Here is a 115,343-nt window from a genome sequence, read left to right as displayed (position 1 = left end):
TCGTTGCTGGTCAGCGGACGGAAGAACTGGGTCGCGCCTTCCTCGGACAGCTGTGCCAGGCCCTTCTGCAGCTGCTTGAGCTTGAGCGGATCGCGCAGGCGGGCGCGACGGAACAGTTCCGGGGCGAAGTTGGGGATGCCGGTGAAGGTGATCGCCTCGCCTTCGGTGAAGGTGTCGCCGATGGAAATCGTGCCGTGGTTGTGGATGCCGATGACATCGCCCGGCCACGCCTCGGCGGCGATTTCACGGTCGCTGGCCATGAAGGTCAGCGCATTGGCCAGCTTCATGTCCTTGCCGGTGCGCACGTGCAGGGTCTTCATGCCGGCAGTGAACCGGCCCGAGCAGACGCGCATGAACGCCACGCGGTCACGGTGCTGCGGATCCATGTTGGCCTGGATCTTGAACACGAAGCCGGTCAGCTTCGGCTCCTGCGGGGCGACGTCGCGGCCGGTGGTGGAGCGCGCCTGCGGCGACGGTGCGTGTTCGACGAAGAAGTCCAGCAGCGGCTGCACGCCGAAGTTGTTCACGCCCGAACCGAAGAATACCGGGGTCTGCTTGCCGGCCCGGTAGGCCTGCAGGTCGAACGGGTGGCTGGCACCCTGCACCAGTTCCAGTTCGTCGCGCAGGTCGGCCAGCATCCGCTCGCCGATCTTCTCGGCCAGCCCGGGCGAATCGATCGACGGGAAGATGGTCGAATCCTGACGGGTGAAGTTGCGGCCCTGCTCGTACAGATGCACTTCGCCGGTGATCAGGTGGACCACGCCCTTCAGGCGCTGGCCCATGCCGATCGGCCAGGTGACCGGTGCGCACTGGATGCCGAGCACGCTTTCAACCTCGTCCAGCAGGTCGATCGGCTCCTTGCCCTCGCGATCGAGCTTGTTGATGAAGGTCATGATCGGCGTGTCGCGCAGGCGGCACACTTCCATCAGCTTGATGGTGCGCTCTTCCACGCCCTTGGCCACGTCGATCACCATCAGCGCCGAGTCCACCGCGGTCAGCACGCGGTAGGTGTCCTCGCCGAAGTCGGCGTGGCCCGGGGTGTCGAGCAGGTTGATGATCTTGCCTTCGTACGGGAACTGCATCACCGAGGAGGTGACGGAGATGCCGCGCTCCTTTTCCAGCGCCATCCAGTCCGAGGTGGCGTGGCGGGCAGCCTTGCGGCCCTTCACCGAGCCGGCCATCTGGATCGCGCCTCCGAACAGCAGCAGCTTTTCGGTCAGCGTGGTCTTGCCGGCGTCAGGGTGGGAAATGATGGCGAACGTGCGGCGACGCGACGCTTCGGTGGCGACTTCGGACATGGCAGTGGCGCCCGCACGGGGCGCTTTTCAAAGAGATAAGCGCCCGATTATACCGGCCTGCCGGCGTCGGCGGGTCAGCGCCCGGCGCTGGCGTCCCCGCTGCCCTCACGGGCGAAGTGCAATTCGCCCTGCGGGGCGAGGATGCGCACCGGCACCGAACGCAGCCCCATGCCCCGGTTGAGCTGCACCACGAAGTGCAGGTGCGGTGCGGTGCTGTAGCCACTGTTGCCGGACAGGCCGATCGGCTGCCCGGCCTGCACGGCCTGGCCGGGACGCACGCGCATGCCGCCGGTCTGCAGGTGGGCGTACATCGCCATGCTGCCGTCGCTGTGCAGGATACGAACGAAGTTGGCGCGTCCGGCATCGCGTTCACGGTCCAGGCCATTGCCGCGGAAACCGTCCTGTACCTGCATCACCGTACCCTCGCGGGCGGCCAGGACCTGCGTTGCTTCGGGCAGGGCAAAGTCGATGGCGTCGCGGTTCTCCTCGTCATCGTGGCTGAACCGGCCCTGCGGGGCCTGATCCACGCGCAGCTGGGCAGCCTGGAACGGCAGGCGATAGGCGACGTCTTCGGCGCGCGCGGCCGGATTGCCCGGCACCGACTGCAGACGAAGATCCAGTGCCTTGCCGTTGGCAGGAGAGGGAAGATGGCCCACCACCAGGCTGCCGGTGGCCTGCACCAGTGACTGCAGCGGCAGGCCCTCCACCTGTGTGCCGGGGGCCGCGCGCAGCTCGATCTGCACCGGGCCGGACAGTGGATTGTCGATCCGCGCCTGCCACTGGTCGCCCAGCGACTGCAGGCGCAGGCGGGCCATCGGCGCCGCGTGCGGCGTGGCGTCGGCCGTGCGCGCGGCCGGCGTCTGTGGCACCAGTCCCCAGCCCTGGCGCCAGTCGGCAGCGTTCGCGGGGGCGCTCGCCAACAGGGGCAGCAGGAGGCAGGGCAGGGGCAGGCGGCGCATCGAAGGCTCCAGCGACATGGACCGCCGGGACTCTACGCAAGCTGTCGGGACGGGGGAAGGGTGGGGGCTTCGCATTCATCCATCTCTTTATCCGCATGAAGGGATTGACATGTCCGGAAAGGACTGGCATCGTGGCTCCACCATCGAGACCGGCAGAGGGACAGGCCCTTTGAAGCCGGGGCAGCCCGCAGACGCGAAAGCGCCTGCGTAGGTGCCAAATCCTGCGGGGACCGTGGCGTCCACCGAAAGATGGTTCGAACCTGCACCCAACGTGCACTTCGAACGCGAGCCCCGCGAAGGCTCGATGGCCGATTTCCCTACCGGAACCCGCCATGAGCTTCGCCACCAGCACCGTGCTTCGCCCCGAACCCTTTGTCCCCGTCAGCGTGCCGGTCGATGACCGCGTGCACGCCGAGCGCGGCGAGTTCGCCGCCGTGCTGTCGATGCGTCATGCCGGCCCCTGCCCGGTGCGCCTGCGCTATGAGTGGGTCGGTCCGGTCAACGCACCGGTGGTGGTGCTGGCCGGCGGCATTTCCGCGCACCGCCATGTGGCCTCCAATGCGCAGTTCAGCGAGAAGGGCTGGGCCGAAGGCTTGGTCGGCAGTGGCCGCGCGCTGGATCCGCAGCAGCTGCGTGTGCTCGCGTTCGATTTCATCGGCGCCGACGGTGCGTTGGATGTGCCGATCGATACCGCCGACCAGGCCGATGCGTTGGCGCTGCTGCTGGATCACCTCGGCATCCGCGCATTGAAGGCATTCGTCGGCTATTCCTACGGCGCGCTGGTCGGCCAGCAGTTCGCGATCCGCCACCGTGCCCGGGTACGCCAGCTGGTGCTGGCCAGCGGTGCGCACCGCCCGCATCCGTATGCCGCCGCCTGGCGTGCGCTGCAGCGCCGTGCCGTGGCGCTGGGCCAGCTGCAGTGTGGCGAAGACCACGGCCTGGCGCTGGCCCGCCAGTTCGCCATGCTCAGCTACCGCACACCGGAAGAATTCGGCGAACGCTTCGATGCAGCACCGGAGGTGGTCAATGGCCGCGTCCGTGTCGCGGCCGAAGACTATCTCGACGCGGCTGGTGCGCAGTACGTCGCGCGCACGCCGGTCAATGCCTACCTGCGCCTGTCCGAGTCGATCGACCTGCATCGCGTGGACCCGAGCGCGATCCTGCCGCCGACCGTGGTGGTTGCCGTTGAAGGCGACCGCCTGGTTCCGCTTGCCGACCTGGTCGGCCTGGTCGAGGGACTGGGCCCACGCGGCAGCCTGCGCGTGCTGCGCTCGCCCTACGGTCACGACGCCTTCCTGAAAGAAACCGATCGCATCGACGCGATCCTCGCCACCGCCTTCCGCACTTCTGGAGAGTCCGCATGAGCCTGCACGCCGCTGAACCGTCCTGTTGTCGCACCACCGCCGCCGTCCGCGCCGGCATCGATCGCGACACCGCCCATGGCGCGGTCACGCCGCCGATCGTGCTGTCGTCGAACTTCAGCTTTGAAGGCTTCGGCAACAAGCGCCAGTACGACTACACCCGCAGTGGCAATCCCACGCGCGACCTGCTGGGTGAGGCGCTGGCCGAACTGGAAGGCGGCGCCGGCGGTGTGGTGACCGCCACCGGCATGGGCGCGATCAACCTGGTGCTGAACGCGCTGCTGCAGCCCGGCGACACCCTGGTGGTGCCACACGATGCGTACGGTGGCAGCTGGCGCCTGTTCAATGCGCTGGCGAAGAAGGGCCATTTCGAACTGGTCACTGCCGACCTGACCGACCCGCGCGCGCTGGCCCAGGCCCTGGCCACGCAGCCGAAGCTGGTGCTGGTGGAAACCCCGTCCAACCCACTGCTGCGCATCACTGACCTGCGCTTCGTGATCGACGCGGCGCACAAAGCCGGTGCGCTGGTGGTGGTCGACAACACGTTCCTGTCGCCGGCATTGCAGCAACCGCTGTCGTTCGGCGCGGACCTGGTGCTGCACTCCACCACCAAGTACATCAACGGCCACAGCGACGTGGTCGGTGGTGCGGTGATTGCCCGCGATCCCGCCGTGCATGAACAGCTGGTGTGGTGGGGCAATGCCCTGGGCCTTACCGGCTCGCCGTTCGATGCGTTCCTGACCCTGCGTGGCCTGCGTACGCTGGATGCACGCCTGCGCGCGCACCAGGAAAACACCGCCGCGATCGTGGCGCTGCTTGATGCGCATCCTGTGGTGGCCAAGGTCTACTACCCGGGCCTGGCCGATCATCCGGGCCACGCCGTTGCCGCGCGTCAGCAGAGTGGTTTCGGCGCGATGCTGTCCTTCGAACTGGCCAGCTGTGCCGGCGATGATCCGCATGCTGCTGTACGTGCGTTTGTCGATGGTCTGCGTTACTTCACGCTGGCCGAGTCGCTGGGAGGCGTGGAAAGTCTGATCGCACACCCGGCGACCATGACCCACGCGGCAATGACTGCCGAAGCACGCGCGGCTGCGGGCATCAGTGAAGGTCTGCTGCGTCTGTCGGTCGGTATCGAGGGCGAGCGCGACCTGCTGGCCGATCTGGGCAGCGCTCTGGCGCGCGCCGAGGCGGTGATCGATGCGGTGGCGCGCGGCAAACAGGTGGCAGACGCATGAGCGCTTTGCCTGTCGAGATTCCGCTGCTGGGTACCGGCCGCCTGGCGCTGCTCGGAACCGGCACCGTCGGTTCGGCCTTCGTGCAGCGCTACCAGGCGTTGCAGGCGCGTGGGCTGGACCTGCCCAGCGTGCAGTGGCTGGCCAATTCACGCACCGCGCTGGCGATCGACCGCGATCTGGCGTTGCCGCTGGAACTGGCACGGCGTGCGCCGCGTGATGGGCAGAGTTCGCCGCCGTGGGCCAGCGCTGAAGGGCTGGAGCGTGGCGACGTGGTGGTCGATGCCACCGCCAGCGAAGATGTAGCGGCGCGCCACGTGCAGTGGTTGGCGCGCGGTGTGCACGTGGTGACCGCCAACAAGCTTGGCCGCGGTGCGCAGCTGTCGCGCGCGCAGGCCATCGCCGATCGTTGCGCCGACAGTGGTGCGCGTTACGGCGACAGCGCCACCGTCGGCGCCGGCCTGCCGTTGCTCAGCAGCCTGCGCGCGCTGGTTGCCGGTGGCGATCACATCCATGCCATCGAGGGCGTGCTTTCCGGTTCGCTGGCGTGGCTGTTCAATCGTTATGACGGCCAGTCGCCGTTCTCGGCGGCGGTGCGTGAAGCGCTGGCGGCCGGCTACACCGAGCCGGACCCGCGGCTGGATCTTTCCGGCGAGGATGTGCGCCGCAAGCTGTTGATCCTGGCCCGCAGCAGCGGATTGGCGCTGGACGCGTCGCAGGTGCAGGTCGACTCACTGGTGCCGGATGCGCTGGCTGCGCTGCCGCTGGAAGATGCAGTGAATGCGCTGGAGCAGCTGGATGCACCGCTGCAGGCACGTTGGCAGCGGGCGCGCGACAACGGCCGGGTGCTGCGTTTTGTCGGGCGCGTCGATGGCGAGGGTGCGCAGGTGGGCCTGCGTGAGTTGGCTGCCGACCATCCGCTGGCGCAGGGCGCGGGCACCGACAACCGCGTGGCCATCCACAGCGATCGCTACCGCGCGCAGCCGCTGTTGATCCAGGGGCCGGGCGCGGGTGCGGAAGTGACCGCAGCGGCGCTGCTGGATGACGTGCTGCGGATCGTGGGGTGAGCCCGGCCGCTGCTGCGCTCGCCGGGCGTGGCCCGGCGCTACCCACGCCGATCCTCGTAGCGCCGGGCCATGCCCGGCGGTTATGGAACTTCAACGCGCTTTGAGTGCCTTCAACAATGCGGCATTGAACTGCTTCGGGTCCTGCACCTGCGGCGAATGGCCCAGTGCCGCGAACTCGACCAGGGTCGAGCCGGGTATCGCCGCCGCTGCCGCTTTGCCCAGTGCCGGGTAGTTGCCCAGCGTCGACTTCAGTTCGGGCGATGCCTGGTCACGGCCGATCGCCGTGCGGTCCTTCTGGCCGATGAACAAGGTGGTCGGCACCTGCAGGTTCTTCAGTTCGTAGACGACGGGTTGGTTGAACACCATGTCCGAGGTCAGTGCCTGGCTCCAGGCCACCTGCTGCTTGCCCGCGCCTTCGTACATGCCCGACTGCATGCGCGCCCACGGTTCGTACGCCGGCTTCCACTTGCCGTCGTAGTACACATCCAGCTGGTAGCGGCGGATGCTGTCATAGCTGATGTTCATTTCGCCGGCATACCACGCGTCCACGCTGCGCCAGGGCACGCCCAGCGCCTTCCAGTCTTCCAGCCCGATCGGATTGACCAGCGAAAGACTGCGCATGTCCTGCGGATACATCAGCGCATAACGGATGGCCAGCATGCCGCCCATCGAATGGCCGACCACGTGCACCGGTACATCACCCAGCTGCAGCTGCTGCAGCAGCGCATGGGTATTGTCGGCCAGCTGCCCGAACGAATACTGGTAGCGCTCGGGCTTGCTGGATTTGCAGAAACCCACCTGGTCCGGCGCGATCACCCGGTAGCCTGCCGCCACCAGCGGCTTGATCGTCTCCTTCCAGGTTGCCGCGCAGAAGTTCTTGCCATGCAGCAGCACCACCACGCCGATCGGCTTCTTCTTCGGCGCAACATCCAGATAGGCCATCTCCAAGGCCTGGCGCTGCGATTCCAGTGCAAAGGTCTTCACTGGATAGCCGTAGTCGAAGCCCTCCAGCCGCGGCCCGTAGGTTGGCGCAGCGAGAGCGGACAGCGGAAGGCAGGCGAGCAGGGCGGTGGCGATCACGCGCATGGGACATTCCGGGGCAGGGGGATGCCCGAGCCTAACCGGAAAACGGTGACGGTGTTGTCCGGTCGAGAACGGCACTGCAGAGCCGGGTCGATGCCCGGCCCTGCAGTAGAGCCAGGCCATGCCTGGCCCTGCAGACCATCAGCACTCGATGACGTTCACCGCCAGGCCGCCGCGGCTGGTTTCCTTGTACTTGTCCTGCATGTCGCGGCCGGTATCGCGCATGGTCTTGATGACCTTGTCCAGCGACACCTTGTGCTTGCCGTCGCCGCGCATGGCCATGCGCGAGGCGTTGATCGCCTTCACCGCACCCATCGCGTTGCGCTCGATGCACGGAATCTGCACCAGGCCACCGATCGGATCGCAGGTCAGACCCAGGTTGTGCTCCATGCCGATTTCCGCGGCGTTCTCGATCTGGCTCGGGTTGCCGCCCAGCGCCGCGACCAGGCCACCGGCGGCCATCGAACAGGCTACGCCGACCTCGCCCTGGCAGCCCACTTCGGCGCCGGAGATCGAGGCGTTTTCCTTGTACAGGATGCCGATCGCCGCCGAGGTCAGCAGGAAGTCGAACACCCGCTGTTCGTTCGCGCCCGGGCAGAAGCGGTCGAAGTAGTGCAGCACCGCCGGCAGTACACCCGCCGCGCCGTTGGTGGGTGCGGTGACCACGCGGCCACCGGCAGCGTTCTCTTCGTTCACGGCCAGTGCGTACAGGTTGACCCAGTCCAGCGTGGTCAACGGGTCGCGCATCGCCGCTTCCGGCTTCGACGACAGCTCGCGGTACAGCGCCGGCGCGCGGCGGCCCACTTTCAGGCCACCCGGCAGCACGCCTTCCTCGCGGATGCCGCGCGCCACGCAGGCCTGCATTGCGCTCCAGATCTCGCGCAGGTTGTCGCGGATCTCGTCCTCGCTGCGCCAGCATTTCTCGTTCTCGAACATCAACTGGGCGATGCTCAGGCCACTGCGCGCGGTCTGCGCCAGCAGCTCGTCGCCGCTCTTGAACGGGTAGGGCAGCGGCGTTTCGTCAGGCACGATACGGTCATCGGCCGCATCGTCCTGGTTGACCACGAAGCCACCACCGACCGAGTAGTAATCGCGGGTGGCCAGCACTTCGTCATCGGCGTTGTACGCGGTGAAGCGCATGCCGTTGGTGTGGTAGGGCAGCTTCTGCCGCTTGTTCAGGCCGAGGTCGCGCTTTTCGTCGAAGGCGATCTCGTGCTGGCCCATCAGCATGATCCGCTTGCTGCTGCGGATGCGCTCCAGCGTGGACGGAATGATGTCCGGGTCGATCAGGTTCGGACGCTGCCCTTCCAGGCCGAGGAGGATCGCCTTGTCGGTGCCGTGGCCGCGACCGGTCAGTGCCAGCGAGCCGTACACGTCGGCACGGATGCGCGCGACCTGCGCAAGCTTGCCCGGGTCGAGCAGCCACCGATGGATGAAGCGCTCGGCGGCCCTCATCGGCCCGACGGTGTGCGAGGAGCTCGGGCCAATGCCGATCTTGAAAACGTCGAACGTGCTGACAGCCATGGTTGCCGTACTGCGGGTACCGGGAGAGACCGCTATTCTAGCGGTTCACGCCGCACTTCCATGACTGCGGCGCAGCATTTCCGCCAAGGGAGCAAACCCCGGTGTTGACCCTGTTCCAGCGTGACGACTGCCATCTGTGTGACATGGCCCTGGCCGAACTGGCCAGAGCGCGGGCGCCTGAGTTCGAATCGGTGTTCCTCGATGACCAGCCGGCGCTGGAGGCGCGCTATGGGGCGCGGGTGCCGGTGCTGCGCGATGAGCGCGGTGGGCGGGAGCTGGACTGGCCGTTCGATGCGGCCACGGTGCAGGCCTGGCTGTCAGCGGGCAGGTAGCGCCGGGCCATGCCTGGCGAGCGCGAAGCGCGGCCAGCGGTGGAAGCGGCCGGGCATGGCCCGGCGCTGCCAGGACGAAGGCGTCTTATTTCGCGTCGAACTTCACGATCGTGCTGATCGCGGTTTCGTCCGGGATGGTCTTGGTATCAGCCCAGTCGCCGCCACCGACACCGAAGTCCAGGCGCTTGACCGTGGCCTTGCCGGTCAGCACCGGCTGCGCGCCGGGCTTCCAGGTGAAAGTGAAGGTGACCGGCTTGCTCACGCCGCGCAGTTCCAGCGTGCCGTCGGCGGCGAACTGGTCGTTGCCGAGCGCGCGGAAGCCCTTGGCGGTGTAGCGTGCGGTAGCGAACTTGCCGACGTTGAAGAAATCCGCGCCCTGCAGGGTGGAGTCGCGGTCGCTGTTGCCGCTCTTGGCGCCGGCCAGCGGAATCACCACGTCCAGCGAACCTGCGGACGGATTGGCCGGGTCGAAGCTGAGCTTGGTGGCAAAGCCCGGGAAGCTGCCGGTGAACACTTCACCGTCGTATTTGGTGGCAAAGGCCAGGAACGAACCGGCACCCGGCGCCTGGGCGTAATCGGCGGCGAGCGCCGGTGCGGTGGCCAGCATGCCGGCAAGGGCGGCGGCCACAGCGGCCGGGGTGGTCAGTTTCAGGTTCATCGGTCAGTCCTTCTGGGGAGAGGCGAGCCAGCCACGCGGCAACATCCGGGACAGGGTGGCATCGCGCTGGAAAAGGTGGTGGTAGAAGGCGGCACCGGCATGGGCCAGCACCACCGCGATCAACAGCCAGAAGCCGTATTCGTGCAGGGCATGGGATACCGCCACGATCTGCGGATCCGGTCCGCTCAGCTTGGGCACATCGACCAGACCGAACCAGCGGAACGGACGCAGGCCGCTGGCCGAGTCGTACAGCCAGCCCGACAACGGGATGGCGAACATCAGCACATACAGCAGCACATGGGTGGCGCTGGCGATGCGCTCCTGCCAGCCCGGCACGCCGGGTACCGGCTTGGGGGCACCGGCATACAGGCGCCAGCCCAGGCGCAGCACCACCAGTGCCAGTACGGTGATGCCGATCGACTTGTGCGCGGTATAGACCCAGAAATACTTGGGCGTCTTCGGCAGCTCGCCCATGGTCAGGCCGACGATGCCCAGGGCGAGAATCAGCAGTGCGATCAGCCAGTGCAGGGTCTGGCTGACACTCCCCCAGGCGGCAGGGGTGTTCTTGGCGGTCATGAAGGGTCCTTGGTGGCCGTCTGGCTGTCGGAGTGGGGTTGGGGCGGGGGAGTTCCCGGAGAATCGCTGCGGTCGAGCGTGGCTTCAGCCTCGATCCGCACCTGCACCGCATCACCGATCACGCCCGGCCAGGCGGTGATGCCGAAGGCACGCCGGCTCAGCGTGGTGGTGGCGGAGAAGCCGGCCGTACGCCGGAAGGGTGGCAGTGGATAGCGTTTGACCTGGTTCAATGTCACCTCCAGCGCGACTTCCTGGCTGACCCCGCGCAGGGTCAGGGTGCCCAGTACGCGCGCATGGCGGGCATCGATCGGTTCGACATGGCGGGAGACGAAGCGGGCGGTGGGGAAACGTTCGCCATCGAGCAGGCTGCGCGCCAGGGTTGCCTGGTTCCACTTGGCATCACCAAGGTCCAATCGCGACACCGGAATCTCGACGTCCAGTGTCGCATCGCGCCAGTTGTCGCTATCGAACTGCAACTGGCCCTGGCTTCCGGAGATCGTACCCAGCGCCTGCGAGTAGCCGGCATGGTCGATCGCAAACAGCACACGGGTGTGCACCGGATCGATGCGGTAGGCCTCGTTGCCTGCCCAGGCGGGGGCCACGGCAAGCAGCATCGGCAGCAGGGCCAGGCAGTGGCGCATCGGCGGGGGGCTCCGGGAAAAAGACCGTTCGATCATACCCATAGCCCCCGCGCAACGCTGTGTGCACGGCTGCAACAGTTCGTGGTGCCGATGTGGCCGGAAACAGGCTGTTGCAGCGATGGCTGCAGCCCTGTGTGACAATCGGCACAGGACAGGGGGTTCAGGATGAAGAGCGGCTGGCGCCGGTGGTGCCAAGGCATTGCAGGAGCAGGTCTGGTGCTGTTGGCGCTTTCGGCTGCAGCGGCGACCTTGGACATGGCCGGTGAAACACCGCGCCTGCGCCGTTTCGGCGCGGCCGAGGGATTGCCCTCGCGCATGGTGGTGGCGCTGGCCGAAGACCGACAGGGCCGCGTGTGGGCCGCCACCGACGGCGGCCTGGCCCGCTATGACGGCGGTGAGCTGCGGGTCTGGCAGCACGACCCGGCACAACCGGATTCGCTGCCCGGCAACGAGATCGAAACCCTGCTGGTCGACCCGCTCGACCGGGTATGGGTGGGCATCAACGGCAAGGGGCTGGCCCGGCTGGATGCCGACCGCGAACGCTTCAAGACCTTCGATTCCGTCACTGAAGGGTGCCAGGGACAGTTCTGGACCCTGGCCTACGCCGAGGATGCGCTATGGGTCGGCAGCAGCAGCCATGGGGTCTGCCGCGTCGGCGAAGATGGCTCGCTGCGCCATTTCCAGCATGATCGGGCGCAGCCCGGCGGTCTGCCGAGTGACACCGTCTTCAGCAGTCTGGTGGATGCGCAGGGACGGCTGTGGGTGGGCACCGAAGCCGGTGTGGCGCGCTGGAACGGCCACGCCTTCGAAGCCGTGGCGCCGCGCGAACTGGCGGCGGTGAGCGTGCTGAGGCTGAGCCGCGATGCCGATGGCGCGATCTGGGTCGGTACGCAGAACGACGGCCTGTATCGCATCGATGCGCAGGATCGGGTGACGCGACCGGCCTGGGCCGACAGTGCCCGCCTGCGCTCGGCACTGGTCCTGGCCGACAGCCACGGAGGCTACTGGGCGGGAACTTCCGATGGCCTGCTGCGTGGTGACGGCCAGGTGCTGCGCAGGCTGGAAGGCGACCGTGGCAGTGGTTTCCTGACCGGCCACAGTGGCGTGCTCGACCTGATGCAGGACCATGAGGGAGGGCTGTGGGTCGCACTGCTGACCCAGGGCCTGGCTTACCTGCCGCCCGACTGGCGACGCTTTTCAACCTGGTACCAGTTCGATGGCAAGCCGCTGGACAGCCAGTACCTGTTGAGTGCTGCCAGCGACGGTCGCAGCTACTACGTCGGCTCTGCGCATGGCGTCTACCAGATCGATGCACAGGGGACGTTGAGCCTGCTGGTCAGCGACCGCGAACTGGGCAGCGGCGCGGTGTGGTCGGTGCTGCCACGTCCCGACGGCAGGCTGTGGCTCGGCCGCGCGGGGCGCATCAGCGTCTACGACCCCGCCACCGGTGTGCTGCGCGACTGGCGCATTGGCGGTGGCGCCGACCTTCGGCAGCGGATCGATCTGATGCGGCAGGCCCCCGATGGCACGGTCTGGGTATCGGTGATGAACCTGGGCCTGCAACAGCGCAGTGCCGACGGCCGCCTGCTGCGCAGTTTCGACGGCGCTACGCTGCGAGGCAGCACCGACGCGCCGGTCGAGCAGATCCGCTTCGATGCCGGCGGGCACGCCTGGGTGGTCGGGGAAATGGGCATCTGGCGCGAGCAGGGAGATCGCTTCGAAGCGGTGCCCGGCGTTTCCAGGGGGCCCATCTACGATCTGGTATGGATCGATCCCCGGCAGTTGTGGATCGCACGCCAGGGCGCATTCGAGCGCTACCAGTGGGATGGCCTGAGCCTGCGCCTGATCCAGCGCGTCGATGCCAGTGCCGGCGTGCCGCCGGTCAGCATGGGTGGGCTGGCCCTGGCCCGGAACGGCCAGTTGTGGGCGACGACGCCCCGCGGCCTGCTGCGCTGGGATCCGAAACAGCGTCGCCTGCAGATCTTCAATGAACGCGACGGCCTGCTTGATGCCGAGTTCACCGGACGCCCACCGGCAATCGATGCCGATGGGCGGGTGCTGGCCGTTACCCAGACCGGCATGGTGGGCTTCGATCCGAATGCTGCCGACGCCGAGCTGCCACCCTCGCAGCTGGTGATCGCGCAGGTTCGCGTCCGTCGCGATGATGCGCGCGGCTGGCAGCCCTTGCCGACCTCCGGCCTGCTGTTGCTGGGGCCCGACGACCGTGATCTGCAGATCGATGCACGGCTGCTGTCCTACGCCAACCCGCAGGGCAACCGCTACCGGTTCCGCGTGCAGGGATACGACCAGAACTGGGTGGAACAGGGCGGAGACGGCCAACGCACGTTGTCGCGGCTGCCGCCCGGCACCTACGCCATCGAGGTGCAGGCCGCGACGGCCAGTGGTCCGTGGACGCCCTCGCAGCAGTTGCACATCAAGGTACTGCCCCCCTGGTGGCGCAGCGGCATGGCGATCTTCGGCTATGCAATGCTGGGCTCGCTGTTGCTGTTGGCACTGCTGTGGTCGATCCGCAGGCGGCTGCGGCGACGCCAGCAGTGGCAGTTGACGGTGCACAAGCAGCAGATCGCCGAGCAGGCATCGCAGGCCAAGAGCCGCTTCCTGGCGACCCTGGGCCACGAAGTACGCACGCCGATGACCGGTGTACTGGGTATGAGCGAACTGCTGCTGTCCACCGAACTGGACCCGGTGCAGCGCAGCTATGCCGGTTCGATCCAGCAGGCCGGCAGCCATCTGCTGCGCCTGGTCAACGATGCGTTGGACCTGGCACGGATCGAGGCCGGCCGGCTTGAACTGGACATCCGCCCGTTCGACCTGGGCGGACTGCTGGACCAGGTGCAGGCGTTGATGCAGCCGATGGCACAACAGCGCAGGCTGGCGTTCCAGCGCGGGGAGGCATTGCCAGGCCCGATCTGCGTCAGTGGCGATGAGATGCGCGTCCGCCAGATCCTGCTGAACCTGCTGGGCAACGCGATCAAGTTCACTGAGCGTGGGCATGTCGGCCTGGCGGCGCGCCTGGACGACGACGGTGGCGCGGTGACGTTCGAGGTCAGCGACAGCGGGCCGGGCATCAATGCCGAGCAGCAGCAGCGCCTGTTCCACCGCTTCGAACAGGCCGATGGCCCGCGTACCGCCTCGCGCTATGGTGGCAGCGGGCTGGGCCTGGCGATCTGCCAGGAGCTGGCGGTGGCGATGGGCGGCCGCATCGATGTCGACAGCCAGCCGGGGCGTGGCGCACGCTTCGCCGTGCGGCTGCCGCTGCCGTGGAGCCGGCAGCAGGCCTCCAGCCCTGGCGAGGCAGCGTCGCCGATGCTGCCTGCACTGCGCATCCTGCTGGTCGAGGACGATGCCACCGTTGCCGAGGTCATCGCCGGTCTGCTGCGCAGCCGTGGCCATGAGGTGGTGCACGTGCTGCATGGCCTGGGCGCACTGTCGGAAATATCCACCGAGGGGTTCGACGTCGGCCTGCTCGACCTCGACCTGCCGGCACTCGATGGCACCGCCATCGCCCGCCAACTGCGCGCGATGGGCTACGAACTGCCGTTGGTGGCCGTTACCGCGCGCTCGGATGCCTATGCCGAGGCGCAGGTGCTTGCGGCCGGATTCGATGGTTTCCTGCGCAAGCCGGTGACCGGCGATCTGCTGGTGGCAGCCATCGCCCAGGCACGCAGCAAACGCCAGATCATCAGCTGAGTACGGCATCCTGCGGCGTGAATCGCGCAGCTTTCGGTTTACCATGCCGACGCCCACGGCGTGGGCATCATCAACAGCAGCGTGAGGAGGCCATCGGTGGTGTATCTGCGGGCAGTGACGCTGCTGATGCTGCTGCTGTGCTGCCTGGTGCCCGCTGCCGCGCAGCCGGTGCCACCTTCGCCGCGCCAGGTCACCGTGTTCGATGGGCTGCCGTCCAACACCGTCAACCGCATGGCCGAGGACCGCTACGGCTACCTGTGGATTGCCACCAACGATGGCCTGGCCCGCTACGACGGGCGCAACTACCGCATCTGGCGTTCCGAAGACGGCCTGCGCGACAACCGCATCTGGAGCGTGCTGGTCGATGCCCGCAACGAGCTGTGGATCGGCACTGAAAATGCCGGCCTGGTGCGGATGTCGGCCGATCGCCGCCAGCTGCGCTTCTACGATCGCAGCAGCCAGCCGCTGATGGGCAGCAACACCGTCTGGAGCTTGGCTGCGACACCGGATGGCGCGATCTGGTTCGGCACCCACGAGGGCGGCCTGTACCGGCTGGACAGCAATGACCGTCTGCAGCGGTTCCTGCCCGAAGCGAACAACCCGCGCAGTCTGCCGGCCGCGTCGGTGCCCTACCTGGCCACGCTCGCCGATGGCAGCCTGTGGGTCGGCACCAAGCATGGCGTGGCGCGCTGGACCGGTACCGATTTCGAACGCATCGGCAGCGACCTGGTGCCCAGCCTGCTGATCAATGGACTGACCGCAGAACCCGACGGCAGCCTCTGGATCAGCACGCTGGCCGGGGCCACGGTGCGGCGCCCGGATGGCCGTTTCGAATCCGTTCCCTGGACATTGCCGGCCGGCGACCAGGTGCTGGGCATGATGCTGCGCGACGAGCAGGGCGGGCACTGGCTGGACACGCGCAGCGGCCTGGGCCGGGGCATCGATGGCCGCTACCAGACCGTACCGCTGTACAGCGCCATCGCCCGTGGCCTGGTGCGGCCGAACTGGACCGGCGCCTATGAGGACCGCGAAGGCGGCATCTGGCTGGCCAGTACCAATGCCGGCCTGTGGCACCTGCTTCCGCGCTGGTGGCAGTTCTCGGTGTTCTCGCGGCTGGAGGATGATCCGTCCTCGCTGCGCAATTCCTATGTGCTCGGTACCAGCCCCTCCAGCAATGGCGGGGTGTGGACGGTCGGCAGCCATGGCGCGCTGGACCGCTTCAATCCGCGCACGGGCGTGATCGAGCAGCACCGCACCTTCGTCAACGGCATGCACTGGCTGACCTCGGTGCGCGAAGACCGGCAGGGCCAGGTGTGGGTGGGCTCGACCGACGCCCTGATGCGCTACGACCCGCGTCGTGGCGAGCTGCGGCGCTGGGGGCGGGACTCGGGCGCGGACGCGACCATGGAAGGCAACATCGAGGCGATGATGACCTGCGATGGCGACAGCCTGTGGTTGATGCTGTCATCGGGGCTGCAGCAGCGTGATCTGGACGGGCACGTGCGCCGGCGGCTGGAAAACGGCGAGGACGGTCTACAGGCCGGTCAGCTCAATCTTGACGTGGAATGCGGCCCGCAGGACCGGATCTGGCTGGCCAGCAGCCGCGGCCTGCTGCAATGGCAGCCGGATGCGCAGCGCTTCCAGCCGGTGCCCGGTGCGCCGGCCACTGCGGTGTACGCCCTGCACGTGGGCAAGGACGGCCAGGTCTGGTTGTCCGAGGATGGTCGCCTGTCGCGGTATCTCTGGAGCCAGGGCCGGCTGGAACGGCAGGCGGTAGTGGGCGCCGAGCAGGGCTATCCGGCGATTTCCGCTACCGGCCTGGTGGTCGACGCGCAGGGCGTGGCGTGGGCCACCAGCGCCCGCGGCCTGGTGCGGGTGAGTGCCGATGGCGAGAGCGTACGCCTGTACGGGGTGCACGATGGGCTGCCCAGCCAGGAGTTCCGCGAACACACCCTGATCGCTTCCTCGGCGGGGCGCATGGTGGCAGGTACCCCCGCCGGTGTGGTGGTGTTCGATCCCGAACAGGTTCGACCGTCCACCCGGCGTGCGCCGCTGGTGATCGAGCGGGTGGAGGTACGCCGCAACGAGCAGCTGCTGGACCTGACCCATGACACGCCGCTGCAGATCGCCGATGGTGACCGCGACCTGCGTATCGTCGCGCGCCTGTTGTCCTTCGCCGATTCGGCTTCCAACACCTACCGCTACCGGTTGGCCGGCTACGACCCGGATTGGGTCGAGGTGGGCCCGGCAGGCGAGCGCCTGTTCTCGCGCCTGCCACCCGGCGCCTATCGGCTGGAAGTGCAGGCGCGCTCGGCCGACCACGTGTGGTCGCGGGTGCAGACCCTGGAATTCCATGTGCAGCCGCCGTGGTGGCGCAGCTTGTCCGGCCTGCTGGTGCTGGCCTCGATCGGGTTGCTGCTGACCAGCTGGTTCGCCTGGTTGTACCGCCGCCGGCTGCAGCGCCAGCACGCCTACCAGCTCGCCCTGCACAAGCAGGATCTGGCCGAACATGCATCGGCGGCCAAGACGCGCTTCCTTGCCAATCTCGGCCATGAAATCCGCACGCCGATGACCGGGGTGCTGGGCATGAGTGAACTGCTGCTGGCCTCGCCGCTGGATCCGCAGCAGCGCGGCTATACCCAGTCGATCCGGCATGCGGGCGAGCATCTGCTGCACCTGGTCAACGATGCGCTGGACCTGGCGCGGATCGAATCGGGGCGCCTGGAACTGCAGTCCAACGCGTTCGGTCTCAATCGCCTGCTGCAGGACCTGGCCGCGCTGATGGGGCCACTGGCTGCACAGAAGGGCCTGCGGTTCATCCTCGACAACCAGTTGCCGGCAGGGCTGCAGGCGACCGGCGATGCGATGCGGGTGCGGCAGATCCTGCTCAACCTGCTGTCCAACGCGGTCAAGTTCACCAGCCGCGGCAGCATCACGCTGCACGCGCGTTGCGAGGAAGGGCTGCGTGGGCTGTATTTCGAGGTGCGCGATACCGGTCCGGGCATCAGCCAGGAGCAGCAGCAACGGTTGTTCCGGCGCTTCGAGCAGGCCGACGGTGCGCGCACCGCAGCGCAGTACGGCGGCAGCGGCCTGGGCCTGGCGATCTGCCGCGAGCTGGCACTGGCCATGCAGGGCCGGATCCGGGTGGAAAGCCAGCTGGGCAGCGGTACCTGCTTCGGTGTCAGCCTGCCGTTGCCGCTGCAGCAGGGAGCGGCCAGCGACGGAGGTGCCGACAGTGACGCCGCCGCTGCTGCGGTCAACATGCCGCCGCTGCGGGTGTTGCTGGTGGAGGACGATGCGACCGTGGCCGATGTGATGTGTGGGCTGCTGACCACCCGTGGCCATGAAGTGGTCCACGCGGCCCACGCACTGGCCGCGCTGCGTGAAATCAGCGCGGGTGATTTCGATGTCGGCCTGCTCGATCTGGATCTGCCGGGCCTGAGCGGTTTCGAACTGGCCCAGCATCTGCGCAACCAGGGTTACACGTTGCCGCTGCTGGCGGTGACCGCACGCACCGACCCGGACCTGCAGCAGCAGGTGGAAGCGGCCGGCATCGGTGGTTTCCTGCGCAAGCCGGTGACCGGTGAGCTGCTGGTGGAAGCGATCGCCCGCGTGCTGGGGCGGTAGGGGTTAGGCAGGGCTGCGCCCTGCACCCGCCGAATCAACGGCAAAGCAAAAGCAAAAGCAAAAGCTGGCATTCCGTGGGATGGCGGGGTGGGTCCGGTGGCGGGGGACGCTGCAAGTATGTCCATGTAAGCTCGGTCGCCGCATCCATGCGGCTCACGCCCCCGCAACCGGACCCACCCCGCCTTCGACAGATTTCCGCGAACTCTCGGAATGGCATGGCCTGCTCTTGGTGGGTGTCGACCTTGGTCGACACGTAGATCCACGCCATGCGTGGATGAATCTCCGTCGAAATCGAATATTTCGACAATTGAAAGAACAGCATCCGCGCATGGCGTGGACCCATCAGCCACCGGAAAACTGTCAGAGGTGGGGCGGTGTCGGATTGCGGGGTGTCAGCCGCATGGGCCCGAGGCATGCCTCGGGCGGGTTGGGCAGGACGCCCAACCCCGGTCTTGCCGTGTGCGCAGGAAAGCGCACACGAGCAAGCGGCTGCCAAGCCTACAGGGACGTACTTGCGGCGTCCCCGCAATTCGACACCGCCCCGCCATCCCACGGAATACCTGCTGTTGCTGTTGCCGTCGCCCTTGCTTCGGCATCTGCAGGTGCAGGGCGCAGCCCTGCCGAACCCTCTATTCCGCTACTTCTTCTACCTGGCGCGGCTCGGGCTTGGTGTCGGGCAACTGCCAGAAGATCAGCGTCGACGTGAGCGTGATCGCGCCCACGCACAGGAACGTGGCGTGCAGCGCAGCCGTAGCGCCGTGGCCTTCCAGCTGCGTGCCGAATGCGGCCAGCAGGCTGCCTGCGGCGGCTGCACCGAAGCCGGCGGCGAGCATCATCACCATCGACAGCAGGCTGTTGCCGGAACTGGCGAACTCGCGGTCGAGGTCGCGCAGGGTGACGGTGTTCATCACGGTGAACTGCAGCGAATTGACCGCACCGAAGAACGCCAGCTGCAGCAGGCGCACGGCCAGGTGCTGGCCCGGTGTCATCAGGATGAAGCTGGCCATCGCCAGGCCGACCAGCACGGTGTTGGTCATCAGCACGCGGCGATAGCCGTAGCGTTCAACCAGTTTCACCGCCAGCTTCTTCGACACCATGCCTGCGGCGGCCACCGGCACCATCATCAGGCCGGCGTTCATCGGCCCGAGGCCAAGGCCGACCTGCAGCAGCAGCGGAATCAGCATCGGCATGGCACTGCTGCCGATGCGCGAGAACAGGTTGCCGAGAATGCCGATGCGGTAGCTGGGCACGCGGAACAGTGCCAGGGAGAACAGCGGTGCCGTTGAATTTGCCGCGTGCAGCCAGTAACCGACCAGCGCGGCCAGGCCGGCCACGGTCATCAGCATCACCAGCGCGTGTGGTGTGCCGAGCCCGGAAATCCCATCCAGTGCCAGCGACAGCACCACCATCGCAAACGCCAGCATGGCGTAGCCGCGAAGGTCGAACCGGGTGCGGTGGCTGGCGTAGTGGTCGGGCATGATCTTCATCGCCGCGATGAAGCCGATGACGCCGATCGGCAGGTTGATCAGGAACACCCAGTGCCACGAGGCGATCTCGACCAGCCAACCACCCAGCGTGGGGCCGATCAGCGGACCCACCAGTGCGGGAATGGCGATGAAGCTCATCGCACGCAGGAAGTCCTCGCGTGGCACCGAGCGCATCACCGCCAGGCGCCCGACCGGCAGCAGCATCGCGCCGCCGATGCCCTGCAGTACGCGCGCGGCCACCAGCTGATGCAGCTGCTGCGCCATTGCGCAGGCCAGCGAGCCGAGGGTGAACAGGATGATCGCCACCAGGAAGGTGCGTCGGGTGCCGTAGCGGTCGGCGATCCAGCCGGAGGCGGGAATGAAGGTGGCCACTGCCAGCGCGTAGCTGAAGACCACCGACTGCATCTGCAGCGGGCTTTCGCCGAGGCTGGCCGCCATCGCCGGCAAGGCCGTGTTGACGATGGTCGAGTCCAGCATCTGCATGAAGATCGCCAGCGAAACCAGCCACAGCAGGGGACGCTGGCGGGTGTAGGTCGATGGCGCTGTGGACATGGGGCGTGGCCGGTGCAACGTGGGGGCGCCATGATCGCGCACTGCGGGTCACGGCGCGATCAACATCGCGCCGTGATTGCCTGCGCGATGCTCAGCGTTGGCTGTGTGCGTGCACTGCGTCGACCAGCACCTGTACATGGGCCGGGTCCATGTCCGGCGACATGCCGTGGCCGAGGTTGAACACATGGCCCTCGCGCGAACCACCGTTGCCGGCGGCATAGGTATCGAGCACGCGTGCGGCCGCCGCGGCGATCGCATCAGGCGAGGCATACAACGTGGTCGGATCCAGGTTGCCCTGCAGCGCTACGCGGCCACCGGTGCGGCGCAGCGCTTCGTCCAGGTCCAGCGTCCAGTCCAGGCCGAGCGCATCGGCGCCGGTCTGCGACAGCGCTTCCAGGTGCAGGCCGGTGCCCTTGCCGAACAGGATCAGCGGCGTGCGCTCGCTGCCTTCGCCGCGCTCCAGGCCTTCGGCGATGCGCTGCAGATAACGCAGCGAGAACTCGCGGTACATCGCCGGCGACAGCACGCCGCCCCATGTGTCGAACACCTGCAGGGCCTGCGCACCGGCCGCGCGCTGTGCGCCGAGGTAGGCAATCACCGCGTCGGTGGTTACCTCCAGCAGGCGGTGCAGGGCCTGCGGATGGTTCAGCGCCATCGCCTTGATGCGCGCGAAATCCTTGCTGCCGCCGCCTTCGACCATGTAGCAGGCCAACGTCCACGGGCTGCCCGAGAAACCGATCAGCGGCACCTGGCCATCCAGTTCGCGGCGGATCAGGCGCACCGCGTCCATCACATAGCCCAGATCCTGCTCCATGTCCGGCACCGCCAGCCTGGCGATGGCCGCTTCATCGCGTACCGGGTGGCGGAACTTCGGGCCTTCGCCTTCGACGAAGTACAGCTCCAGGCCCATGGCATCGGGAATGGTGAGGATGTCCGAGAACAGGATGGCCGCGTCCAGCGGGAAGCGGCGCAGCGGCTGCAGGGTGACTTCGCAGGCGATCTCCGGGTTCTTGGCCATGGCCAGGAAGCTGCCGGCCTTGGCCCGGGTGGCGCGATATTCCGGCAGGTAGCGGCCGGCCTGGCGCATCAGCCAGACAGGGGTGCAGTCCACCGGTTCGCGGCGCAGGGCGCGCAGCAGGCGATCGTTGCGGAGAGGGCTGGTCACAGTGGGCATTCCTTGGGCGAAAAGAGCAGCGGCGCAGTCAGTCGCCGTGCGAAAGAATCTGGAAGCCCCGATGCAGTTCGGCATCGCGGGCCTTGTCGTAGGCGTGGCGGGCTTCGTCGGCCGTCAGGTACAGCTCGCGCCGCAGCTGCGAGCGGGCGCCGACGCGGCCGGATTCACGCAGCAGTTCCCAGCCGCCGAACAGGTCCGGGACCAGGGTCAGGCGCAGGAAGCGCGGTGCCTGGGCACCGTCGGCGGGTTGTTGCAGGTGGACGTGCATGGCGCCGATTGTAGCGGGGGCGAGGTGAGCCCTGCCGCAACGCTGATCCGGTAGTGCCGGCCGCTGGCCGGCAACCTCATGAAACCTCCCAGGTAGCGCCGGGCCATACCCGGCGAACGCGGAAGCGGTCAGCCTGCGCCCAGCACCTTCAGTACCGCCGCTTCATCCACGTCCGGTACGACTTCGGCGCGGCCCATGCCACGCCACAGCACCAGGCGCAGGCGACCGGCCACGTTCTTCTTGTCCAGGCGCATGCGGCCGAGCAGGGCCTGCGGGTCCAGCCCGGCGGGGATTGCCACCGGCAGGCCAAGCTGTTCAAGCAGCGCCTGCAGGCGCACCCGGTCGGCGTCGTCGGCCAGGCCCAGGTGGGTGGCGAGGCGGGCCGCCAGCACCATGCCCACCGCTACGGCCTCACCGTGGTTCAGCGCATCGCGCCCCGGTGCGGAGTAGCCCTGTTCGGTTTCGATCGCGTGGCCGAAGGTATGGCCAAGATTGAGCAGGGCGCGTTCGCCCTTCTCGAAGGGATCGCGCTCGACGATGGCGGCCTTGTGCCGGCAGCTGCGGGCGATGGCCTCGGCGATGACCGCATCTTCGCCGGCCACCAGTGCGTCGGCATGCTGCTGCAGCCACTCGAAGAACACCGCATCGCCCAGCGCGCCGTACTTGACCACTTCGGCCAGGCCTGCGCGCAGTTCACGCGGCGGCAGGGTGGCCAGCACGCGGGTATCGGCGATCACCGCACGCGGCGGGTGGAACGCACCGACCAGGTTCTTGCCGGCCGGGATATCCACGGCGGTCTTGCCGCCCACCGAGGAGTCGACCATCGCCAGCAGCGTGGTCGGCAGCTGCACGCAGTCGATGCCGCGCATCCAGCAGGCCGCGGCAAAGCCGGCGAGATCGCCGACTACACCACCACCGAGGGCGAACACGCAGGCATCGCGGGTCGCGCCGAGCGCGGCCAGCGCTTCGATGACCGAGCCGAACTCGGCCAGGGTCTTGGAGGCTTCGCCGGCGGCCAGCACATGCTCAGCCAGGATCAGGTCCGGGCGTGCGGCCAGCAGGGTCTGCTTGGTGGCATCCAGATAGCGTGGCGCAACCTCGCTGTCGCTGACCAGCAAGACATGGCGGCCACGCACATGGCTGGCCAATGCAGCGCCGTCGGCCTGGGCGCCGGCACCGATGGTGATGGAATAGGGGCGGTCGCCGCCAACGGCGACCTGCAGCAGGGCAGGGGAGGTCATGCAGTGGGGTCCTGTCGCTGCCAGTGCGTGGCCAGCTTGACGACAAGCTGGGCAGTGGCATCGGCGGCGGTAAACGGGTCGGTATCAAGAGTGACATCGGCGAGGTCGCGATACAGCGGGTCGCGATGCGCGGCCAGATCATGCAGCACCTGTTCGCGGTCCGGCCGCTGCAGCAGTGGCCGGGCCTTGTCGCGTGACAGACGCTCCAGCTGGGCTGCGACGCTGACCCGCAGGTAGACGACAAAGCCTCGCTTGGCGATCAGGGCGCGATTGTCCGGGTCAAGCACGGCACCGCCGCCGGTGGACACCAGCTGGCCACGGCCGGCCAGCACCTGCGCCAGCGCCTGGCGCTCATGCGCGCGGAAACCGGCTTCGCCGGAATGCTCGAAGATCGTGGGGATGCTGGCCCCGGTCGCATCGACGATGGCCTGGTCGACGTCGACGAAGTCCAGCGTGAAGCGCTCGGCGAGGCGGCGGCCGATGCAGGTTTTACCGGCACCCATCGGGCCGATCAGGATCAGGTTCGGAGCGGGATTCATGCCCTCTGATGCTAACACCTCCGTGCCTTGGCCTTTACGTTCTTCACGTCAGGGTGGAGGTTCCTGCGGGGTATCCCGCGCCTGATGGAGTGCCTGCCATGTCGGTTGCCAAGGTCATCGAAATCAATGCGTCCTCGCCCAAGAGCGTGGAGGACGCAGTGCGCAGCGGTTTGAAGAAGGTGTCCGGGACGGTCAAGGGCATCCAGGGCGCCTGGATCAACGAGACCAAGGTGGTCACCGACGGCAACGGTGAGATCACCGAATGGCGGGTGAACCTGCGGGTCACCTTCCTGGTGGAGTGAGGCTGCTCAGCGCAGCCCTTGCACCTGGCGCTGGGCATCCAGCGCCACTACCCGGTCGGCAATGGCCGGCAGCGCACGCAACGCCTGCCGGCTGACCCGCTCGTAGTACTGCACGAAGCGCTCCAGCTGGGGTCGGTTCATGCCGTGGCGCCCCGGCTGGGCCGCCTGCAGGTTCTGCTCCTGCTGCCAGCGCCAACGCGGCACCACCGAAAAATCAGGGGGTTGCAGGAACCACAAGCGGTCGCAACGCTGCCACAGCGCCGGATAGTCGCGGGCCAGCGCCTGGTTGCACCAGCGCCGCCAACGGCCATCGGCATCGGCCTCGCGCTCCAGGGCGTTGAGCGGGACATCCAGTTCGGCATCGTCCTGCGCCGGGGTTCCCAGGAACCAGCCCTCGAACACCAGCAGGTCCAGCGGCGTTTGCAGCTGCGGCCACTGCGCTTCGGGCAGGCGCTCGTCGGCCAGCTTGTCGAAGCGGGGCAGGGCCAGGGGCTGTCGTGCGGCCACTGCGTCCAGTACCGCATGTGCCAGCGGCAGGTCGTGGGTGCCCGGTGGACCACGGGTGATCAACAACGGATGTACTTGCCGGGCAAGGCGCTGGCGTTGTGCGCGGGTCAGGTAGACATCGTCGATGGACAGCGTTGCGGCGTTCAGGCCACGCGCCTGGGCACGGGCGACCACCTGCGCGGCCAGCGTCGATTTGCCGCTCCCCTGCAGGCCGCTGATCGCCAATACTGGAACGGCTGTGCTGCTGCCCAGCGCGTCATCCAGCGCCTGCTCGACCACTGTTTCGGGGAATCCTTTCACCTGGGGCATGTACGCAGCGGCGACCATGCCGCCACAATAGCCCAAACCGTGTGAGAAGAATGCTGTCATGAGCGACCTGTACGCCGAAGCCCTGTCGACCTTTGCCGCCCTATTCGAAGAAGCGAAACAGAGCCGCGAAGTCGAGCCCAATGCGATGACCGTGGCGACCGCCGATGTGCAGGGCCGGCCATCGGCGCGCACCGTGCTGTTGAAGGCGTTCGATGAGCGCGGCTTCGTGTTCTACACCCACCTGGACAGCCACAAGGGCAACGAGCTGCAGGCCAATCCGCAGGCGGCGCTGCTGTTCCTGTGGCGCAGCCTGCGCGAGGCCGGCATCCAGGTGCGCATCGAGGGACGCGTGGAACAGGTGGCCGATGCCGAGGCCGACGCCTATTTCGCCAGCCGTCCGCGCATGAGCCAGATCGGCGCGTGGGCGTCGCTGCAGTCGAAGACGTTGAACTCGCGCGAGGAGTTCGACGCGCGCGTGGCCGAGGTCGAGGCGCGCTTCGAGGGCAAGGACGTGCCGCGTCCGGACGGTTGGAGTGGACTGCGGGTGGTGCCTGACCGCATCGAGTTCTGGTACGGCGCGCAGTTCCGCCTGCACGAGCGCTGGTGCTATGAAGCCGGTGCCGAGGGTCGCTGGAGCAAGCGCTTGTTGTACCCGTAAGGCACCGTGATGCAACGCGTGCCGCTGTATCGCGTGGTGGTGTTCGTGCCGGTGCCTGCCCTGGAGGCGGTGAAGCAGGGCATCCTTTCGGTGGATGCACTGGTGGCCGGCGATTACGAGCACGGCATGTGGTGGTCCGCGCCGGGGTCCGAACAGTTCCGGCCACGTGTGGGTGCGATCCCCACGCAGGGCGAGGCGGGGCAGACCGAGGTGGTCGACAGCGTGCGGCTGGAGTTCTGCCTGCCGCGCGATCCGCAGCGGCTACAGCGCATCCTCGAGCACGGCATCGTGCCGCATCACCCGTGGCAGGTGCCGGTGGTGCAGGTGGAAGAGATCGAGCTGCTGCTGGCCGGGTAGATCCACGCCATGCGTGGATGGAAAGGTCGGTACACCTGCATCGTAGGGTCGAGCCTGTACGGCTGCCATTGTTCCAACGCGTACCACTGCGAGAGCCGTTTGTCGCGAACGGACCAGCCCGCTTCATCTGCGAGCAGGCCAGCAAACGGCACACTCCGACCGATGCCCTCGAAATCCGGAGTCGCCATGCCCTCCTGGCGTTGCCTGTTTACCGTGCCACCGCCGCGCCACGGCGTGGAGGCGTTCCTGTTGCTGCTCGCCCGTGTCGTCGCCGGGGTGATGTTCTGCGTATCGGGCTGGAACAAGGTATTCACCGACGCCGGGCGCGAGCGGATGGTGCACACGCTGGTCGATGCGGGCATTCCATTTCCAGTAGTCAGTGCGCCGGTGCTCGAGCGATCGAGTGGGTCGCCGGAGGCCTGCTGGTACTGGGCCTGCTCAGCCGCCCATCGGCACTGCTGCTGGCGGCGATCTGCGCGGTGGCGGCGCTGACCGATGGCATCGCGCGTATCCCTGCGGGGCTGAGCGTGCCGGATTGGCTGAGCTGGTTCTTCTACCTGAGCGAAGTGCCGCTGGGCGTGCTGCTGCTATGGGTTGCGGCCGTGGGCAGTGGACGGTTCGCCATCGAAGCGCGCGCGGCGCTCCAGTAGATCCACGCCATGCGTGGATGGGGTGCTTGGGAAAATGCGGTGCGACCCAAGGTTCGCACCCATCAGGCATCGGTCTGCCCTCAACAGACATCGGCGGTTCGCCCGCTGCCTTGCATCGGTTCTGCACCAACCAGACGGCAGGACGTTACAGCCCCTCCGCGCGCAGCCATCGCCACAGCGTGGTGCGTGACACACCCAGCGCCTGCGCCATGCCTTCGCGGTCATTGCGGTGTTCCTGCAGCAGCGCTTGCAGTTGCGCACGCGGCGGGCGCTTGCCGTTGCTTTCCACTGGCAGTGTGGCGGCGCCTTCGTTCACCAGCTCCGGCGCCAGCTGCAGCAGGCGCGCTGCATCGATCAGCCCTTCGCTGGGCTGCCAGTGGATGCGCAGCCTATCCACCAGATTGCGCAGTTCACGTACGTTGCCCGGCCAGTCGGCAGCGCTGAGCAGGGCCAGCGCTTCTGCATCCAGCGGTGCATCGATGCCGCGCAGCTCGCGGAAGAAGTGCGTGGTCAGCAGCGGGATATCGCCTCGCCGTGCACGCAGAGTGGGCAGTTCGATGCGCAGCGCGGCCAGCCGGTAATACAGGTCGCGACGGAAGCTGCCTGCCGCCGCGCGCTGTTCCAGCGATTGCAGGGTGGCGGCGACCACGCGCAGGTCGACCGGGGTCTGTTCGGTGGCGCCCACGCGCAGCACTTCGCGTTCTTCCAGAACCCGCAGCAGACGGGTCTGCAGCGGCAGCGGCAGTTCACCAATCTCGTCCAGGAACAACGTGCCGCCATCGGCTGCCTCGACCAGGCCGACGCGCCCCCCGCGACGCGCACCGGTGAAGGCGCCGTCGCTGTAGCCGAACAGCTCCGCTTCCAGCAGTGATTCGCTGATCGCACCGCAGTTCAGCGCAACGAAGCGACCGCGACGACCGCTGGCGGCGTGCAGCTGGCGTGCAACCAGTTCCTTGCCGGTGCCGGTCTCGCCGGTAACCAGTACGGTGCTGTCGTGCGGGGCGTACAGCGCGATCTGTGCGCGCACGTCGGCCATCGCATTGCTGTCGCCGAGCAGGGCATGCGCATCGTTGCGTGCGGCGGTGCGGCGGCGCGGAGCAGGCCGGCTGCCGCCGGAGCGGGCCATGGCCTGGGTCAGCTCCAGCGCATGCTCGAACGCCTGCCGCACCGAATCAGCCGAGTACAGCAGCACGCCGGGCAGTCCGGCCTGTTCGGCATGGTCGATGGCCATGCCGGTGCCGACGATCACTTCGATACCGTTGGCGCGCAGGTCGGCGATGCAGTCGCGGGCATCTTCGCGGGTGACGAAGCGGCGGTGCTCGATGTCCAGGCCGAAGCTCTGCTGGAAGCTGCTGAACACCGGCACGTCGCTGGCATGGGTGACCAGGCCGATGCGTGGGGCGATGCGGCGGGCGCGCGCCAGCGCTTCCATCAGGTCGAAGCCATTGGCGTGGATCGGTACCAGCGGCAGGTCCAGGCGACCGCGCAACCAGGCCGCGTTTGAGCCGCCGGCAATCACCACGTCGCAGTGCTCGCGGCGCAGGCGCTGGCCGATCACTTCCACGGCCTCCTCGAAGCCCAGGTTGATCTGCTCGATGCGCGCGCGGCGGTCGAATTCGGGAATGACATCGCCCAGCAGGCCGGTCAGGCGCGAGACGCTGACCGTCCAGATCACCGGGCGGCCGGGGTCGGCATCGGCGTGGCGCAGGGGCGAGCGGGGCAGGTACATGCATGGATACCGGGAAGCGATGTTTCATGATACATCTGTTTCAATGTTTCATATGTTTCAGTGTTGCGGGCCGGTCATCTCCGTGAAATCAACCGCTTGCAGGTTGGCACGGTGTTTGCGCTTACCCCTGTGTCCTTCAACCTGGATCGCCGCATGACCGTTTCGAACCTCTCTTCCGCCGGTGCCCGCTTCCGCGAGGCGCTGGCTGCCGAATCGCCGCTGCAGGTGATCGGCGCGATCAACGCCAACCATGCGCTGCTGGCCAAGCGCGCGGGTTTCCGTGCCATCTACCTGTCCGGCGGTGGCGTGGCCGCCGGCTCGTTGGGCCTGCCGGACCTCGGCATCAACACCCTGGAAGACGTGCTGGTGGACGTGCGCCGCATCACCGACGTCTGCGACCTGCCGCTGATGGTCGACATCGACACCGGCTTCGGGCCCAGCGCGTTCAACATCGCGCGCACGGTGAAGTCGCTGATCAAGGCTGGCGCGGCCGCCTGCCATATCGAAGACCAGGTCGGCGCCAAGCGCTGCGGTCATCGCCCGGGCAAGGAGATCGTCTCGCAGGGCGAAATGGTCGACCGCGTGAAGGCCGCTGCCGATGCCAGGACCGATCCGGACTTCTTCCTGATCGCGCGCACCGACGCCATCCAGGTGGACGGCGTGGACAAGGCCATCGAGCGTGCCATCGCCTGCGTCGAAGCCGGTGCCGACGGCATCTTCGCCGAGGCCGCCTATGACCTGGATACCTACCGTCGCTTCGTTGATGCGGTGAAGGTGCCGGTGCTGGCCAACATCACTGAATTCGGCGCGACCCCGCTGTTCAGCCGCGACGAGCTGGCCTCGGCCGGCGTGGCCATCCAGCTGTTCCCGCTGTCCGCTTTCCGCGCCGCCAACAAGGCCGCCGAGAACGTCTACCAGACGGTCCGCCGTGAGGGCCACCAGCGCAACCTGATCGACAGCATGCAGACCCGCGAGGAGCTGTATGACCGTATCGGCTACCACGCCTTCGAGCAGCAGCTCGATGCGCTGTTCGCCGCCAAGAAATAAGCAGTACCCTGCACCATCAAGTTTCGGAGGGAAACATGAACGATACGACCGCAACCCCGACCTTCAAGCCGAAGAAGTCCGTCGCCCTGTCCGGCACCGCTGCCGGCAACACCGCGCTGTGCAGCGTCGGCCGCAGTGGCAACGACCTGCACTACCGTGGGTACGACATCCTGGACCTGGCCAACACCAGCGAGTTCGAGGAAATCGCCTACCTGCTGGTGCATGGCAAGCTGCCGACCCGCGCCGAGCTGGTTTCGTACAAGGCCAAGCTGAAGTCGCTGCGTGGCATTCCGGCCGCGGTGAAGGCCGCGCTGGAAGAACTGCCGCCGTCGGCGCACCCGATGGATGTGATGCGCACCGGCGTGTCCGTGCTCGGCTGCGTGGCGCCGGAGAAGGACGACCACAACCATCCGGGCGCGCGCGACATCGCCGACAAGCTGATGGCCTGCCTCGGTTCGATGCTGCTGTACTGGTACCACTGGAGCCACAACGGCCGCGCGATCGACGTAGAGACCGACGATGACTCCATCGGTGGCCACTTCCTGCACCTGCTGCATGGCGAGAAGCCGCAGGATTCGTGGGTGAAGGCGATGCACACGTCGCTGATCCTGTACGCCGAGCACGAGTTCAACGCCTCGACCTTCGCCTGCCGCGTCATTGCCGGCACCGGCAGCGACATGTACAGCGCGATCTGCGGTGGCATCGGCGCGCTGCGCGGCCCCAAGCACGGCGGCGCCAACGAAGTGGCGTTCGAAGTGCAGAAGCGCTATGACAATCCGGACGAAGCCGAGGAAGACATCAAGGCCCGCGTGGAGCGCAAGGAAGTGGTGATCGGTTTCGGCCACCCGGTCTACACCGTGTCCGATCCGCGCAACAAGGTGATCAAGGACGTCGCCCGCGAACTGTCCGAAGAGCAGTCGAGCATGAAGATGTACGACATCGCCGAGCGCCTGGAAACGGTGATGTGGGACATCAAGAAGATGTTCCCGAACCTGGACTGGTTCAGCGCCGTCAGCTACCACATGATGGGCGTGCCGACCGCGATGTTCACCCCCCTGTTCGTGATCGCCCGCACCGCCGGCTGGAGCGCGCACATCGTCGAACAGCGTATCGACGGCAAGATCATCCGCCCGAGCGCCAACTACATCGGCCCGGAAGATCGCGACTTCGTGGCCATCGACAAGCGTTCCTGATCATCGCCACTGTTGCACTGCTGCATGCATCCGGCCGGCCCCGTGCCGGCCGGATGCCGTCACCGCCGTATTGCCGGCACCCGGCCCGCCACGAGCATTCCGCCAGCCCATGAATACCGATTACCGCAAGACCCTCCCCGGCGCCTCGCTGGACTATTTCGATGCGCGCGCCGCCGTCGACGCGATCCAGCCCGGTGCCTACGCCACGCTGCCGTACACCTCGCGCGTGCTGGCCGAAAACCTGGTGCGTCGCTGCGATCCGGCCACGCTGACCGACTCGCTGAAGCAACTGATCGAGCGCCGTCGCGACCTGGACTTCCCGTGGTTCCCGGCGCGGGTGGTGTGCCATGACATCCTCGGCCAAACCGCACTGGTCGATCTGGCCGGCCTGCGCGATGCGATCGCCGACAAGGGCGGTGATCCGGCCAAGGTCAACCCGGTGGTGCCGGTGCAGCTGATCGTCGATCACTCGCTGGCAGTGGAATGCGGTGGTTTCGATCCGCAGGCGTTCGAGAAGAACCGCGCCATCGAGGACCGCCGCAACGAGGACCGCTTCCACTTCATCGACTGGACCAAGCTGGCCTTCGAGAACGTGGACGTGATTCCGCCTGGCAACGGCATCATGCATCAGATCAACCTGGAGAAGATGTCGCCGGTGATCTACGTGCAGGACGGCGTCGCTTTCCCCGATACCTGCGTGGGCACCGACAGCCACACCCCGCATGTGGATGCGCTGGGCGTGATCGCCATCGGCGTGGGCGGCCTGGAAGCAGAGAACGTGATGCTGGGCCGTGCGTCGTGGATGCGCCTGCCGGACATCATCGGTGTCGAGCTGACCGGTCGGCCGCAGCCGGATATCACCGCCACCGACGTGGTGCTGGCCCTGACCGAATTCCTGCGCAAGGAGCGCGTGGTCGGCGCCTGGCTTGAATTCTTCGGCGAAGGTGCCGCTGCACTCACCATCGGTGATCGCGCCACCATCTCCAACATGTGCCCCGAATACGGCGCAACCGCCGCGATGTTCTACATCGACGGCCAGACCATCGACTACCTGCGCCTGACTGGGCGCGAGGAAAAGCAGGTCGCACTGGTTGAAAACTACGCGCGCAGCACCGGCCTGTGGGCCGATGACCTGGCCACTGCGGAGTACGAGCGTGTACTGCACTTCGATCTCTCGACGGTGGTGCGCAACATGGCCGGCCCGAGCAATCCGCATCGCCGCCTGCCGGTATCGGAACTGGTCGAGCGCGGCATCGCCGATGCCGCCAAACTGGAAGCCGGCAAGGCCGAGCAGGCACAGGGCCTGATGCCGGATGGCGCGGTGATCATCGCCGCCATCACCAGCTGCACCAATACCTCCAACCCGCGCAACGTGATCGCCGCCGGCCTGCTGGCACGCAAGGCCAACGAGCGCGGCCTGCTGCGCAAGCCTTGGGTGAAGTCGTCGCTGGCACCCGGTTCCAAGGCAGTGCAGTTGTACCTGGAAGAAGCGGGCCTGCTGCCGGACCTGGAGAAGCTGGGCTTCGGCATCGTCGCCTTCGCCTGCACCACCTGCAATGGCATGAGCGGCGCGCTGGATCCGAAGATCCAGCAGGAAATCATCGACCGTGACCTGTACGCCACGGCGGTACTGTCGGGCAACCGCAACTTCGACGGCCGCATCCATCCGTATGCGAAGCAGGCGTTCCTGGCCTCGCCGCCACTGGTGATCGCCTACGCCATCGCCGGCACCATCCGCTTTGACATCGAGAAGGATGTGCTGGGCGTGGACACCGAAGGCAATGAAGTGCGCCTGAAGGACATCTGGCCGAGTGACGCCGAGATCGATGCGGTGGTGAAGGCGGCGGTGAAGCCGGAGCAGTTCCGCAGCGTCTACAACCCGATGTTCAACGTACGCGTCGAACACGGCGCAGCGGTGAGCCCGCTGTACGACTGGCGCCCGCAGAGCACCTACATCCGTCGTCCGCCGTACTGGGAAGGTGCACTGGCCGGTGAGCGCTCGCTGGCCGGCATGCGTGCGCTGGCGGTGTTGCCCGACAACATCACCACCGACCACCTGTCGCCGTCCAACGCGATCCTGGCCTCGAGTGCGGCCGGCGAATACCTGGCGAAGATGGGCCTGCCGGAAGAGGACTTCAATTCCTACGCCACCCATCGCGGTGACCACCTGACCGCGCAGCGTGCCACCTTCGCCAACCCGAAGCTGTTCAACGAGATGGTGCGCAATGAAGACGGCAGCGTGAAACAGGGTTCGCTGGCGCGCGTCGAGCCGGAAGGCAAGGTCATGCGCATGTGGGAAGCCATCGAGACCTACATGGAGCGCAAGCAGCCGCTGATCATCATCGCCGGTGCCGACTACGGGCAGGGTTCTTCGCGTGACTGGGCCGCCAAGGGCGTGCGCCTGGCTGGCGTGGAGGCCATCGTTGCCGAAGGCTTCGAGCGCATCCACCGCACCAATCTGATCGGCATGGGCGTGCTGCCGCTGGAGTTCAAGCCGGGCACCACGCGCCTGACCCTGGGCATCGATGGCACCGAAACCTTCGACGTCATCGGTGAACGTACGCCGCGCGCCGAGTTGCGCGTGGTCATCCACCGCCGCGACGGCCAGGACGTGATCGTGCCGGTCACCTGCCGCCTGGACAGTGACGAGGAAGTGGCGATCTACGAGGCCGGCGGCGTGCTGCAGCGCTTCGCGCAGGACTTCCTGGAAGGCGCCAAGGTGGCGTAAGGCATCCGACGGCCCGGCAACGGGCCGTCTTTCATTGCAAGGAACCGTTCCATGGTATTTCTCCCGCAACTCCGTATTCCCGCCACCTACATGCGCGGTGGTACCAGCAAGGGCGTGTTCTTCCGCCTGCAGGACCTGCCCGAGGCCGCGCAGGTGCCGGGCGCCGCACGCGATGCGCTGCTGATGCGCGTGATCGGCTCGCCCGACCCGTATGGCAAGCAGACCGACGGCATGGGTGGGGCTACGTCCAGCACCAGCAAGTGCGTGATCATCTCCACCGCCTCGGTGCCGGATCACGACGTGGATTACCTGTACGGCCAGGTGTCGATCGATACCGCGTTCGTGGACTGGAGCGGAAACTGCGGCAACCTCAGCACCGCCGTTGGTCCGTTCGCGATCGCCAACGGCCTGATCGATCCGGCCCGCGTGCCGCGCGATGGCCTGTGCACCGTGCGCATCTGGCAGGCCAACATCGGCAAGACCATCATTGCCCATGTGCCGATGCGCGATGGGCAGGTGCAGGAGATCGGCGATTTCGAGCTGGATGGCGTGACCTTCCCCGCTGCCGAGATCCAGCTGGAATTCCTCGATCCGTCCGACGATGGTGACGCCGGTGCGATGTTCCCCACCGGCAACTTGATCGATATGCTGGACGTGCCGGGCGTGGGTAGTTTCGAGGTGACGATGATCACCGCCGGCATCCCGACCATCTTCCTCAACGCCGCCGACCTCGGTTACACCGGCACCGAACTGCAGCCGGCGATCAATGAAGACAAAGCCGCGCTGGAGCGCTTCGAGAAGATCCGTGCCTACGGCGCGCTGCGCATGGGCTTGATCCAGAAACTGGAAGACGCGGCGACCCGCCAGCACACGCCGAAGGTAGCCTTCGTCGCCCCCGCGCAGGATTACGTGTCGTCCAGCGGCAAGGCGATCCCGGCCGCGGACATCGATCTGCATGCCCGCGCGCTGTCGATGGGCAAGCTGCACCACGCGATGATGGGCACCGCTGCAGTAGCGATCGGTACCGCCGCGGCGATCCCCGGCACGCTGGTCAACCGTGCTGCTGGCGGCGGCGAGCGCGAGGCCGTGACCTTCGGGCATCCGTCGGGCACGTTGCGCGTGGGTGCGCAGGCCGCACTCGTTGACGGCCAGTGGACGGTGTCCAAGGCCATCATGAGCCGCAGCGCCCGCGTGCTGATGGAAGGCAAGGTGCGCGTGCCGGCCGGGTGATGGCCTGGTAGTCGCCAACCTTGGTTGGCATGGCGCCGGCATTGCGCGGGTGGCGCTGCACCTGCTCTGGTAGGTGCCAACCTTGGTTGGCATGGAAGCGGCATCGCGCGGGTAAGGCCCAGCGCCAACCAAGGTTGGCGACTACCGGGTTTGTCGCAGCGTGCAACCCCACGAGGAGACCGAACAATGTCCGACAGCCACACCCCATCCAACGCCCGTGCAGCCTGGGATGCGCTGCTGGTGGACATCGTCGACTACGTGCGTGACACGCGCATCGACTCGCCGCTGGCGTTCCAGACCGCGCATCACTGCCTGCTCGACACGTTGGGCTGCGGGCTGGAAGCGCTGTCCTTCCCCGCCTGCAGCAAGCTGCTGGGCCCGCTGGTGCCGGGTATCAGCGTGGCCAACGGCGCGCGCGTCCCCGGCACCAACTTCGTGCTCGATCCGGTGCAGGCGGCTTTCAACATCGGCGCGATGGTGCGCTGGCTGGATTTCAACGACACCTGGCTGGCCGCAGAGTGGGGCCACCCCTCGGACAACCTCGGTGGCATCCTCGCCGTGGCCGACTGGCTTGGCCGCAACGCGGCGGCGTTGCGACGCCCGCCGCCGACCGTGCATGACGTGCTGCTGGCGATGATCAAGGCGCACGAGATCCAGGGCGTGCTGGCGTTACGCAACTCTTTCAACCGGGTCGGCCTGGATCACGTGCTGCTGGTCAAGGTGGCCACCACCGCCGTCGTCGCACAGATGCTGGGTCTGGACCGCGAGCGCATGCTCAATGCGGTGTCGCTGGCCTGGGTGGATGGACAGGCGCTGCGCACCTACCGGCATGCGCCCAACACCGGTTCGCGCAAAAGCTGGGCAGCCGGTGATGCGACCAGCCGTGGCGTACGCCTGGCGCTGATGGCCGCCACCGGCGAGATGGGCTACCCCAGCGTGCTCAGTGCACCGACCTGGGGCTTCGAGGCGGTATCGATGCATGGCCAGGCGCTGACCCTCGGCCGCCCCTTCGGCAGCTACGTGATGGAGAACGTGCTGTTCAAGATCAGTTTCCCGGCCGAATTCCACGGGCAGACGGCGGTGGAGGCGGCGATCATCCTGCACCAGCAGCTGCGCGCGCAGGGGCGAACGGCCGAGGACATCGAGCACATCGCGATCCGTACCCAGGAAGCCTGCATCCGCATCATCGACAAGCAGGGGCCGTTGCACAACCCGGCCGACCGCGATCACTGCGTGCAGTACATGGTGGCCATCGCACTGCTGCATGGGCGGCTGGTGGCCGAGGATTACGAGGACGACATGGCGGCCGATCCGCGCATTGACGCGCTGCGCGCGAAGATGACCTGCCATGAAGACCCGCAGCTCAGCGCCGACTACCTGGACCCGGACAAGCGCAGCATCGCCAACGGGCTGACGGTGCGCTTCAACGACGGCAGCGCGCTGCCGGAGATGCTGGTGGAGTACCCGCTGGGCCACGCACGCCGGCGCGCAGAGGGTATCCCGCTGCTGATGGACAAGTTCCGCCGGCACCTGGCGCACCGCTTCCCCACCGCCCAGCAGCAGCGCATCCTGGCCGCCTCGCTGGACCCGGTGGCCTTGGCGGCGATGCCGGTGACCGACTACGTGGACCTGTACCTGCCGGGGTAGGGGGCACTTTGGTAGGTGCCAACCTTGGTTGGCATGGGCCCAACGCCAACCGGGGTCGGCGGCTACCCCGCCGGGCATGGCCCGGCGCTACCGTTCCGATGCATTCCTGCCGAATCCGCGTCAACGCCTTGACGCGACGCGCCTATAATGACCACCTCGATCAAGGAGTGACGACATGAGCGGTCCGGCACGGCGGATGCGGTGGGGATGGACGGCAGCATTGCTGGCAGGAGGGCTGTTGCTGGGCCTGGCCGGTTGCCGCAACGACAGCGGGCAGCTGCCGAAGGCCAGCGGCGAAGCCATCGCCACCAAGGCCGAGCAGGTGAAGGAGTTCACCCTGCTGCGTGCCTACCCGGACCAGAAGAGTGAAGGCCTGTCGCTGGCGCTGGAGTTCTCGCGCCCGCTGGTCGGCACCCAGGACTTCGACAAGCTGGTGCGCTTCGAAGAGAAGGTCGGCAACGATGACAGCAGCTGGACCCTGTCCGATGACGGCCTGACCCTGCGCTATCCCTTCGTCGAAGCCGGCAAGGAATTCAGCCTGGTGGTCTCGCCGGACCTGCTGGCCGCCGATGGCAGCCGCCTCGGCAAGGAACTGAAGCAGAAGGTCTTCAGCGGCGAGCTGAAGCCGGTGGCCGGTTTCGCCTCGCAGGGCAGCGTGCTGCCGGCCAAGGACAGCCGCGGCCTGCCGGTGGTGTCGGTGAATGTGCCGGAGGTCGATGTCGAGTTCCTGCGCGTGCGCGAAAAGGATCTGCCGACCTTCTTCAGCCAGTACCAGCGCGGTGGTCGCCGCGGCAGCTGGGAACTGAGCAGCGACTACGAGCGCAGCCCGATCAACAAGCTGGCCGAACCGGTCTACGTCAACCGCTTCATCCTGGGTGGCAAGCAGAACGAGCGGGTGCTGACCTACCTGCCGACCCAGGACATCAAGGAACTGCAGGAGCCGGGGCTGTATTTCGCCCTGCTCAAGCGCACCGGTGACTACGAGGGCGAGTTCGATACCGCGTTCTTCTCGGTCAGCGACATCGGTCTGCACACCCGCGCGTACAAGGACAAGCTGTTCGTCCATACCGCCGCGCTGAAGGACGGTGCATCGCTGAAGGGCATCGACCTGCGCGTGCTCGATGCCAAGGGCGAAGTGGTGCTGAAGGGCAGTACCGACAGCAACGGCAATGCGCTGCTGAACTACACCCTGGATGCCACCCACGTGCTGGTGGCAAGCAGCGGCAAGGACACCAGTTTCCTGCCCTTCAACCAGCCGGCGCTGGACCTGAGCGAGTTCGCCGTGGCCGGCCGTGACAACGCCTGGTTCGATGTCTATGCCTGGTCGGGCCGCGACCTGTACCGCCCGGGTGAGACGGTGCGCCTGTCGGCGCTGCTGCGCGACAACGACGGCAAGCCGATCAAGAGCCAGCCGGTGTTCCTGCGCCTGAAGCAGCCCGATGGCAAGACCTTCCGCGAAACCCGCGTGCAGCCGGGCGAGCAGGGCTACATCAACTTCGAGCAGACCATTCCCGCCGAGGCGCCGACGGGGCGCTGGCAGGTTGAGTTCCGCACCGACCCGGCCAGCAAGGAAGCGATCCAGGGCATGACCCTGCGCATCGAAGAGTTCCTGCCCGAGCGCATGAAGCTGGACCTGGACAGCGCGCAGAAGACGCTGAAGCCGGGTGAAGACCTGCGTCTGCAGGCCAACGGCGCCTATCTGTACGGTGCCCCGGCCGACGGCAACCGCTTCACCGCGCGCATGGCGGTGGCCGCCGAGCAGAAGCCGGTGGAGGGCCTGCCGGGCTACTTCTTCGGCGACCCGACCCTGCAGCTGCCGCGCGAAGCCAAGGATGTCATCGACACCACGCTGCCGGCCAATGGCCAGCTGCGCGAAGACGTGTCGTTGCCGGAAGAGGCGACCAAGGCGAAGGCGCCGATCGCGGTGGTGCTGTCCGGCAGCCTGTATGAAACCGGTGGCCGCACGGTCACCCGCACCCTGAAGCGGGTGGTATGGCCGGCCGCCGCACTGGTCGGCGTGCGCCCGTTGTTCAATCCGGACGACGGCGCTGATTCCAACGGCAACGCGCGGTTTGAACTGATGCGCGTGGATGCGGCCGGCAAGCCGCAGCCGGCCAAGGGCCTGAAGATCACCCTGGTGCGCGAGCTGCGCGACTACCACTGGACCTTCAACGACAACCGCTGGGACTACGATTTCACCCGCCGCTTCGAAAACAAGGAAACCCGTACCGTCGATGCCGGCGGCAGCGCGGTGGCCTTCGACTTCCCGGTGGAGTGGGGCGAGTACCGGGTGGACGTGTTCGATCCGTCCACCGGCCTGACCAGCCGTTATCCGTTCCGGGCCGGCTGGAGCTGGGGCGATGACAACCGTGGCCTCGATGCCCGCCCGGACAAGGTCAAGCTGGGCCTGGACAAGACCGGCTACAAGGCCGGCGATACCCTGGAAGTGACGGTGACCCCGCCGCATGCCGGCAAGGGCGTGCTGATGGTCGAGACCGACCGCATGCTGTACGTGCAGGACATCGACGCCAAGCCCGGTGCCACCTACAAGATCCCGGTCACCGCCGATTGGGAGCGCCACGACGTCTACATCACCGCGCTGGTGTTCCGCGGTGGCAGTGCGCCGAGCAAGATCACCCCGGCCCGCGCGGTGGGCGTGGTGCACGTGCCGATGGACCGCAAGGGCCGCACCGTGGCCGTCGGCCTGGCCGCGCCCAAGCAGATGCGACCGGAGCAGGACCTGCCAGTGACGGTCAGCGCACCGCAGCTGGCCGGCAAGGTCGCGCACGTCACTGTTTCGGCCGTGGATGTGGGCATTCTCAACATCACCCGCTTCCCGGTGCCCGATGCCGGCGCGCACTTCTTCGCCCAGCGCCGCCTCGGCATCGATGCCTATGACATCTACAGCCGGGTGATCGAGAGCTTCGACGGCGGCAGCGGCAAGCTGAAGTTCGGCGGCGACATGGCGCTGCAGGCGTTGCCGCAGGCCAAGCGGCCGACCGCGCGCGTGCAGACCGTGGACCTGTTCTCCGGCCCGGTGCAGCTCGATGCCAAGGGCATTGCCCGCATTCGCCTGAAAGTGCCGGATTTCAATGGCACCCTGCGGGTGTCGGCGCTGGTCTACAGCGATGACCAGTACGGCAAGCGCGATGTGGAAACCGTGGTGCGCGCACCGATCCTGGCCGAGGCCAGCATGCCGCGCGTGCTCGCCCCGGGCGACCGCAGCACGGTGACGCTGGATGTGCAGAACTTCACCGGCAAGCCCGGTCAGTTCAACGTGCGCGTGGACAGCGAAGGCCCGCTCAGCCTGGGCGAAGGCACGCGCAGCGTGCAGCTCAATGCCGATGCCAAGACGACGTTGAGCTTCCCGTTGTCGGCGCGCGAGGGCCACAGCGTGGCCAAGGTGCGCGTGCGTGTGGATGGCAACGGCTTCAAGGCCGACCGCCGCTACGATCTGCCGGTACGCGCGGCGTGGCCGCAGGTACTGCGCTCGCAGGTGCGAACGCTCGATCCGCTGGCGGCGGTGAGCCTGGATGGCAGCCTGATGGACGGGCTGATGTCCGAATCGGTCAATGCCCGCCTGCTGGTCAGTCCGCTGCCGCCGATCCCGTTCGCCAGCGCGCTGCAGGGTGCGCTGAACTACCCGTACGGCTGTGCCGAACAGACCACCAGCAAGGGCTACGCCGCGCTGATCCTGGACCAGGCCACGTCGTCCATGCTCGGCGCTGACGGCCTGGACGCGAAGACCCGTCGCGAGCGCATGGAAGGTGCGTTCGGTCGCCTGGCGTCGATGCAGGTGGCCAACGGCAACTTCTCGATGTGGGGTGACGACGGCTACGTGAACCCGTGGCTGACCCCGTACATCGCCGAGTTCCTGCTCGATGCCAAGGACGGTGGTTTCGCGGTGCCGGACAACGTGCTGCAGAAGGCGCTGAACCGCCTGAGCGAAGACCTGCTGTCCGGTGGCAACCAGTTCTACGGCCAGGAAAAACGCGAAAGCCTGAAGTTCGCCAACCAGGCGTACTCGGGTTACGTGCTGGCCCGCGTCAACCGCGCGCCGCTGGGTACCCTGCGCACGCTGTACGACAACGAACGCAGCAAGGCCGTGGGTGGTCTGTCGCTGGTGCACCTGGGCGTGGCGCTGTCGCTGCAGGGCGATGCCAAGCGCGGCCAGGCGGCCCTTGCGGCGGGCTTTGCCAAGTCCAGCAGCGAACGCCCGTCCTACTTCGGCGACTACGGCAGTGCCGTTCGTGATGATGCGCTGATGATCGCGCTGACCCACGAAAACAAGCTGGCCAAGCCGGCATGGGATGCACGCGCGGTTGATCTTGGCCGTGGCCTGGATGCGCGCCGCAATAGTGGCTGGATGTGGCTGAGCACGCAGGAACAGGTGGCCATCGCCCGCCTCGGCAAGGCACTGGCCGCCAACCAGAAGGCGCTGGTGGCCGGTGAGCTGGTGATCGGTGGCAACAGCGAGGCCATCGGCGAACGCAAGCTGTTTGGCCGCAACTTCGATGCAGGGCAGCTGGCCGCGGGCGTGCGCTTCACCCCGCAGGGACAGCCGCCGATGTTCGCCAGCATCGACGTGGCCGGCATTCCGCGCAGCGCGCCGGCGCCGGACAACAGCGTGATCGGCGTGGAGCGCAGTTACTTCGGCACCGATGGCAAGCCGTGGTCGCCGCGTCCGCTGAAGGAGGGCGAAGCGCTGATCGTGCGCGTCACCATCACCGCCGACAGCGAGATGCCCGATGCGCTGCTGACCGACCTGCTGCCGGCAGGCCTGGAGATCGAGAACCTCAACCTGGGCGATGCCAAGCAGTGGGCCGATGTGGTGGTCGATGGCATCACCATCAGCGACCGCAGCGAAGCGGCCGATACCAAGCACGAGGAGTTCCGCGATGACCGCTACGTGGCGGCGCTGAAGCTCTCGCGTGGCAGCAAGGCCAACGTGTTCTACCTGGTGCGTGCGGTCACTCCGGGTACCTACACGGTGCCGCCGTCGCTGGTGGAGGACATGTACCGGCCGCAGCTGCGTGGCGTCGGCCGCAGCAGCCCGACCACGTTGACGGTGGTACAGCCGTGATCGTGCGGACGGGCCGCGACGGCGCGGCCCGTCCCACTGGATGCCGTGGATGAAGGTGAGATCGCTGAAAACGCGGCTGCCGCGCCTGCGGCAGCGGCTGCAACCGCTGTGGCCGTGGCTGCGCTGGGGCACGACGGCGTTGCTGGTGCTGCTGCTGGTACTGGATTTCGCCTTCCCGCCGCCGTTGCCCCGGCAACGCGACACCAGCACGCTGGTGGTCGCCGCTGACGGCAGCCCGATGCGGGCGTTCGCCGATGCCGAGGGCGTGTGGCGCTATCCGGCGTCGGTCGACAGCGTGTCGCCGCTGTACCTGCAGGCGCTGCTGACCTACGAGGATCGCTGGTTCTGGCAGCACCCGGGCATCAATCCGCTGGCGATCCTGCGTGCCGGTGGGCAGCTTCTGCGAGGTGGCCGCATCGTCTCCGGAGGCTCGACCCTGACCATGCAGGTGGCGCGCATTCTCGATCCGCATACGCGCACGCCCTGGGGCAAGCTGAAGCAGATGCTGCGTGCGGTGCAGCTTGAGGTGCACCTGTCCAAGCGCGAGATCCTCGCGTTGTATCTGGAGCGCGCGCCCTACGGTGGCACCATCGAAGGCGTGGAGGCGGCCAGCTGGGCCTACCTCGGTAAGCCGGCCGCGCAGCTTTCGCATGCCGAGGCCGCGTTGCTGGCGGTGCTGCCACAGGCACCCAGCCGTTTGCGCCCGGATCGTCATCCCGAAGCCGCGCAGAAGGCTCGCGACAAGGTACTGGCGCGCATGGCCGAGCTCGGCGCATGGACGCCGGAGGAAGTGGAAGATGCGCGCATCGAGAACGTGGTCGCACGCTCGCTGCGTCCACCACTGCACGCGGCACTGCTGGCCCAGCGCCTGCACTCGGCGCATCCAGGGCAGGCGCGGATCCAGAGCAGCATCGACATCGGCCTGCAGCGCACCCTTGAAGAGCGCGTGGCCAGCTATTTCTCCACGCTGCCCGAGCGCACGTCAGCCGCACTGCTGGTGGTCGACAACCAGACCCTGCAGGCGCGTGCGTATGTCGGCACGCTGTCTTTCGGTGATCGGCAACGGCTGGGCCACGTGGACATGGTGCAGGCCTGGCGCTCGCCGGGCTCCACGCTGAAGCCGTTTCTGTATGCGATGGCACTCGATGATGGCCTGATCCATTCCGAGAGCTTGCTGGTGGATGCGCCGCAGAGCTTCGGCAGCTATCGGCCGGGCAACTTCGACATGGCCTTCAACGGGCCGGTCAGTGCTGCCAGTGCGCTGCGCCTGTCGCTGAACGTGCCGTCGGTCGACCTGCTGCAGCGGGTAGGTGCGGCACGCTTCGCCGCGCGCCTGTCGCACGCCGGCATCCAGTTGCGCTTCCCGCCGGGCAGTTCGCCCAATCTGTCGCTGATCCTCGGCGGCACCGGCGCACGGCTGGAAGACCTGGTCGGTGCGTTCGCTGCGCTCAACCGCAACGGCATTGCCGGCCGCGTGCGCTACACCGATGACGAACCGATGATCGAGCGGCGGCTGGCTTCGCCCGGTGCCAGCTGGATCGTGCGCGAGATGCTGGAATCGAATCCGCGCCCGGGGTACGGCGTTGGCACGTTCGACGTTGGCGGGCGGCCGCGCGTGGCCTGGAAGACCGGAACCAGCTATGGCTACCGCGATGCGTGGGCGATCGGCAGTACCCGCCACTACACCGTGGGCGTGTGGGTGGGGCGCCCCGATGGCACGCCGTTGCCGGGGCAGTACGGCGCGGTCACCGCCTTGCCGTTGATGTTCGAGGTGGTCGACAGCCTGCCGCGCCAACGCGGCGATGCGGCGGCCGCGCCGATGCCGGCCAGCGTGACCCAGGCAGACATCTGCTGGCCAACTGGAGAACTGGCCGAAGGGTTGCCAGCGGCACTCTGCCAGCGACGCCTGTCGGCCTATCTGCTGGACGGTGCGGCACCGCCGACGTTCCCCGAACGCGAGGCACGGCGATGGCAGCCTGGCCGCCAACGCTACCTGGCTGACGCGCGCACCGGACTGCGCGTATCGGCTGATTGCAGCGCGCCGCATGAGGAAGTCGCGCGGGAAATCGCGCGATGGCCGGCGCTGTTGTCACCCTGGCTACCCAAGGCCACCCGCGATGCCTCACAGCTTCCCGCACTGTCGCCGGACTGTCGCGATGATGGTCGCGAGGCCAGCGTGGCCCTGCATATCGATGGCCTCAATGAAGGCGCGACGCTGGCGCGTGCACCCAATGCCGAACACGGCGTACGCCTGCAGCTGCGCGCATTGGGCAGCGAACAGGCCGTGGACTGGCTGCTGGATGGTCGATGGATCGCGCAGACGCGCGGTGCGCAGCTGATGCAGCGCGAGTTCGCCGATCCGGGGGCGCATACGTTGACCGCGCTGGCTGCTGACGGCGCCTGGACGCAGGTACGGTTCAACGTGCTGCGGTAGCGCCGGGCCATGCCCGGCGGATGTCACGTGATCGGGCACCAACCCGCCGGGCATGGCCCGGCGCTACCGGTCCGCCAAGACCCGGTAGGTGCCAACCTTGGTTGGCACACGCAGACGCTGCCCACCAAGGTGGGCGACTACCAGGGCGTTCGCCGGGCATGGCCCGGCGCTACCGGTCCACCATGACCCGGCAGTCCACCAGGACCCGGTAGGTGCCAACCTTAGTTGGCACGCGCAGACGCCGCCCACCAAGGTGGGCAACTACCAGGGCGTTCGCTGGCATGGCCCGGCGCTACCGGTCCACCATGACCCGGTAGGTGCCAACCTTGGTTGGCACGCGCGGAAGCCGCCCACCAAGGTGGGCGACTACCAGGCGTTCGCTGACATGGAAGGGCGCTACCGGTCCACCATGACCCGGTAGGTGCCAACCGTGGTGGCACGCGCAGAAGCCGCCCACCAAGGTGGGCGACTACCAGGACGTTCGCTGGCATGGCCCGGCGCTACCGGTCCACCATGACCCGGTAGGTGCCAACCTTGGTTGGCACGCGCAGACGCCGCCCACCAAGGTGGGCATCTACCAGGGCGTTCGCTGGCACGGCCCGGCGCTACCGATCCACCAGGACCCGGTAGTTGCCAACCTTGGTTGGCACGCGCGGAAGCCGCCCACCAAGGTGGGCGACTACCAGGGCGTTCGCCCGGGCATGGCCTGGCGCTACTCCCCGATCCAGCCATCCAGCAGGTCGGCGAACTCATCGGCGTGCTCCTCCTCCTGCGCCAGGATCTCCTCCAGGATGCGCTTGGTGGTGGTATCGCTGTCGCCGATGAAGTTGATCATCTCGCGGTAGCTGTCGATGGCGATGCGCTCGGCCACCAGATTCTCGCGGACCATGTCGCGCAGGTCGCTGCCTTCCTTGTATTCGGCGTGCGAGCGTGCGGTCAGCGTGTCCGGATTGAGGTCAGGCTCGCCGCCGAGCTGGACGATGCGTTCGGCCAGCTTGCCGGCGTGCGCCTGCTCCTGTTGTGCGTGCTCGAGGAACTCGTCCTTGACCGCATCGGCCAGCATGCCCTTGGCCATGAAGTAGTGCCGGTAATAGCGCAGCACGCATACATATTCGGTGGCCAGCGCGTCGTTGAGCAGCTTGATCACCACCTTGCGGTCGGCGCTGTAGCTGTCGGTGATCGCTCCGTCTTCGATGTTCTTCCGTGCCCGCTCGCGCAGGGTCTGGCGATCACTGATGCCAGCGACCTTGGCGGAAGGGGAGGTGTTGCTGGCTTTGGCTGGCTTGTTGGACATGGCTGGCCGGTTTCCTCTGCAGTCAGGGTTTCAGGTGGGCAGGTGATCCAGTACGTAGTCGGCTGATGACACCTCGAACTGGCCGGGCTCCTCGATCCAGGCCGCGCGCACCGTGCCGTCCACCACGTACAGGGCAAAGCGACGCGAACGCGTGCCCATGCCGGATGAACTTGCATCCAGCTCCAGGCCAAGTGCACGGGTCAGTTCGGCATTGCCGTCGGACAACATCAGCAGACCGTCGGGTACGTGCTGGTCGGTGGCCCAGGCTTTCATCACGAACGGGTCGTTGACCGCCACGCAGTAGACATCGATGCCGCGATGGCGGAACGCCTCGAACTTTTCCACGTACCCGGGCAGGTGGCGGGCCGAGCAGGTGGGGGTGAACGCACCGGGCACGGCGAACAGCACCACCTTGCGCCCGTCGAACAGGGCGTGGGTATCGAGGGTCTCGATGCCTTCGCGGATGCGCTTGAGAGTGACTTCCGGAATACGGTCGCCGACATGGATGGTCATGGGAACTCCTTGCTGGGTGAGGGTAGGGGCCAGGAGGGGACGGACGCGTCAAGACATTGGAAAACCCATGTATACACCCCATCTCCGTCGTCCGCGGCGGGCGGTCAGCCACAGCATGGGGCCGGGCGATGGCAGGCGCATTGCGCTGGATCAGTCGGCCTCACCGTCGCCGCACGACCGGCGGCGTAGCATCGCCGGCGCGTAGAATGAACCCGGGGCGGCGCCCACCGGCGCGGCCGAAGCGAATCGAGGTAGCTGGATGGAATTCAAGGATTATTACGCCACCCTGGGGGTGGAACCGAGCGCGGGCGAGGCGGAGATCAAGACCGCCTATCGCCGGCTGGCACGCAAGTACCACCCGGACGTCAGCAAGGAGGCCGGGGCCGAGGACAAGTTCAAGGCCATCAACGAGGCCTACGAGGCGTTGCGCGATCCCGAGAAGCGCGCGGCCTATGACCAGTTGCGTGCGCAGGGCTATCGCCCGGGCGAGGAATTCAACGTGCCGCCGAACTACGGCGGTGGCGGTTTCAATTTCGAGGAAGTGTTCGGCGGCGGTGGCCCCAACGGTGGTTTCAGCGACTTCTTCGAGAGCCTGTTCGCGCGCCAGCGCGGCGGCCAGGGCGCAGGCCCGGGCCCGGGCTTCAGCAGCCATGGCCATGCGCCCAACCGCGATACCCGGGCCAAGCTGTCGGTACCGCTGGAGGCGGCCTACAACGGCGACAGCCTGCGCATCACCGTTAACGGCAAGCAGCTGGACGTGCGCGTGCCCAAGGGCATCCGTCCCGGGCAGGTGATCCGCCTGGCCGGGCAGGGCAATCACGGCGGCAACCTGCTGCTGGAAGTGGAGTACGCCGCGCATCCGCAGTTCGAGGTCGACGGCCGCAACATCCTGTACACGCTGCCGGTCACCCCGTGGCAGGCGGCGTTGGGCACCAGCATCAGCGTGCCGACCCTGGGCGGCGCGGTGGAACTGAAGATTCCGGCCGATTCCGACGCCGGTCGCAAGCTGCGGCTGCGTGGGCGCGGCCTGCCGGGCAGCCCGGAGGGCGACCAGATCGTCGAGCTGGAGATTGTCGCCCCGGCGGCGACGGACGACGCGCAGAAGAAGGCCTATCGGAATCTGGCCAAGGCGTTTGGCGAAACAATCTGAAATCTGCTTCGGTGGGTGCGGACCACGGTCCGCACGTCTTGCGGTAGTGCCGGCCGCTGGCCGGCAGAGGCGTGCCAACCAAGGTTGGCATCTACCAGAGCAAAGGCGTGCCAACCAAGGTTGGCACCTACCAGAGCAGAGGCGTGCCAACCAAGGTTGGCGTCTACCGGAGCGGTGGGTCAGCCTTGACCGGCGAACACCCGCTCCAGCACTTCGGACAGTTCGTCTTCCGAGAACGGCTTGGTGATGTAGGCCTTGGCGCCCTGGCGCATGCCCCACATGCGGTCGGTGTCCTGGTCCTTGGTGGTCACCAGGATCACCGGAATGTGCCGGGTCGCCTCATCGCGGGCGAGCGTGCGGGTCGCCTGGAAGCCATTGAGGTTGGGCATCACCACGTCCATCAGCACCAGGTCGGGCAGCTCGGCCTTGGCGGTCTCCACCCCGGCCGCACCATCGGTGGCGGTCAGGATCTGGTGCCCGAGCTTCTCGACGATGCGCTGTATCCCCAACAGCTGCGACGGTGAGTCGTCGACGATCAGAATGCGTGCCATGTTGTTCCCCATGTGATGCCGGAAGTGTAGTGCCGGCATCCTGTTGGCGGGAGGGCGACGGCTGCCGTCCGTCGCCTGCCTGCGACGTTCAGTCGATCCGCACCACCGTGCGGCCAAGCGAGCCGCCCGCCAGCATGCGATCGAACACCGCAGGCAGACCGTCCAGACCGACTTCGGCGGTGCAGATGCGGTCCAGGTGCTGCGGTTTCCACGCGTCACCCAAGCGTGCCCACACTTCTTCGCGCAGCGCGCGCGGGGCATTGGCCGACGAAACGCCGAGCAGCGAGACACCGCGCAGGATGAAGGGCATCACGGTCATGTCCAGCGTCGGGCTGGCGGCCAGTCCCGCACTGACCACGCTGCCGTAAGGCACGGTCTGGGCCAGCAGACTGGCCAGCATCGGCCCGCCGGCGTTGTCCAGGCCACCGCCGAAACGTGCCGACTGCAGCGGACCGGTGTCGGCAAGGGCGTCACGCGGCAGCACCTCGGCAGCACCGATACCGCGCAGGAAGTCGCTCTGTTCCGGTTTGCCGCTGATCGCGTGTACGGCATAGCCGGCGCGGCTGAAGATGTCCACGGCCAGTGCCCCGACCCCACCGCTGGCGCCGGTAACCGCCAGTGGCCCAAGCTCGGGCGTCTGCCGGTTGTCCTGCAGGCGCAGCAGCGCCAGCGCGGCGGTGAAGCCGGCGGTGCCCAGTACCATCGCCTCGCGTGGGCTCAAGCCCGCCGGCTGGGCGATGACCGCGCTCGATTCCAGTCGCACGTACTGGCTGTAGCCGCCATCACGGGTTTCGCTGAGGCCACAGCCGGTGGCAAGTACCGCATCACCCTCGCGCCAGGCCGGATCGGTGGAGGCGACCACCGTGCCGGCCACGTCGATCCCGCCCACCAGCGGGAAGCGGCGCAGGATGCGGCCTTTGCCGGTGCCGGCCAGGGCATCCTTGTAGTTGACCGAGGACCAGTGGGCGCGGATCAGCACCTGGCCGGGGTTGAGGTCGTCCAGACGCAGCGGGACCAGGCCGCTGCGGTAGCCGGCGTCGTCTTTTTCGATGCGGAAGGCGGTGAACGGGGTGGTGGGGGCCATCGGCGCTGCCTGACTTCGAGGAAAACGCCACCTTACCCGCTCAGGCCCCTTTCAATCCTGCCGGTCCGCCCCATCTTGTATGATCGGTAGTGGTTAACGGCTGGCGTTGCGGGAAGGGCCCGCGTCGCAGCCCACATCTTGATGGAGCGTGCATGGCCTGGAATACACCCGGCGGCAACAAGGGCGGACAAGGCCCCGAGGACAATCGACGCGGGCCGTTCGGGTCGCGCGGCGGTGGCAATGGTGGCGGCTGGGGCGGATTGCCCGGACCGCTGAAGGATCTGTTCGACGGCGGCATCCTGCGTTGGGTGGTGGCGGCAGTGGTCCTGCTGGTGCTGTTCTCCAGCTTCCAGCTGATCGGCGAACAGCAGCGTGGCGTGGTGCTGCGCTTCGGCCAGTTCTCGCGCGTCCTGACCCCTGGCCCGAACTTCAAGTTGCCCTGGCCGATCGAATCGGTCACCAAGGTCAACGCCACCGAGATCAAGACCTTCTCGATCCAGGTGCCGGTGCTGACCCGCGATGAGAACATCGTCAATGTCTCGTTGAACGTCCAGTACCGCATCGATGACCCGCAGCAGTACCTGTTCGGCACCGTTGATGCCAACCAGGTGCTGGAACAGTCGGCGCAGAGCGCGGTGCGCGAGGAAGTCGGTCGCGCCGACCTCAACGCCGTATTGAACAACCGTGGCCCGCTGGCCGTGGCCGCCGAAGAGCGCCTGCAGACATTGCTGCGTGCCTTCAAGACCGGTCTGACCGTGACCGGCCTGACCCTGCAGGACGCCCGTCCGCCGGAGGAGGTCAAGCCGGCCTTCGACGAGGTCAACGGTGCCCAGCAGGTCAAGGAGCGCCTGATCAACGAAGCCCAGGCCTATGCGGCCAAGGTCGTGCCTGAAGCGCGTGGCCAGGCCTCGCGTGCCCGTACCACCGCCGAGGGCTACAAGCAGGCCGTGGTGTCCAAGGCCGAGGGTGATGGTCAGCGCTTCAGCCTGCTGCAGGCCCAGTACAAGGACGCACCGGAAGTCACCCGCAAGCGCCTGTGGCTGGAAACGGTGCAGCAGGTGCTGAGCGAGAACCGCAAGGTCATTGGTGGCGATGGCCGCCAGCTGATCTACGTGCCGATGACCGGTGATACCCGTGCCAGCACCTCGGCACCGGCGCCGGTGCCGAACCCCGATGTGGTGATGCCGTCGCTGCCGGGTACCACCGCAGTGGAAGCTTCCCGTGATCCGGGCCGGCCGGTGGGCCGCCCGACCGGGCGTTCGAGCGGCCGTGAGGAGGGCAGCCGATGAGAAATTCAATCTGGATCGCCGTTGTCGTAGCGGTGCTGCTGGGCCTGCTCGGCTCGGTGTACGTGGTTCGTGAGGACCAGACCGCCATGGTCCTGAACCTGGGCAAGGTGGTGCGTTCGGACATCAAGCCGGGCCTGCACTTCAAGCTGCCGGTGGTGGAAACGGTGCGGGTGTTCGACCGCCGCTTCCAGGTGCTGGACACCGCGCCGGCCCGTTACTTCACGGCCGAGCAGAAGGACGTCAGCGTCGACTTCTTCGCCATCGGTTACATCTCCAACGTGGGTGATTACTTCCGTGCCACCGGTGGCGATCCGCGTATCGCCAACGCCCGCCTGGCACCGATCATCACCGACTCGCTGCGCAACCAGATCAACTCGCGCACCCTGCAGCAGCTGGTCTCCGGCGACCGCAGCGAGCTGATCGCCGAGCAGCTGAAGGGCATCAACGAAGCCGTTGCCGGGCTGGGCATGCAGATGATCGACCTGCGCATCAAGCAGGTGGACCTGCCCACCGACAGCCAGGTGATCAATGACGTGTACGAGCGCATGCGCGCCCAGCGCAAGCAGGAAGCCGCCAAGCTGCGCGCCGAGGGCGAGGAGCAGTCGCTGACCATCCGCGCCCAGGCTGACCGTGACAGCACCGTGCTGATCGCAGAAGCCGAACGCGATGCCCAGCGCCTGCGTGGTGAAGGCGATGCCGAGGCCGCGCGCATCTACGGCAAGGCCGGTTCGGCTGACCCGTCGTTCTACGCGTTCTACCGCAGCCTCGAGGCCTACCGCGGCTCGATGACCGACGGCAACGGCGTGATCGTGCTGGACAAGAACGACCCGTTCCTGCAGTACCTCAAGAACGATCGCTGAGTCCGCACGGCAGTACCTCACGGGGCCCGGCCATACGCCGGGCCTCGTGCTTTTCCGGAGTTCCCCCATGAAAGATCTGTTCGCCGCCGTCTGTCTGGTCGCGGTGCTGGAAGGCCTGTTGCTGTTCGTGGCCCCCGTGGCCTGGAAGCGCATGGCCGAACGCCTGCTGGACCTGCCCAGCCCGGCCCTGCGCAGCTTCGGTGGCCTGGTCCTGCTGGCCGGGTTGAGCCTGCTGTGGTGGGTGCGGCACTACCGGGGCGGGGTGGCTGACCGGCTGGTGAAGCCGCCCATCGGAAAGGTGGCACCGGACCCCGGAAACCCGGATAATGCACAAAAGCCGGACGGGCCTCCCCGTTCGGCTTTTTCCGTGTCTGGGCCTTCCATCGCCGGCCGCTCCCCGTTTGGAGCCGCCACCCAAGCGCTGGCCAGCCCCGCTGCGGTTTACCCGTCCGCGGCCCCGATGGCCGCAACAAATAGAGGAACCCGTCATGGGTCAGTCTGTCGTAGTGCTTGGTGCCCAGTGGGGCGATGAAGGCAAGGGCAAGATCGTCGATCTGCTCACTGAGGAAATCGGCGCCGTCGTGCGCTTCCAGGGCGGCCACAATGCCGGCCACACCCTGGTCATCAACGGCAAGAAGACCGTCCTGCACCTGATCCCGTCGGGCATCCTGCGTGACGATGCGCTGTGCCTGATCGGCAACGGCGTGGTGATCTCGCCGGCCGCGCTGCAGAAGGAAATCGCCGAGCTGGAAACCTCCGGCGTGGAAGTGCGTTCGCGCCTGAAGATCTCCCCGGCCGCGCCGCTGATCATGCCGTACCACATCGCCCTGGACCAGGCGCGCGAACGCGCTGCCGGCGGCAAGGCGATCGGCACCACCGGTCGTGGCATCGGCCCGGCCTACGAAGACAAGGTGGCGCGTCGCGGCATCCGCATCGCCGACCTGCATTATCCGAAGCAGCTGGAAGAACTCCTGCGCACCGCGCTGGATTACCACAACTTCGTGCTGACCAAGTACCTGAACACCGACGCGGTCGATTTCCAGAAGACCTTCGACGAGGCGCTGGCCTTCGGCGAGTACGTGCAGCCGATGAAGTCGGACGTTGCCGGCATCCTGCATGACCTGCGCAAGCAGGGTAAGCGCGTGCTGTTCGAAGGTGCGCAGGGCGCGCTGCTGGACATCGACCACGGTACCTACCCGTACGTCACCAGCTCCAACACCACCGTCGGTGGTGCGCTGGCCGGTGCCGGCGTCGGCGCCGATGCGATCGACTACGTGCTGGGCATTGCCAAGGCCTACGCGACCCGCGTTGGCGGCGGCCCGTTCCCGACCGAGCTGGACGATGAAATCGGCCAGGGCATCCGCGACCGCGGCGCCGAATACGGTGCCTCGACCGGCCGCCCGCGTCGCTGTGGCTGGATGGACATCGTCGCGCTGAAGCGCGCCGTGGCCATCAACGGCATCAGCGGCCTGTGCATCACCAAGCTGGACGTGCTGGACGGCATGGAAAAGCTGAAGGTCTGCATCGCCTACGAATACAACGGCAAGCGTACCGAGTACGCGCCGCTGGACGCGCAGGGCTGGGAAGAGTGCACCCCGGTGTACCTGGAGTTCCCGGGCTGGACCGAAAACACCCACGGCATCACCAACTGGGACGACCTGCCGCCGGCCGCACGCGCCTACCTGCGTTCGCTGGAAGAGCTGGCCGGCTGCCCGATCAGCATTGTCTCCACCGGCCCGGACCGCGACCACACCATGGTCCTGCAGGATCCGTTCGCCTGAGTGATGCGGCGATGCCAGGCTGTGCCTGGCAATGCTGCCGCACCGGTAGCGCCGGGCCATGCCCGGCGTCGCTGAAAGAAGAAGCCCCGCGAAAGCGGGGCTTTTTCGTTAGTGTGTACGCAATGCCAGCAGGGAAGCGGATCGATGACCGGCGATGTCAGCGCGAAAGGGACGCGGGTGCTGCGGATCACCCTGTGGGTGTTCTGGGGCCTGTGGGCAGTCGCCTGTGTGGTGCTGGCGGTGGGCGCCGTGGCCAACCACCTGGCGTCACGCACGCAGACCCTGCCGCTGGTGCTGAGCCCCGGTGCTAGCGCGGAGATCACGGTCTACCGCTTCATTGATGATCGTCTGCGGTTGCGGCTGCGTTACCCGCCCAACGCCGCCGACCCAGCCCTCGACCCCGACGTGCTGATGCGTGTCGACACCCCCAACGAGCATGCGGACTTCCGTGCGGGCGTGCGTTCTGGCCCAGCCGGGACGGATGTTGTGCGCAGGCTGGAAACCGTTGAAACGGCTGTTTTTACCGCCGCGTACTTCGGCTATGGCCGCGGTGATGCATTGCCCCGTGGCCGCTCCTGGCTGCGGGTGACCGTGCTGGAAGTGGAGCCGGCGCTGGCCGGCAGGCCGGCAACGATCGAAGTGCAGCCGCCGTTGGATCTTCTGAAACTGACCGACCTGGACTACCTCTGGTTGTGGCCGTTCTTCTTCTGGAAACTGGCAGCGCTGCTGCTGCTGGTTCCAGGCATCGCACTGGTGATCTTCACCATCGCGCTGCGCAGGCAGCGTCCACGCGCTGCCTAGGCGCCACGACCAGACCGTGCGGGTTGCGACTTAATCCCCTCCGTCCCCTTTTTTCAGCAATGGATAGGGATTGATCGACTCGCCCTTCCACCATTGCTTCTCCGGGCCCAGCACGTGCACTTCGAAATGCAGGTGCGGCGCTTCGGGGTTGGCGTTGCCGGTGCTGCCGACGTAACCGATCACGTCGCCGCGCTTGATGGTCTGCTTCTCGGCCAGGCCGTCGGCGTAGCGCTGCAGGTGTGCGTAGTAGTAGCACCAGCGACCGCTGGGTTCGAACTGGTAGACGGTCAGGCCGCCGCGCTCACTGTCGAACAGCTTCTCGACGTGGCCATCGGCCACCGCCAGTACCGGTGTGCCGGCAGCAGCCATGATGTCGATCGCATCGTGCACGCGGCCTTCGCTGCGTGCGTCGGTGAAGGTGTCCTGCAGTTGCGAGGGCGTGATGCCCTGTACCGGCAGCAGCAGGCCGGAGGGTGTGTCGCCCGTTGCTGCTGGGGCGGGCGCAGCGATTGCCGTTGTCGCCTGCTCCACGGGTACGGCCCGGGCGCTGTCGGCCGCAGCGGAGGTCTGCGCCACTGCAAGGGGGCGGGCACCCGTGTCATCGGACGGCGCGCCATCACGCTGCAGCCACCATCCGGCTGCCACGCCCATCACCAGCCCCAGTACGATCAGTTGCGCTAGTCGCATCGGCTCACTCCTGCATGACGACCGGTACCGACGTATCCACGGCTGCAGCCACGCGCAGCACATCCCAGTTGGTCATGCGCACGCAGCCGTGCGATTCGGTCTTGCCGACATGGCCGGGCACCGGCGTACCGTGCAGGCCGTAATGGGGTTTGGACAGGTCGATCCAGACCCGGCCGACCGGATTGTTCGGGCCGGGCGGAATCGTGGCCTTGCGATCGCCCTTCCTGGCATCCCAGAACAGCTTCGGGTTGTAGTGGAATGGCGGATCCGGGTAGACGCCGAGGATCTTCCACTCACCGATCGGCAGCGGGTCGTGCTCGCTGCCCGACGACACCGGTACCTGCGCGATCACCTTGCCCTGCGCGTCCAGCAGTTGCAGGATGGAGTCGGATTTGTCGACCACCAGTTTGGCGGCCTTGGGCAATGCAGCGGGCGCAATGTTGGGCACTTGGATGCGGCTGCCGGCCTTGCTCAGATCCACACCGGGATTGAGCGCCTTCAGCAGCTCCGGTGCGGCATGGAAGCGCTCGCCCAGCGATTCCTCCACGCTGCTGAAGCCCAGTGCCTTCAGCTTGGCCTGGTCGGCGGGCTTTTTGGGAACCGCAACGAACGGACCGGCCACGTCCTCTACGGTCAGCGTGTAGCTGGCAAGGGGGCCGACCGAGTCGGCCTGCAGGGCCTTCCAGGTGGCGTCGTCCAGTTCGCCGCTGACCGTCAGCCCGTGCGCTGCCTGGAAGCCGGACACCGCGCGGCGTTGATTGCTGCCCACTTCGCCATCGATTTCGCCCGGAGAGAAATTGGCGCGGTCCAGAAGTACCTGGGCGTGCAGGGGCGAGTGCGCCGCTGTATCCGGGCCGGCCTTTTCGGCGATGGGTGCTGGTAGGCCGGCGGGCGGGGGCGTCTGCGCAAAGGCAGGCGACATCAGCAGCGACAGGGCGAGCAGGGCGGGGCGGCATACGGGCATGGGCATCTCCAGGCAGATCACGCCTCCACCCTGCCCGTAGACGCTGCGCAGCCGCCGTGAAAGAAAACTGATGCCAGCATGAGCAGTGGGGCCGCGCCGCCGGGCCATCCTCCCGCGGCAGAAGCGGGAGGCCGGGTCTCACCAAGGTGAACGGCTTCCGACGCAGTCGAGCGGGAGGCGATCAAGATTCCCGGCTGGCGGGCCGATATGGGCGCATCCCCCCCGTTTTGGATTCACCCCATGAACTACTTGAGGAACGTCAGGGTCGCCTGGCGTCTTGGGCTTGGCTTTGGCCTGTTGTTGTTGCTGGTTGCCGCCGTGGTCGCTACCGGTGCCACCGCCACGATGGTGCAGAAGCGCGCGATGGAGCAGGTGGTCGAGGTCGGCGTAGCGAAGGTGCGCCTGCTGTCGGAGATGCTCGATGCCAACAACCAGATGATGGTCGTGCGCCGCGAGATGCTGATCCGCCAGGGCGAAGACCGTGCCAACGACGAGCAGCGCATCGCCGCTCTGGTCAAGCGCTACGAGGCCAGTTGGACGGCCTACCAGGCCCTGCCCGGCGATGCCGAAGGCAAGGTGATCGGCGAGACCATCGCCGCCAAGCGCGCGCTCGCCCGTCCGCTCAACAAGCAGACCAGCGAACTGATGGAACAGGGCGATTTCCCCGGCGCCGTGGCGCTGACCCTGGGCCCGGTGCAGGAAGCGGCCAATGGCTGGAACAAGGCACTGGCCGATGGCGTGGCCTATGAAGAAAAGGAAAGCCGCGAGGCCGCTGCCGAGGCGATCCGCCTGGGCGAGCGCAGCCTGCTGCAGCTGCTGGTGCTGGGTGGCGTGGCGCTGCTGGCAGGCATCGCCGCATCGGTGCTGATCGGTCGCAGCATGACCGGCCCGCTGGCGCGTGCAGTGCAGCTGGCCGAGCGCCTGTCCAAGGGTGAACTGGACCAGGAATTCCGCCTGGGTGGCCGGGACGAGCTGACCCAGCTCGGCGAGGCCATGGCCAGCGTGCGCCAGAGCGTGCAGGCCGCCATCGGCGCGCAGCTGCAGATGGCCGAGCAGCATGAAGCCGGTGCGATCCGTTACCGGATGGACGCCAGTGCGTTCCCCGGCGACTTCGGCCGCATGGTGCAGGCCACCAACCACTTGGTCGAATCACACGTGCAGGTGCAGCTGCTGATGGCCGAGGTGATGCAGCGCTATGCCATCGGCGACCTCAGCCGTGATCTGCCCGAGTACCCGGGTGAGAAGGGCACGCTGACCCGTACCCTGGCGGCGGTGAAGCAGAGCCTGATGGCGATCAACGCGCAGATCGATGAACTGGCCCGTGCCGCGCGCGCTGGCGATTTCAGCGTGCGTGGCGACGCCGCGGCATTCCAGTACCAGTTCCAGGCGATGGTGAACCACCTCAACGGCATGATGGCCAGTTCGCAGGCCAGCATCGCCGATGTCTCCGACGTGCTGCGCGCCATCTCGCATGGCAACCTCACCGCGCGCATGGAGGGCGAGTACGAGGGCGTGTTCGCGCGCATGCGTGACGATGCCAATGCCACCACCACGCAGCTGACCGGAATCGTGCGTGGCATCCAGGTGGCCGCCGACAGCATCAACAACGCGGCACAGGAACTGGCGGCCGGCAACAACGATCTGTCGCGCCGTACCGAACAACAGGCCGCGAACCTGGAAGAGGCTGCCGCCTCGATGGAAGAGCTGACCTCGACCGTGCGCCAGAACGCCGAGCTGGCACGCCAGGCCGACAGCGAAGCGCATGCGGCCGGCGTTGCCGTGCGCGAGACCGAGCAGGCCATGGCGCAGATGGCCACGGTGATGGGCGAGATCGACCAGTCTTCGGCGCGCATTTCGGAAATCTCCACGGTGATCGATGGCATCGCCTTCCAGACCAACATCCTGGCGCTGAACGCTGCAGTGGAAGCGGCGCGTGCCGGCGAACAGGGCCGCGGCTTTGCGGTGGTGGCCAGCGAAGTGCGTACGCTGGCACAGCGTGCCGGTGTCGCTGCCAAGGAGATCAAGGAGTTGATCGAGGACGCCGCTGCCAAGGTGCAGAGTGGTCTGGCCGTGACCGTGGAATCGGAAGCCGCCATTGCCCGCGTGGCCCAGGCGAGCTCGCGTACCACCCAGCTGATGAGCGACATCGCCGCCGCCAGCAAGGAACAGGCGGCCGGCATCGAGCAGGTCAACCAGGTGGTGGTGCAGATGGACCAGGTGACCCAGCAGAACGCTGCGCTGGTGGAAGAGGCGACCGCTGCCAGCCGCGCGCTGGAAGAGCAGGCGCATGCGCTGACCACGTCGGTGTCGGTGTTCCAGCTGGAGCAGGGAGCGCGCATGCCCATCGTGCCTGCACGCGCGGCGTAGGCCAACGGCAGCGCGATGTTGGATGGCGCCCTGCATGCGATGACCCGCATGCAGGGCGTCGATGCACGCAACGGTTGAGGGCCGCTAGCGCCCGCGTGCCGAGCGTTCGATCAACCAACCGGCCGCGTACAGCAACAGCAGGGTTGGCGGAACCAGCACCGCATACGCGGTCGACCAGGGCTTGCCGTACAACAGGCTGCCTGCGCCGATGGCATCAAGCGCGGCAGACTGCAGGGTGATGGGGAGTGCCATCAGGATGTAGGTACCCTTCGGGTCGGCGTCTGTCTGTGCGCCGTGGACCAGCCACGCGGTCAACAGCAGGTAGACCACGCACAGCGCAAGGCCTGTCCAGCTCAGCAGTCGTCGCATCTTCATCTGCAGGCCTCCTGTCAACGGACGTCGAAGCGGGCCTGCAGGGGCAGGCTTACATTCCGCAACAGATCCCTGACCACCACCTGCGCGGTCCACGTGCCTTTCGGATCGTCGGGTTCGGCGACGAACTTCAGCTGCACACTGGTCATGTACAGCAGGGTTGGCGGGCCGGGCAGGGCGGCAGTGAAGCAGGGAACATCGCGTTCGTCGACACTGGTACTGCCGTCCGGGCGAAGCATGCGCAGATCGCAGTGCACCTTGGGTACGCGGTTCTCATCCAGTTGCGGGTTGGACAGGAATGTCAGCAGGAACAATTCTCCGCCCAGGTGGACTTCGCTGGCCTCGGTAAAGCTGGGAGTGCTCTCCGGTGGAGTTTCCCATTTGGCCCGCCAGTCGGCGTCGGAGGTGACCAGCAGGGATGCCGCAAAGCCATCGCTGGATTTCATGGCATCGGTCTGCGGCACCGCCTTGCCGTCGCCATTTATCCAGCCATCGCTGGCAAAGGTGGTCAGTGGCAGCATCAGGGCCATCATGGCCAGTGCGTAGGTCCCTCGCATCAAGGCTCTCCTTGGTAGCCGCATCCTGCGGCGGAGCCGGCAGTATCGCGCAACCTTGGCCGGCACAGCAGAGGGAGAGCCAGGAAGAGGTTCCTTCGCCTGCCGATCCGGGCGATGCTTGCCAGCAAAGGAGCTGGCATGGGAACGGGACGTGAGGAATAAACAGGGCTGTGATGCCGCGTCGGCCGCGCCGCTGCACGTACTGATGCTGCCAGGCCTGGATGGCACCGGCAGCATGTCGACCCCGTTGCTGTCCGCACTGCAGGCTCATGGGATGACGACGCAGGCGATCGCGCTGCCTGCGCAGGGCGGGCAGGATTACGCCACGCTTGCCAGATGGCTGTGGCCGCAGCTGCCCCGTCACCCCTTCATCCTGCTTGCCGAGTCCTTCTCGGGGCCGTTGGCGGTCGAGCTGGCCGCGCGCCAGCCCGCAGCGCTGCGCGGACTGGTGCTGGCCGCGACCTTTGCGCGCCGGCCCGTGCCATTGCCGGCAGCCGGCGCGGTACTGCTGTCACCGGCCTGGCCGGTGCCTCCCGTGGCGATGCTGGCGCGCCTGCTGCTGGGGCGGTGGCGCACCGGCGAGCACATGTCGATGCTGCGCGCTGGGTTGGCTCAGGTTCCAGCGACCACGTTGCGGCAGCGCGCCGCAGCGACCCTGCGGGTGGACGTACGCGCATTGCTGCCGCAGATCGGGGTGCCGACGCTGTGCCTGCAGGCGGGTCATGACCGGCTGCTGTGGCCACCGAGGGTAGCCGAGCTGCAGACCCTGCTGCCGGACGCGCGGCACGTGGCCCTGGACGGGCCGCATCTGCTGCTGCAGGCCTGTGCCGAACCGGCCGCCGCGGTGGTGGCCGGTTGGGTGAGGGCGCTGCCCGCTACCGGCTAACTGCCGGCGCGGGTGCGTGCGGCCTTCTTCGCCGCGGTCCTGCGTACCGCCTTTTTTGCTGCACGGGTCTTCGCGGCCTTCTTCGCAGCGGTGCTGCGTGAGGCGCTCTTCTGCGTTGCCTTCCCGGCGGCCGCCTTCTTTGCAGGGACCTTCGCAGGGGCCTTCTTCACCGCCTTCTTTGCAGCAGTCTTCCTGGTGGCGGCCTTCTTCGCAGGCGTCTTTTTCGCAGCGGTCTTCTTCGCCACCTTCTTTGCAGTCGCCTTGCTTGCGGAAGCCTTCTTCGCCGTTGTCTTTCTGGCCACCTTCTTCGTTGCCTTGCGCGCGCTGCCGCTGCGCTTGCCACCACCATCCTGCTTGTTCACGGTGGCCCAGGCGATGCGCTCGGCGGTGCCTTCACTGGCACCGCGTTCGCGCTCACTCTCTTCGATATGCTCGGCCTGGCGCTTCTGCTTGTCGGTATAGGCGGATTTGTCACCACGGGGCATGGGGATTCTCCTGTCGGATGGTCAGGCCAGCAGGCGCAGCTTCGGCTCGCGTGCCCACTGACGGGTGGCGGCAGCGGCGAGGAAGGCCTTGCTGTCTTCGGCCTCCACGGTGCCGGCATCGTTGCCGACGCGCGCTGCCTTCAGCAGGGCCTGTGCGCCTTCGTCACTCGCGATGGCTTTCAGGTGCGCCCAGGCATCGCTGACAAAGCCCACGGCTGCCGCTTCCTTGGCCAAGGCCTTGCCGGCGTCGGCACTCAGCACGACCGCCACTGCGTCGAACACCACCGACGGGGTACCGGCCAGCTGTCCATCGGCGGCCTGCGTTTTGCCGTCGCTGAGCGTGGCACCGCCAATTTTCGGCGCGACCAGCTTGACGCTGGCGCCGGCCTTTTCGGCGGACTTGCGCAGAGTGGCGATCACCCGTGCATCGGAGCCCTCGTCGAACAGGATGCCGATGCAGCGCCCCTGCAGCAGGGGCTTGTTGCGGCCGATCACGCGGACCTCGGGTGCGGCGGGCAGGTCCTGTGCAGGGGTTGCCGTCGGTGCCGGGGCGGGTAGGGTGCCCAGTGCCAGCCCGTCGGCCACGCGCTTGGCCAGTCCTTCGTCGATGTTGCGCAGATGGCTGACGGTGCGCACGCGCACCTTCTCGGTTTCCACCTTCGACAGCTCGAACACCAGCGCCGAGGCCAGGTGCGCCTGTTCCGGTTTTTCCAGGCTGCGGAAGAACATCCGCGCCTGGCTGTAGTGGTCGGCAAAGCTCTCCGCGCGGGTGCGGCCCTTGCGCCCATCATCGGCGCTGGCGTGGCTGCGGAAACCGGTGGGCGTCTCGCGCGGGCTGTCTTCCTGCAGCGAACTGGGGTCGTAGGCCACGCGCCCCTTCGGCACCTGCATCTGCATATGGCCATCGCGCTGATGGTTGGCGAACGGGCACTTCGGTGCGTTGATCGGAATCTGGTTGAAGTTCGGCCCGCCCAGGCGGATCAGCTGGGTATCCAGATAGGAGAACAGCCGCCCCTGCAGCAGCGGGTCATTGCTGAAATCGATGCCCGGCGGCACGTTGGCCGGGCAGAAGGCGACCTGCTCGGTCTCGGCGAAGAAATTGTCCGGCCAGCGGTCCAGCACCATGCGCCCGATCACCTGCAGCGGCACCAGCGACTCGGGGATGATCTTGGTCGGGTCCAGGTGGTCGAACGGGAATCCATCGGCCTGTTCTTCGGTAAACAGCTGCACGGCCAGCTCCCACTCGGGGAAGTCGCCGCGCTGGATCGCCTCGAACAGGTCGCGGCGGTGGAAATCGTTGTCGGCGGCCTGCAGCTTCAGCGCCTCGTCCCAAACGGTGGACTGCAGCCCCAGCTTCGGCCGCCAGTGGAACTTGACGAAGGTGGAGTTCCCTTCCTCATCCAGCAGGCGGAAGCTGTGGATGCCGAAGCCTTCGATGGTGCGCAGCGAGCGCGGAATCGTGCGATCGCTCATCGCCCACATGATCATGTGCATCGATTCGGGCATCAGCGAGACGAAATCCCAGAACGTGTCGTGTGCGCTGGCCGCCTGCGGGAAGGCGCGGTCCGGTTCCATCTTCACCGCATGGATCAGGTCGGGGAACTTGATCGCGTCCTGGATGAAGAACACCGGAATGTTGTTGCCGACCAGGTCCCAGTTGCCTTCCCTGGTGTAGAACTTCACCGCGAAGCCGCGCACGTCGCGCGGGGTGTCGACCGAGCCGGCGCCGCCGGCAACGGTGGAGAAGCGGGTGAACACCGGCGTCTTCACCCCGACCTCGGTGAGGATCTTCGCCCGGGTCACCTTGCCCAGCGAGCGGGTCAGTTCGAAGAAGCCGTGGGCGGCCGAACCGCGCGCGTGGACGATGCGCTCGGGAATACGCTCGTGGTCGAAGTGGGTGATCTTCTCGCGCAGCAGGAAGTCTTCCAGCAGGGTGGGTCCACGCGGTCCCTGGCGCAGGGAGTTCTGGTTGTCTGCAACCGGAATGCCCTGGTTGCTGGTCAGTACCGGATGGGCGCCTCCTGCGAGCTGATGCAGTTCATCGCCCTGGCCGCGGCTGTCACGGTCGGCGGAGGTGGTGGCGGGAGCGCGCTTGCCGGTCGGCTTGCTGGCGGCCATGGAGGATCTCCTGGAGCGGGTAGGGGGGCAGACTCCAGACAGTGGCGCCGCCGGCGTTAATGCACGGTCCCGTGGGAGTGAACGCGCAGACAAATCGGCGGCTCGGGTATGCTTGCCGCATGCGAGTCGAACCCGCCGACATCGAAGCCCTGTTCGACGCCATTCCGGACGTGCTGTTCTTCATGAAGGACCGCCAGGGCCGCTACACCTACGTCAACCAGACCATGCTGCGACGGCTGGGCCTGCGTGCGCGCAAGGACGTGATCGGACGCACCGCGGCCGAGATCTACCCCACCGGCCTGAGTGCGGACTATGTCGACCAGGACGCACGCGTGCTGTCCGGCGAGGTGATCGAGAACCTCATGGAGCTGCACCTGTTCGCCAACCGCGAACCGGGCTGGTGCCTGACCTGCAAACGCCCGCTGCTGGTGGACGGGCAGGTCGAGGGGCTGATCGGCATTTCCCGCGACCTCGGCCAGAAGGACAGCCTGGGGACCCAGTACGAGCAGCTTCGTCTGGCCTTGGCCCACCTCAATACGCACTATGCCGAGAACGTGCGGATGCAGACGCTGCTGGACATCACCGGGTTCTCGTTGTCCAAGCTGGAGCGCAGCTTCCGCAAGGTGTTCCAGATGACGCCGCAGCAGGTGCTGACCCGGCTGCGGATCCAGATGGCCATGCACCTGCTGCATGGCAACGAGAGCATTGCCTGCATCGGCCAGGCCTGCGGTTTCAGCGACCAGAGCGCGTTCACCCGCAAGTTCAAGGCTGAAACCGGTTTCTCCCCGCGCGCCTACCGCGCCCGTATCGGCGGCAATGTCGGCGAGCCGGTACCGGCCTGAGTTTCCTGCTGCGCTGTGCCTATCCCCGCGGCGGCTGGACACGGTAAGGTGTCGCCCTTGTAGCCGCCGCCAGCCCTGCCGATGCCCGCCACCCCCGATACGACCGCTTCGTCCTCCCGCCTCGGCCATTCGCTCAAGCCACGCCAGCTGATCATGATGGGGCTGGGCAGCGCCATCGGCGCCGGCCTGTTCCTCGGCTCCGGCGTGGGCGTGCAGGCGGCCGGCCCGGCGGTGCTGGTGTCCTATCTGGTGGCCGGTGCGCTGGTGATCATCGTGATGAACGCGCTGGGCGAAATGGCCGCGGCCAAGCCGACCAGCGGTGCGTTCTCGGTGTATGCGGCCGATGCCATGGGCGCCACCGCCGGTGCCACCGTGGGCTGGCTGTGGTGGGTGCAGCTGGTCATCGTGATCGCCGCCGAGGCAGTGGGTGCGGCCGGATTGCTGGCCACGGTCTGGCCGGTGGTGCCGGTACCGATGGCGGCATTGGCCTTCATGCTGTTCTTCACCGCGATCAACCTGCTCGGGGTGAAGAACTTCGGCGAGTTCGAATTCTGGTTCGCCATCCTCAAGGTGGCGGCGATCCTGGCCTTCATCGCCGTGGGCGTGGCGCTGCTGATGGGCTGGCTGCCGCAGGTGGCCTCGCCGGGCCTGAGCAACTTCACCGAGCACGGTGGCTTCGCACCGAAGGGCTTGGCCGGCATCGGCGCGGCGCTGCTGGTGGTGGTGTTCGCCTTCGGTGGCACCGAAATCGTGGCCGTCGCTGCGGCGGAGACCGAAGACCCCGAGCGCAGCATCGCCCGTGCCATCCGCACCGTGGCCTGGCGCATCCTGGTGTTCTACATCGGTTCGCTGAGCGTGATCATCGCTGTGGTGCCGTGGACCAGCGAAGCGCTGAAGTCGCCGTTTGCCGCGGTTCTCGATGTCGCCAATATTCCGGGCGCGGCCACCGCCATCACCCTGATCGCGGTGATCGCCCTGCTGTCAGCGCTCAATGCCAACCTCTACGGCGCCTCGCGCATGATGTATTCGCTGGCGCAACGCCGCGAAGCACCGGCCGTGCTGGGCTGGACCGATCCGCGCCAGGTGCCGGTGATCGCGGTGCTGGCCAGCGTCCTGTTCGGCTTTGCTGCCACCATCATGGAACTGCTGTTCCCGGACAAGGTGTTGCCGGTGCTGCTGAACATCGTCGGCTCCACCTGCCTGCTGGTGTGGACGTTGTCGCTGGTCTCGCAGCTGGTGCTGCGCCGTCGCGCCGACCGCCTGGGCACGCGCCTGCCGTTCCGCATGGCGGGCTTCCCGTGGCTGACCGTCTGTGCGCTGGCGATCCTGGCGCTGATCTTCGGCCTGCTGCTGAGTGAAGCGCATACGCGCCTGCAGTTCCTGTCGATGGTGGCGCTGACGGCGACCATCGCGGCCAGCAGCGCCATCGCCCGGCGCATGCGCGAGGCGTGATGGGGCCGCCGGGCATGGCCCGGCGCTACCGATACGCCGCGCCCACATTCCGCGTGCCATCCTGATCGGGTGGGCCATCACCGGCCCGACGAACGGGAGCACCGCATGCTGCGCAGCCGTCCCTTCCTGATGTTCACCGGCCAGGCCGAAGCGGCGCTGGCCCTGTACGCCGAAGCCTTCGCCGAATTCCGCCTGCTGGCCCTGCAGCGCCACCCGGACGGGGCGGGCGCGGGCGTGCCCGGGCAGGTCCGCCAGGCCATTTTCCTGCTCGGCGGCACCCACTACCTGTGCTTTGACAGCCTGGATGTGCACGACTTCACCTTCACGCCCTCGATGTCGCTGTTCGTCGAGTGTTCCGGCGCCGAATCATTCGAGCGTGCCGCGCGCGTGCTGGGTGACGGCGGGCACTGGCTGATGCCGGTGGGCGAGCAGGATTTCAGCAGCCGCTACGGCTGGGTGCAGGACCGCTTCGGCGTGTCGTGGCAGTTGAGCCTGGGGCAGATGCCCGACCCGTGACGCGTCCTGCCGCTGCGCTCGCCGGGCATGGCCCGGCGCTACCGGAAAACAAAAACGGCCCGCTTGCGCGGGCCGTTCTCATTTCCGATGTCGCGATGGCTTACGCCTCGACTTCATCATCCTTGTAGGCATCGACCGGGATGCAGGCACACATCACGTTCTTGTCGCCGTACACGTTGTCGACGCGGGCTACCGGCGGCCAGTACTTCTGCAGCTTCAGGCTCGGCAGCGGGAAGGCGGCCAGCTCGCGCGGGTAGGCGTGGGTCCACTCGCTGGCGGTCACGGCCGTGGCCGTGTGCGGGGCGTTCTTCAGCGGGTTGTCCTCGCGGTCCAGGCGGCCGTCTTCGATCGCGGTGATCTCTTCGCGGATCTGGATCATCGCGTCGATGAAGCGGTCCAGCTCGTGCAGCGATTCGCTTTCGGTCGGTTCGACCATCAGCGTGCCGGCCACCGGGAAGCTCAGGGTGGGGGCATGGAAGCCGAAGTCGATCAGGCGCTTGGCCACGTCTTCGGCACCGATGCCGCTGGTCTTCTCCAGCGGACGCACGTCCAGGATGCACTCGTGCGCGACCAGGCCGTTGCGACCGGTGTACAGGGTCTTGAAGTGCGGGGCCAGGCGCTTGGCGATGTAGTTGGCGTTGAGCTGGGCAACCTGGGTGGCCTTGCGCAGGCCTTCGGTGCCCATCATCGCGATGTACATCCAGCTGATCGGCAGGATCGAGGCGCTGCCGAAGCTGGCGGCGCTGACCATGCCGACCGGACCGTTGTCACCCAGCTTGCCCGGCAGGAACGGGGCAAGGTGCGACTTGACCGCACACGGGCCAACGCCCGGGCCGCCGCCGCCGTGCGGGATGCAGAAGGTCTTGTGCAGGTTCAGGTGCGAAACGTCCGAACCCCACTTGCCGGGCTTGGCCACGCCGACCAGGGCGTTCATGTTGGCACCGTCGGTGTACACCTGGCCGCCATGCTTGTGGATGATCTCGCAGATCTCCACCACCTCTTCCTCGAACACGCCGTGCGTGGACGGGTAGGTCATCATGATCGCGGCCAGGCGGTCGCTGTACTTCTCGGCATTGAGGCGGATGTCTTCAACGTCGACGTTGCCGTTGGCATCGGTCTTGGTGACCACGACCTTCATGCCGCACATCTGCGCCGAGGCCGGGTTGGTGCCATGCGCCGAATCCGGGATCAGGCAGATGTCACGGTGATCTTCGCCACGCGAGCGGTGGTAGGCGCGGATCGCCAGCAGGCCGGCGTACTCGCCCTGCGCACCGGAGTTCGGCTGCAGGCTGACGGCGTCGTAGCCGGTGCACTCGACCAGCATCGCTTCCAGCGAATCGATCAGTTCCTTGTAGCCCAGCGCCTGCTCGGCCGGCACCAGCGGGTGGATCTGCGAGAACTCCGGCCAGGTCACCGGGATCATTTCGGCGGTGGCGTTGAGCTTCATGGTGCACGAGCCCAGCGGGATCATCGTGCGGTCCATCGCCAGGTCCTTGTCGGCCAGCGAACGCAGGTAGCGCAGCAGTTCGTGCTCGCTGTGGTGGGTGTTGAACACCGGGTGGGTCAGGAACGCGGACTGGCGCAGCAGGCCGGCCGGCAGCGCATCGGCGGTGCTGGCATCGAGCGCGTCCACATCAACGGTGGCACCGAACAGCGCGCCTACGGCGACGATGTCGGCGCGGGTGGCGGTCTCGTCCAGGCTGATGCCGACCGAACTGCTGTCGATCGCACGCAGGTTGTAGCCGGCGGCACGGGCCTTGGCATGGATCGCGTCGGCGTCGACACCGGTGACGTGCAGCGTGTCGAAGAAGTCGGCACCGACCTGCACACCGGCAGTGCGCAGCGCGCTGGCCAGGATGGCGGCCAGGCGATGGGTGCGGCGGGCGATGCGGGTCAGGCCTTCCGGACCGTGGTAGACGGCATACATCGAGGCCATCACCGCCAGCAGCACCTGTGCGGTGCAGATGTTGGAGGTGGCCTTCTCGCGGCGGATGTGCTGTTCGCGGGTCTGCAGGGTCAGGCGGTAGGCCGGGTTGCCCTGTGCGTCGATCGAGACGCCGATCAGGCGGCCCGGCATCGAACGCTTGTAGGCGTCACGGCAGGCCATGAACGCAGCATGCGGGCCACCGAAGCCGAACGGCACGCCGAAACGCTGGCTGTTGCCGACCACGATGTCCGCACCCCATTCGCCCGGGGCGGCCAGCAGGGTCAGTGCCAGCAGGTCGGTGGCCACGGCCACCAGGCCGCCGCGCGCGTGCACGGCATCGACCAGCGCCTTGTAGTCGCCCACCTGGCCGAAGGTGTCCGGGTACTGCAGCAGCAGGCCGAAGGCTTCCGCTTCCAGCGCTTCGGCCGGGGTGCCCACGCGCAGCACGATGCCCATGGGCTCGGCGCGGGTGCGCAGCAGTTCCAGCGTCTGCGGGTGCACGGCGTCGTGCACGAAGAAGGTGTCCGACTTCGACTTGGCCGAGCGCTTGGCCAGGGTCATCGCTTCAGCGGCGGCCGTGGCTTCGTCCAGCAGCGAGGCGTTGGCGATTTCCATGCCGGTCAGGTCGGCGCACAGGGTCTGGAAGTTGATCAGCGCTTCCATGCGGCCCTGCGAGATTTCCGCCTGGTACGGGGTGTAGGCGGTGTACCAGGCCGGGTTTTCCAGGATGTTGCGCAGGATCACGTTCGGCGTGTGGGTACCGTAGTAGCCCTGGCCGATGAAGCTGCGCAGCACGGTGTTCTTGTCGGCGATCGCGCGGATCTTCGCCAGCGCCTGCACTTCGGTGATCGACTCCGGCAGCGCCAGCGGTGCCGGCGACTTGATCTTGGCCGGCACGATGGCATCGGTCATCGCATCCAGCGATGCGTGGCCGATGACGCCGAGCATCTGCGCGATCTCGGCATCGTTGGGGCCGATGTGGCGCTCGACGAACGCCGAATGGTGCTCGAGCTCACGCAGGGAAGGGGTGTTCTGGGACATGGCGAAGGATCCGTCAGGAAAGGGCACACGCACGGGCACAAGCCGCCGGTCGGCGGTCTGCGGGCGCCCCTCTGTCCTTTTGCCTGAGAGTTTAAAAGCGCGGAAAACCGCAGCTTCGTGCCCCTTCGGCGCCGGATCGAACCGGTCTCTCCAGAGTTCTGTTACGGGTGGTATCGGGCCTGAGCGATTACGGGCGTTGCGCCTTCGGCAGCGGTGACCTGCTTCTCCCACCGTGTTGCCCGCCGATTATAGCTCGTTGCCGGCGCCTGACGGTGGCCCGGGCTGGCCTCACAGGGCTGAATGGCCGATGGCCCGGGCGTGCGTTCTGTGCATACGTGCATGGCATCGCGCGCATTCCCCACCTATGATGGTGGGATTCTCGTATTCATCTGGCGCCGTCCCTGCTGCAGGGGATCGGCGCCCGCCGTGCGTGTCATGCATGGCCCTGCCGGACGCTTGCCCGATGACCGCCGCCGTTGCTCCTTCCACCCGCCGCATGGCCCTGTTGCTCGCTGGCCTGGCCATGTTCGGTCCGTTCTCGATCGACACCATCTTTCCCGCGTTTCCGCAGCTGGCCCAACGCCTGGCGGTGGACGAGGTGGCGGTGCAGCAGACCATCAGCGTCTACCTGCTGTTCTACGGCCTGATGAGCCTGGCCCATGGCCCGCTGTCCGATGCGTGGGGGCGCAAGCGGGTGATCCTCGGCGGCCTGGTGATCTTCGTCGGCGCCTCGGTGGGCTGTGCGTTGTCTACCGACCTGACCACGCTGCTGGCGTTCCGCGCACTGCAGGGCCTGTCCGCCGGCGTGGGCATGATCGTCGGCCGCGCGGTGATCCGCGATCTGTACCACGGCCACGACGCGCAGCGGCTGATGAGCCAGGTGTCGATGCTGTTCGGTATCGCCCCGGCCATCGCGCCGATCATCGGTGGCTGGATCCTGCTCAGCGGTGCCGGCTGGCCGCTGATCTTCTGGTTCCTGGTGGTATTCGCGCTGGTGCTGCTGGCGGCCACCGCGCGCTTCCTGCCGGAAACCCATCCGGTGGAGGCGCGGATCGCCCTGTCGCCACGCACGTTGCTGCGCGATTACGTGCGCATCGGCTTCAACCCGCGGTTCCTGCGCCTGGCCCTGGCCGGCAGCATCGGGTTCGGCGGCATCTTCCTGTACATCTCCTCGGCGCCGGCCATCGTGATGCAGCACCTGCATCTGGGTGAAGGTGGCTTTGCGTGGTTGTTCATTCCCACCATCGGCGGCATGACCACCGGTTCGTTCCTGTCCGGGCGCATGGCCGGGCACAGCACACCGACCCGGCAGGTCGCGCTCGGTTTCACCCTGTGTGCGGTCTCTGCCGTGTTGAACATCGGCTACGTCACCCTGGCGCCGCAGTTCGCGCTGCCGTGGGCGGTGATGCCGATCTTCCTTGGCGGCATGGGCATGGCGCTGATCTTCCCGATCCTGGCGCTGGCGGTGCTGGACATGTATCCGCTGCAGCGCGGCCTGGCGTCGTCGCTGCAGGCGTTCGTGCAGCTGATGATCAGCACCGTGGTGGCCGGCGTGGTATCGCCGCTGCTGCACAACAACCCGCTGCACCTGGCACTGGGACAGGCGGGCTTCTTCGCGGCCGGCTTCGTGTTCTGGTACTGGGAGCACCAGCGCGAACGCGCATCAGAGGCAGCCAGCACGGCGCATTGAGCGTCATGCAGGGGTAGGGCGCGTCATCACGCGCGGATCCGTTGCGGGGCTGCGGGCAGGGATTAGGCTGGGGTTTCCAGCGAGCCGGTTCGTGGGTGCACGACAGCCAGCCATTCCGATATCGTCGCATGAGGTACCCGCATGGCTGCGCAGCAGACCTACCGCCTGTTCGAGGTGGCGCTGAAGGAGCGCCGCGTTCTTTCTCCTTCCCTGGACCGCATGGTGTTCACCGGCACCGACGTGGCGCACATGAAGACCGAAGGCCCGGACCAGCGTATCAAGGTGTTTTTCCCCTTGCCCGGCCAGGACGCGCCGGACGTGCCCAGCGGCGAAGACTGGTATGCCCGTTACCGGGCACTGCCCGATGAGGCGCGGCCGCCGATGCGCACCTTTACCCTCCGCCAGCTGCGTGCCGGCGAGTGCGAGGTCGACGTCGACTTCGTGCTGCATGGCCAGACCGGACCGGCCTCGCGCTGGGCCACGCATGCACGGCCGGGCGACCGCGTGGTGCTGCTGGCCCCCGATGCCGACTGTGCGGACAGCAGCGAGGGCTGGGAATGGAAGCCGCCAGCCGGGGTAGGCCAGGTGCTGCTGGTGGCCGATGAGACCGCATTGCCGGCGGTGGCCGGCATCCTCGAGGAACTGGCCGGGCTGGCCGATCCGCCGCGCACGCTGGCCCTGCTGGAGATCGCCCAGGCCGGTGATGCGGTGCCGTTGAAGGCACCGGCCACGGCCGAACTGGTGTGGTTGCCACGCGGGCAGCAGGCGCATGGGCAGCGGTTGCTGCAGGCAGTACAGGCGCGGCTGGCGGCGGCCGCGACCGTCGCCGAGGCTGCCGAGCTGGACGACATCGACGTTGATGCGCAGATCCTGTGGGAGCAGGCTGACGCCAGCGCGGACGGCGCGCTGTATGCCTGGGTAGCGGGCGAGGCCGGCGCGGTGATGGCGATCCGCGGGCATCTGCTGAAGGACTGCGGCCTGGATCGCCGCGCGATCACCTTCATGGGGTACTGGCGGCAGGGGCGGGTACTGGACTGAGCCGCTACCGTACCGGCGTGAACCGGCATGCAGGGGGTGTGGGTTATCCTTGCGCCCCCGCAATGCAAGCCCCACTGATGTCGACCTCTTCCAAATCCCGCCGCGACCAGCGCCGTCGCCAGGAACAGCAGGCTGCCAACAAGGCCGCTGCCACCGCCTCGCCCGTCGAGCCGCACGCCGAGCTGCGCGACACGCAGCGCACGCTGCTGGCCGGCATCGTCCGTCGCGATGGCGAATGGGTGCTGGGCATGGATGGCCGCATCGCCGGCCAGAGCGAGAGTGCGGCCCAGGTACTGGCGCTGATCATGCAGGCCGGTGAACTGCACGAACGGCAGGGCACGCCGGTGCGCCTGATCTATTCGGATGCGCTGCGCGATGCGGCGCAGGCCGAAGCCAACGAGAAGGGGCAGACCTTCGAGGAATTCAAGGCCGCGCTGGCCACGCAGCTGGCGGCGAAGAAGAGCAACTGATCGTCATCGCGGTAGCGCCGGGCCATGCCCGGCGGCTTTTCATTACGCCGCTGCGCTCGCCGGGCATGGCCCGGCGCTACCGAAACGGAAAAGGGCGGATCCTCGCGGATCCGCCCTTTCTTCATTTCGCCGCCGGTGCCGCGTTGGCCTGCCAGCCGCACATCTGGCCTTCGTTCTGCTGCTTCAACCAGGCATTGACCGGGCTGAAGTACTCGATCATCGGGCCGGCATCGAGCTTGTCCGAGCCGGTCAGTTCCTTCAGCGTGGCCTGCCACGGCTGGCTGGCACCCTTGCTCAGCATCGCCCAGTACTTCTGGCCGGCTTCCTTGTTGCCGTAGAAGGTGCACTCGTGCAGCGGGCCCTTGAAGCCGGCGGCATCGCACAGGCCCTTGTAGAACTGGAACTGCAGGATGCGCGCCAGGAAGTAGCGGGTATACGGGGTGTTGCCCGGCACGTGGTACTTGGCACCCGGATCGAAGAATTCCTCGCCACGGGCGCTGGCCGGGGCCACGCCCTGGTACTTGGCCTTCAGGTCCCACCATGCCTTGTTGTAGTTGTCCGGGGTGATCGAACCATCGAACACGCCCCAGCGCCAGCGGTCGATCATCAGGCCGAACGGCAGGAACGACACACCTGACAGCGCCATGCGCATCTGGTTGTTGATGACCGCTTCGCGGCTCTCGGTCGGCGCGTCGACCAGCCCGATCGAGCTGAGGTACTTCGGCGTCATCGCCAGCACGATGGTGTCGCCGATCGCTTCATGGAAGCCATCGTTGGCACCGCCCTGGAACAGCGGCGGCAGCGGGTTGTAGGCCAGGTCGTAATAGATGTGGCCCAGCTCGTGGTAGATGGTGGTGAAGTTCTCTTCGTTGGGCTTGATGCACATCTTGGTGCGCACATCGCCTTCCATGTTCATGTCCCACGCACTGGCGTGGCAGACCACGTCGCGGTCATCGGGCTTGATGAACTGGGTCTTGTCCCAGTACGACTGCGGCAACGACGGCATGCCCAGCGATACGTAGAAGTCCTGTGCACGCTCGGTCATCTGCTTGGCGGTGCGCAGTTCGGCCTCGCGCTGCGCCTTGTACTGCGCGGCCACGTTCGCATCCTTGCCGGCCTTGGCCAGCGCCGCGCTCAGGTTGGTCTGGTACTGCTTTTCCAGCGCTGCAGTGATGTCCAGGCTGCCGGCGCCCGGGTATGGTTCCAGCTGGTCCCACAGGTTGGACCAGTCCTGCTGCCACATGTTGCCCATCAGGTGCGCGGCGATCAGGCCGTTGCCCACCTCGGCCTTGTCCTTGCCATAGGTCTTGTCCAGCTTGCCGCGCGCGTAGCAGTGCAACTGCTCGTACATCGGCTTGACCTGTTCCCACAGGCGATCGGTTTCCGGTCCGATCTGCTCCGGCGGCATGTCATAGCCACTGCGCCACATCTGCCCGGCATCGGTGAAGCCCATGCCCTTGGCACCTTCATTCACCAGGCCGACGAACTTCTGGTAATCACCGCGCATGCTCCTGGTGGTGCTGTGCCAGCCCTGCCAGGCATCGAGCTGCTGGTCATAGTCGCGGCTGCGCGCCAGCACCTGCTCCAGTTCGCCCAGCTGGCGGCAGGAGTTGGGATCGTTGGCGTCGGTGCAGTACTTGCCTGCGCCGTAGCTGCCTTCCATGCGGGTGGCGATCTGGGTCAGTTCGGCCAGCTTGGCCGGGTCGCGCGGCGCCGGCATCGACGACATCAGCTTCAGCAGGTGGATCGCGCGCTTGCTGTCTTCGCTCATCGGCTTGCCATCGAACTTGCCGGCCTGCTCGATCCAGCTGTTGAGCTGGGTCAGCGAACGCTCGTTGGCCTTGGCCGCGATGCGCTCTGAATCGCTGTTGATGTAGGTGGAGGACAGCCACTGCGCCGAGGTCATCTCCGGGTAGGCCGCCTTGAATTCGGCATTGATGCGGGCCACGAACTGGTCAGCGGTTTCGCCGGCCGCTGCGCTGCTGCTGGCGGTCTCGGTGCCTGGGGCGGCTTCCTTCTTGCAGGCGGCCAGGGCCAGCGTGGCGGCGGCGATTGCCGAGGCCAGCAGGAGATGACGGTGTTTCACGGGCGATCCTTGGGTGGTGAACGACCGCCGAAGGCTAGTGGGCAGGCGTTGCCACCGCAAGTGGCGGAAGTCGGCCGGGCGGCGCCCGGGGACCGCGACATCGCATGCGCGCTGTCGCTCCCACGCTTCGCTGCGCGAAACGTGGGCCCCACTTACCAGCTCCCAGACCCCCGCCGCTTCGCGGCCGCCCCCTGACTCAGGGGGCTCTGCCCCAGACGCAATTCGGTGATGGCAGTAGATCCACGCCATGCGTGGGTGAGATCTGTCAGAAATCGAGACTCAAATTCGGATCCGACCCCGTGCCGACCAACGGTCGGCACCCACCAACAGCAGCGGAAATCTGTCGAAGGCGGGGTGGGTCCGGTGGCGGGAGTGTCCGCGGCATGGATGCCGCGGCCAAGCCCCCATGGACGGGTTTACGGCGTCTCCCGCCACCGGACCCACCCCGCCATCCCTCAGGAAACCCGCTTCTGCGTTTGCTTCGGCTGTTGCTGTTGCTTGCAGCAGGTGCAGGGCTGCAAGCCCTGCCGAACAACCCTAACTCTCGCAGCCGGCGAACAGGTCGCGATCCCGCTCGTACAGCGAGGTCTTCACCTGCATCAGCCCCAGCACCGAGGGGAACAGGTTGTCGTGGTCGGTGTAGCTGGCCGAGCGCTTGCGCACGCACTGCAGGTCCAGTCCACGGCTGCTGGCGAAACCCGGCGAGAACCACATCGTCATCGGCACCCGGGTCTGCTCGGCCGGTGCGATCGCGTACGGCACACCGTGCAGGTACAGGCCCTTTTCGCCCAGCGATTCACCGTGGTCGGACAGGTAGATCATCGCCGTGTCGTAGTCCTGCAGGCCCTGCAGCGTGCCGATGGTCTTGCTCAGGAAATGATCGGTGTACAGCACGGCGTTGTCGTAACTGTTGGTGATCTCTTCGCGCGAGCAGCGACCAATGTCCTGGGTGTCACAGGTCGGGGTGAAGCGACGGAAGGCGGCCGGGTAGCGTTCGAAATAGGCCGGGCCATGGTTGCCCAGCTGGTGCAGCACCACCACCCGATCACCCGGGCGCGCACGCACCTGCGTCGCCAGGTCCTGCAGCAGGATCTCGTCCATGCAACGGCCATCGGCACACAGCCCCGGCGTGGTCGCGTCCGACAGCGACTGGAAGTCCAGGCCCTCGCATACGCCCTTGCAGCCGGACTGGTTGTCGCGCCACAGCGGCGCGATGCCCGCGCGGTTCAGTACATGCAGCAGCGACTGGTGCGCACGGATCTTCTTCTCGTCGTACTCGTGGCGTCCCCATGGCGAGAACAGGCAGGGCAGCGAAACCTCGGTGCTGGTACCGCAGGAGTGCATGTCCGGGAAATTGACCACCGCCGCCTGCGCCAGCTCCGGCGTGGTATTGCGGCCACCATTCAGGCCCCAGTTCTGCGCACGCACCGTTTCGCCCATCACGATCACCAGCAGGCGTGGCTTGCTGGTCGCTGCGCGCGGGGTCGCCTTGGCATCGGTACCGATCGGCAGCTTCGGCGCGCGTTGCACCGGGTTGTCGCCGCGCAGGGCACGCGGCAGCCCCAGCAGCACATTGGCCGGCGTGGCCAGGTAGCGCACTTCGCGCTGGTTGCGCATCAGCGCCGACACATCCTGGAAGGACACCAGCGCGCCACCGAGTGCGGTGGCCGCAGCGACCAGCAGGAAGCCGATGCGCCACAGCAGGCTGCGGCCCCAGCTGCGGCGGCGCAGGTCAACGCGCCACAGCACCACCATCGGCAACACAGCCAGCAGCAGGACCGGCCACAGAAGCGACACCGTCATCAGTTCGCGGCTTTCCTTGGGGTCGGTAGCCAGCACGTTGCGCAGCATGTCCGCATCCAGATAGATGTGGTAACGGCTCATGTAGTGCGCGGCAAACGCGGTGACCAGCAGCAGCACGCTGATCACCACCTTGGCATTCCAGCGCCACACCAGGATGCCCAGCAGCACACCGTGTGCACCCAGCAGCAGCAACAGCAGTGAAAGCGCATAGCGCAGGCTGCCCGGATGGCTGGCCATGGCGCTGTGCCAGAACAGGCCATTGCCGGCCACAGCGAAGAACAGGCTGGTCAGCACGATCAGCGCTTCGGTGGACAGCTGTGGCCGCCATGCGCGGATGCTGGCCAGTGTCGGCAGCCGCAAGGAACGTTGGACCGATGCGTTCATGCAATCGCCTCCTGGCGGGTCGAGCGATCCAACTGGCGGCGGACCATCAGGTACAGGCCCAGCGACAGCAGCCAACAGACCAAGGCGGTGGCAACGTCATGCGAAAGGAAGTGGGCGCCGCGCAGCTGTTGGCCGATGCCGAACACCAGGCCGCTGCCGAGGCCGATCCACAGCCCGGCCCAACGCCAGGCGGGGCGCCACAGCAGCGCGAAGAAGTACAGGCACATCCATGCGTATCCCGCGCTTGCGTGGCCGGCGGGGAAGCAGGCGCGGGCGGCCATGCCGGTCGGGCGGCTGCTGAGAAGACCGACGAACGGGTCGTGTCCGCCATAGCGCAGCAGATCCCACGGGCAGTCCATCGGCACCAGCGACTTCAGCAGCGAGATCAGCCCGGTGCCGAGTGCCACGGCCACCACCACATACAGCAGCGCCCAACGCAGCGTGCGATCGCGGCCGCGGCGCCAGTGGTGGAAGCACAGCAGCATCGCCACCAGTGCCGCAGCGGTGCTCAGCCACTTGCCGGCCTTGTGCACCACCGAACGCGTCAGCCATGCATCCTGCAGCGCCCAGCGGCCGCCTTCCAGCCGGAACAGATGGTCGGCCAGCCACTGGTCGCCACCCAGGCCCATCAACACGGTGAACACCGCAATGCCGATGACAGAAGGCAGCCAAAGATGGGTAACGGCAAAACGCGACGCCAGCAGCGAGGGCGCAAAGGAGACTGCCGGGACAAGAGGGCGAGCGGGCATGCAGGGAAGGGGCCGTTACGGGAATCCGCGGCCATGCTCGTCACTGGCATGTCGGAGAAGGGTCGTACACGCGTTTGCGCCGGGTTAATCCATGCCCGGCGCGAATCACCATTCAGTCTTCTTCGTCGTTGGCGCCGGCACGCTCGGCATGGCAGGCCGCATCCCAGGCGGTGCCCGGAAGCAACTGCCAACGATTGCGATTGGCAACACCGATCTCGATGACCTGGGCCTGATCGACACAGGGGCTCATGGCCTTGTCCAGCACCAGCAACCAGCGCTTGTCCGGCGCCTCGGCCAACCATGGACCGGCGTCGTGCCACTGCTCTGCCCACGGCCGCTTGAAGCCGAACTCGCGCACCGGCCGGTCGGCCTGCAGCAGGTTCTGTTCGCGCCAGGCCACCAGCGCCAGCTCCGCATCGGGGCCGATCCGTGTGCCCACCCGGCGCATCACCGCCGACGCCGAGGCGTAGGGGTCCAGCGCCGGTATCAGCACCAGTCCGTACAGCATCCACAGCAGGCCGTGGGTGAGCAGTACCAGCGTGCCCGCGCGTCGTATCCGCAGCCACACCGCCAGCGTCGCCACGGCGATGGCGAAGGTCAGCAGGCCATCGCCGAACACGGGCAGCAGGGTGTCGGGCATCGCCCGCCGTGCCAGCTGCGCCTGCGCCCAGGGGCTGTCGGTCAGCATCATCACGCCAAGCGCGCCGGTGGCCAGCATCAGCAGCAGGCTGTAGCCGAACAGATAGCGACGCACGCACAGGCGACGCAGCAGGCCGGGCAACAGCGGCGCCACCGCCAGTGCCATCGCTGGCAGCATCGGCAGCACGTACACCTCGCGCTTGCCGGGGCTGGCAGTGAAGAACAGCAGGACCAGCGCGGCCCAGCCCAGCAGCAGCCACTGGCGCTGGTCGCCGCGACGCAGCCGGCGCCACCACGGCTTGACCATCAGCGGCAGCAGCAACGCACCCGGCAGCCACAGCGTGGCGATCACCTGCAGGTAGTACCAGACCGGCTGGCGATGGTGCCAGGCGTTGGCATAGCGGGTGCCGGTCTGCTTGAACAACAGCTCGTGGGCGTACGACTGCAGCGATGCACTGGGTTCATGCAGCAGCGCCCAGCCCAGCGGTGCCAGCCACACCGCCGTACCCAGCAGGAAGGCCGGAATCAGCCACAGCAGGCTGGCGGGATGGGGGCCGTCCACCGGCTGGCCGCGACGGCGCTGGTACAACCGCCAGCCCAGCCAGGGCAGCACCATCAGCAAGGGCAGGAAGCCCACCCCCTTGGTCACCGTGCCGACGCCGGCGGCGAAGCCGGCCAGCCACAGCGCCGGCAGGTTGCGGCGCTCGCAGAGGTGGCGCAGCAGGCCCCACAGGGCCAGCGTAGTCATGCCCACCAGCACCATGTCGATCTGCGCGCGCTTGGCCATCAGGCCGAACTGCAGGGTGCAGAACAGTGCGCCAAGCGCGTACAACGAATGCCGTGGCGACCATAGCCGGCGTGCCAGGTCGGACACCAGCCACAGGCTGAGCAGCGCAGCCAGCAGCGACGGCAGCAGGAACGACCACTGCCAGCTGCCGACCACCTGGTGGGCAGCGGCCTGCAGCCACATGAACACCGGGGGCTTCTCGGCGTACAGCTCGCTGCCCCGGTGTGGCAGCAGCCACTCGCCGCTCTCCACCATGGCACGTGCGGCCAGCACGAAGCGTGGTTCGTCCGGTGGCTGCGGCTGGCGCATGCCAAGCCCGGCCGCCAGCGCCATCACGATCAACAACCACAGCAGCGGCAGGTGCCAACGGCGGGGCAGGGCAACGGGCACGGGGGGGGCTCCGGCAGCAAAACAGCCATTCTGATGAGCGGCACGTGGGAAAGCCGTCGGAGCGGCCGGCATGGCGACCGCATTCCGACATCCGCAGCGCTACCATGGCATGAACTTCCGTGGATGTTTCGTGCATGCGCCTGTTGGTGATCGAGGACAACCGCCAGTTGGTGGCCAACCTGTTCGACTATTTCGAGTCGCGCGGGCATGTGCTCGACGTGGCCCCGGATGGCATCACCGGCCTGCACCTTGCCGGCAGCCACCCGTATGACGCGGTGATCCTGGACTGGATGCTGCCGCGCATGGAAGGCCCGGAGGTGCTGCGGCGGCTGCGCTCCGAGCATGCCTCGGAAGTGCCGGTGATCATGCTGACCGCACGCGACGAACTGCCGGACAAGATCGCCGGCTTCCGGGCCGGCGCAGATGATTACCTGACCAAGCCATTCGCATTGCCGGAACTGGAAGTGCGCCTGGAGGCGCTGCTGCTGCGCGCGCAGGGTCGCAATCCGCGCAAGCGCCTGCAGGTGGGCGACCTGGTGCTGGACCTGGCCAGCCTGGAGGCGCAGCGCGCCGGCCAGGTGCTGCACCTGTACCCGGCCTGCCGCAAGCTGCTGGAAGTACTGATGCGCGCCAGCCCGGGCGCGGTCACCCGGCAGCAGCTGGAATTCGCCCTGTGGGGTGACGAACCACCGGACGGTGACCTGCTGCGCTCGCATGTGTACGAACTGCGCCGCAGCGTGGACGGCCCCTTTGCCGACAAGCTGATCCACACCCTGCCACGGGTGGGCTATCGGCTGGCGTCCACCGCAGGCGCGGACGCACGGAACGATGACGATGGCGCGTAAACCCGGGCCGCTGTATCGGCGGGTGGTGTGGTGGCTGCTGGGCTACCTGGCGCTGATTTCGCTGGCGGTGTTCAGTGTGGGCAACTACGTGCACGAACACGCCGAGCACGCGGCGTGGCGCGCGCTGCTCAATTCCGAACTGGACAGCATCGTCGAGCACACCGAGCACGAGCCGCACTATCGCTGGCAGGACTCGGACACGCTGAGCCTGTTCCGCTTCAATGAAGCCAACATGCCCGCCAGCCTGCGCACCCTGCATCCGGGGTTGCATGACGGGGTGATGATCGGCGAGCGCGAGACGGCGGTGATGGTGCGCGATACCGGCTCGATGGGGCGGGTTGCGTTGGCCCTGGACATCTCCGATTTCCACGATCTGGAACAATTCGCAACGCGCTGGGTGATGCTGGCCGGCATCATCATGATCTTCGTCACCGTATTGATGGCCTCTTTCGGCATGGAGCGCATGGTGCGCCCCTTGAGCCTGCTGGCCCAGCACATCGGTGCACTGCGGCCCGGCGTGCAGGGCCAGCGCATTGACGTCGATCCGCGCGGCAGTTCCGAGCTGCACACCATCGCCGATGCGCTGAACGATTACCTTGATCGCAACGAGCAGTTCGTCGAGCGCGAGCGGGTGTTCATCAGTACCGCAAGCCATGAACTGCGCACGCCGATCGCCGTGATGACCGGTGCCGCCGAACTGGCGCTGGAGCAGCCCGGCCTGCCTGAGCGCGCACGACAGCAGATGCAGCGCGTGCTGCGTACCGCGCAGGGCGTTGAGCAGCTGATCGAGCTGCTGCTGGTGCTGGCGCGTGATCCCGCTCGCCTGGCTGCCCGTGCCGAGCGCATCGCGCTGGACCAGCTGCTGCCGGAGATCGTCGACGACCATCGCCACCTGCTGGGCGACAAGGACCTGAGCATCGGCATCCAGGCCGCGCCGGTCGACATCGTCGCGCCGCTGGCGGTGGTGCAGGCAGCGATCGGCAACCTGCTGCGCAATGCCATCGAGAACAGCGGCCGCGGTCATATCGAGCTGCGCCTGACCTCGGCAGCGGTGTTGACCCTGCAGGACCCCGGCCATGGCATGAGCCCGGAGGAGATCGCAGCGATCCACGCGCGGATGGCCCGCGGTGAGCGCGGCGACCGCGGCGGCATCGGCCTGGAACTGATCGCGCGGCTGTGCGAGCACCTGGGCTGGACCCTGCAGCTGCAGCCCTGCCAGCCGCGCGGCACCCTGGCCTCGCTCGACTTTGGTACATCGCGGCCAGGCTGACCTGTCCGTCGACAAAGGTCGACGCCTGCCAGGCAATGGCCGCCGCGTTCTGGTAGGTGCCAACCCTGGTTGGCACGCTGGCCGCGTCACCGCCCCGTTGGCCGCGCCACGTGCTGGTCGATCAGGATCACGTTGCCATCGGGATCGGTCAGCTGCAGATAGGCCGGACCTTCGCCATCGGGATCGGCACGCGCCGTGAGCGCGATGCCCTTGGCGTCCAGCTCGGCCTGCACCTCACGCACGTCCTGGAAGGACGCCAGTTCCTGCTTGTGCTGGTCCCAGCCGGGATTGAAGGTGAGCAGGTTGCCCTCGAACATGCCCTGGAACAGGCCGACCACGATGCCATTGTTGCGCAGTACCAGCCAGTTCTGCGCCGCATCACCACCGGTCACCGAGAACCCCAGAGCTTCGTAGAAAGCACGTGAGGTGGCCAGGTCCTTCACCGCCAGGCTGACTGAAAAAGCGCCGAGTTGCATGGGGCAGGCTCCAGTAGGGAATGCAGCGATTCTCGGCAGGCCCACGCGCTGCCGCAAGCAGCGCAGCATGACCCTGCGTGAAGACTATGTTAATTTCGACCCGCGCCGCTTATGCGGCGCTTTTCTTTTCCGCTCTTTCGATCGACAGAGGATCCCATGCCGACCGAACCCGCTACTGCCCTGATCAGCAACGACATCGTTGGCCTTGGTCTGATCGCCGCCACCCTTGCCCTGATCTTCTGGGCCGCCAGTGGCCCGACGCCCCTGCTGAAGAAGATCTTCGCCTGGGTGCCTGCACTGCTGCTGTGCTATTTCATCCCCGCCATCTACAACACCGCCGGTGTCATCGATGGCCACAACACCTCGCTGTACAACCCGGTCGCCCGCGATGTGCTGTTGCCGGCGGCGCTGGTCCTGCTGACCCTGTCGATCGACCTGAAGGGCATCGCCAAGCTGGGGCCGAAGCTGCTGCTGGTGTTCTGCGCCGGCACCGCCGGCATCATGCTCGGCGCCATCGTCTCCTTCCAGGTGATGAAGCTGATCCATCCGGAAACCGTGGCTGGCGACACCTGGGCCGGGATGGCCGCGTTGGCCGGCAGCTGGATCGGCGGTGGCGCCAACATGGTCGCCATGCGCGAAGTGTTCGGCACCGATGCCACCACCTTCGGCCAGTTCGCGGTGGTTGACGTGGCCTGCGCCAGCCTGTGGATGGCGATCCTGTTGTTCATGGCCAACCGCGCCCAGCAGATCGATGCCCGCAACGGTGCCGACACCCGCGCCATCGATGAGATGAAGGCGCGCATCAGCGCCTACGAGGCACAGAACGCACGCATCCCCAGCATGACCGACCTGATGGTGATCGTCGGCGTGGCACTGGGCGGCGTCGGCCTGGCCCATGCCATCGCCGCACCGCTGTCGGGCTGGTTCAAGGCCAATGTCAGCTGGGCCAGCCAGTTCAGCCTCGACAGCCAGTTTGTGTGGGTGATCCTGCTGTCCACCGCGATGGGCCTGACGCTCAGCTTCACCCGTGCACGCCGGCTGGAAGCGGCAGGCGCCTCGCGCCTGGGTACCGTGTTCCTGTATTTCCTGATCGCCTGCATCGGCATGCAGATGAACCTGTTGTCGCTGCTGGATCGTCCGTGGCTGTTCCTGCTGGGGGCCATCTGGATGGCCACCCACGTGCTTGTGCTGTGGATCGTGGCCAAGCTGGTGCGTGCGCCGCTGTTCTTCTTCGCGATCGGTTCGCAGGGCAACATCGGCGCCGCCGCCTCGGCACCGGTGGTGGCGGCAGCATTCCATCCGACGCTGGCGCCGGTGGGCGTGCTGCTCGGTACGGTCGGTTATGCCACCGGTACCGGCCTGGCGTATGTGACCGGGCTGATCCTGAAGTGGATGGCCAACGGCTGAGCCCTCTCGCGGCCAGCGACGGAAATCAGGAACGGGTAGAGCCGAGCCCACGCTCGGCTGCTTTTCGCCGGACACTGCCGGAACTGTGCGGCACATACCGGAACGTATGGGGCGTGCGTCGTAGCGTGGGAAGCTCCTGCCGGCGTTGCCGGCGACGTTCGATGGGGCCGTCGATGATGAAGCAATGGAGGTTTCGGGTTTCCGCACTGGTGCTGTTGCTGGCCAGCACGGGGGCCTTCGCGCAGGGGCCGGTGAGGGCCGGCGGCGCCGATGTGCAGGTGCTGACCGATGCCGGTGCGCGCGAGGTGGCGGCACTGATCGCCCAGCCAGGGTTCGCCGATGCAGTGCGCAGCTCGCTGCATGCGGCGCCGGAGCAGGGCGTGCCGGTGCAATCGTTGATGGGCCGTTTCGATCCGCAGGCGCAGACGCTGGCCAGTGCATCGCTGGCTGCTGGCGATCGCCAGCTGCGCCAGCGCAAGGGGCTCCCGGCACAGGGGCAGGGGCTGCTGCAGCTGCGTGCGTACGTGCCCGAGGGGCACTCGCTGGCGGCCATCAATGCGCATCCGCTGTGGGTGGCCAGTCTGCCGCGTGGCAATGATCGCGACTGGACCACGATCACCGCCTACGACGCGCAGGGCCGCGCGCATGTACTGGATGCGAAACGTGCCCCGGACTTTCCGGTGCTGATCGTCGACGTCGACACGCGGCGTGCCGTGCAGGAGGGCATGGCCCTGGTCAATGCGGGGCTGAAGGCCCGCGGCCTGCAATCGCCCGAACGCATCCAGCTGTCGGCTGACGGCACGCAGGCGTCGCTGGATATCACCCGCCTGGACCGCATCCGCCTGGCGGACGACCAGGAGCCCTGGGCGCTGGGGGCAGCCGAGGTGTTCGCTGTTGTTTCCGGTCTGCAGGTGGGCGCCACCGCACCGGAGATGGTCACCGTCGACATGCCGTACCTGGACTACGACGGTACCGACTACACCCCGCAGCAACCGCTGATCATCTGGGGCAACTATCGCTTCAACGCCGCCAACGTGCAGCTGTTCGAAGATGACGGCGATACCAACTATCAGGAGCTGCTGGTGGCGCTGAGCAACGGCGTCAAAGCCGCACTGGGCGCCTTCGCCCCTGAGTATGCCGTCATCGCCGACATCGCAGGCGCGATCCTCAAGGCCATGCCCACGTCGTGGTTTGCCAACGACATCGACTATATCGACAGCTACTACCTGTTGCAGCGCGGCCAGGCCTACCAGGACCGGATGGGAGCGGCCAACAACGCCAAGGTCACCCTGACCCCGATCACCCTCACGGAATAGTCCCGCCGGGCGGCGCCCGCAACCGCCATCCCCGGATTGATCCCATCGGCATCCACGAACAAAAAGGGGCCTGATCCGTTCTCCAGGGAAAACGGATCAGGCCCCGGATGATTCGCACCGTCACCGTAAATCTGTCAAAGGTGGGGCGGTGTTGGATTGCGGGGTGTCAGCCGCATGGATGCGGCTGCCAAGCCTACAGGGACGTACTTGCGGCGTCCCCGCAATCCGACACCGCCCCGCCAAACCCACAGAACCCCAGAGCCGACGCTCCAGCAGTTGCGGTTGCCGTTGCCGTTGCCTCTGCGGGCGCCGGGCTGCAAGCCCGGCACCCACCGGGAACCTCAGCAGCAGCGACCCCCGTTCTTGCCGCTGTAACGCGCTTCTTGGCGCTCACGGAAGAACGTCTTGTAGTCCATCGGTTCCTGATCCGGATGCTTTTCCAGCATGTGCCGGACGTAGTTGTCGTAATCAGGAATGCCGCAGCACAGCCGCGCCGTCTGCACCAAGCGCCGCCAGATGCGGCGGTGCGCCTGGTACTGCCCCACCGGAACCAGTTGCGTACTCATTACAGGTCCACCATTTCATGCGGCTTCAGCGCCACGTAAGGGGTCTCGCGGTCGCTGCGCTGCGGATTGCGGCGCGCTGCCACGATCGTCTTGATCGAATACACCAGCACAGACGCCACCACCAGCAGGAACAGCGCGGTCAAGCCGGTGTTGACGTAGGCGTTGACCACGATCTGCTGCATCTGCGCGACCGACTTCGCCGGTGCGGTGATGGTGCCGCTGGCCAACGCGTCCTGGAACTTGTGTGCCTGTGCCAGGAAGCCCTGCGCCGGATTGCTGTCGAAGATCTTGATGAAACCGGCATAGGTGGTGCAGATCAGCAGCCACACCGCAGGCACCGCGGTGACCCACGCGTAGCGGTCACGCTTCATCTTGAACAGCACCACCGTGCCCAGCATCAGCGCGATGCCCGCCAGCATCTGGTTGGAGATGCCGAACAACGGCCACAACGTCTGGATGCCCCCGAACGGATCGACCACGCCGGTGTACAGCAGGTAGCCCCACAGCGCCACGCAGCCGGCAGTGCCGATGATGTTTGCAGTCCAAGACTCGGTCTTCTTCAGCGCCGGCACGAAATTGCCGAGCAGGTCCTGCAGCATGAAACGACCGGCACGTGTGCCCGCATCCACCGCGGTGAGGATGAACAGTGCTTCGAACAGGATGGCGAAGTGGTACCAGAACGCCATCATCGCGTCGCTGCTGCTGGGGATCGCCTCATGCAGGATCTGCGCGATGCCCACCGCCAGGGTGGGTGCACCACCGGCACGATGCAGGATGGTCGGCTCACCGATCGCTGCCGCCGTGGCGGTCAGCTGTTCGGGGGTGATGGTGAAGCCCCAGGTATTGGTGATGTAGTGTGCGGCCGAGGCGGCATCGGCACCGATCACCGCCGCCGGGCTGTTCATCGCGAAGTAGATGCCCGGATCGATGATCGAGGCCGCCACCAGCGCCATCACGGCCACGAACGATTCCATCAGCATGCCGCCGTAGCCGATGTAGCGCATGTGCGCTTCATTGGCCAGCAGCTTGGGCGTAGTGCCCGAGGAGATCAGTGCATGGAAACCCGACACCGCGCCGCAGGCGATGGTGATGAACAGGAACGGGAACATGCCGCCCTTCCACACCGGGCCGTCGCCGCTGGCCGCGAACTGGGTCAGCGCCGGCATCTTCAGTTCCGGCATCACCACCAGGATGCCGATGGCCAGCGCGATGATCGTGCCGATCTTCAGGAAGGTCGACAGGTAGTCGCGCGGTGCCAGCAGCAGCCAGACCGGCAGCACCGAGGCGACGAAACCGTAGCCGATCAGCATCCAGGTGATCTGGGTGCCGGTGAAGGTGAACGCCGGGCCCCAGGTCGGGTCTGCCGCCACCTTGCCACCGAACCAGATCGCGGCGAGCAGCAGCACCAGGCCCACCACCGAGATCTCACCGATCTTGCCCGGCCGGATGTAGCGCATGTAGACGCCCATCAGGATCGCGATGGGCATCGTCGCGATCACCGTGAACATGCCCCACGGGCTTTCCGCCAGTGCCTTGACCACCACCATCGCCAGCACGGCCAGGATGATGATCATGATCAGGAAGGCACCGAACAACGCGATGGTGCCGGGCACCTGGCCCATTTCCTCGCGCACCAGGTCACCCAGTGAACGGCCGTTGCGGCGGCTGGACAGGAACAGGACCATGAAGTCCTGCACCGCACCGGCCAGCACCACGCCGACCACCAGCCACAGCAGGCCGGGCAGGTAGCCCATCTGCGCGGCCAGCACTGGGCCGACTAGCGGGCCGGCACCGGCAATGGCGGCGAAGTGGTGGCCGAACAGCACGTGCTTGTTGGTCGGTACGTAGTCCAGGCCATCGTTGTTGATCACCGCCGGGGTGGCCCGGGTCGGATCGAGCTGCATCACCTTGTCGGCGATGAACAGGCTGTAGAAGCGGTAGGCGACCAGGTACAGCGATACCGCCGCGACCACGATCCACAACGCGTTGATGTGCTCACCGCGCCGCAGCGCAACCGTGCCCAGGCAGAACGCGCCGAGCAGGGCGAGGGCCGCCCAGCCTATTTTGGAAAAACCTTTCATGAGGTGCTCTCTCCCGGAAAGACAGGCAAAGAGTCCCGCGTGCCCCTGGCAGGGTCAATGTGCACGGGACCATTCGGCGGTAGTACTTTGGTCGTACATGGGTGTGGCAGGTGGCGATGTTCCTTCGCAGCCGACAACGCAGGCGGTGCCGGCGTGCGGACATGACGTGCGGCGAACACCAGGGATGGAACAATCGGTTGCGACGGCATCCATTGGCGTTGCGCGCTGCAGCGTCCATTTTTAGCGGCATCCATCCAACAGGAGTCACCATGAGCCTTCCCGAGCCGGTCCGCGTCCTGCGTACCATCCGTGGCATGCCCACCTCCGACGGTGCCGGTGTTCGCCTGACCCGGGTCATCGGCGGCCCCTCGCTGCCCGACCTCGATCCGTTCCTGCTGCTCGACGAATTCGGTACCGATCGCGCCGAGGACTACATCGCCGGTTTCCCCGAGCATCCGCATCGTGGTTTCGAGACCGTCACCTACATGCTCGATGGCCGCATGCGGCATCGCGACAATCACGGCAACGAGGGCCTGCTGACCCCGGGCAGCGTGCAGTGGATGACGGCCGGCCGTGGCCTGGTGCATTCGGAGATGCCCGAGCAGGAAAGCGGGCAGATGCGCGGCTTCCAGCTGTGGGTGAACCTGCCGGCGCGCGACAAGATGACCGCGCCGAAGTACCAGGAATTCGCTCCCGAAAAGATCCCGGTGGTGCAGCCGGCCGAAGGCGTGCAGGTCAAGGTGATCGCTGGCACGGTCGAGGGCACGGCGGGGCCGATCGCGCAGCCGGCGACCGATCCGCTGTATCTGGACATTGCACTGGAGGCCGATCGTGCCTGGACCTACTCCCTGCCCGAAGGCCACAACGCGTTCGTCTATGTGTTCGAAGGCGGGTTGACGGTGGGCGAGCAGGATGCGGCGCGCGACGTGGCGCGGCAGGAACTGGCGGTGCTGGGCGGCGGCGAGCAGCTGCATCTGTCGGCAGGCAGCGACGGCGCGCGTTTGATCCTGGTGGCGGGTCGTCCGTTGCGCGAGCCGGTGATGCGTCATGGCCCGTTCGTGATGAACACCCGCGAGGAATTGATGCAGGCCTTCGTCGATTTCCAGGAAGGCAGGTTCTGAGGTCGCGCTGCTGGCCATGCCCACAGCGCATCGGTAGCGCCGGGCCATGCCCACAGCACATTGGTAGCGCCGGGCCATGCCCGGCGGATGTCCAGAAGAGCCGATACGGCCGAAAGCCGCCGGGCATGGCCCGGCGCTACCGATGCATCGGGTGGAAGTGCGGGAATGCTGCCAGGCAGTCATCCCCGCAGCGCCTCAGCGGCCGTCGGCCACGGCAGAGGGCGTCAGGTTCATGCCCTGCGCAAGCTGCTGCAGCGTGCCCAGTTCCTGGGAACTGTCGGGATACAGCGCGATCTGCGCGTAGCGGCCCTTGTCCAGCTTGACCACGCTGATGCGGCGCTCGGCATAGCCCGGCGGCTGCTGGCCGCCCAGATCCGGCTGGTACCAGTACATCGATTCACCGGCAAAGCTGCCTTTTTCCTGGCGCAGCGAGCGGGTCAGCGGAATGCCCGGATCGCGCTGGCTGAGCATCAGGCTCAGTACTTCGCGCCCGTCACTGGTGGCCGCGCGGCAGACCAGGAAGCCGGACTGTGCCTGCTGCTGCCATTGCAGGCCGCTGCTGGCGGGCAACGAAGGACAGTCGACCGGGGCCTGCGCGCAGGCAGACGCCGCAACGAACAACAGGCTCGACAGAACAACAGGCGCGAACTTCATGCATCCCCCAAGGTGGCGTGTCGTTGGCACCGCCGGTGACACCGGCGGTCGAGGCATCCCATCCCCGGATGCCGTCCTGCCCGGCGAAAGCACGGGCGGATGACCAGACCTTAACGGAACGTGAGCGATCGCACAAATCGCGGTTACATCCGTAACCATTGCGGCCGAGGGTCGGCCGCAATGGCACGGTCATGGCTCAGCGGTCGTTGCCGATCCACTTGTAGATGATGCCGCCGATCGCACCGCCCAGCAGCGGGGCGACCCAGAACAGCCATAGCTGGCCGGTTGCGCCACTGCCGGCGAAGAAGGCCACCGCCGTGGAGCGGGCCGGGTTCACCGACGTATTGGTCACCGGAATGCTGATCAGGTGGATCAGGGTCAGGGCCAGGCCGATGGCCAGCGGCGCGAAGCCCGCCGGCGCCTTGCCATGGGTCGCGCCCATGATCACGATCAGGAACACCGCCGTGAGCACCACTTCGCACAGGAACGCGGCCGCCACGCTGTAGCCACCAGGTGACAGCGCGCCATAGCCGTTGCTGGCGAACGCGCCGGCCTGGCTGCCATCAATGGCGAAGCCGCTGGCACCGGAGGCGATCTGCAGCAGGATGAAGCCGGCCAGCAGGCCGCCGGCCACCTGCGCGATGATGTAGGGCACCAGATCCCGGGTCGGGAAGCGCCCACCGGCCCACAGGCCCACGCTGACCGCTGGATTGAAGTGCGCACCGGAGATATGGCCGAACGCGTAGGCGCCGGTCACCACGGTCAGGCCGAAGGCCAGGGCCACGCCGAGGAAACCGATACCCAGCGGATTGCCGTCGCCACCGAACTTGGCGGCCAGCACCGCACTGCCACAGCCACCCAGAACCAGCCAGAACGTGCCGAGGAACTCGGCGGACAAGCGTTTACCCATGCTCATGTGTTGCACTCCTTTGACGGTCTAAAGTGTGATTTATGTCACATTTCAGTGATCAGCGGGTGACTGTAGCGTCAACGCCGGGTGCAGGGATACACCTTCGGATGTGTGCAACACGCGATGCTCAGTACTGGGGCAGGGGAATGAATTCCTTGTCGTCGCCGGGAATGGTGCCGAAACGTCCGGCTTCCCAGTCGTGCTTGGCCTGCTCGATACGTTCCTTCGAGCTGGAAACGAAGTTCCACCACAGATGGCGCGGGCCATCCAGCGGTTCGCCGCCGAACAGCATCGCCTTCACCGGCGTCTTCGCCCGCAGGCGGCCGCGCGCACCGGCTTCGGGAAGCACCAGGTGCTGGGCGGGAATGTCCACACCATCCAGCTGCGCTTCGCCTTCGAGGATGTACAGCGCACGTTCGCGGTGGCCATCATCGATGTCGATCTCTGCATCCGGGTCCAGGTCGATCGCCACGTTGAGCGTGTCGGCGAACACCTTGACCGGCGACTCCTCGCCATAGGCGCGTCCGGCAATGACGCGCAGCCAGGCGCCGTTGCGGCGCTGCTCGGGCAGGGTGGCGGCGGCATGGTGGTAGAAGGCCGGTTCGATTTCCTCATGCGACTTCGGCAACGCAACCCAGGTCTGCATGCCGTGGATCGGGTTGTCATGGTCGCGGTCCGGTTGCGGCGTGCGCTCGGAATGGGCGATGCCGCGGCCGGCGGTCATCCAGTTGACGTCACCGGGACGGATCACCTGGTCCGAGCCCAGCGTATCGCGGTGGCCGATGGCACCGGACCAGAGGTAGGTGACGGTGGCCAGGCCGATATGCGGGTGCGGGCGCACGTCGATGGCGGTACCGGGGTGCATGAGTGCCGGGCCCATCTGGTCGACGAACACGAACGAACCGATGCTGCGGGCCTGCAGGGTGGGCACGGCGCGGCGCACTTCCAGGCCGCCGATGTCGTGCACGCGCGGGGCGATGATGGTGGTCATGCGGGCGTTCTCGCTGGCAGGGATCAAGGCGGTCAGCATCGCATGCGGTGGTGGCGGTGACATTCCCCGTCCGGGTAACAGGTTGTTCCAGCCAACGGCGCAGCCCCTCGTGGCTGTGGGTTGGTCGCTGAAGGCAAAAGCAGAAGCCGCGCTTGGCCGGGCGGGTGGGTGGCGCAGGACACGCCGTAAACCCGTCCATGGGGGCTCGATGGCGCCATCCATGGCGCCAACGGTCCTGCGCCACCCACCCGCCCGGCCTCTGACGGTTTCCGTGTGCTGTTCAGCCACGGAGAAGAAAAAAGAAAATCAAAATCAAACTCAAACGCCGGTCGCTTCGCTCGCATCCACGCATGGCGTGGACCAAGCGTGTCGACCAAGGTCGACACCTACCAGCTCCCGAAGGTCACCGACCGTCACCGGGAAACTGTCAGGGGTGGGGCGGTGTGGGTTGGCAGGACCGTTGGCGCCATGGATGGCGCCATCGAGCCCCCATGGATGGGTTTACGGCATGTCCTGCCAACTCAGATCGCCCCGTCCAACAAACAGAAAAGCCAGAGCCGGCTGTTGCTCCGGCTCTGGCTTTTGCTGTGGATTGAAACGCGAGTGCCGGGCCGCAGGCCCGGCTGATCACATCAAACCACCGGTTCGCGCAGTACCGGGTTGTCCCAGCCCGGGCGCGGTGCGAAGCGGTCACCGTGGCGCTGCTGCAGCGCCTTCAGGCGCTCCACGATGGCATCGGCACCCACCGCACGGATGTGCTGGATCGGACCGCCGCGGAACGGTGCGAAGCCGGTACCGAAGATCACGCCCGCATCCAGCAGGTCCGCGTCGGCCACCACGCCTTCGTGCAGGCACGCCACCGCCTCGTTCAACAACGGCAGGATCAGGCGATCTTCCAGATCGGCAGGCGCCTGATAGTCGCGCGCCACGTCCGGCTTCTTGGCCCGGCCGTTCTCCCAGGTGTAGATGCCCTGGCCATCCTTCTTGCCGCGCTTGTCCGGTTCCACCGTCTGCAGCGCCGCCGGAATCTGCAGGCCCAGGAACGGGGCCAGTTCCTTGCCCACGCCAGCGGCCACGTCCAGGCCTACGGTGTCGATCAGTTCGATCGGGCCCATCGGCATGCCGAACTTCACCGCCGCCTTGTCGATCACCGGGCCCGGAATGCCTTCAGCGTATGCGGTGGCCGCTTCCAGCATGTACGGGAACAGCACGCGGTTGACCAGGAAACCGGGCGTGCCGGCCACCGGCACCGGGAACTTGCCCAGCGCCTTGCAGAAGGCTGCCAGGCGACGCTCGGTTTCGGCCGCCATGCCGTCGTGATGGATGATCTCCACCAACGGCATCTGGGCCACCGGGTTGAAGTAATGCAGGCCGGCGAACTGCGCCGGGCGCTGGATGTGATCGCGCAGCTCCACCAGCGGAATCGACGAGGTGTTGGTGGTCAGCAACGCGTCGAGCTTCATCTTCGGCTCCAGCGTCTGGTACAGCGCACGCTTGGCTTCCGGGTTCTCGATGATCGCTTCGATGACCAGATCGGCCTGCGCCACGCCATTGCCTTCCAGGTCCGCACGCAGGCGCGCGGCGACGGCCGGGCGCTTGCTCTCGTCACGCACCTTCTTGGCGAACAGTGCCTGTGCACGTTCCATGGCCGGGTCGATGAAGCGCTGCTCGCGGTCCTGCAGGGTCACTTCAAAACCCTTGTAGGCGGCCCACGCAGCAATGTCACCGCCCATCACGCCGGCACCGACCACGTGCACGTGGCGGATGCCGGAATCGCCACCGCCCAGGCCCTTCAGGCGTTCGGTGAGGAAGAAGATGCGGATCAGGTTGCGCGCGGTCGGCGTGCTGGCCAGCTTCACTACGGCGCGTCGTTCGGCATCCAGGCGCGCCTGCACCGGCTTGCCGCCGCTGCGCTGCCAGGTGCTGATCAACGCATACGGTGCCGGGTACTGGTCCTTCTTCGCCTTGCGTGCGACCTGCTTGACCATCTGCGGGGCCAGCAGCTGGCGTGCCGGCCAGGTATTGGTCGCCCAGGCCAGCGCGCGCTGCTTGAACGGGCGGGTGGTGCCGGACAGTGCCAGCGCCACGGCGGTGTCGAGCACGACGGCCGGTGCCACCACCTTGTCGACCAGCCCGATGCCGCGTGCGGCCGAGGCCGACAGCGTGCGTCCGGTCAGCATCATGTCCATCGCCGCCGGTGCGCCGACCAGCTGCGGCAGGCGCGCGCTGCCACCCCAGCCCGGGAAGATGCCCAGTTGGGTTTCCGGCAGGCCGATGCGGGTGGAACTGTCATTGGATGCAACGCGATAACGGCAGGCCAGAGCCAGCTCGGTACCGCCGCCCAGGCAATGGCCATGGATGGCGGCCACGGTCGGGCAGGGCAGTTCTGCCAGCTTCTGGTAGGTCGACTGGCCGCGGCGGATGGCGTCGTTGACGGTGCCGCGGCGATCGAACTCCTGGAACTCCTTCAGGTCGGCACCGGCGATGAAGCCTGCCTTCTTGAGGGACTGGATCACCACGCCCTTCGGTGGGTCCATGGCGATGCGCTCCAGCAGGTCGCCCAGCTCCAGCAGCACATCCTGCGACATTGCGTTGACACTGCTGTCCTGACGATCCAGAGAGAGGACCACCACGCCATCGTCGCGGATCTCGGGGTGCCAGTGGCTGAAGCGGAGACCATCGAAGCTTGAGAGCATGGACGTTCCATCCGGTTGTGTATGGAGAAGGGGGCTATGATCCAGAGGTTGTTTCCCCCGCGTCAAATCCCAATAGCAGGGGTGTGGCGCCCCGGATCGCAGGCCTTGGACCGGAACGTTAACGGAACGGTGGTTAAAAGCTGGTGCGGCGCCAGGTGATCGGCGACTGAACTTTTCCCGGGATTGGCAGTCTCATTGCCCGACGTCGGTTGGGCTGACAGGAGTGCGGCCCCTCATGGCCGATGTTGATACACCTCAGGAGCTGGATCTGGAACTGGTCCGGCGCGTGCAGCACGGCGAGAGTGCCGCCTTCGATGTCCTGGTGCGCAAGTACCAGCATCGGGTCGTGGCCCTGGTCGGTCGCTACATCGCCGACTGGAGTGAATGTCAGGACGTGGCCCAGGACACTTTCATCCGTGCATACCGTGCGATTGGAAGCTTCCGCGGCGACGCCCAGTTCTCAACCTGGTTGCATCGGATCGCCGTGAACACCGCCAAAAACCACCTGGCTTCGCACAATCGCCGCCCGCCGACCGATGACATCGACATCGGCGACGCCGAGCAGTTCGACAGCGGCACGCGCCTGCGCGACACCGATACGCCCGAGCGCGAGTTGATGCGCCAGGAACTGGAACAGACGGTGATGAAGGCCGTCAACGCGCTGCCGGAAGAACTCCGGTCGGCGATCACCCTGCGCGAGGTGGAAGGCCTGAGCTACGAGGAAATCGCGCAGAAGATGGGGTGCCCGATCGGCACCGTGCGTTCACGGATCTTCCGGGCGCGCGAGGCGATCGACACCGAACTCCGGCCGCTGCTGGACATCGGCAGTGCCACCCGCGAGAAGAGCCGTATATGACCCGCATTCCGAACAACGAATCGCACAACCACCAGTCTCCCGCCGGGCAACGCCTGGACGAACGCCATCGCCAGCAGTTGTCGGCGCTGGTCGACGGCGAGCTGGGGGCAGACGAGGCGCGCTTCCTGGTGCGCCGCATGGAACACGATCCGGAACTGGCTGGCTGCCAGGAACGCTGGCAGCTGCTGGGTGATGTCATGCGCGGCCAGGCGTCGCTGCTGGCACCGGCCGGTTTCAGTGCCGCCGTGGCTGCCGCCATCGCCGCCGAGCCCGTACCGCTGGCCGAGCCGAAGCGTCAGGCCCGCCGTAGTGGTTGGCGTGCATGGGGCGGCGGTGCGCTGGCCGCTTCGGTTGCCGCCGTAGCGCTGTTCGTCGGCCGCGAAAAACTGCAGGAGGCGCCGCCGGTGGATGTCTCCGCACCGCAGGTGATCGCCAGCCAGGCGCAGTTGCCGCCGGCATCGGAGCAACCGGCTGCCGTCACCGAGGCGTCGGTGGACACTGCTGCGATGGCCGTGGCCAGCGTGCCGGCGGTGGCCATGGCCGCCGCCAGCCGTCGCCAGGATGTGCGCCGCGCCAGCGCCACCCGCAGCCAGCAGGCCGCACGCGTGGCCCAGCGCGATGACGTACCGCTGCGCGCGGTTGCCAGCCAGGCGCCGCTGACCCCGACCATGCCCGCCGGTAGCGCGCGCAATCTGCCCTTTGGCGAGGTCGGCAACCTGCAGGCACGGCCGTGGCCGCGCTCCAGCCTGGCGCCCGCCGCCGGTGGCGCCCTTAATGCCAGTTTCCCGGCCCATGCCGGTGGCGCTGCGTTCTATCCGTTCGAGCCACGCCTGCAGGACGACCTGCCGGCGTCGCAACGCCCGCGCGACTGAGCCGGGTACCGTTCCACGCCCCGCCGTCGGCGGGGCGCTTCTTTCCCTTTCCATCCGACCCGGAGGTTGCCGTCCGATGACTCCCCGACTCCGCACGCATGCCATTGGCCTGTTCGCCCTGACCCTGCCGCTGGTGGCCTGTGCCCAACCGGCGGCGCCTGCCGCCCAGCCGCAGGCCGCCGCCGCTGCTGCGGCCCCACGCGCACCGGCGCAGCCGTTGGTCAGCGGTCTGCCTGACTTCACCAACCTGGTTGAGCAGGTCGGCCCCGGTGTGGTCAACGTCGACACCACCATCGTCCGCAGCAACCGCCAGGCGCGGGGCGGCATGGGCCCGGGTGATGACGAGATACCCGAGTTCTTCCGCCGCTTCTTCGGCCCGGATTTCCCGATGCCCGGGCAGGGCCCTGGCGGGCCGGACGGCGGCCCCAGCATCAAGGGCCGCGGCATGGGCTCGGGCTTCATCATTTCGCCTGACGGCTACGTGCTGACCAATTACCACGTGGTCGCCGACGCCAGCGAAGTGAGGGTCAAGCTCGGCGATCGTCGCGAGTTCACCGCCAAGGTGATCGGCAGTGACCAGCAGTACGACGTCGCCCTGCTGAAGATCGACGGCAAGAACCTGCCGACCGTGCGCGTGGGGGATTCCAACAGCCTGAAGCCCGGTCAGTGGGTTGTCGCGATCGGCTCGCCGTTCGGCCTCGACCACTCGGTTACCGCTGGCGTGGTCAGTGCCCTCGGCCGCAACACCGGTGGGCCGGACCAGCGCTATGTGCCGTTCATCCAGACCGACGTGGCGATCAACCAGGGTAATTCCGGCGGCCCGCTGCTGAACACCCGTGGTGAAGTGGTCGGCATCAATTCGCAGATCTTCTCGGCCTCGGGTGGCTACATGGGCATCAGCTTCGCGATCCCGATCGATCTGGCGATGAGCGCGGTCGAGCAGATCAAGAAGACCGGCAAGGTCACCCGTGGCCAGCTCGGCGCGGTGGTGCAGGAAATCGACGGCTTGAAGGCGCAGGCGATGGGCCTGCCCGACAGCCGCGGTGCGCTGGTCAACCAGATCGTGCCGGACAGCGCTGCGGCCAAGGCCGGGGTCAAGATCGGTGACGTGATCCGCACGGTGAACGGTGCGCCGGTCAACAGCTGGTCCGATCTGCCGCCGCTGATCGGTGCGATGGCACCGGGCAGCCGCGTCACCCTGGGCGTGATCCGCGATGGCAAGCCGCGTGACCTGAGCGCGACCCTGACCGCTCTGGCCGAGGACGCGCAGGGCAATGCCCGCAGCCCGTCCGCAGGCAATGACACGGCGGCTCCGCAGGCCGGCGCCAATGCCCTGCTGGGGTTGGACGTTGCCGACTTGACTGCGCCGCAGCGCAAGCAGCTGGGCCTGGAGGCGGGCGAAGGTGTCCGCATCACCGCCGTGAAGGGCGAGGGCGCCCGTGATGCCGGCCTGTCCGGGGGCATGGTGATCCTGCAGGTGGCCAGTACCCCGGTCGGCAGCGTTGAAGCCCTGAACCGCGCGCTGTCCGGCTACAAGAAGGGCGATGTGGTCATGCTGCTGGTCCGTACCGGCAGCGGCAACAGCGCCTTCGTCGCGGTCAAGGCCGGCCCGTAACAACCGATGGCCGCCTTCACGGCGGCCCTCGTGGTGTCCCCGAAGCCCCGCCCTGGCGGGGCTTCGGCCATTCCGGGGCCGTGCCGGCAGGCTAACCACGCGGCTGCCCTCCGGGCATGCGATAATCGACCGTTACCCTGACGACGCCGCGCGCCGCCGCCACCTCTCTATGTCCTCTGATTCGATGCGGAACATCCGCAACTTCTCCATCATCGCCCACGTCGACCACGGCAAGTCCACGCTGGCCGACCGCATCATCCAGCTCTGTGGCGGCCTCCAGGCCCGCGAGATGGAAGCGCAGGTGCTCGACTCCAACCCGATCGAGCGCGAGCGTGGCATCACGATCAAGGCGCAGTCGGTGTCGCTGCCGTACGTGGCGAAGGACGGCCAGACCTACCACCTGAACTTCATCGACACCCCCGGCCACGTCGACTTCTCCTATGAAGTCAGCCGCTCGCTGGCCGCCTGCGAGGGCGCGCTGCTGGTGGTCGATGCGGCCCAGGGCGTGGAAGCGCAGTCGGTGGCCAACTGCTACACCGCCGTGGAGCAGGGGCTGGAAGTGGTGCCGGTGATCAACAAGATCGACCTGCCCACCGCCGATATCGAGCGCGCCAAGGCCGAGATCGAGGCCGTGATCGGCATCGATGCCAGCGACGCCGTGCCGGTCAGCGCCAAGACCGGCCTGAACGTGGTCGACGTGCTGGAAGCGATCGTGCATCGCATTCCGCCGCCGGTGCCGCGCGATACCGACAAGCTGCAGGCGCTGATCATCGACTCGTGGTTCGACAACTACCTGGGCGTGGTCTCGCTGGTGCGCGTGATGCAGGGCGAGATCAAGGCCGGCGACAAGCTGCAGGTCATGTCCACCGGCCGCAACCACCAGGTCGACAACGTCGGTGTGTTCACCCCCAAGCGCAAGGTGCTGCCGGCACTGCGCGCGGGCGAAGTGGGCTGGGTCACCGCCAGCATCAAGGACGTGCACGGCGCGCCCGTCGGTGACACCCTCACCCTCGCTGCCGACCCGGCGCCGAAGCCGCTGCCGGGCTTCCAGGAAATGCAGCCGCGCGTGTTCGCCGGCCTGTTCCCGGTCGATGCCGAGGATTACCCGGACCTGCGCGAAGCGCTGGACAAGCTGCGCCTGAACGATGCCGCGCTGCGCTTCGAACCGGAAAGTTCCGAAGCGATGGGCTTCGGTTTCCGCTGCGGCTTCCTCGGCATGCTGCACATGGAAATCGTGCAGGAACGCCTGGAACGCGAATACAACCTGGACCTGATCAGCACCGCGCCGACGGTGGTGTATGAAGTCCTGAAGACCGATGGCACGATCATCAACATGGACAACCCGGCCAAGCTGCCGCCGGTGAACCATGTGCAGGAGATCCGCGAGCCGATCATCCGCGCCAACGTGCTCACCCCCGAGGAGTACATCGGCAACATCATCAAGCTGTGCGAAGAAAAGCGTGGCAGCCAGCTCGGCATCAACTACCTGGGCAGCCAGGTGCAGATCAGCTACGAGCTGCCGATGGCCGAAGTGGTGCTGGACTTCTTCGACAAGCTGAAGTCGGTCAGCCGTGGCTATGCTTCGCTGGACTACCACTTCGTGCGCTTCGATGCAGGTCCGTTCGTGCGCGTGGACGTGCTGATCAATGGCGACAAGGTCGATGCGCTGTCGCTGATCGTGCACCGCAGCCATGCCGATCGTCGTGGCCGCGAGCTGTGCGAGAAGATGAAGGACCTGATCCCGCGCCAGCAGTTCGACGTGGCCATCCAGGCCGCCGTCGGCTCGCAGATCATCTCGCGCACCACGGTCAAGGCCATGCGCAAGAACGTTCTGGCCAAGTGCTATGGTGGCGACGTTTCGCGCAAGAAGAAGCTTCTGGAAAAGCAGAAGGAAGGCAAGAAGCGCATGAAGCAGGTCGGCCGCGTGGAAATTCCGCAGGAAGCCTTCCTGGCCGTGCTGCAGATGGACAACAAATAAGCCCCGAAACCGGCCTTCGGGCCGATCGTCCGGTGACGTTGCAAAGGACCCTGAATGAAACTGTTTGAGATCCTCCTGGTCGTGCTGACCCTGGCCTCCGGCCTGATCCTGCTGGCCGACAAGCTGTACCTGGCCAAGCGTCGCGCCCAGCGCGCCGGCCTGCTCGACACCGAGCCGGTGCTGGTGGACTACTCGCGAGCGTTCTTCCCGGTGCTGGCGATCGTGCTGATCGTGCGCAGCTTCATCGCCGAGCCGTACAAGATCCCGTCCAGCTCGATGATGCCGAACCTGCTGATCGGCGATTTCATCCTGGTCAACAAGTTCTCCTATGGCCTGCGCCTGCCGATCACCAATACCCGCTTCGTGCCGGTCGGCGATCCGGCCCGCGGTGACGTGGTGGTGTTCCACTTCCCCGGCCATGGCGACAACGACCCGGCCAAGGGCGAGAACTTCATCAAGCGCGTGATCGGCGTGCCGGGCGACACCATCGTGTTCGAAGGCGACGGGGTGATCCTCAACGGCGAACCGCTGAAGTACGACAACAAGGGCATCTACGCTGGCCACAAGGGTCAGGGCGAGGGCGCCAACCTGCTGGTCGAGCACCTGCCGGGCCGCACCCACACCGTGCTGGAGACCGATTATCCGCGTGGCCAGGGCCAGTGGACCGTGCCGGCCGGCAAGTACCTGGTGATGGGCGACAATCGCGACAACAGCGACGACGGCCGTTTCTGGGGCCTGCTGCCGGAAGAGAACCTGCGCGGCAAGGCATTCCTGATCTGGCTGAACTGCCAGGGCTGGTTCTGCAAGGACGGCTTCGAACCGTCGCGGATCGGCTCGAGCATCAACTGACTTCACATCCACTCGCGTATCTGGGGAGAACGCAATGAAGACGATGAACACGCAGCGCGGCATGACCCTGACCTCGTTCCTGACGGTCCTGATCGTGGTTGGCTTCTTCCTCTACATCGGCATGAAGCTGTTCCCGATGTACCAGGAGTATTACGCGGTGCGCTCGGCGATGAAGAGCCTGGCCAAGGAACCGGGCATCGGCAGCATGGCGCCGGCCAACATCCAGGAACTGTTCTTCAAGCGGCTGTACATCAACTACTCGGACAACGTGAAGCCGGCCAACGTCAAGTTCGACCGTCGCGACAATGGCTGGACCCTCAAGGTCAACTACGAAGTGCGCCGCCAACTGGTCGGCAACCTGGATGTGGTTGGTAAATTCGATTCTTCCCAGGACCTGACCCGTAGCGGTGCCGAATAAATCTTTCCAACGTGAAGACCTGATCGGTCATGCCTTCCGCGATCCAGACCTGCTCAAGCAGGCGCTGACCCATCGCAGTGCCGGCGCGCCGCATAACGAGCGGCTGGAGTTCCTTGGCGACAGCATCGTCAACATGATGGTCGCCGAGGCGTTGTACCTGCGCTGGCCCAAGGCGGACGAAGGCGCGATGACCCGCGCCCGCGCCGAGCTGGTCCGCGAGGGTGCGCTGGCGGTGATCGCGCGGACCCTGCAGCTGGGTGACCGGCTGACGATGGGCCCCGGCGAAATGAAGTCCGGCGGCCATCGCCGCGACTCGACCCTGGCCGATGCATTCGAGGCCGTGGTCGCGGCGATCTACCTGGATGCCGGCTTTGAAGCCTGCCGGGCGATGGTCCTGCCCTGGTTTGCCGCCTCGATGGAGGCGCTGCCGGCCACCGGGCGACCGGAGAAGGACCCCAAGACCCGCCTGCAGGAATGGCTGCAGGGCCGACAGAAGGCGTTGCCACAGTACGAACTGGTGTCAGAATCCGGTGACGACCACGCCAAACACTTCCGGGTACGCTGCAACGTAGCCGACCCCGCCGCCAGCACCGAGGGCGAAGGCTCCTCGCGGCGGATTGCCGAACAACAAGCGGCTGCGGCCGTCCTTGAACAACTGGATTCCAAGTGAGCGAACAAACTCCCCATCATTGCGGCAGCGTCGCCGTCATCGGCCGCCCCAACGTGGGCAAATCGACCCTGACCAATGCCTTGGTCGGGGCCAAGGTCAGCATCGTGTCCAACCGGCCGCAGACCACCCGTCACCGCCTGCTGGGCATCGCCACCTACCCGGAAGGGCAGCTGGTGCTGGTCGACACGCCCGGCCTGCACAAGGTGCAGAAGCGGGCGATGAACCGGGTCATGAACCGCGCTGCCCGCGGCTCGCTGGAAGGCGTCGACGCCGGCCTGCTGGTGATCGAAGCCGGTCGCTGGGACGAAGAGGACAGCCTGGCCTTCAACGTGCTGCGCGACGCCGGTATCCCGGTGGTGCTGGTGGTCAACAAGATCGACCGCATGAAGGACAAGGGCGCACTGCTGCCGTTCCTGCAGGAAGTGACCGCCGGCCGTGATTTCTCGTCGGTGCATCCGATTTCGGCGCAGAAGCGCAACGGCCTGGAAGCCCTGGTCCGTGACGTGCTGGCGCTGTTGCCGGAAGCCCCGCCGATGTTCGGCGAAGACGAGATCACCGACCGCAGTCAGCGCTTCCTGGCCGGCGAACTGGTGCGTGAACAGCTGATGCGCCAGTTGGGCGAAGAGCTGCCGTACGCCACCACGGTGGAGATCGAGCGCTTCACCGAGGACGGCAACCTGCTGCGCATCGGTGCGGTGATCTGGGTCGAGCGCGAAGGCCAGAAGGCGATCGTGATCGGCAAGGGCGGCACCCGCCTGAAGGAGATCGGGGCCAAGTCCCGCCTGCAGATGGAGCGTCTGTTCGGGGCCAAGGTGTTCCTGGAAACCTGGGTGCGCGTGCGTGAGGGCTGGTCCGATGACGAGGCCGCGCTGAAGGCCTTCGGCTACGAATAAGCCGCGACGGTCGCTTCGATGCTGATCGAGGACGACACCGGCTTCGTGCTGCATGCGCGGGCCTATCGCGAGACCAGCCTGCTGGTCGAGGTATTGAGCGCCGAGCACGGCCGGATCGGCCTGCTCGCGCGCGGTGTTTCCACGGCCAAGGGCCAGGTGCTGCGAGCGGCCCTGCAGCCACTGCAGTGGATCCGCTTCAGCGCGCTGCAGCGTGGCGAACTGGCCCAGCTGCGCGGTGCTGAGGCGCTGGATGTGGCGCCGCGCCTGCTCGGCCAGGCCATGCTGGCCGGGTTCTATCTCTGCGAGTTGACCCTGCGCCTGGCACCGCGCCAGGACCCGCTGCCGGAGTTGTACCTGGCCTTTGGTGAGGCGCGTGCGCGCCTGGCCGTGGGGGCCGGATTGGCCTGGACCCTGCGCCGTTTCGAACGCGAGCTGCTGGCGGCGCTGGGCGTGGGTTTCGATCTTGAGACCGCCAGCGATGGCCAACCGATCGACCCGGCCGCCCGCTATGAACTGGACCCGCAGGAAGGACCACAGCGCCTGCTCAGCGAGCGCGGCGGCGAGCGTCGCGCAGCGGCTACCGGTTCGGCACTGCTGGCCCTGGCAGCAGACGACGAACCGGGCGCAGCCGATCTGGCCAGCCTGCGCCTGCCGATGCGGCGGGTGCTGGCCCATCACCTGGGCGCGCGCGGGTTGAAGTCGTGGGAGATGCTGGAGCAGCTGACACCCCGGCGGTGAGGGGTGTTCGGCAGGGCTTGCCGCCCTGCACCTGCCGAATCAACGTCAACGGCAACAGCTGGCTATCCGTGGGTAGGCGGGGTGGGTCCGGTAGCGGGGGACGCCGTAAACCCATCCCTGGGGGCTTGGCCGCGGCATCCATGCCGCGGACACCCCCGCAACCGGACCCACCCCGCCTTCGACAATTGTCCGCGAGCTGTCGGAACGGCTTCCGCCTCTGGTAGGTGTCGACCTTGGTCGACACGTAGATCCACGCCATGCGTGGATGCTCTTCGATCCAATATCGAAATATTCGATTTCGATGGAGATTCATCCACGCATGGCGTGGATCTACCAGCCGTCATACGGAATCTGTCGGGAGGTCGGGCGGTGTGGGTTGGCAGGACCGTTGGCGCCATGGATGGCGCCATCGAGCCCCCAGGGATGGGTTTACGGCGTGTCCTGCCAACCCACACCGCCCCGCCCAACAAGCAGAAGGCCAGAGCCGCTCTGGGTGTGGCCTTTGGTGTTGCTCTGGCTTGAAAGCCTCTGCAGGTGCAGGGCGCAGCCCTGCCGAGCAACCCTCAGTGCAGCAGGGCAGCCACCGCCGCGCGGAACCCCGCCTGTGCCTGCCCCGATTCGGGCGTGTGATGCAGCTGCCGTACCGCACGTGCCAGTCGCGCTGCACCCACGAACCCGCAGCTGGCCTGCAACCGGTGCAGCTGGCTGCGCAGCTGGCGCTCGTCATGCTGGTCCACGGCCTGTTCGACCGCATCGCGCACGCCCGGCAGTTCGGCCAGGAACAGCTCGCGCAGGGCGATCAGGTGGTTGCGTTGGCCATTGAGCGCGGCCAGGGCGGCGGTTTCGTCCCAGTCCTCCAGGGCCAGCTCGACCGCCGCCGGCGGCACCGTGGAACCGGCGGGGCTGTTGACCAGCGCACGACGGACCGCCTTCAGCAGTTGGTCGCGGCCCAGCGGTTTGACCAGGGTGTCGCTGAAACCCGCCTCGCGCAGGCGGGCGTGAATGGCAGCATCGCCGTCGGCGGTATGCGCCAGCGCCGGGGTGTCCGGGTGCGAGCGGCGCAGCTGGTGCAACAGCTGGGCACCATTGCCATCCGGCAGGTTGACGTCGATCAGCCACAGATCGTGGGCACCGGGCTCGGCGCGCGCCAGGGCGCTGGCCAGTGAGTCGGCGGTATCCACATCCGCTGGTAACGTTTCCAACGCCGCTTTGAAAAAACCGCGGCTGATGATGTCGTCCTCGACAAGCAGGAAGCGGGGTCGACTGGCCCGCGGGGTCATCTGCATCAGGGCTGCCTCCATGTCAGCTGGGGTCAATCATCAAGCACGGCGGCGGCGGGCGCAAGCGGCCAGCGGCCCCGCTGGTCAGGATCTGCGACAATACGCCCCCACTTTTGCCCGCAGCCTGTTGCCACGTGGCCCGATCCCGCTCCCGCATCGACCGTACTCCCTTCCAGACCGAGATCCTCGACCTCAGCCATGATGGTCGCGGTGTTGCCCGCCGTGAAGGCGAGGGCGGCAAGGTCACCTTCATCAGCGGCGCCCTGCCGGGCGAAGTGGTGATGGCCGAACAGACCGCCCGCAGCCGCCACTTCGATGAGGCGCGCACGGTGGAAGTGCTGCAGGCCTCGCCGCAGCGGGTGACCCCCAAGTGCCCGCATTTCGGCACCTGCGCCGGCTGCGTGCTGCAGCACCTGGACGAAGACCAGCAGATCGTCGCCAAGCAGCGCGTGCTGATGGACAACCTGGAGCGCATCGGCCATGTGAAGCCGGGCACCGTGCTGCCGCCGCTGGTGGGTGACAGCTGGGGCTACCGCCGCAAGGGCCGGTTCTCGGTGCGCCGGGTCGAGAAGAAGGACAAGACCCTGGTCGGCTTCCGCGAGCAGGACCCGCGCTTCGTCGCGGACCTGCAGCAGTGCCTGACCGTGATCCCGGAAATCGGCACCAAGGTGGAGGTGCTGTCGACCTTCATCGAATCCCTGGATGGCAAGCGCGACATCCCGCAGATCGAGTTCATCGCCGGTGACCAGGCCGTGGTGCTGACCGTGCGCCACCTGCAGCCGCTGAGTGATGCTGATCGCGCCGCCTGGGCGGCCTTCGGCCAACAGCACGGCTTTGTCATCTACCTGCAGTCGGGCGGCGTGGATACCGTGCAGCCGCTGGACGGGCAGGGCGTGGCGCTTTCGTTCCGGCTGGCGCCGTGGGATGTCGAACTGGCGTTCCGTCCGCTGGATTTCATCCAGGTCAATGCCAAGCTCAACGAGAAGATGATCGCCCACGCGCTGGACCTGCTTGAACCCGGTGCCGACGAGCGCGTGCTGGACCTGTTCTGTGGCCTGGGCAACTTCACCCTGCCGCTGGCGCGCAAGGTGCGCGAAGTGGTGGGCGTGGAAGGCGATGCCGGGCTGGTGGCGCGTGCGCGTGAGAACGCCGAGCGCAACGGGCTGACCAACGCGCAGTTCTACAGCGCCGACCTTACTCAGGACCAGCGCAGCACGGCCTGGATGCGCCAGGGCTTTGACAAGCTGCTGCTGGATCCGCCGCGTTCGGGCGCCATCGAAGTGCTGCAGCAGCTGCCGTTGAAGCAGTTCAAGCGCATCGTCTATGTCAGCTGCCATCCGGGCTCGCTGGCCCGCGATGCAGGCTATCTGGTCAACGAACAGGGCTTCACCCTGGTCAGCGCCGGTGCGATGGACATGTTCCCGCATACCGCGCACGTGGAAAGCATCGCGGTGTTCGAAAAGCGCTGATGCCTGCAGCGCCGGGGGCTGCCCGGCGCCTGCCTTGCCGCTTGCAGGCAGGCAATGCGGTCAGTCGGCCGGGGCGTTCTGCCACTGGCCGTCCACGCGCACGAAGGCCATGGACTGCTCGCCATGCTCGCTGCCGTCGCCGGCGCGCACGGTGCATTCGATGGCGGCCCTGTCGCTGGCGACCTCGCAGTTCCTCACGTCCTGCACCTGCAGGGTGCCGGCAGCCTGTTCGAAGCGTGCGCGCAGGGCTGGGTCGGCCTGCTGCTGCGCCTGCCCGGCGATCCGTTCCCGCAGCAGCACCTGCACTCTTTCGCGGGGCGGTGCCGGTACGGGCACATTGCGCTGGTCAGGCAGTGCCCACGCGCCATCCACCAGCGCCAGCCGCAGCAGCTGTGGTCGCGAGTTGATGCCTGCGCTGGCGGTGGCGATGCAATCGACGGCGTCGCCGGCCTCGGCGGGGGCACAGCTGTCCAGGGTCTGCAGACGGGGCCGGAACGTCTCGGCAACCAGGCGACTGCTGTCGCTGGCGGGGCGATCGGCAACGGCCTGGTCGAACATCCGGTCCATCGCAGCCTGTGCCTGCTGCAGCGAAGGTACGGTCGCCGATCCGGCGCTGGCAACGGCGCACGGCAGCAGCGCCGACAGGGCAAGACAGCGACGAAGGCGATGGGAAAGCGTCATGAGCGACCATTCCATGGTTGGGGGGCCGCGCAGTGTAGTCCTGCCCGTCGCCGCGCCGATAGGCAGCGTCTGGCGTGAGCCGCATACTGTGCCCATGGGCATCGAAATCGAACGCAAATTCCTCGTCACCCATGATGGGTGGCGCACTGCCGCGCACCGGGTCATCCCGATGGCGCAGGGCTACATCAACGATCTGGGCGCGCTCGACCGCGGCACCCAGAACGCGTCGGTGCGGGTCCGCATCGAAGGCGACAAGGCCGCGCTGAACCTGAAGTCGCGCACCCTGGGCCATACCCGGCAGGAGTTCGACTATCCGATTCCGGTGCAGGATGCGCGCGACCTGCTGGCGCTGTGCGTCGGCGGCCTGATCGACAAGCGCCGGCATCTGGTCGAGTACGCCGGCCTGACCTGGGAAGTGGACGAGTTCCTCGGCGACAACGCCGGCCTGGTGGTCGCCGAAGTCGAGCTGGACAGCGCCGACCAGGTCATCGACCTGCCGGACTGGATCGGCGCCGAAGTGACCGACGACGCCCGCTACTACAACGTCGCTCTGGCCAGCCGCCCCTATTCACAGTGGTGAAACCCTCCGTCCCCTTTTTTCGAGGGTGTCGGCCCCCATGTCGGGGGGATGAGAATCGACATCTACTCCGACGTGGTCTGCCCCTGGTGCTGGATCGGCAAGCATCGCTTCCAGCAGGGTGTGCAGTTGCTGGGCGCCGATGCGCCCGAACTCGAGATCCACTGGCAGCCGTTCCAGCTTGACCCCGATGCGGACGCCACCCCGGTGCCACTGCGCGAGGCCTATGTGCGCAAGTTCGGCGGTGCCGAGCGCACCGAGCAGATTCTGGGCCAGACCCAGACCGCTGCGCGGGCCGAGGGCCTGCCGATGGACTTCAGCCAGGGCCAGGTGCGGGTAACCACGCTGCCGGCGCATCGCCTGTTGTGGCTGGCTGGCCTGCACGGCGTGCAGGAGGCCGTCGGTGAGGCGCTGTTCCGCGCCCATTTCGAGCATGGACAGAATCTGGCCGACCCGGCGGTGCTGGTCGCGGCCGGCGCCGCCGGTGGCCTTGCCGCAGACGAGATCCAGCAGATGCTGGCCGGCGATCGTGGCCAGGCCGAGGTGGAAGCGGGCCTGGCACAGGCCCACGCACTGGGTATCTCCTCGGTGCCCACCTTCGTCATCGACGGCCGCTGGGCGGTTTCCGGAGCCCAGCCCCCGGAAGCCTTCGCCAACGCGCTGCGCCAGATCGCCGCCGAGCAGGCGGCAGGGCAGGGCGCGGAGGGTGCCCCGGACGGCGGCGACGACGCCTGCGGCGCGGACGGCTGCAAGGTCTGACCGACCCGCAGAAGGGGACGGAGGGGGTTGAGTCGCATCCGGCACCAGTGGGTCGATTGCGCCTTGATCCCTTCCGTCCCCCTTTTTGACCACTGCGCCTGTTGGCCGGTTCTGCGACAATGCGGCACTGCGCCATGCGGGCGCCCGTTGTGGAGATCGACCATGCTGCTGATCGGCGTTGCCGGTACTGAACTGACCGCCCAGGAACGTGAGTGGCTGCAGCACGATGCTGTGGCCGGGGTGGTGCTGTTCAAGCGCAACTTCGCTTCGCGGCAGCAGGTGACCGAACTGTCCGCGGCGATCCGCGCTGCCGCACCGCGCCCGCAGTTGATCTGCGTGGACCAGGAAGGCGGTCGCGTGCAGCGCTTCCGTGAGGGCTTCAGCGAACTGCCGCCGCTGCAGGACATCGGTGTCCAGTACGCCAGGGATCCCGACGCTGCGCTGGCATTGGCCGAGCAGCACGCCTGGCTGATGGCCAGTGAGGTCCGTGCCAGCGGCGTGGACCTGAGCTTCGCCCCGGTGGTCGACCTCGGCCGTGGCAATCGCGCCATCGGCAATCGTGCCTTCAGTGAAGACCCGCAGGTCGTGGCCGCGTTCACCGCCGCCTACGTACGCGGCATGCATGCGGTCGGCATGGCCGCCACCCTCAAGCATTTCCCCGGCCATGGCACCGTGCTGGAAGACACCCACGTGGATACCGCGATCGATCCGCGTGCGCTGGATGAACTGCGCGCACAGGATCTGGTCCCGTTCACGGCCGGTATCGCCGCCGGCGCCGATGCGGTGATGATGGCGCACGTGATCTACCCGCAGGTCGCACCGGAACCCGCTGGTTACTCGCCGCGCTGGATCCAGCAGATCCTGCGTGGCGAGCTCGGCTTCCGCGGCGTGGTGTTCTCCGATGACATCGGCATGGCCGCCTCGCACAGCGCCGGTGGCGTGCCGGCACGCGTGCACGCACACCTGGATGCCGGCTGCGATGTGGTGCTGGTCTGCCACCCGGAGCTGGTCGATGAAGCCCTGCACGCGGTGCAGGGACGCTCCCTCAATACCGCTGCGCTGCTGGGCCTGCTCGGCCGCGGCGCGCTTGGCTGGGATGGCCTGCTGGCCGATGCCCGCCATGGCGACACCCAATCCCGTCTGCTGCAAACCCTTGGAAGAACCGTCTGATGCCGAACCTCACCATTTCCCAGGCCCTGGCCCAAGCCGACCTGCTGGTCGACCGCCCCACCATCGACAAGGCCATTGCCGGCATCGCCGACGCCATCGCGCGCGACTACCAGGGCGAGGTGCCGCTGTTCCTGTCGATCATGCACGGTGCGCTGCCGTTCGCCGGCCAGCTGGCACTGGAGCTGGGCGCGCGTGGCCAGGACGTGCAGTTCGATTACCTGCACGCCACCCGTTACCGCGGTGAGACCACCGGCGGCGACCTGGTGTGGAAGCACAAGCCGGCCACGGCGCTGTTCGGCCGCCGCGTGCTGCTGGTCGATGACATCCTCGACGAGGGTTACACCCTGCAGGGCGTGCGTACCTGGTGCCTGGAGCAGGGCGCGACCGACGTGCGTATTGCCGCGATGACCGTGAAGAAGCACGATCGCGCGCTGCCGGATGTCACCGCCGACTATGCCGGCATCGAGCTGCCGGATCGCTACGTGTTCGGTTTCGGCATGGACGTCAACGAAACCCTGCGCTGCGTGCCGGCCATCTACGCGATGAAGGAATAACAACGCGGCCGCCTGCGGCCTGCGTTTCCTGCCGCCGGCATCCTCGGGTGCCGGCGTTCTTTTTTCTCTGGAGTGCTTTCCATGCAACAGATCGCCCTGGCCGTGATTGGCGGTACCGGTGTCTACAACCTGGCCAAGCTTGACGACGTGCAGACCCACGAAGTCGACACCCGCTTCGGCAAGCCGTCCGGCCCGGTGCGGGTCGGGACATTGCTCGGTCATCGCGTGGCCTTCCTTGCACGCCATGGTGAAGGCCATTCGTTGCCGCCGCACAAGATCAACTACCGGGCCAACCTGGCCGCGCTGCAGCAGATCGGCGCGCAGCGGGTGCTGGCGCTGAACACGGTCGGTGGCATCGGTGACGATTTCGGGCCGCGCGTGCTGGCCTGCCCGGATCAGGTAATCGATTACACCTGGGGCCGCATCAGCACGATCTGCGAAGAAGAGGGCACCGACGTGGTGCACGTCGACTTCGGCCATCCGTATACGCCGATGCTGCGCAGCAAGATCCTGGCGGCGGCGAAGGTGACCGGTGTGAAGGTCCACGATGGCGGCTGCTATGGCGCGACCCAGGGGCCGCGGCTGGAAACCATCGCCGAGATCGCGCGCATGCGCCGCGATGGCTGCGATCTGGTCGGCATGACCGGCATGCCCGAAGCGGCGCTGGCGCGTGAGCTGGGGCTGGATTACGCCTGCCTGGCGATCGTTGCCAACTGGGCCGCCGGGTGCGGTGATGGTGAGGAGATCACCATGGCCGAAGTGCTCGCCAATGTGCAGGCCGCCAGCAACGGACTTCCGGAACTGGTCGGCGAATTGGCGCGGGGGTGATTGTCTTCGCGTAACAAGCTTTGCATACTCAGCTTGTGCGCGGGTTCAGCGTACACCACCCATTCATTGCATAAGGTCACGCATCACCATGCCGAACGGTACCGTCAAGTGGTTCAACGACGCCAAGGGATTTGGCTTCATCTCGCCGGAGGACGGCAGCGCCGACGTCTTCGCGCACTTCTCCGCGATCAACTCCAAGGGCTTCCGCAGTCTGCAGGAAGGCCAGAAGGTCACCTACGACGTGACCCAGGGCCCGAAGGGCGCCCAGGCCTCGAACATCGTTCCGGCCGAGTGATCCACTCGATAGTGCGTTGAAAACCCCGCTTCGGCGGGGTTTTTTTTGCTGGCCGTGAAGATGCTCTTGCGGCGGGAGCGCCTGTCCTTGCGTGCGAATGTCCCCCGGCGCCGGCCTGCGGCCATCGCCTCCTCCTTTACTTCGCACGCAAGGACAGGCGCTCCCGTTGCGGAATCGCGCGCGCCAACAGATGCCATGAAAGCTGAGCGCTGCCACCACTGCCGGCTCTCCTGCGAAGTAAAGGAGGAGGCAGCCGCGCAGAGGCTGCCGGGGGACATTCGCAGGAGAGCCGGCGGTGGTGGCGGAGCCCGGCACATCTGCTCGGAAGAGGGGCAGCTGATGTACCGCCCCTGCGCCGGTGGCACAATGCGGGCATGACGGAACGACTGCGCATCGCCGTGATTGGATACGGCACCGCTGGCCAGGCATTGGCCATCCTGCTCACCCGTGATGGCCACGAGGTGGAGATCTTCGAACGCGTGCCGACCCCCGGGCCGGTGGGTGCGGGATTCCTGCTGCAGCCCAGCGGACTGCAGGTGCTGTGGCAGATGGGCCTGCTTGAGGCCGTGCGTGGCTACGCCATGCCGGTGAGAAGGCTGTATGGCGATACGCCGTGCGAGCGCGCGGTGATGGACATGGGCTATGACGGCCTGGATGCGCGCCTGCACGGCATGGGCATGCAGCGCGGGGCGTTGTTTTCGGTGCTGGACCAGGCGCGTGAAGGCGCCGGCGAGCTGCACGTGGGCACGACCATCGTCGAGGTCGATCACCAGCAGGGACGGCTGCGCGACAGCGACGGTCGCACGCACGGACCGTTCGATCTGGTGGTTGCCGCCGACGGCGCCGCCTCTACGCTGCGCAACGCCGTCGACGGTGGTGCGGCGCTGGACCGGGTGTACCCGTGGGGCGCGCTGTGGTGCCTGTTGCCGGCCGAAGACTGGCCGCACATGCAGCAGCTGCGGCAGCGCTACGTCGCCGCGCGCAAGATGATCGGCCTGCTGCCGGTGGGCACCCGACCCGGTGACGACACGCCTCGCCTGAGCTTCTTCTGGAGCCTGCCGCGTGCGGATTTCGACCGCTGGCAGGGCGACGGCATGGCGCCGTGGCTGGAAGAACTGCATGCGCTGTGGCCACAGGCGGGCGCGCGCTTCGCGCATCTGCGCGACGCCGGTCAGCTGGCGCGTGCGGTGTACCGCGATGCCGTGATGAAGCGTTGGCATCAGGGGCGGCTGGTGCTGGCAGGCGATGCAGCACATGCGATGAGCCCGCAGCTGGGGCAGGGCGTGAACATGGCGCTGCTGGATGCACTGGCACTGCGCGACGCGTTACGCACCCACGGTGGTGGCGAACCGGCATTGCAGGCCTACCAGGCGCAACGACGTGCGCATGTGGCGGTCTATCAGCGCTGGAGCCGCTGGCTGACGCCGCTGTTCCAGTCCGATCGCGATGCGTGGGCAAAGGCGCGCGATGTGCTGTTGGGACCGATGGGACGACTGCCTGGCGGGCGCGGGCACATGCTGCGCGTGCTCAGCGGCACCCAGCACGGGTGGCTGGGCGCGTTGCCGCTCGATCCGGCATTCATCCAGGCGCTTGCCGCTGCGCCCCTGCCGCTACAGAGCGTGGAAATGCCAGCGACCGCGTGAAGCCTTTCGTTACGGCATTTAACGATTGCCTCACCCCGTTTATGCGACAAGAGATGAGCACGCGGCAGCCGCGTCGCCCGCTTTCCTTTTCGTGATCGATCATCGCGTGGCCCGGGTGGCGCCGCCGTCGCTGCCTGCTGCGGCCCGGATGCGCCGCACGATGCACGAGGAGGATGCCATGTTGTTCGCGGTCGAGAAGCTGGAATCGGAAATCTGCAAGCTGCGCGGTCTGCTGCGGATGCTGCACGAGGACCAGCCCGACGTACTGGAAGATGTGTTCGAGTTTCATGTCGGCAGTCTGATCAGCCACGCATCACCGGAAAGCCACGGCCATATCCGCGCCTGCGCGCAGGAAATGCTGATGGCGATACAGGCACTGCCGCGCCACGCCGACGAGGCGACGCAGGATTTCAGCCTGATGCACGGAATCGCCGCCCGCCCGTCGTAATCCCGCGCAGGTCTCGACGCGTCAGCGAACCGGTAGCGGCACTACGCTGTCTTCCACACAGGCGAGCAGCTGTTCGCCCGGCGCCAGTACAGGCACCACACCGGCGGTGAATGCCGAGAATGCCGGCAGGATGGTCACGCCCTGGCGCAGCCAGAACGCGGGGAAGCGCCGACGCAGTGCCGGCAACGCAACCTGCGGATGCACATGGCCTGCCAGCACGTGCGCGGAGGCATCGGCCAGCGGCTCGTGCCGCAGCAGGAACGGTCCCCATCGCGCGTCGTCATGCATCTGCACCTGCAGCGCCGCCTTCGGTAGATCCCGGTCGTGATTGCCGCGCACCACGTGGATGTCCAGCGCCGCGTGCTGCTCTCGCCAACCGAGCCATTGCTGATACCAGGCCGCGCGATGCGCCGGGCCGTGCAGGACGTCGCCGAGGATCCATAGTTGTCGGCACTGGTGCATGGTCACCAGGTCCTGCAGGCGCTGCAGGTCATTGCCGGTGCCGCCCGACGGCAGGGCGATTCCCGCACGCCGGAACACGTCCGCCTTGCCCAGGTGCAGGTCGGCGATCAACAGCGCGCGCTGCGCCGGCCACAGCAGCGCCCGGCCGCCGAGCAGAAGCATCGACTCACCTCCCAGCTGCAGCGGAAGATCAGCGGCCATGGCGGCGCTCCAGCTGCTGCGCGGCACGCTGCACGCGCGTGCGCCAGTCTTCATTGCTGAACTGCCCACGCAGGCGTTCGGCCCACAAGGGAAATGCCAGCGGGGTCAGTGATGAGGGCCGCTGCAGGGACAACGAACGTGTGGCGATGCGTGCCAGCACCTGCTGCAACCCGGGCAGGTCGAGGCTGTCGTGCAGTACTTCCTGCTCGGCCAATGCCAGCAGCAGATGCTCCGGGTCGTGCTCGCGCAGCACGTCATGCAGCAGTCCGGCGGAAGCCTGCAGCTGGCGCAGCGAGCGTGGCATGCCACCCGGCAGGCTGGGCACCAGCAGGCCCGCTACGCGCGCGATGCCGCGGAACTGGCGGCGCGCCAGCTCGCCCAGGTTCACCGCTTCGCGCAGGTCCTGCAGCAAACCTGCAGCATCCAGCATTGCCCGCCAGTCCTGTTCCTGCAGATCCACCGGCGTTGCCGGAGCGAGCACCAGGCCATGGTCATTCACTGCATAGCCGATGCTGTTGCGTTGCCGACGGGTGCAGCGAAGGGCCAGCAGCGCGGCCAGTGCTTCATGCACATGGCGGCCCGCAAAGGGATAGACGAACAGGAACTGGCCTTCGCGTCGGCGCACGTCTTCCACCAGCAGGTGGTCGGGCGATGGCGCCGCAGACAGCTGCGACTGCAATGCCAGCAGCGGCGCAAGCCACCGCGACTCCGCGCTCTGGTCGGCGCCTGACAGCACCTTTTCCAGTTCGCGGCCAAGCGGCATCGACAGTGGCAGTTGACCGCCCTGCCAGCGCGGTACCACGCCATCACCACCACCGCGCGCCACGCGCACGAACGCGGTCATGTCGCGCAGCTGCACCAGCTCCAGCAGCCGCCCCGCAAACTGGAAACGGTCGCCGCGGCGCAGGCGGCTGGCGAACTGCTCTTCCACCGCGCCCAGGCTGCCGCCACGCAGGAACTGTACGCGCACGCTGCCGTCGCTGCTGATGGTGCCGATCGACAGCCGATGGCGCAGCGCCTGGCGGCGATCGGGCATGCGGTACACGCCGTCGGCATCGCGTACCACCTTATGGAACTCCGGGTACCGGGACAATGCACGTCCGCCCTGCACGATGAAATCGATCACCGCATTCCACTGTGCGTCCTCCAGCGCGGCGAAGGCATGCGTGCCACGGACCTGTTCCAGCAGTGCATTGGCGTTGAAGCCGCCCGCCAGCGCGCGGCTGACGGCGTGCTGGGCCAATACGTCCAGCGACAACGTGGGAGGACGTCGCGCTTCGATCACCCCGTCATGCAACGCGTGCCGGGCCGCCGCGTACTCGGCCAGTTCCAGCGCATGGCTGGGAATGCACAGTATCTGGCCGCTGGCACCGGGCCGATGGCGCGCACGCCCTGCGCGCTGGCGCAGGCGCGCCACGCCCTTCGGGCTGCCCAGCTGCAGCACCTGGTCCACTTCCGGAAAGTCCACGCCCAGATCCAGGCTGGAAGTGGCCACCACGCACCGCAGCGTGCCCGCACGCAGTCCGTCCTCGACCTGCTGTCGCAGCGTGGGATCCAATGATCCATGGTGCAGGGCGAGCGTGCCGGCATCTTCCGGCCACACGGCTGCGAGGGCCTGGTGCCACAGTTCCGCCTGCGCACGGGTATTGGTGAAGAGCAGGCTGCTGCGTGCACGGAACAGCGCGTCGAGCACGCGCGGAAGCTGGGAAAGGCCAAGATGCCCGGCCCATGGAAAGCGTTCGCCGGGTTCGGGCAGCAGGCTGCGGATCGTCACCCGCCGCTGCCGTGCACCTTCCACGATCGTTGCCTGTGGACGGTGTGGCAGCAGTACGTCGCGTGCCTGTGGCAGGTTGCCCAATGTGGCCGACAGCCCCCACAGCTGCATCGCCGGCGCTGCATCACGCAGCAGCGCCAGATTCAACTGCAGCAGCACGCCACGCTTGTTGCCCAGCAGTTCGTGCCATTCGTCCACCACCACGCAGCGCAGTTGGCCCATGCGCTCGAGGGTGTCGGGATAGCTGAGCAGCAGCGCCAGCGACTCCGGCGTGGTGACCAGCACGTCGATGCGACCTTCGCGGGCCTGGCGCCGGTCACGGTTGCTGGCATCGCCGCTGCGCAGCCCCACGCGCCAGCCCAGGCCCAGGCCGTCGATCGGTGCCTGCAGCGCACGTGCGGTATCGCTGGCCAGCGCACGCAGCGGCGTTACCCACAGCACCTGCAGCGGGCGTACCGCGCTGGCGCGACGCGGTGCGGGGGGCGGGTCGAGCATCGCCTGCAACAAGGGGCCGCCGAACATGGCAAGGGTCTTGCCGCTGCCGGTGGGCGTGTGCAGCAGGCCCGATTCGCCCGCCAGGTAATGACGCCACATCGCGCGCTGGAAGGGCAGGGGGCGCCAGCCGCGGCTGCCGAACCATGCGTGCAGGCGCTGCAGCGCATCGCTGCGCTTCATCGCGCCAGCGCCTGCAACTGGTCCAGGTGGTCGGCTTCGGCAGCCGGCTTGTCGTGGCGCCAGCGCAGGATGCGTGGAAAGCGCACGGCAATGCCGGACTTGTGGCGCGCGCTGCGGTTGACTGCTTCGAAACCAAGTTCGAACACCTGTTCGGCACTTACGCTGCGCACCGGGCCGAAGCGTTCACGCGTGTGTGCACGTATCCAGCGGTCGAGGGCGAGGATTTCCTTGTCGTCCAGACCGGAATAGGCCTTGGCTACTGGAACCAGTGTTTCGCCGTCCCAGACGCCGAAGGTGTAGTCGGTGTACAGCGTGCTGCGCCGACCATGGCCTGCCTGCGCGTACAGCAACACTGCATCGATCGTCAGCGGTTCGACCTTCCACTTCCACCAGTCGCCACGGCGACGCCCGGACTGGTAGACCGAATCACGACGCTTGAGCATCAGCCCTTCCACGCCACGCTCGCGCGATGCTTCGCGCAGCTGCGCGGCATGCTGCCAATCGTCGGCTGGCACCTCAGGCGACAGCTGGATGCGCGGATCGCCGAGCGTGCCGATCACCTCGGCCAACTGCACGCGTCGCTGCTGCAGCGGCAGTGCACGCAGGTCCTCGCCGTCGCGCTCAAGCAGATCGTAGGCGAGCACGCGTACCGGCGTGTTGCGCAGGGTGGCGGCGCCGGGTTTGCGGCGCTGGATGCGGGTCTGCAGGGCGGTGAATGCACGCGGCAGATTGTCGGCGTCGTCCCATGCCAGCAGCTCGCCATCGAGCACGCAGCCATCGGGCAGAGACGCTGCCGCCTGCTCGATCTCCGGGAAGCGACCGTCCAGCCGTTCTTCGCCGCGCGACCACAACGCCACCTCGCCCTGGCGCCGCAGCAACTGCAGGCGGATGCCATCCCACTTCCATTCCAGCAGCCAGTGGCTGATGTCGCCCAGCCGCTCGGTGGGCTCCCCTTCCAGCGGCGAAGCGAGGAAGAACGGGTAGGGCTGCTGACGATCGGTCGGCAGTTCTTCGGCAGACAGCAAGGTGGTAAGCAGGCCGGGGGAGGGCACCCAGTCGCCGAGCATGCGCTGGGCGATGCGGGCGATATCCAGCCCGGACCACTCGGCCAAGGCCTGCTGCACCACGCGCTGCGACACGCCAACGCGCAGGGCGCCGGTCAGCAGCTTGTTGAAGACCAGGCGTTCGGCCGATGCCAGCAGTCGCCAGCCGTCGACTACGGCGGCACGACGCACCGGCTCCGGCTGGTTGGCAACGGCAAGCAGGTGGTGTTCGATCCAGTCGGCCAGAGGCCGATCCTCGGCTTCGGTGGCCGGATCATCCAGCAGCAGGGTAAGCGTTTCAGCAAGGTCGCCGACCTGCGCGTAGCTGTCTTCGACCAGCCAGGGGGGCAGGCCGGATTCGTCGGCGATCCACGCCCGCAATTCGCCGCTGCCGGCAATCTTCCGCCGCGCGCCGCCCACTTTGCCGCCGCTGAGCAGGTACAGCGCCCACGCTGCGTCATGCGGGCGTGCGTGCTGGAAGTAATCGATCAACGCCGCGCGCTTGTCCAGTGTCGCCGTGCTGCGATCCAGCCGCTGGTACAGCGCGGCGAAGGCCTTCATTCCTCGCCTCCGAAATCGGTGCGGAACGCTTCGGCGGCGACGCCGCGTTCGCGCAGGTACGGAATCAACGCATCGGTGTTGCCGTGGGTGGCAATGACCCGCTGCGCGCCGGTCTGGGTGATGGTCTGCAGCAGCGCTGGCCAATCGGCATGGTCGGAGATCACAAAGCCACGGTCGACGTTGCGTCGGCGGCGGTTGCCGCGCAACTGCATCCAGCCCGAGGCGAAACCGAGCTGGTGACGGCCGAACCGGCGCAGCCACGGCGTACCGGCGGCCGAGGGTGGGGCCAGGATCAGCTGGCCGGCCGCATCGGGCTGACGCCCCTGTTCGGCAACGGTGAGCGTGTCGAGCATGGGCACACCGGCCTGGCGATAGACGGCCACGCCGTTGGCGATGGCGCCATGCAGCCAGGCAGGCTGGTCATCCACCGCACGCAGCTCGGCAAGCACGCGTTGCGCCTTGCCCAGCGCATAGCAGAGCAGCACTGCCGCTTCGCCCCGCTGCGCGCACTCGCGCCGCCAGGCGGCGATCTCGGCCGCCACGGCACGAGTATCGGGCCAGCGGTAGATCGGCAGCGCAAAGGTCGCCTCGGTGATGAAGGTATCGCAGGGCACCACTTCGAATGCAGTGCAGGTCGGGTCCGGCTGGCGCTTGTAGTCGCCCGACGCCACCCAGACCTGCTCACCATCGTCGATGCGCACCTGCGACGAGCCGAGCACGTGGCCGGCGGGATGCAGCGATACCTGCACCCGGCCCAGCGCGAACGGCACTCCCTCGGCATGCGCGTGCAGCGGCACATCGCCCAGGCGCCAGCGCAGGATCGGCACGCTGCCGGTGCTGCAGTGGTACTCGCCCATGCCCGGACGCGCATGGTCGCCATGGCCATGGGTGATGACCGCGCGCGGTACCGGCCGCCAGGGATCG

At 67.1% G+C, this 115,343-nt stretch carries 94 protein-coding genes, 2 pseudogenes and 2 riboswitches (2 of these 98 only partly in view); of the genes and pseudogenes, 54 read left to right on the top strand and 42 right to left on the bottom strand.

The features are described from left to right. Positions 1-1,298, bottom strand: partial view of a peptide chain release factor 3 gene (locus CR918_RS13960; RefSeq protein WP_025877820.1) — the 5' portion only. 307 nt of this gene lie to the left of the window's left edge; only the first 1,298 of its 1,605 coding nucleotides appear in the window; its start codon is at positions 1,296-1,298; the stop codon falls past the left edge of the window. 74 nt (positions 1,299-1,372) lie between these two features. Then, positions 1,373-2,257 carry a M23 family metallopeptidase gene (locus CR918_RS13955; protein WP_099843339.1) on the bottom strand — a complete coding sequence of 295 codons (885 nt, stop codon included), beginning with the start codon at positions 2,255-2,257 and terminating at the stop codon, positions 1,373-1,375. A gap of 137 nt (positions 2,258-2,394) precedes the next feature. Next, a riboswitch (SAM riboswitch) is annotated at positions 2,395-2,513 on the top strand. 76 nt (positions 2,514-2,589) lie between these two features. Between CR918_RS13955 and metX the strand changes: the two genes are divergently transcribed. Genes metX through CR918_RS13940 form a run of 3 tightly spaced genes read left to right on the top strand, consistent with a single transcriptional unit; the run spans position 2,590 to position 5,917 of the window. Next, positions 2,590-3,621, top strand: coding sequence for a homoserine O-succinyltransferase MetX (gene metX / locus CR918_RS13950; protein WP_025877822.1), 1,032 nt, complete (start codon positions 2,590-2,592; stop codon positions 3,619-3,621). Beyond that, on the top strand, positions 3,618-4,853 hold the full coding sequence (locus CR918_RS13945; protein ID WP_099843338.1) for an O-succinylhomoserine (thiol)-lyase: 1,236 nt from the start codon (positions 3,618-3,620) through the stop codon (positions 4,851-4,853). The genes metX and CR918_RS13945 overlap by 4 nt, the downstream gene beginning before the upstream one ends. Continuing rightward, on the top strand, positions 4,850-5,917 hold the full coding sequence (locus CR918_RS13940; protein WP_099843336.1) for a homoserine dehydrogenase family protein: 1,068 nt from the start codon (positions 4,850-4,852) through the stop codon (positions 5,915-5,917). Before CR918_RS13945 ends, CR918_RS13940 begins: the two co-directional genes overlap by 4 nt. A 90-nt stretch (positions 5,918-6,007) precedes the next feature. Here CR918_RS13940 and CR918_RS13935 read toward each other — a convergent pair whose 3' ends face one another. Both CR918_RS13935 and CR918_RS13930 read right to left on the bottom strand, forming a co-directional pair. Then, positions 6,008-7,003: an alpha/beta fold hydrolase gene (locus CR918_RS13935; protein WP_099843334.1), complete on the bottom strand. Its 996-nt coding sequence runs from the start codon at positions 7,001-7,003 to the stop codon at positions 6,008-6,010. A gap of 138 nt (positions 7,004-7,141) precedes the next feature. After that, a complete protein-coding gene (locus tag CR918_RS13930) occupies positions 7,142-8,524 on the bottom strand; it encodes an L-serine ammonia-lyase (RefSeq protein WP_025877828.1) in 1,383 nt (460 codons plus the stop codon). 101 nt (positions 8,525-8,625) lie between these two features. Here CR918_RS13930 and CR918_RS13925 point away from each other — a divergent pair, with 101 nt between their 5' ends. After that, on the top strand, positions 8,626-8,856 hold the full coding sequence (locus CR918_RS13925) for a glutaredoxin family protein (RefSeq protein WP_099785088.1): 231 nt from the start codon (positions 8,626-8,628) through the stop codon (positions 8,854-8,856). Positions 8,857-8,941: 85 nt separating this feature from the next. Here CR918_RS13925 and CR918_RS13920 read toward each other — a convergent pair whose 3' ends face one another. The 3 genes from CR918_RS13920 to CR918_RS13910 are packed head-to-tail and all read right to left on the bottom strand — an operon-like array spanning position 8,942 to position 10,731. Continuing rightward, on the bottom strand, positions 8,942-9,514 hold the full coding sequence (locus CR918_RS13920; protein ID WP_099843332.1) for a YceI family protein: 573 nt from the start codon (positions 9,512-9,514) through the stop codon (positions 8,942-8,944). A 3-nt stretch (positions 9,515-9,517) separates the two neighbouring features. Beyond that, the gene (locus CR918_RS13915) at positions 9,518-10,090 is read right to left on the bottom strand and encodes a cytochrome b (RefSeq protein WP_025877835.1); all 573 of its coding nucleotides are present in this window, start codon (positions 10,088-10,090) and stop codon (positions 9,518-9,520) included. After that, a complete protein-coding gene (locus tag CR918_RS13910; RefSeq protein WP_025877837.1) occupies positions 10,087-10,731 on the bottom strand; it encodes a YceI family protein in 645 nt (214 codons plus the stop codon). Before CR918_RS13910 ends, CR918_RS13915 begins: the two co-directional genes overlap by 4 nt. 165 nt (positions 10,732-10,896) lie before the next feature. On the opposite strand from CR918_RS13910, the gene CR918_RS13905 reads away from it, so the two are divergent. Continuing rightward, a complete protein-coding gene (locus tag CR918_RS13905) occupies positions 10,897-14,442 on the top strand; it encodes a sensor histidine kinase (RefSeq protein ID WP_025877838.1) in 3,546 nt (1,181 codons plus the stop codon). Between the two features lie 96 nt (positions 14,443-14,538). Beyond that, positions 14,539-18,069: a hybrid sensor histidine kinase/response regulator gene (locus CR918_RS13900; protein ID WP_099843330.1), complete on the top strand. Its 3,531-nt coding sequence runs from the start codon at positions 14,539-14,541 to the stop codon at positions 18,067-18,069. A gap of 629 nt (positions 18,070-18,698) precedes the next feature. On the opposite strand, the gene mdtD is transcribed toward CR918_RS13900, so the two are convergent. The 5 genes from mdtD to CR918_RS13865 all read right to left on the bottom strand — a co-directional run bounded on the left by mdtD (position 18,699) and on the right by CR918_RS13865 (position 23,330). Then, entirely contained in the window at positions 18,699-20,108 is a 1,410-nt protein-coding gene (gene mdtD / locus CR918_RS13885) for a multidrug transporter subunit MdtD (RefSeq protein WP_025876990.1), read from the bottom strand. A gap of 91 nt (positions 20,109-20,199) precedes the next feature. Next, complete coding sequence (gene hemE / locus CR918_RS13880; protein WP_032951968.1) at positions 20,200-21,282, bottom strand: uroporphyrinogen decarboxylase; 1,083 nt, start codon at positions 21,280-21,282, stop codon at positions 20,200-20,202. Between the two features lie 28 nt (positions 21,283-21,310). Continuing rightward, positions 21,311-21,550, bottom strand: a complete 240-nt coding sequence (locus CR918_RS13875; protein WP_025876992.1) for a WGR domain-containing protein — start codon at positions 21,548-21,550, stop codon at positions 21,311-21,313. 128 nt (positions 21,551-21,678) lie between these two features. Then, on the bottom strand, positions 21,679-22,791 hold the full coding sequence (aroB, locus tag CR918_RS13870) for a 3-dehydroquinate synthase (RefSeq protein WP_099785081.1): 1,113 nt from the start codon (positions 22,789-22,791) through the stop codon (positions 21,679-21,681). Beyond that, positions 22,788-23,330: a shikimate kinase gene (locus CR918_RS13865; protein ID WP_032976596.1), complete on the bottom strand. Its 543-nt coding sequence runs from the start codon at positions 23,328-23,330 to the stop codon at positions 22,788-22,790. Before CR918_RS13865 ends, aroB begins: the two co-directional genes overlap by 4 nt. A gap of 98 nt (positions 23,331-23,428) precedes the next feature. Here CR918_RS13865 and CR918_RS13860 point away from each other — a divergent pair, with 98 nt between their 5' ends. Next, entirely contained in the window at positions 23,429-23,632 is a 204-nt protein-coding gene (locus CR918_RS13860) for a dodecin family protein (RefSeq protein WP_025876997.1), read from the top strand. Between the two features lie 6 nt (positions 23,633-23,638). Here CR918_RS13860 and CR918_RS13855 read toward each other — a convergent pair whose 3' ends face one another. Beyond that, positions 23,639-24,466, bottom strand: a complete 828-nt coding sequence (locus tag CR918_RS13855) for a kinase (protein WP_099843325.1) — start codon at positions 24,464-24,466, stop codon at positions 23,639-23,641. Between the two features lie 40 nt (positions 24,467-24,506). Here CR918_RS13855 and pdxH point away from each other — a divergent pair, with 40 nt between their 5' ends. The 3 genes and pseudogenes from pdxH to CR918_RS13840 all read left to right on the top strand — a co-directional run bounded on the left by pdxH (position 24,507) and on the right by CR918_RS13840 (position 26,113). Continuing rightward, a complete protein-coding gene (pdxH, locus tag CR918_RS13850) occupies positions 24,507-25,106 on the top strand; it encodes a pyridoxamine 5'-phosphate oxidase (protein ID WP_033831770.1) in 600 nt (199 codons plus the stop codon). A 9-nt stretch (positions 25,107-25,115) separates the two neighbouring features. Next, positions 25,116-25,463: a YqfO family protein gene (locus CR918_RS13845; protein ID WP_099843323.1), complete on the top strand. Its 348-nt coding sequence runs from the start codon at positions 25,116-25,118 to the stop codon at positions 25,461-25,463. A gap of 186 nt (positions 25,464-25,649) precedes the next feature. Then, a pseudogene (locus CR918_RS13840) lies at positions 25,650-26,113 on the top strand (DoxX family protein). A 145-nt stretch (positions 26,114-26,258) separates the two neighbouring features. Here the strand turns inward: CR918_RS13840 and prpR are convergent. Beyond that, positions 26,259-27,842: a propionate catabolism operon regulatory protein PrpR gene (gene prpR / locus CR918_RS13835; RefSeq protein WP_099843321.1), complete on the bottom strand. Its 1,584-nt coding sequence runs from the start codon at positions 27,840-27,842 to the stop codon at positions 26,259-26,261. Positions 27,843-27,995: 153 nt separating this feature from the next. Between prpR and prpB the strand changes: the two genes are divergently transcribed. From prpB to pbpC, 7 genes are all read left to right on the top strand, one after another. Next, positions 27,996-28,889, top strand: coding sequence for a methylisocitrate lyase (prpB, locus tag CR918_RS13830; RefSeq protein ID WP_099844381.1), 894 nt, complete (start codon positions 27,996-27,998; stop codon positions 28,887-28,889). A gap of 35 nt (positions 28,890-28,924) precedes the next feature. Continuing rightward, complete coding sequence (prpC, locus tag CR918_RS13825; protein WP_025877010.1) at positions 28,925-30,082, top strand: bifunctional 2-methylcitrate synthase/citrate synthase; 1,158 nt, start codon at positions 28,925-28,927, stop codon at positions 30,080-30,082. A gap of 109 nt (positions 30,083-30,191) precedes the next feature. Then, complete coding sequence (gene acnD, locus CR918_RS13820; RefSeq protein ID WP_099785071.1) at positions 30,192-32,810, top strand: Fe/S-dependent 2-methylisocitrate dehydratase AcnD; 2,619 nt, start codon at positions 30,192-30,194, stop codon at positions 32,808-32,810. Between the two features lie 51 nt (positions 32,811-32,861). Next, positions 32,862-34,040 carry a 2-methylaconitate cis-trans isomerase PrpF gene (gene prpF / locus CR918_RS13815; RefSeq protein ID WP_099843319.1) on the top strand — a complete coding sequence of 393 codons (1,179 nt, stop codon included), beginning with the start codon at positions 32,862-32,864 and terminating at the stop codon, positions 34,038-34,040. Between the two features lie 186 nt (positions 34,041-34,226). After that, a complete protein-coding gene (locus CR918_RS13810) occupies positions 34,227-35,687 on the top strand; it encodes a bifunctional 2-methylcitrate dehydratase/aconitate hydratase (protein ID WP_099843317.1) in 1,461 nt (486 codons plus the stop codon). Between the two features lie 175 nt (positions 35,688-35,862). Then, positions 35,863-40,770 (top strand): alpha-2-macroglobulin family protein, encoded by a 4,908-nt coding sequence (locus tag CR918_RS13805; protein ID WP_099843315.1) that lies wholly within the window; start codon positions 35,863-35,865, stop codon positions 40,768-40,770. Positions 40,771-40,819: 49 nt separating this feature from the next. Further along, complete coding sequence (gene pbpC, locus CR918_RS13800; RefSeq protein WP_099843313.1) at positions 40,820-43,204, top strand: penicillin-binding protein 1C; 2,385 nt, start codon at positions 40,820-40,822, stop codon at positions 43,202-43,204. A gap of 712 nt (positions 43,205-43,916) precedes the next feature. Here the strand turns inward: pbpC and CR918_RS13795 are convergent. Further along, a complete protein-coding gene (locus CR918_RS13795) occupies positions 43,917-44,498 on the bottom strand; it encodes a ferritin-like domain-containing protein (protein ID WP_099785064.1) in 582 nt (193 codons plus the stop codon). 30 nt (positions 44,499-44,528) lie between these two features. After that, positions 44,529-45,011, bottom strand: a complete 483-nt coding sequence (locus CR918_RS13790; RefSeq protein ID WP_025877032.1) for a peroxiredoxin — start codon at positions 45,009-45,011, stop codon at positions 44,529-44,531. Positions 45,012-45,270: 259 nt separating this feature from the next. Here CR918_RS13790 and CR918_RS13785 point away from each other — a divergent pair, with 259 nt between their 5' ends. Further along, complete coding sequence (locus tag CR918_RS13785) at positions 45,271-46,161, top strand: DnaJ C-terminal domain-containing protein (RefSeq protein ID WP_025877033.1); 891 nt, start codon at positions 45,271-45,273, stop codon at positions 46,159-46,161. A 179-nt stretch (positions 46,162-46,340) separates the two neighbouring features. Here CR918_RS13785 and pilH read toward each other — a convergent pair whose 3' ends face one another. Together pilH and CR918_RS13775 are read right to left on the bottom strand one after the other, a co-directional pair. Next, positions 46,341-46,712, bottom strand: a complete 372-nt coding sequence (gene pilH / locus CR918_RS13780; protein WP_005410644.1) for a twitching motility response regulator PilH — start codon at positions 46,710-46,712, stop codon at positions 46,341-46,343. An 88-nt stretch (positions 46,713-46,800) separates the two neighbouring features. Beyond that, complete coding sequence (locus CR918_RS13775; RefSeq protein ID WP_032976611.1) at positions 46,801-47,796, bottom strand: YhdH/YhfP family quinone oxidoreductase; 996 nt, start codon at positions 47,794-47,796, stop codon at positions 46,801-46,803. A 152-nt stretch (positions 47,797-47,948) separates the two neighbouring features. Here CR918_RS13775 and hflK point away from each other — a divergent pair, with 152 nt between their 5' ends. The 5 genes and pseudogenes from hflK to CR918_RS13750 all read left to right on the top strand — a co-directional run bounded on the left by hflK (position 47,949) and on the right by CR918_RS13750 (position 52,527). After that, entirely contained in the window at positions 47,949-49,085 is a 1,137-nt protein-coding gene (gene hflK / locus CR918_RS13770) for an FtsH protease activity modulator HflK (protein WP_025877038.1), read from the top strand. Then, positions 49,082-49,945 carry a protease modulator HflC gene (gene hflC / locus CR918_RS13765; protein ID WP_025877040.1) on the top strand — a complete coding sequence of 288 codons (864 nt, stop codon included), beginning with the start codon at positions 49,082-49,084 and terminating at the stop codon, positions 49,943-49,945. Before hflK ends, hflC begins: the two co-directional genes overlap by 4 nt. A 67-nt stretch (positions 49,946-50,012) precedes the next feature. Beyond that, a pseudogene (locus tag CR918_RS13760) lies at positions 50,013-50,195 on the top strand (DUF2065 domain-containing protein); the annotation flags it as partial. Positions 50,196-50,433: 238 nt separating this feature from the next. Further along, on the top strand, positions 50,434-51,726 hold the full coding sequence (locus CR918_RS13755; protein WP_025877044.1) for an adenylosuccinate synthase: 1,293 nt from the start codon (positions 50,434-50,436) through the stop codon (positions 51,724-51,726). 144 nt (positions 51,727-51,870) lie between these two features. Beyond that, positions 51,871-52,527 (top strand): hypothetical protein, encoded by a 657-nt coding sequence (locus CR918_RS13750; protein WP_099843311.1) that lies wholly within the window; start codon positions 51,871-51,873, stop codon positions 52,525-52,527. Positions 52,528-52,557: 30 nt separating this feature from the next. Here the strand turns inward: CR918_RS13750 and CR918_RS13745 are convergent, their stop codons facing one another. Next, positions 52,558-53,214 carry a M23 family metallopeptidase gene (locus tag CR918_RS13745; RefSeq protein ID WP_099843309.1) on the bottom strand — a complete coding sequence of 219 codons (657 nt, stop codon included), beginning with the start codon at positions 53,212-53,214 and terminating at the stop codon, positions 52,558-52,560. A gap of 4 nt (positions 53,215-53,218) precedes the next feature. Beyond that, positions 53,219-54,184, bottom strand: coding sequence for a L,D-transpeptidase family protein (locus CR918_RS13740; RefSeq protein WP_099843307.1), 966 nt, complete (start codon positions 54,182-54,184; stop codon positions 53,219-53,221). A gap of 234 nt (positions 54,185-54,418) precedes the next feature. Between CR918_RS13740 and CR918_RS13735 the strand changes: the two genes are divergently transcribed. Beyond that, positions 54,419-56,545 carry a methyl-accepting chemotaxis protein gene (locus CR918_RS13735; RefSeq protein WP_032976616.1) on the top strand — a complete coding sequence of 709 codons (2,127 nt, stop codon included), beginning with the start codon at positions 54,419-54,421 and terminating at the stop codon, positions 56,543-56,545. An 84-nt stretch (positions 56,546-56,629) separates the two neighbouring features. On the opposite strand, the gene CR918_RS13730 is transcribed toward CR918_RS13735, so the two are convergent. Both CR918_RS13730 and CR918_RS13725 read right to left on the bottom strand, forming a co-directional pair. After that, positions 56,630-56,920, bottom strand: a complete 291-nt coding sequence (locus tag CR918_RS13730) for a hypothetical protein (RefSeq protein WP_032951973.1) — start codon at positions 56,918-56,920, stop codon at positions 56,630-56,632. A gap of 14 nt (positions 56,921-56,934) precedes the next feature. After that, complete coding sequence (locus CR918_RS13725; RefSeq protein WP_099843305.1) at positions 56,935-57,474, bottom strand: hypothetical protein; 540 nt, start codon at positions 57,472-57,474, stop codon at positions 56,935-56,937. Positions 57,475-57,625: 151 nt separating this feature from the next. On the opposite strand from CR918_RS13725, the gene CR918_RS13720 reads away from it, so the two are divergent. Then, positions 57,626-58,360 (top strand): alpha/beta fold hydrolase, encoded by a 735-nt coding sequence (locus CR918_RS13720; protein WP_243379097.1) that lies wholly within the window; start codon positions 57,626-57,628, stop codon positions 58,358-58,360. On the opposite strand, the gene CR918_RS13715 is transcribed toward CR918_RS13720, so the two are convergent. Together CR918_RS13715 and CR918_RS13710 are read right to left on the bottom strand one after the other, a co-directional pair. Then, a complete protein-coding gene (locus tag CR918_RS13715) occupies positions 58,357-58,845 on the bottom strand; it encodes a hypothetical protein (protein WP_099843301.1) in 489 nt (162 codons plus the stop codon). The genes CR918_RS13720 and CR918_RS13715 overlap by 4 nt on opposite strands. Positions 58,846-58,866: 21 nt before the next feature. Then, on the bottom strand, positions 58,867-60,963 hold the full coding sequence (locus tag CR918_RS13710; protein ID WP_099843299.1) for a catalase: 2,097 nt from the start codon (positions 60,961-60,963) through the stop codon (positions 58,867-58,869). A gap of 119 nt (positions 60,964-61,082) precedes the next feature. On the opposite strand from CR918_RS13710, the gene CR918_RS13705 reads away from it, so the two are divergent. From CR918_RS13705 to CR918_RS13695, 3 genes are all read left to right on the top strand, one after another. Next, complete coding sequence (locus CR918_RS13705) at positions 61,083-61,805, top strand: AraC family transcriptional regulator (protein WP_025877061.1); 723 nt, start codon at positions 61,083-61,085, stop codon at positions 61,803-61,805. A gap of 81 nt (positions 61,806-61,886) precedes the next feature. Beyond that, a complete protein-coding gene (locus tag CR918_RS13700) occupies positions 61,887-63,257 on the top strand; it encodes an amino acid permease (RefSeq protein WP_099843297.1) in 1,371 nt (456 codons plus the stop codon). Between the two features lie 105 nt (positions 63,258-63,362). Continuing rightward, on the top strand, positions 63,363-63,773 hold the full coding sequence (locus CR918_RS13695) for a VOC family protein (protein ID WP_025877065.1): 411 nt from the start codon (positions 63,363-63,365) through the stop codon (positions 63,771-63,773). Between the two features lie 100 nt (positions 63,774-63,873). On the opposite strand, the gene gcvP is transcribed toward CR918_RS13695, so the two are convergent. Further along, complete coding sequence (gene gcvP / locus CR918_RS13690; protein ID WP_025877067.1) at positions 63,874-66,741, bottom strand: aminomethyl-transferring glycine dehydrogenase; 2,868 nt, start codon at positions 66,739-66,741, stop codon at positions 63,874-63,876. A gap of 61 nt (positions 66,742-66,802) precedes the next feature. Next, positions 66,803-66,905, bottom strand: a riboswitch (glycine riboswitch). A 299-nt stretch (positions 66,906-67,204) separates the two neighbouring features. Between gcvP and CR918_RS13685 the strand changes: the two genes are divergently transcribed. The 3 genes from CR918_RS13685 to CR918_RS13675 all read left to right on the top strand — a co-directional run bounded on the left by CR918_RS13685 (position 67,205) and on the right by CR918_RS13675 (position 69,939). Further along, positions 67,205-68,431 carry a multidrug effflux MFS transporter gene (locus CR918_RS13685; protein ID WP_025877069.1) on the top strand — a complete coding sequence of 409 codons (1,227 nt, stop codon included), beginning with the start codon at positions 67,205-67,207 and terminating at the stop codon, positions 68,429-68,431. 141 nt (positions 68,432-68,572) lie between these two features. Beyond that, positions 68,573-69,469: a siderophore-interacting protein gene (locus CR918_RS13680; protein WP_099843295.1), complete on the top strand. Its 897-nt coding sequence runs from the start codon at positions 68,573-68,575 to the stop codon at positions 69,467-69,469. A gap of 77 nt (positions 69,470-69,546) precedes the next feature. After that, positions 69,547-69,939, top strand: a complete 393-nt coding sequence (locus tag CR918_RS13675; RefSeq protein ID WP_099843293.1) for a hypothetical protein — start codon at positions 69,547-69,549, stop codon at positions 69,937-69,939. Between the two features lie 121 nt (positions 69,940-70,060). On the opposite strand, the gene CR918_RS13670 is transcribed toward CR918_RS13675, so the two are convergent. The 4 genes from CR918_RS13670 to CR918_RS13650 all read right to left on the bottom strand — a co-directional run bounded on the left by CR918_RS13670 (position 70,061) and on the right by CR918_RS13650 (position 76,777). Continuing rightward, positions 70,061-72,025, bottom strand: coding sequence for a M2 family metallopeptidase (locus CR918_RS13670; RefSeq protein WP_099843291.1), 1,965 nt, complete (start codon positions 72,023-72,025; stop codon positions 70,061-70,063). Positions 72,026-72,562: 537 nt separating this feature from the next. Next, positions 72,563-74,212, bottom strand: coding sequence for a phosphoethanolamine transferase (locus tag CR918_RS13660; protein WP_099843289.1), 1,650 nt, complete (start codon positions 74,210-74,212; stop codon positions 72,563-72,565). Next, the gene (locus tag CR918_RS13655) at positions 74,209-74,961 is read right to left on the bottom strand and encodes a phosphatase PAP2 family protein (RefSeq protein ID WP_099843287.1); all 753 of its coding nucleotides are present in this window, start codon (positions 74,959-74,961) and stop codon (positions 74,209-74,211) included. Before CR918_RS13655 ends, CR918_RS13660 begins: the two co-directional genes overlap by 4 nt. A gap of 112 nt (positions 74,962-75,073) precedes the next feature. Continuing rightward, positions 75,074-76,777 carry an ArnT family glycosyltransferase gene (locus CR918_RS13650; protein ID WP_099843285.1) on the bottom strand — a complete coding sequence of 568 codons (1,704 nt, stop codon included), beginning with the start codon at positions 76,775-76,777 and terminating at the stop codon, positions 75,074-75,076. A gap of 134 nt (positions 76,778-76,911) precedes the next feature. Between CR918_RS13650 and CR918_RS13645 the strand changes: the two genes are divergently transcribed. Next, entirely contained in the window at positions 76,912-77,622 is a 711-nt protein-coding gene (locus tag CR918_RS13645; RefSeq protein WP_025877081.1) for a response regulator transcription factor, read from the top strand. Then, positions 77,612-78,892: a sensor histidine kinase gene (locus CR918_RS13640; RefSeq protein WP_032951976.1), complete on the top strand. Its 1,281-nt coding sequence runs from the start codon at positions 77,612-77,614 to the stop codon at positions 78,890-78,892. The genes CR918_RS13645 and CR918_RS13640 overlap by 11 nt, the downstream gene beginning before the upstream one ends. 86 nt (positions 78,893-78,978) lie before the next feature. Here CR918_RS13640 and CR918_RS13635 read toward each other — a convergent pair whose 3' ends face one another. After that, positions 78,979-79,368 (bottom strand): VOC family protein, encoded by a 390-nt coding sequence (locus CR918_RS13635; RefSeq protein WP_025877085.1) that lies wholly within the window; start codon positions 79,366-79,368, stop codon positions 78,979-78,981. A 156-nt stretch (positions 79,369-79,524) separates the two neighbouring features. Here CR918_RS13635 and CR918_RS13630 point away from each other — a divergent pair, with 156 nt between their 5' ends. Beyond that, positions 79,525-80,775: a DUF819 family protein gene (locus CR918_RS13630; RefSeq protein ID WP_025877087.1), complete on the top strand. Its 1,251-nt coding sequence runs from the start codon at positions 79,525-79,527 to the stop codon at positions 80,773-80,775. 176 nt (positions 80,776-80,951) lie between these two features. Continuing rightward, on the top strand, positions 80,952-82,091 hold the full coding sequence (locus tag CR918_RS13625; RefSeq protein WP_165780905.1) for a DUF3103 family protein: 1,140 nt from the start codon (positions 80,952-80,954) through the stop codon (positions 82,089-82,091). A gap of 341 nt (positions 82,092-82,432) precedes the next feature. Here CR918_RS13625 and CR918_RS13620 read toward each other — a convergent pair whose 3' ends face one another. Then, positions 82,433-82,657, bottom strand: coding sequence for a YbdD/YjiX family protein (locus CR918_RS13620; RefSeq protein WP_099843281.1), 225 nt, complete (start codon positions 82,655-82,657; stop codon positions 82,433-82,435). Then, positions 82,657-84,738 carry a carbon starvation CstA family protein gene (locus tag CR918_RS13615; RefSeq protein WP_025877093.1) on the bottom strand — a complete coding sequence of 694 codons (2,082 nt, stop codon included), beginning with the start codon at positions 84,736-84,738 and terminating at the stop codon, positions 82,657-82,659. Before CR918_RS13615 ends, CR918_RS13620 begins: the two co-directional genes overlap by 1 nt. Positions 84,739-85,007: 269 nt before the next feature. Between CR918_RS13615 and CR918_RS13605 the strand changes: the two genes are divergently transcribed. Further along, positions 85,008-85,859 (top strand): pirin family protein, encoded by an 852-nt coding sequence (locus CR918_RS13605; protein WP_032977239.1) that lies wholly within the window; start codon positions 85,008-85,010, stop codon positions 85,857-85,859. 195 nt (positions 85,860-86,054) lie between these two features. On the opposite strand, the gene CR918_RS13600 is transcribed toward CR918_RS13605, so the two are convergent. The 4 genes from CR918_RS13600 to CR918_RS13580 form a co-directional block, all read right to left on the bottom strand. Continuing rightward, positions 86,055-86,513 carry a hypothetical protein gene (locus CR918_RS13600; RefSeq protein WP_025877096.1) on the bottom strand — a complete coding sequence of 153 codons (459 nt, stop codon included), beginning with the start codon at positions 86,511-86,513 and terminating at the stop codon, positions 86,055-86,057. Positions 86,514-86,709: 196 nt separating this feature from the next. Continuing rightward, positions 86,710-87,429, bottom strand: a complete 720-nt coding sequence (gene aqpZ, locus CR918_RS13595) for an aquaporin Z (protein WP_032951977.1) — start codon at positions 87,427-87,429, stop codon at positions 86,710-86,712. Positions 87,430-87,550: 121 nt separating this feature from the next. After that, positions 87,551-88,414, bottom strand: coding sequence for a pirin family protein (locus CR918_RS13590; protein ID WP_099786112.1), 864 nt, complete (start codon positions 88,412-88,414; stop codon positions 87,551-87,553). 632 nt (positions 88,415-89,046) lie between these two features. Further along, complete coding sequence (locus tag CR918_RS13580) at positions 89,047-91,110, bottom strand: 3-hydroxyacyl-CoA dehydrogenase NAD-binding domain-containing protein (RefSeq protein WP_025877101.1); 2,064 nt, start codon at positions 91,108-91,110, stop codon at positions 89,047-89,049. Positions 91,111-91,345: 235 nt separating this feature from the next. Between CR918_RS13580 and rpoE the strand changes: the two genes are divergently transcribed. From rpoE to recO, 9 genes are all read left to right on the top strand, one after another. Then, positions 91,346-91,966: an RNA polymerase sigma factor RpoE gene (gene rpoE, locus CR918_RS13575; RefSeq protein ID WP_025877103.1), complete on the top strand. Its 621-nt coding sequence runs from the start codon at positions 91,346-91,348 to the stop codon at positions 91,964-91,966. Continuing rightward, positions 91,963-92,838 carry a sigma-E factor negative regulatory protein gene (locus CR918_RS13570; protein WP_099843277.1) on the top strand — a complete coding sequence of 292 codons (876 nt, stop codon included), beginning with the start codon at positions 91,963-91,965 and terminating at the stop codon, positions 92,836-92,838. Before rpoE ends, CR918_RS13570 begins: the two co-directional genes overlap by 4 nt. A 76-nt stretch (positions 92,839-92,914) precedes the next feature. Then, on the top strand, positions 92,915-94,453 hold the full coding sequence (locus CR918_RS13565) for a DegQ family serine endoprotease (RefSeq protein ID WP_099843275.1): 1,539 nt from the start codon (positions 92,915-92,917) through the stop codon (positions 94,451-94,453). Positions 94,454-94,637: 184 nt separating this feature from the next. Next, positions 94,638-96,431, top strand: a complete 1,794-nt coding sequence (gene lepA / locus CR918_RS13560) for a translation elongation factor 4 (RefSeq protein ID WP_162291979.1) — start codon at positions 94,638-94,640, stop codon at positions 96,429-96,431. A 54-nt stretch (positions 96,432-96,485) separates the two neighbouring features. Beyond that, positions 96,486-97,280, top strand: coding sequence for a signal peptidase I (gene lepB, locus CR918_RS13555; protein ID WP_059064781.1), 795 nt, complete (start codon positions 96,486-96,488; stop codon positions 97,278-97,280). A gap of 34 nt (positions 97,281-97,314) precedes the next feature. Next, on the top strand, positions 97,315-97,698 hold the full coding sequence (locus tag CR918_RS13550) for a DUF4845 domain-containing protein (RefSeq protein WP_025877113.1): 384 nt from the start codon (positions 97,315-97,317) through the stop codon (positions 97,696-97,698). Continuing rightward, entirely contained in the window at positions 97,688-98,368 is a 681-nt protein-coding gene (gene rnc / locus CR918_RS13545; protein WP_025877115.1) for a ribonuclease III, read from the top strand. The genes CR918_RS13550 and rnc overlap by 11 nt, the downstream gene beginning before the upstream one ends. After that, entirely contained in the window at positions 98,365-99,261 is an 897-nt protein-coding gene (gene era, locus CR918_RS13540) for a GTPase Era (RefSeq protein ID WP_025877117.1), read from the top strand. Before rnc ends, era begins: the two co-directional genes overlap by 4 nt. An 18-nt stretch (positions 99,262-99,279) precedes the next feature. Further along, a complete protein-coding gene (gene recO / locus CR918_RS13535; protein WP_099843273.1) occupies positions 99,280-99,999 on the top strand; it encodes a DNA repair protein RecO in 720 nt (239 codons plus the stop codon). 563 nt (positions 100,000-100,562) lie between these two features. Here recO and CR918_RS13530 read toward each other — a convergent pair. Continuing rightward, positions 100,563-101,285: an Hpt domain-containing response regulator gene (locus CR918_RS13530; protein WP_025879186.1), complete on the bottom strand. Its 723-nt coding sequence runs from the start codon at positions 101,283-101,285 to the stop codon at positions 100,563-100,565. A 128-nt stretch (positions 101,286-101,413) separates the two neighbouring features. Here CR918_RS13530 and rlmD point away from each other — a divergent pair, with 128 nt between their 5' ends. After that, entirely contained in the window at positions 101,414-102,748 is a 1,335-nt protein-coding gene (gene rlmD / locus CR918_RS13525) for a 23S rRNA (uracil(1939)-C(5))-methyltransferase RlmD (RefSeq protein ID WP_032977094.1), read from the top strand. A 60-nt stretch (positions 102,749-102,808) separates the two neighbouring features. On the opposite strand, the gene CR918_RS13520 is transcribed toward rlmD, so the two are convergent. Beyond that, the gene (locus CR918_RS13520; RefSeq protein WP_099785016.1) at positions 102,809-103,429 is read right to left on the bottom strand and encodes a hypothetical protein; all 621 of its coding nucleotides are present in this window, start codon (positions 103,427-103,429) and stop codon (positions 102,809-102,811) included. Between the two features lie 94 nt (positions 103,430-103,523). Between CR918_RS13520 and CR918_RS13515 the strand changes: the two genes are divergently transcribed. From CR918_RS13515 to CR918_RS13480, 8 genes are all read left to right on the top strand, one after another. After that, a complete protein-coding gene (locus tag CR918_RS13515) occupies positions 103,524-104,009 on the top strand; it encodes a CYTH domain-containing protein (protein WP_025879183.1) in 486 nt (161 codons plus the stop codon). A 48-nt stretch (positions 104,010-104,057) separates the two neighbouring features. Beyond that, complete coding sequence (locus tag CR918_RS13510) at positions 104,058-104,765, top strand: DsbA family oxidoreductase (protein WP_099843271.1); 708 nt, start codon at positions 104,058-104,060, stop codon at positions 104,763-104,765. 162 nt (positions 104,766-104,927) lie between these two features. Next, the gene (gene nagZ, locus CR918_RS13505) at positions 104,928-105,935 is read left to right on the top strand and encodes a beta-N-acetylhexosaminidase (protein WP_025879181.1); all 1,008 of its coding nucleotides are present in this window, start codon (positions 104,928-104,930) and stop codon (positions 105,933-105,935) included. Then, on the top strand, positions 105,935-106,489 hold the full coding sequence (locus CR918_RS13500) for a hypoxanthine-guanine phosphoribosyltransferase (RefSeq protein WP_025879180.1): 555 nt from the start codon (positions 105,935-105,937) through the stop codon (positions 106,487-106,489). The genes nagZ and CR918_RS13500 overlap by 1 nt, the downstream gene beginning before the upstream one ends. Positions 106,490-106,570: 81 nt before the next feature. Next, positions 106,571-107,317, top strand: a complete 747-nt coding sequence (locus CR918_RS13495) for an S-methyl-5'-thioinosine phosphorylase (RefSeq protein WP_025879179.1) — start codon at positions 106,571-106,573, stop codon at positions 107,315-107,317. Between the two features lie 88 nt (positions 107,318-107,405). Continuing rightward, positions 107,406-107,612, top strand: coding sequence for a transcription antiterminator/RNA stability regulator CspE (gene cspE / locus CR918_RS13490; RefSeq protein ID WP_019183439.1), 207 nt, complete (start codon positions 107,406-107,408; stop codon positions 107,610-107,612). Between the two features lie 374 nt (positions 107,613-107,986). Beyond that, positions 107,987-109,255 carry an FAD-dependent oxidoreductase gene (locus CR918_RS13485; protein ID WP_099785012.1) on the top strand — a complete coding sequence of 423 codons (1,269 nt, stop codon included), beginning with the start codon at positions 107,987-107,989 and terminating at the stop codon, positions 109,253-109,255. A gap of 178 nt (positions 109,256-109,433) precedes the next feature. After that, positions 109,434-109,703, top strand: a complete 270-nt coding sequence (locus CR918_RS13480; protein WP_025879177.1) for a hypothetical protein — start codon at positions 109,434-109,436, stop codon at positions 109,701-109,703. 21 nt (positions 109,704-109,724) lie between these two features. Here the strand turns inward: CR918_RS13480 and pdeM are convergent, their stop codons facing one another. The 4 genes in view from pdeM to CR918_RS13460 are tightly spaced (each overlapping or abutting the next) and all read right to left on the bottom strand, a layout consistent with a single transcriptional unit that may run on beyond the window. Beyond that, positions 109,725-110,366: a ligase-associated DNA damage response endonuclease PdeM gene (gene pdeM / locus CR918_RS13475; RefSeq protein WP_099786110.1), complete on the bottom strand. Its 642-nt coding sequence runs from the start codon at positions 110,364-110,366 to the stop codon at positions 109,725-109,727. Beyond that, a complete protein-coding gene (locus tag CR918_RS13470; RefSeq protein ID WP_099843269.1) occupies positions 110,356-112,815 on the bottom strand; it encodes a ligase-associated DNA damage response DEXH box helicase in 2,460 nt (819 codons plus the stop codon). The genes pdeM and CR918_RS13470 overlap by 11 nt, the downstream gene beginning before the upstream one ends. Then, entirely contained in the window at positions 112,812-114,419 is a 1,608-nt protein-coding gene (locus tag CR918_RS13465; protein ID WP_099843267.1) for an ATP-dependent DNA ligase, read from the bottom strand. The genes CR918_RS13470 and CR918_RS13465 overlap by 4 nt, the downstream gene beginning before the upstream one ends. Further along, on the bottom strand, positions 114,416-115,343 hold the 3' portion of the coding sequence (locus CR918_RS13460) for a ligase-associated DNA damage response exonuclease (RefSeq protein WP_033831729.1). 71 nt of this gene lie beyond the right edge of the window; only the last 928 of its 999 coding nucleotides appear in the window; its start codon lies beyond the right edge, outside the window; its stop codon occupies positions 114,416-114,418. The genes CR918_RS13465 and CR918_RS13460 overlap by 4 nt, the downstream gene beginning before the upstream one ends.

The organism is Stenotrophomonas indicatrix, assembly GCF_002750975.1.
GTDB classification, from domain to species: Bacteria; Pseudomonadota; Gammaproteobacteria; order Xanthomonadales; family Xanthomonadaceae; genus Stenotrophomonas; species Stenotrophomonas indicatrix.
This window is presented reverse-complemented; position numbering and strand designations above follow the sequence as displayed.

Excerpts from the sequence above, each read along its gene's own strand:
- aroB (WP_099785081.1), bottom strand. The coding sequence starts at position 22,791 with ATGACCTCCCCTGCCCTGCTGCAGGTCGCCGTTGGCGGCGACCGCCCC.
- CR918_RS13480 (WP_025879177.1), top strand. The coding sequence starts at position 109,434 with ATGTTGTTCGCGGTCGAGAAGCTGGAATCGGAAATCTGCAAGCTGCGC.
- CR918_RS13750 (WP_099843311.1), top strand. The coding sequence starts at position 51,871 with ATGACCGGCGATGTCAGCGCGAAAGGGACGCGGGTGCTGCGGATCACC.
- CR918_RS13875 (WP_025876992.1), bottom strand. The coding sequence starts at position 21,550 with ATGCACGTCCACCTGCAACAACCCGCCGACGGTGCCCAGGCACCGCGC.
- CR918_RS13935 (WP_099843334.1), bottom strand. The coding sequence starts at position 7,003 with ATGCGCGTGATCGCCACCGCCCTGCTCGCCTGCCTTCCGCTGTCCGCT.
- rpoE (WP_025877103.1), top strand. The coding sequence starts at position 91,346 with ATGGCCGATGTTGATACACCTCAGGAGCTGGATCTGGAACTGGTCCGG.
- hemE (WP_032951968.1), bottom strand. The coding sequence starts at position 21,282 with ATGCCCACTGTGACCAGCCCTCTCCGCAACGATCGCCTGCTGCGCGCC.
- CR918_RS13915 (WP_025877835.1), bottom strand. The coding sequence starts at position 10,090 with ATGACCGCCAAGAACACCCCTGCCGCCTGGGGGAGTGTCAGCCAGACC.
- CR918_RS13725 (WP_099843305.1), bottom strand. The coding sequence starts at position 57,474 with ATGCGAGGGACCTACGCACTGGCCATGATGGCCCTGATGCTGCCACTG.
- CR918_RS13675 (WP_099843293.1), top strand. The coding sequence starts at position 69,547 with ATGTCGACCTCTTCCAAATCCCGCCGCGACCAGCGCCGTCGCCAGGAA.
- mdtD (WP_025876990.1), bottom strand. The coding sequence starts at position 20,108 with ATGTCCACAGCGCCATCGACCTACACCCGCCAGCGTCCCCTGCTGTGG.
- CR918_RS13625 (WP_165780905.1), top strand. The coding sequence starts at position 80,952 with ATGAAGCAATGGAGGTTTCGGGTTTCCGCACTGGTGCTGTTGCTGGCC.
- CR918_RS13495 (WP_025879179.1), top strand. The coding sequence starts at position 106,571 with ATGCAACAGATCGCCCTGGCCGTGATTGGCGGTACCGGTGTCTACAAC.
- CR918_RS13620 (WP_099843281.1), bottom strand. The coding sequence starts at position 82,657 with ATGAGTACGCAACTGGTTCCGGTGGGGCAGTACCAGGCGCACCGCCGC.
- aqpZ (WP_032951977.1), bottom strand. The coding sequence starts at position 87,429 with ATGAGCATGGGTAAACGCTTGTCCGCCGAGTTCCTCGGCACGTTCTGG.
- CR918_RS13745 (WP_099843309.1), bottom strand. The coding sequence starts at position 53,214 with ATGCGACTAGCGCAACTGATCGTACTGGGGCTGGTGATGGGCGTGGCA.
- CR918_RS13615 (WP_025877093.1), bottom strand. The coding sequence starts at position 84,738 with ATGAAAGGTTTTTCCAAAATAGGCTGGGCGGCCCTCGCCCTGCTCGGC.
- CR918_RS13810 (WP_099843317.1), top strand. The coding sequence starts at position 34,227 with ATGTCCGACAGCCACACCCCATCCAACGCCCGTGCAGCCTGGGATGCG.
- CR918_RS13905 (WP_025877838.1), top strand. The coding sequence starts at position 10,897 with ATGAAGAGCGGCTGGCGCCGGTGGTGCCAAGGCATTGCAGGAGCAGGT.
- acnD (WP_099785071.1), top strand. The coding sequence starts at position 30,192 with ATGAATACCGATTACCGCAAGACCCTCCCCGGCGCCTCGCTGGACTAT.
- CR918_RS13790 (WP_025877032.1), bottom strand. The coding sequence starts at position 45,011 with ATGACCATCCATGTCGGCGACCGTATTCCGGAAGTCACTCTCAAGCGC.
- CR918_RS13955 (WP_099843339.1), bottom strand. The coding sequence starts at position 2,257 with ATGCGCCGCCTGCCCCTGCCCTGCCTCCTGCTGCCCCTGTTGGCGAGC.
- CR918_RS13735 (WP_032976616.1), top strand. The coding sequence starts at position 54,419 with ATGAACTACTTGAGGAACGTCAGGGTCGCCTGGCGTCTTGGGCTTGGC.
- CR918_RS13520 (WP_099785016.1), bottom strand. The coding sequence starts at position 103,429 with ATGACGCTTTCCCATCGCCTTCGTCGCTGTCTTGCCCTGTCGGCGCTG.
- CR918_RS13550 (WP_025877113.1), top strand. The coding sequence starts at position 97,315 with ATGAAGACGATGAACACGCAGCGCGGCATGACCCTGACCTCGTTCCTG.
- CR918_RS13510 (WP_099843271.1), top strand. The coding sequence starts at position 104,058 with ATGAGAATCGACATCTACTCCGACGTGGTCTGCCCCTGGTGCTGGATC.
- CR918_RS13680 (WP_099843295.1), top strand. The coding sequence starts at position 68,573 with ATGGCTGCGCAGCAGACCTACCGCCTGTTCGAGGTGGCGCTGAAGGAG.
- hflK (WP_025877038.1), top strand. The coding sequence starts at position 47,949 with ATGGCCTGGAATACACCCGGCGGCAACAAGGGCGGACAAGGCCCCGAG.
- lepA (WP_162291979.1), top strand. The coding sequence starts at position 94,638 with ATGCGGAACATCCGCAACTTCTCCATCATCGCCCACGTCGACCACGGC.
- CR918_RS13605 (WP_032977239.1), top strand. The coding sequence starts at position 85,008 with ATGAGCCTTCCCGAGCCGGTCCGCGTCCTGCGTACCATCCGTGGCATG.
- CR918_RS13805 (WP_099843315.1), top strand. The coding sequence starts at position 35,863 with ATGAGCGGTCCGGCACGGCGGATGCGGTGGGGATGGACGGCAGCATTG.
- CR918_RS13465 (WP_099843267.1), bottom strand. The coding sequence starts at position 114,419 with ATGAAGGCCTTCGCCGCGCTGTACCAGCGGCTGGATCGCAGCACGGCG.
- gcvP (WP_025877067.1), bottom strand. The coding sequence starts at position 66,741 with ATGTCCCAGAACACCCCTTCCCTGCGTGAGCTCGAGCACCATTCGGCG.
- CR918_RS13580 (WP_025877101.1), bottom strand. The coding sequence starts at position 91,110 with ATGCTCTCAAGCTTCGATGGTCTCCGCTTCAGCCACTGGCACCCCGAG.
- CR918_RS13590 (WP_099786112.1), bottom strand. The coding sequence starts at position 88,414 with ATGACCACCATCATCGCCCCGCGCGTGCACGACATCGGCGGCCTGGAA.
- CR918_RS13740 (WP_099843307.1), bottom strand. The coding sequence starts at position 54,184 with ATGCCCATGCCCGTATGCCGCCCCGCCCTGCTCGCCCTGTCGCTGCTG.
- CR918_RS13785 (WP_025877033.1), top strand. The coding sequence starts at position 45,271 with ATGGAATTCAAGGATTATTACGCCACCCTGGGGGTGGAACCGAGCGCG.
- pilH (WP_005410644.1), bottom strand. The coding sequence starts at position 46,712 with ATGGCACGCATTCTGATCGTCGACGACTCACCGTCGCAGCTGTTGGGG.
- CR918_RS13660 (WP_099843289.1), bottom strand. The coding sequence starts at position 74,212 with ATGAACGCATCGGTCCAACGTTCCTTGCGGCTGCCGACACTGGCCAGC.
- prpR (WP_099843321.1), bottom strand. The coding sequence starts at position 27,842 with ATGTACCTGCCCCGCTCGCCCCTGCGCCACGCCGATGCCGACCCCGGC.
- nagZ (WP_025879181.1), top strand. The coding sequence starts at position 104,928 with ATGCTGCTGATCGGCGTTGCCGGTACTGAACTGACCGCCCAGGAACGT.
- CR918_RS13920 (WP_099843332.1), bottom strand. The coding sequence starts at position 9,514 with ATGAACCTGAAACTGACCACCCCGGCCGCTGTGGCCGCCGCCCTTGCC.
- CR918_RS13470 (WP_099843269.1), bottom strand. The coding sequence starts at position 112,815 with ATGAAGCGCAGCGATGCGCTGCAGCGCCTGCACGCATGGTTCGGCAGC.
- CR918_RS13715 (WP_099843301.1), bottom strand. The coding sequence starts at position 58,845 with ATGCCCCGTGGTGACAAATCCGCCTATACCGACAAGCAGAAGCGCCAG.
- prpC (WP_025877010.1), top strand. The coding sequence starts at position 28,925 with ATGAACGATACGACCGCAACCCCGACCTTCAAGCCGAAGAAGTCCGTC.
- CR918_RS13655 (WP_099843287.1), bottom strand. The coding sequence starts at position 74,961 with ATGCCCGCTCGCCCTCTTGTCCCGGCAGTCTCCTTTGCGCCCTCGCTG.
- pdeM (WP_099786110.1), bottom strand. The coding sequence starts at position 110,366 with ATGGCCGCTGATCTTCCGCTGCAGCTGGGAGGTGAGTCGATGCTTCTG.
- CR918_RS13910 (WP_025877837.1), bottom strand. The coding sequence starts at position 10,731 with ATGCGCCACTGCCTGGCCCTGCTGCCGATGCTGCTTGCCGTGGCCCCC.
- CR918_RS13730 (WP_032951973.1), bottom strand. The coding sequence starts at position 56,920 with ATGAAGATGCGACGACTGCTGAGCTGGACAGGCCTTGCGCTGTGCGTG.
- CR918_RS13795 (WP_099785064.1), bottom strand. The coding sequence starts at position 44,498 with ATGTCCAACAAGCCAGCCAAAGCCAGCAACACCTCCCCTTCCGCCAAG.
- CR918_RS13845 (WP_099843323.1), top strand. The coding sequence starts at position 25,116 with ATGCAACGCGTGCCGCTGTATCGCGTGGTGGTGTTCGTGCCGGTGCCT.
- CR918_RS13485 (WP_099785012.1), top strand. The coding sequence starts at position 107,987 with ATGACGGAACGACTGCGCATCGCCGTGATTGGATACGGCACCGCTGGC.
- cspE (WP_019183439.1), top strand. The coding sequence starts at position 107,406 with ATGCCGAACGGTACCGTCAAGTGGTTCAACGACGCCAAGGGATTTGGC.
- pbpC (WP_099843313.1), top strand. The coding sequence starts at position 40,820 with ATGAAGGTGAGATCGCTGAAAACGCGGCTGCCGCGCCTGCGGCAGCGG.
- CR918_RS13685 (WP_025877069.1), top strand. The coding sequence starts at position 67,205 with ATGACCGCCGCCGTTGCTCCTTCCACCCGCCGCATGGCCCTGTTGCTC.
- CR918_RS13600 (WP_025877096.1), bottom strand. The coding sequence starts at position 86,513 with ATGAAGTTCGCGCCTGTTGTTCTGTCGAGCCTGTTGTTCGTTGCGGCG.
- CR918_RS13755 (WP_025877044.1), top strand. The coding sequence starts at position 50,434 with ATGGGTCAGTCTGTCGTAGTGCTTGGTGCCCAGTGGGGCGATGAAGGC.
- lepB (WP_059064781.1), top strand. The coding sequence starts at position 96,486 with ATGAAACTGTTTGAGATCCTCCTGGTCGTGCTGACCCTGGCCTCCGGC.
- prpF (WP_099843319.1), top strand. The coding sequence starts at position 32,862 with ATGGTATTTCTCCCGCAACTCCGTATTCCCGCCACCTACATGCGCGGT.
- prpB (WP_099844381.1), top strand. The coding sequence starts at position 27,996 with ATGACCGTTTCGAACCTCTCTTCCGCCGGTGCCCGCTTCCGCGAGGCG.
- CR918_RS13515 (WP_025879183.1), top strand. The coding sequence starts at position 103,524 with ATGGGCATCGAAATCGAACGCAAATTCCTCGTCACCCATGATGGGTGG.
- CR918_RS13570 (WP_099843277.1), top strand. The coding sequence starts at position 91,963 with ATGACCCGCATTCCGAACAACGAATCGCACAACCACCAGTCTCCCGCC.
- CR918_RS13855 (WP_099843325.1), bottom strand. The coding sequence starts at position 24,466 with ATGGTCGCCGCTGCGTACATGCCCCAGGTGAAAGGATTCCCCGAAACA.
- CR918_RS13630 (WP_025877087.1), top strand. The coding sequence starts at position 79,525 with ATGCCGACCGAACCCGCTACTGCCCTGATCAGCAACGACATCGTTGGC.
- CR918_RS13775 (WP_032976611.1), bottom strand. The coding sequence starts at position 47,796 with ATGGCCCCCACCACCCCGTTCACCGCCTTCCGCATCGAAAAAGACGAC.
- CR918_RS13500 (WP_025879180.1), top strand. The coding sequence starts at position 105,935 with ATGCCGAACCTCACCATTTCCCAGGCCCTGGCCCAAGCCGACCTGCTG.
- CR918_RS13710 (WP_099843299.1), bottom strand. The coding sequence starts at position 60,963 with ATGGCCGCCAGCAAGCCGACCGGCAAGCGCGCTCCCGCCACCACCTCC.
- CR918_RS13860 (WP_025876997.1), top strand. The coding sequence starts at position 23,429 with ATGTCGGTTGCCAAGGTCATCGAAATCAATGCGTCCTCGCCCAAGAGC.
- CR918_RS13930 (WP_025877828.1), bottom strand. The coding sequence starts at position 8,524 with ATGGCTGTCAGCACGTTCGACGTTTTCAAGATCGGCATTGGCCCGAGC.
- CR918_RS13700 (WP_099843297.1), top strand. The coding sequence starts at position 61,887 with ATGCCCGCCACCCCCGATACGACCGCTTCGTCCTCCCGCCTCGGCCAT.
- CR918_RS13565 (WP_099843275.1), top strand. The coding sequence starts at position 92,915 with ATGACTCCCCGACTCCGCACGCATGCCATTGGCCTGTTCGCCCTGACC.
- CR918_RS13640 (WP_032951976.1), top strand. The coding sequence starts at position 77,612 with ATGGCGCGTAAACCCGGGCCGCTGTATCGGCGGGTGGTGTGGTGGCTG.
- CR918_RS13940 (WP_099843336.1), top strand. The coding sequence starts at position 4,850 with ATGAGCGCTTTGCCTGTCGAGATTCCGCTGCTGGGTACCGGCCGCCTG.
- recO (WP_099843273.1), top strand. The coding sequence starts at position 99,280 with ATGCTGATCGAGGACGACACCGGCTTCGTGCTGCATGCGCGGGCCTAT.
- hflC (WP_025877040.1), top strand. The coding sequence starts at position 49,082 with ATGAGAAATTCAATCTGGATCGCCGTTGTCGTAGCGGTGCTGCTGGGC.
- CR918_RS13530 (WP_025879186.1), bottom strand. The coding sequence starts at position 101,285 with ATGCAGATGACCCCGCGGGCCAGTCGACCCCGCTTCCTGCTTGTCGAG.
- metX (WP_025877822.1), top strand. The coding sequence starts at position 2,590 with ATGAGCTTCGCCACCAGCACCGTGCTTCGCCCCGAACCCTTTGTCCCC.
- CR918_RS13645 (WP_025877081.1), top strand. The coding sequence starts at position 76,912 with ATGCGCCTGTTGGTGATCGAGGACAACCGCCAGTTGGTGGCCAACCTG.
- CR918_RS13695 (WP_025877065.1), top strand. The coding sequence starts at position 63,363 with ATGCTGCGCAGCCGTCCCTTCCTGATGTTCACCGGCCAGGCCGAAGCG.
- pdxH (WP_033831770.1), top strand. The coding sequence starts at position 24,507 with ATGAGCGACCTGTACGCCGAAGCCCTGTCGACCTTTGCCGCCCTATTC.
- CR918_RS13635 (WP_025877085.1), bottom strand. The coding sequence starts at position 79,368 with ATGCAACTCGGCGCTTTTTCAGTCAGCCTGGCGGTGAAGGACCTGGCC.
- CR918_RS13945 (WP_099843338.1), top strand. The coding sequence starts at position 3,618 with ATGAGCCTGCACGCCGCTGAACCGTCCTGTTGTCGCACCACCGCCGCC.
- CR918_RS13865 (WP_032976596.1), bottom strand. The coding sequence starts at position 23,330 with ATGAATCCCGCTCCGAACCTGATCCTGATCGGCCCGATGGGTGCCGGT.
- CR918_RS13705 (WP_025877061.1), top strand. The coding sequence starts at position 61,083 with ATGCGAGTCGAACCCGCCGACATCGAAGCCCTGTTCGACGCCATTCCG.